The sequence below is a fragment of the Nocardia sp. bgisy118 genome, from assembly GCF_057708605.1.
The window spans coordinates 1-111,514 of sequence record NZ_JBYISM010000021.1 but is presented as its reverse complement, the minus strand read 5'-3'; the positions used below and the strand labels follow the sequence as shown (position 1 = coordinate 111,514).

Here is a 111,514-nt window from a genome sequence, read left to right as displayed (position 1 = left end):
CTGACCTCCTACACCGACGAGCACGCCATGCTGGACGCGATCCTCGCGGGCGCTTCGGGATACGTGGTGAAGAACATCAAGGGCATGGAGCTGGCCGAGGCCATCAAGGCGGTCGGGGCTGGCCGCTCGCTGCTGGACAACCGGGCGGCGACCGCGTTGAAAGCGCGACTACGCAACAGCGTCGAGGCCGACGGTCCGCTGGCCGGTCTGACCGAACAGGAGCGCAAGCTGCTCGCACTGCTCGGCGAAGGCCTGACGAACCGCCAGATCGCGGCGCGGATGTTCCTCGCGGAGAAGACGGTCAAGAACTACGTATCGCGGCTGCTGGCCAAGCTGGGTATGGAGCGGCGCACTCAGGCCGCGGTGCTGGCCTCCCGCCTGCGCGAGCCGTGAAGCGGCTCGACGACCTCGGCTGCGCGGCGCCGAGCCGGGCGGCGTGCCAGGGGAGCCACGCTGCTCCCATCGGAACCGTACTGGGAATCAGGCGGTTTCGATCGGCGCGACGATGGTCAGGTCCCCGTCGTAGCGACGGTAGAGCAGCTGGCCGCGGCCCGACTCGCGATCGGTAAAGAACAGGTAGGGCAGGCCGCCGCGGCACAGCGCGGTCGCCGCCTCGGACTCGCCGAGCAGCGGGCTGGGCTCCGAATGCACGGTCAGAGGTAGGGAATTCACGCTGAGCGGCTGTTGTGTCCGCTCCGCCGGCGTCGTGGTGGTCCACTGGCGGACGAGTCGCACGCCGAGCGTGTCCGCCCAGTGCACGATGGCGTCCTCACCGGTCTCGGCATCGGTGAACAGGTACGCGTCGTAGTCCATCGCGTCCATCACGGCGGTCGCCTCGGCGGGCGTTCCGGTCAGCAGCTCACAGTGCTTGCGGCGGATGATCGGCCGCTGCTCGGTGACCTTCGCCAGCGGTGGCCGTGCCGGATCCGGCCACGCCCGTGACTGATTGGCGACCAACCTGCTGAGCTGGCGATCCAGCCGCTCGACGGCGAAGGTCACCGCGAACCCGCGCGGCCCGGTGACCTGCACCCGGGTCGGTGTGTCGTGCAGCCGTACATTGGCCTGCACCACCGTGGGTTCCTCCCTATCCCGCGGGGCCGTAACCCGCACCCGCGCAGGCACATCCAAGTGGTGGCGGCGCAGCACCCGGCCGATGGCGCGGACGGCCCGCGTCACGTCGGCCGGCGGGACGGCCCCGCGAGTGGTCACAGCGAGCTCCGGATCCGCGGCGCTGGACCAGTGTTCCGAGGAGTACAACGATTGCGACGAATTCATAGGACACCTCTACTCTCAATTCACCCAGTGTCGATATCCCACCGCCGCAACGGCACCGCGAACAGGGCCAAAAGTCCCCGATCCGCGAATTAGACTGGCTGAAGCGCTGTTCACGCGCCCACCTGAACAGGAACCGACATGACCGAAGACAGCGGTAACGGCCTGTACTCGGTGCGCGACACGCTCTCGCAACTGCGCCTGCGCGAACTGCTCAGCGAGGTCAAGGAGCGCGTCGAGCTGATCATCGACTCGCGCGACCGGATGGACGGCCTGGTCGAGGCGATGCTCACCGTCACCTCCGGCCTCGATCTGGACGACACGCTACGCGCCATAGTCCGCACCGCGACCAGCCTGGTCGACGCCCGATACGGCGCGCTCGCGGTGCGCGGGCACGACCGGCAGGTGGTCCAGTTCATCGACGAGGGCATGGACGAGGTGGTCCGGCAGCGCATCGGACAGCTGCCCTCCGGACACGGCGTGCTCGGCGTGGTGTTCAATCGCCCGAAGCCGCTGCGACTGGACGACCTCACCGAACATGCGGAGTCCGTGGGTTTTCCGCCGGGGCATCCGCCCATGCACACCTTCCTCGGCGTGCCGGTGCGCATTCGCGACGAGGTGTTCGGCAGCCTCTATCTCACCGAAAAGGCGGGCGGGCAACCGTTCACCGAGGACGACGACGTGCTGGTGCAGGCGCTGGCCGCGGCGGCGGGCATCGCGGTCGACAACGCGCGCCTCTACGAGTCGGCCCGCACCAGGCAGGCCTGGATCGAGGCCACCCGCGACATCGCCACCGAATTCCTCGCGGGCACCGAATCCGAGCACGTGCTCGCGCACGTGGTCGACCACGCGCGCACCCTGACCGGCTCGCACCGCTGCTTCCTCGCCCGGCTCGACGAGTGCGTATCGCCCGGCGAGATCGGCGAACTCGTGCTCACCCAGTGGTCGGGTCCCGGCGCCGGACACGAGGGCTGGCTGGCCTCGACCGAGGGCACCGCGCTCGGCGAGGCGTTCACCCGGCGCACCCCGCTGCGCTTCGACGACGCGGCGCGCATCGATCTCGGTGTGCCGCTGGCCGATGTCGGCCCCGCCCTGATCCTGCCGTTGTGCACCCCTGACGCCACGCTCGGCGTGCTCGTCGCGGTGCGGCCGATCGGATCGGCGCCCTATCCCGACGAACTCGTCGAACTCACCGCCGCGTTCACCGATCAGGCCGCGCTGGCCATGCAGCTGGCCGACGCCCAGCGGCGGATGCGCGAACTCGACATCCTCGCCGACCGCGACCGCATCGCCCGCGATCTGCACGATCATGTCATCCAGCGGCTGTTCGCCATCGGCCTCACGCTGCAAGGGTCGCTGCCGAAGGCGGTGGTTCCCGAAGTGCGCCAACGGTTGTCGACCTCGATCAACGAGCTGCAGGAAGTGGTCCAGGAGATCCGCACCTCCATCTTCGACCTGCACGGCGGCGACGGGCACAGTGCGGGCTTGCAGCAGCGCATCGAGCGCGCGGTGCGCCAGCAGACCGCCGAGACCCCGCTGAAGGCCACCGTCCAGGTGAGCGGGCCGCTCTCCGTGCTGGAGGCCGAGCTCGCCGATCACGCCGAGGCCGTGGTGCGCGAGGCGGTGAGCAACGCGGTACGACATTCGGGCGCCGACACGATCGCGGTGGACATCAGCGTGGCCGACGACCTGACGATCGTGGTCACCGACAACGGCTGGGGCGTACCGCACCACGTCATCCGCAGCGGGCTGCGGAATCTGGAGCAGCGGGCCGAGAAAGCCGACGGCAGCTTCGTGGTCGGCCCCGCGGGCACGCCGGCCGACAGCGCTGGACTGCCGGGGACGCGGCTGCGCTGGTCGGTGCCGCTACCCGCGGACTGACGCGGACCGGACCGTCATCCGGCCCGTCCCCCGCGGCCTGACCTGCCGGCCGCGGGCCCCAGCACCAGCATCGAGTTGTGCCCGCCCATACCCAGCGAGGACTTCAGGGTCAGGCCGCCCTCGAACGGCGTCGGACCGTCCAGCAGCCGCGGATGCGCCGGGGCCACGATCGGCGGTGCGGGCAGCACGCCGCGCTGGTAGGCCATCGCCGCGACGGCCACCTCCACGCCCGCCGCGGCGCCCTGGCTGTGTCCGGTGAGCGGCTTGAGCCCGTACACGTGCGGACGATCGCCCAACACCTGGGCGACCAGATCGCGCTCGGCCAGCTCGCACTGCCGCGTTCCGGTGCCGTGCGCGTTGAAGTACGCGATCTCGTCCGGGCTCACCCCGGCCTGGGCCAGGGCGCGGCGCGCGCAGTCGATGATCTGCGCGTGCTCCGGTTCCACCGAGACCACGTGGTAGCCGTCGTTGGTCATGCCGCCGCCGAGCACCGCCGCGTACGGCCGATCAACAGCGCGGGTCAGCACGAACGCCACCGAGGCCTCCGCGAAGCCGAAGCCGCGGCTGCCCTCCTGGAAGGGGCGGCACGCGTCGAGCGGTTCGGCGTCGGTGATCGCGGCGCCGAGCTGGACGAAGTGCTCGACCATGTCCGGCGTCGCCGACATGTCGGTGGCCACGCAGATCACGTCGTCGGCGATGCCGCTGTCCAGCCACAGTTCGGCGGTGACGATCGCGACGTTGGCCGAACTGCACGCCGCCGACACGTTCATCGACGGACCGTGGAAGCCGAACTCCTGCATCAGCACCGAGATCGGCGTGGACGGCAGCAGCCGCAGGTAGTCGCGGGAGCGGCGGTGGCCCTCGTCGATCTGGTAGAAATCGCGCCAGTTCACCACGTCGCCGAGCACGATCGCGTGCAGCAGGCCCACCGTGCGGCCGGGCCGCCAGCCACGCGCGCAGGCGTCGGCGATCGCCTCGCGCGCCGATTCGTGCATGGCGCGGCCGTAGCGACTGGGGCTGACGGCTTCGTCGCCGCCGTTCGGCACCAGCGTCACCCACGCGTGCTCGTCGCGGCCCGGCCCGTACCCGGGTTGCAGCTGCGCGGCGGACTTGCCGCTGAGCAGGCCCTGCCACAGCGACTCGCGCCCCCACCCGTAGCCGGTCACCGCACCGACCCCGGCGATGGACATATGATCTCGAGACCGATCTCTGTGCTCCGGAATGGCGCCCGGCATGGCATCGCTCCTTCACCGGATCCCCGGGCCGAACACCCTCGGTCGGGCCTGTTCCGGGAGGAACCGGAGTCTGTCATGATCACCGGATAGAGCCCGATGGAGTGCCCGAACCGTGATCGAAGCAAGTGCGTCGACGCTGAGAGCTCGCGCGCGTCGACACCAGAATAATCCTGGCCATAGGTCGGTCGACGATCGGGGGTTTGCGAGTGGGTGAGGAGACGACGGGCGTCACCGTCGACGCCGAGCAGCTGGCGCAGCGCTACCGGTCACTGGTCGAGCACACGCCGGACGGGATCTGCGTGCACGAGAACGGCGTCATCGTCTACGTCAACCAGGCCACCGTCCGGCTGCTCGACGCGCACAGCGCCGACGAGGTCGTCGGCCAGCCGCTCACCCGCTTCGTGCATCCCGACTCGATCCCGGCGATGCGCGAACGCATCGAACTGCTGACCAGCAAGGGCACCGCCTCCGTGCCGACCGAGATGCTGCTGATGCGCGCCAACGGCGAGACAGTACCGGTCGAGACGGTCTCGGTGCTCACCCCGTGGCACGACCACTTCGCCTACCAGGTGGTCATCCACGATCTGACCGCGCAGCGGGCCGCCGAGGACGCCCAGCGCCGCGCCGAACAGCACTTCACCACGGTGGTCTCCCAGCTGGAGGAGGGCGTGGTCGTCATCGACCGCGGCGGGCGCATCGAGTCGGCGAATCCGGCCGCCCGGCGCATCTTCGGCACCGACGAGCGGCACGACGACATCGTCGGCCGCACCATCGGCGAGCTGCCGATGGTGCTGCTCGACGCCAACGCCCAGCCGCTGCCGCCGAGCAGGCATCCGATGGCGCGCACGCTGGCCACCGGGGAGACGGTCACCGGCTACATCTTCGGCGTCGACCGCAGGGACGGTCAGCGCCGCTGGCTCTCCGGCAGCAGCAGGCTGCTCAACCCCGGCGACCCGGACTCCCCCGCGGTGTCCTCCTTCGCCGACATCACCGAATTCCGCGCCAGCCGACGCCAATTGGAGTACCAGGCGACGCACGACTCGCTGACCGGCCTGGCCAACCGCTCGCTCATCCTGTCCCAGCTGGCGGGCGCGCTGGCCACCAGCGCGGACCTGCCCTACTCGACGGTGCTGTTCATCGATCTCGACGGCTTCAAGTCCATCAACGACACGCTCGGCCACGCCATCGGCGACACCGTGCTGCAGATCGTGGCGCAGCGCCTGCAGCGCGCGCTGCGCGCCGACGACCTGGTCGGGCGGCTCGGCGGCGACGAGTTCCTGGTCCTGCTCTCCGGCCGCGGCCGCCACGTCGACGTGGACGGGCTGGTCCATCGGCTGCGCTCCACCATGTCCGAGCCGATCATCGCGCGCGGGCACCGGATCGCGGTGGACGCCTCCATCGGCGTCACCGAACTCGATCCCGGCGACCGCCGCACACCCGAAGCCGTACTGCACGACGCCGATGTCGCCATGTACCGCGCCAAGCCGCCCCATCGCGACACCGGTGTCGGCAAGGGCCGCACCAACAACACGCACGCGTCCTGAATGAAAGTCACCGCATGATCGTCGAACACGCCCTGCTGCCCGTCCGCCCGGAACTCGCCGCCGCCTTCGAGGCCGCCTTCGCCGAGGCGAGGCCGCTCATCGCGGGGATGCCCGGCTTCCGCTCGCTGTCACTCTCGCGCTGCGTCGAGTCGCCGGGCGTCTACCTGCTGCTGGTGGAATGGGAGCGGCTGAGCGACCACGTCGACGGGTTCCGCGGGTCACCGGAGTACCAGCAGTGGAAGGCGCTGCTGCACCACTTCTACGAACCGTTCCCGGTGGTCGAGCACTTCGAACCGATGCTCACCGACCCCACTTATGGGGCCCCACCTGCGGTTACGGCGGGCGTGCCGAACTCGCAGTAGACTCGACAACTCTGTTTTCCGACGCGCGCACGGGATCGGCGCGCGTTCGCCCCATCGCGGTGACAAGGAGTCCAGTTTGCCCGACCGCCTCGCCCACGACCGTGCCGTCACCGACGGCGCGGTCGCGCGGACCCGCGAAATCGAGAAGGAGCAGGCCTACCTGTCGGTGCTCTACGACCGGCTCGACGGAATGCGCGCATACGCCAAGAACCGGCTGCGCACCGTGTTGCTGGAGACCGGGGGCACCCCGCAGGCGCGCAGCGAGCGCGAGTCGTTCAGCCAGCTGTACTCCGAGGATCTGGCCAAATACGATGCCGCCGAACACGGTCTGTGTTTCGGCCGCATCGATCTCGACGGCGACGAACCGCGCTACATCGGCCGTCTCGGCATTCTGGACGAGAAGGACGACTACGCGACCCTGCTCCTGGACTGGCGCGCGCCCTTGGCCCGCCCGTTCTACCTGGCCACCACCGCCACGCCGGACGGTGTGAGCCGGCGCCGCCACATCCGCACCCGCAACCGCCGGGTCACCGCGGTCAACGACGAATACCTGAACCTGACGGCGGCCGAACAGGCGGGCAGGGTCGAGTCCGACGGCGGCGTCGGCAGCGAGAGCGCCCTGCTCGCGGCGCTCAACGCGGCCCGCACCGGTCACATGAACGACATCGTCGAGACCATCCAGAGCGAGCAGGACGCGATCATCCGCTCCGAGCACAAGAGCGTGCTGGTGGTGCAGGGCGGGCCTGGCACCGGCAAAACCGCCGTGGCACTGCACCGAGCCGCCTACCTGCTCTACACCTACCGCCAGCAGCTGGCCAAGAGCGGCGTGCTGATCATCGGCCCGAACGCGACCTTCCTCGACTACATCGGCCAGGTGCTGCCCTCGCTCGGCGAGACCGGCGTGCTGCTGTCCACCATCGGCAACCTGTACCCAGGAGTGAAGGCGACCCGCGAGGATTCGCTGCGCGCGGGTGAGATCAAGGGCGCGTTGAGCATTCTCGACGTGCTCAAGCAGGCCGTGCGCGACCGGCAGGAGGTGCCCGCCGAACCGGTCCGCCTGAGTTTCGACGGCTATCCGGTGACGCTGGACAAGAAGATCGCGACCAAGGCCCGCGGCCGGGCTCGCTCGTCGCGCCGCCCGCACAACCTGGCCAGGCCGATCTTCGCCAGTTCGGTGATCGACGCGCTCACCGACCAGCTGGCCCAGACCATGGGCGCCGATCTCTCCGGCGGTCCGAGCCTGCTCAGCCGCACCGATCTCGCCGAGATCCGCGACGAGATGAAGTCCGATCCCGGGGTGCAGGCGGCCATCGGGCGGCTCTGGCCGATCCTGACCCCGCAGGAGGTACTGGCCGATCTGCTGGCCGACCCACAGCGGCTGGACCGCGTGGCGGCGAGCCTGTCTCCCGAGGACCGTGCTGAGCTGGTCCGCCCCGACGACGGCGAGTTCAGCGCCGCCGACGCGCCCCTGCTCGACGAGCTGGCCGAGTTGCTCGGCGTCGACGACGCCGAGGAGCGGGAGCGTGCCCGCCGCCGCTGGCGCGCTCAGCTGGCCGAGGCGCAGGACGCGCTGGACATCCTCACCGGCTCGGCGCCGCAGGATCTCGAGGACGAGCTCGACCCCGAGATCCTGATGGCCTACGACCTGATCGACGCGAGCCAGCTGGCCGAGCGCCAGGACGTGCGCGCCAGGCAGACCACCGCCGAACGCGCCGCGGGCGACCGCACCTGGACCTACGGGCACGTCATCGTGGACGAGGCGCAGGAGCTCTCGGAGATGGCGTGGCGCATGGTGATGCGGCGCATTCCGAACCGGTGGATCACCGTGGTCGGCGACGTGGCCCAGACCGGTGACCCGGCGGGCGCGTCGTCCTGGCAGCGGATGCTGGAACCCTATGTGGCGCAACGGTGGAAGCGCACCGAGCTGACGGTGAACTACCGCACCCCGGCCGAGATCATGGCGGTGGCCGCCGAGGTGCTCGCCGTTATCGACCCGGAGGCCAAGGTGCCGCGCTCGGTGCGCGAGTCCGGGAATCCGCCGCGAGCCAAGCGAGTCGGCGCGGCCGAATTGCCCGGCGTGGTGGAGAGTTTGGTGGCCGCGGAGCAGGGACCGGGCACCACCGCGGTGATCGCGCCGCACCCACGGGTTGCCGAGCTGGCCGAACTGGCCGCGGAATCGGTGCGGGTGCTGACGGTGCACGACGTGAAGGGGCTGGAGTTCGACGCGGTGATCCTGGTGGAACCCGCACGGATTCTCGCGGAATCACCGCGCGGGATGAACGACCTGTACGTGGCGCTGACGCGGGCCACCCAGCGGCTCACGGTGGTGCACAGCGAGGACCTGCCCGAGGTGCTGGCGACGCTGGAGCGGTCGGTCCAAGGCTGATCGGCGCGGGCGGGTTTCGCGGGTCGTCGCCGGATCGGGAAGGGCGGCGACCGGCGGACCGCAACGCTTACGGCCTCGGCCGAATGCGCGAAAGCTCCGCATCGCGCCGGAGGGGCGATACGGAGCTCTCGCGAGAATTCCTATCGGACGGTGTGCACGATCAGTACATCCGAGCGGGACTTGCGCGCCACGTCGGAAGGCACCGAGCCGAGCAGGCGACCGGCGAGGGTGTTCAGGCCGCGGTTACCGACGACCAGCAGGTCCGCCTGCGTCTCCTTGATCAGGCCCAGCAGCGACTCCACCGGCTCGCCGACAATGGCGCGCTCGACGATCTCCTTGGCGCCCGCGGCGGCCGCCTTGTCCCTGGCGGTGCGCAGGATCTCGTTGGTGGGGGCGGAGCCGCGCACCTGGTAGGCCTCGTCCTTGAGCACATCGGCCGCGGCCGCGACGTCGCGATCGTCGGTCGGATAGTAGGCGCAGGCCACGATCAGGGTGGCGCCGGCATCGGCGGCCAACGACGCTGCCTTCTCGACGGCTACGTACGACGACTCCGATCCATCGGTACCGACGACAATGGTCCGGTAGGCGGTCATGCCTCCACCTCGCTAGCGCTCGGCGCCGGCCTGGCCGCCTGTGGCGCTGTGTCTTTGGTTCGCTCGCTTCGCTCGCTCACGGTCTTTCCTCCAACTATGCGGGTCGGGTGCCTGCGTCCGGCGTCCCGGCATGTCGGGCACCGGCGCGGCGACTGCGCTCGACCATAGCCGCAATCACGGCGGAAACAGCAGAAATCGCAACACATCACACTCGCCGATGTCGGGCTTTCCGCCCAGCGTTCGCACATCGAATGTCGCAGGGCCTTACCGACCAGCGCGGATTCTATTTCGCGCCGGTAAACCTGTGATACGTCACAACAGCGGTGAACGTTCTTCTGTGCCTGGGATATTCATCACAAGATACCGTTCTCGGCGCGCCGCCGCGCCGCAACGCGGCGCCGCACGGGCGCGGCTACGGCTCTGATGAGCCCTTGACCAGTTGCGTTGCAGCCAGCCACGGTGGGCTCCCCGCCGTGGAGCCGATATCCGTCCGCGGCCCGGCACCTTCCGAATAACGACCGTTTATCGGCCGGATTCACCCGGCGGGCGGGGACGCCGCGACCAAATCGGACGCCGCACGCGAATGCCGCGCGTACTCCAGCGGCGCCATTCCGATCTCCGCGGTGAACTCGTGGGAGAAATGCGCCTGATCGAAATAGCCGAGTTCGACGGCCAGCGCGGCCAAATCCGCGTGCCGCCCGTTGGCGAGCAGTTCCGCGCCGTCCTGCAACCGGTAGCGGCGCAGCACCCACTTCGGCCCCGCGCCGACATAGCGCCGGAACATCCGCTGCAGGGTGCGGACAGGGACGCCGAATCGCTCGGTGACCTGATCCACCCGGGTGAGCGACCGGTCGTGCTCCATGTCGTGCACGATCTGCGTCACCAGCAGGAACGTGGGGTCGTGACCGCCGGCGCACGGCGCGAGGAACTTCTCGACCAGAGCGCGGCGGTCCTCGTCGGACGCGGCGGCGAGCACCCGTTCGGCGAGGTCGGCGGCGTCCGGAAACACCTCGGCGAGCGGCAACGACCGGTCGCGCAGGGACGCGACGTCCAATCCGGTGAAGGCGCCGAACCCGCCCGTCCGAAACCGGGCGCCGAAGGTCATCCCGAGCCCCGCCAGCTCACGGGTGAATTTCGTGGTGCACACGCCGGTGACGAAGCCGCCGGTGCGCTGCTCGGACTGTTCGAAAGTGACGTTCACGCACGGAAAAGGCAGCACCTCCGCGACATACGGAGGGCAGCCGCGCAGATCCCAGCGCACCACCCAGTACCAATCCACGAACTCGCCGACCCCCGGCCCCGCCGCGAGCCGGGCCAGGCTCCGGTGCCGGGACTGCTCCCTCGGGTGCAGAATTCCCTTCTCGCTGTCGGGCGGTGTCCGTCCCTCAGTGGCCATCACGCCTTCTCCTCGACGGGTGTCGCTTTCTTACAAGATCGGGCGCGCCCGCCCTGACAGGGTGGAAGCCATGACGACATCGGTGAATCCCATCCCCTCCGGCTACCACTCGATCACCTGTTTCCTCGCGGTCGCCGACGCGAACAAGGCCATCGAGTTCTACTCCGCGGTCTTCGGCGCGAAGGTGGTCAGCCGCAGCGACCTGCCCGACGGCCAGCCCGCGCACGCCGAACTCGAGATCGGCGATTCGACACTGCAACTCGGTATGCCCATGCCCGCCAACGGGGTCCAGGCCCCGAACGGCGAGTGGGTGCACACCTCGATCGTGCATTACTGCCCCGACGTCGACGCCGTCATCCAGCGCGCGGTCGAGCACGGCGCCCGCAGCGCCGAGGAACCGCAGACCTTCGTCACCGGCGACCGCTTCGGCGTCGTGATCGACCCGTTCGGCCACCGCTGGGCGGTGATGACGCGGGTCGAGGACGTCTCGCGCGAGGAGGCCCAGCGCCGGGTCGACGAGTGGATGGCGACGCAGAGCTGAGGCCACGGCGGACGCCACCGCGACTCAGCTCAGTCCGGCGGCATCCATGCCGCGCAGTTCCTTCTTCAGGTCGGCGATCTCGTCGCGCAGCCTGCCCGCCAGCTCGAATTGGAGTTCGCGGGCCGCGTTCATCATCTGCGCGGTGAGTTCCTTGACCATATCGGCGAGTTCGGCGCGCGGCATCGCCTTGATGTCGCGGCCCTCGTAGACGCCCGCGCTCACCGCGCGGCCCGGCTCGCCCTGGGCGCGGCGGCCGCGGCTGACGTTGCGGCCGGAGCCGCCGACCTCGACCTCGTCGGCCTCGCGGTACACCTGGTCCAGGATGTCGGCGATCTTCTTGCGCAACGGCTTCGGGTCGATGCCCATCTGCTCGTTGTAGGCGACTTGCTTGGCCCGGCGTCGCTCGGTCTCTTCGATCGCGTGGCGCATGGAGTCGGTGACTTTGTCGGCGTACATGTGCACTTCACCGGAGACGTTGCGCGCCGCGCGACCGATGGTCTGGATGAGGCTGGTGCTGCTGCGCAGGAAGCCTTCCTTGTCGGCGTCCAGGATGGCGACGAGGGAGACCTCGGGCAGGTCGAGGCCCTCGCGCAGCAGGTTGATGCCCACCAGCACGTCGTACTCGCCGAGGCGCAGCTGGCGCAGCAGCTCGACGCGGCGCAGCGTGTCGATCTCCGAGTGCAGGTACCGCACCCGCACGCCGAGCCCGAGCAGGTAATCGGTGAGATCCTCGGCCATCTTCTTGGTGAGCGTGGTGACCAGCACCCGCTCGTCGCGGTCGGTGCGCTGCCGGATCTCGTGCACCAAGTCATCGATCTGGCCCTTGGTCGGCTTCACCACCACCTGCGGGTCGACCAGGCCGGTCGGGCGGATGACCTGCTCGACCACCTCGCCGCCCGCCTGCCCCAGTTCGTACGGGCCGGGGGTCGCGGACAGGTAGACCGTCTGCCCGATGCGATCGGCGAATTCCTCCCAGGTCAGCGGGCGGTTGTCGACGGCGGACGGCAGCCGGAAGCCGTATTCCACGAGGTTCCGCTTGCGCGACATGTCGCCCTCGTACATGCCGCCGATCTGCGGCACGGTGACGTGCGACTCGTCGATGACGAGCAGGAAGTCCTCGGGGAAGTAGTCGAGCAGCGTCGCGGGGGCCGATCCGGCCGGGCGGCCGTCGATGTGGCGCGAGTAGTTCTCGATGCCGGAGCAGAATCCGACCTGCCTGATCATCTCCAGGTCGTACTGGGTGCGCATGCGCAGTCGCTGCGCCTCCAGCAGCTTGCCCTGACGCTCCAGCTCGGCGAGGCGCTCCTCGAGCTCCTGTTCGATGTCGCGGGTGGCGCGCTCCATGCGTTCCTGGCCCGCCACATAGTGGGTCGCCGGGAAGATGCGCACCGTGTCCACCTGGCGCACCACGTCACCGGTCAGCGGGTGCAGATAGTAGAGCGCCTCGATCTCGTCGCCGAAGAACTCGATGCGCACCGCGAGCTCCTCGTAGGAGGGGATGATCTCGACGGTGTCGCCGCGTACCCGGAACGAGCCGCGGGTGAAGGCCATGTCGTTGCGGGTGTACTGCACGTCGACCAGAAGCCGAAGCAGCGCGTCGCGGTCGATCTCGGTGCCGACCTCGAGCTGCACCGAGCGGTCCAGGTAGGACTGCGGCGTGCCGAGGCCGTAGATGCACGACACCGAGGCGACCACCACCACGTCGCGCCGGGACAGCAGGCTCGAGGTCGCCGAGTGACGCAGCCGCTCCACGTCGTCGTTGATCGAGCTGTCCTTCTCGATGTAGGTGTCGGTCTGGGCGATGTACGCCTCGGGTTGGTAGTAGTCGTAGTACGAGACGAAGTACTCGACCGCGTTGTGCGGCAACATCTCACGCAGTTCGTTGGCCAGCTGCGCGGCGAGCGTCTTGTTCGGCGCCATCACCAGCGTCGGGCGCTGCAACTTCTCGATGAGCCAGGCCGTGGTGGCCGACTTGCCGGTGCCGGTGGCACCCAGCAGTACGACGTCGCGCTCGCCCACCTTGATCCGGTGCTCCAGTTCCGCGATGGCCGCGGGCTGGTCGCCCGCGGGCCGATGCTCGCTGACCACCTGGAAGCGCCCGTCGGCGCGCTCGATGGCGCCGACGGGACGGAACTCCGAATGCGCGAGGGGCGTCTCTCCCTCGGCGGGAATCTCGGTAGCGAAAGCCATGACAACCAGCGTAGGCGCAGGCACCGACAGATTTCGCGGCTCGGTGACGCGGCAGGCGGGACGGCCCTGCAAGTGGGGCCGAACTCCCCTCCTGCTCGGCCCCACTCCCGGCGGAGCGGAAACCGAACGGAACACTCGTGCCTGGGCCGCCGTCCAGAATATCGACAGCAGCTATCCATTGGCAAATCTTGTAATTTCAATTTTCAATTACCCGCCGACGGCCGACACGGCCGCTGGCGTGCCCCGCTCCACGGAGGCCGCGGACCGCGCCGCCGCCGGACCTGTCACCGATGTCCGAATTGCCCATTCCCGCAGGGTAATTGGGCATCGAACCGCAACTTTTCATGCCGAGCCGAGCCCGCGACCCGGGTGTAACCTGATCTGGCGCTGCACTAGGTAAGGACGTCGCCATGAGCACTTTGCTGCCGCTGTTCGTCGCCGCTCCCGCCGTCACGGGTATCGCCGGATACCTCGCTCGCGATCTGCGAGCGGCCGTGCCGGCCGCCACACCCGCCACGTCCACAGGAACCGCCGCGCCGCCGCCGCACCGGCCGCTGGTGGAGTACTTCAACCTCGCGGAGCTCACCGTCACCGACGCGAAAGGCTTCGTCCGGCCGGTCGAGCGCTTCCAAGTCGAGCCGTGGGGCCTGTACATGGCGCGCATGGTCGACGGGTCTCGTTATCTGCAGTCCTGGCTGCTGCCCGACCTGTCGGTACGGGCGACCGTGATCCACACGCGGGCCGGACAGCACCGCAGCCGCGATTACCTGCTCGATGTCGGCGAGTTCACCAAGATCGCGCCGCGGCGCTGGAAAGCCGTCGATCAGTACCTGGATGTCGTTGTCCGCCATCGTCGTTCGACGCGCCTGCGCGGCGTCGGCGACCTGCTCGCCGCGCACGCGGCGGGCCTGGTGGACACCGCGCAAGCGCACCGCGCTGTCGAGCGGGCCACCGCCGCGCTGGACGGACTCGCGGCGCACGACCACGACGTCGAGCTCTGGCTCGCCGCCCACGACATCACGTTGACCTGGATGTGACCACCGCACTTCTCGCCAGCGCTCGACGGAACGGCCGCGACGGTAGATTCTGACTGCATGACACAGGCACCAGCAGTGAACGTGCACCGACCCAAGGTCGAGTACTTCGACGTCGCGAGCCTGACCAACACGGATCCCAAGGGATACGTGCGGCCGGTCGAGCGCTATCGCGTCGAGCCGTGGGGCCTGTACATGGCGCGTACCGCCGACCACCCGCAGTTCCACTACGTGGAGTCCTGGCTGCTACCCGAACTCGGGCTGCGCACCACCGTTTTCCACTACAACCCGGCCCACCGCCGCGACCAGGACTACTATCTCGACCTCGGCGAATTCACCAGGGTCGAACCGAAGAAGTGGCGGTCGGTCGACCACTATCTCGACATCGTCGTGCGCTCCGAGCGCGAGACCGAGCTCCTCGACGTGGACGAACTGCTCGCCGCGCACGCCGCGGGCCTGATCGGCACGGCCGAGGCGCAGGCCGCCATCCACCACGCAACCGCCGCGATCGACGGGATCGCGGCGCACGGCCACTCCCTCGATCGCTGGCTCGCCACCCACGACATCGAGCTGACCTGGCTCTGACCGCGCAGACCCCGAAACGCCGATCGCCCGGCGGGAGTATTCCCGCCGGGCGATCGCCCTCGACTGTGCGTAATGCCGGTACGCAGCCCGGCAGCGGCGACGCTCAGCCCGCAAGACCGGGGAGCAGCCCGCCGAGTCCGCCGCCGCATCCGCCCGCGCTTCCGGTGCCGCCGCCGCGTTCGGCGACGTTCACCGTCACCGAGCCGCTGATCAGCAGCTGACTGGCCTCCCGTTTGTGCCTGCCCTCCGGCTGTGCCGCGCCGTTTGCGGCGCGCTTGCCCGCCCGTCGCCGGGGACGCGATGCCGAGGTGGCGCGCTCACTTCGAGGAGAAATGCCGGAAATTCTGGGACGGCCGTTCGGTCGGCTGAGACGTGCACCGATCAAGATCGAAAGAATGGCGTCCGCCCATCGGAATCCGATACCGCACCGCGGCATCGATACCAACCAGCCACCCGATATGACGGCCGCCACTCTCCGATCCCGAAGCACGCCTCTCGGTATTCCGAAATATTTCCGGCGAAATCGTCCGAAATGGGTGGTTCGCGCCCAATCGGGCGGGTCAGTCGAGCACCCTCAGGTAGACCCCGTCGAACCACGACTCCTTCACCGCGTAGTACGCCTCCGACGCGGCCTCTCCGGTGAGCCCGCTCGCCTTGGCCTCGGCCTCGCGCTTCACCGCGAGGTACTCCGCACGCGCCGCCGCGTCGCCGCGCAGCCAGTCGCGGAAGGCCAGCGCAAACCGCTGGCCGGGCGACCCGTCCACGCGGATGTGCACGTTGGCGAGACGGCCAGGGTCGGCGTTGCCGTGCAGCCGCTTGGCCCAGCGGGCCAGGTCGGTCCCGTCCGGGTCGCCCTCGGTCGGCTTCGGATTGTCGTGTGCGACAACGGCTTTCACTGGGAACCCGGCCGCGCCCAGCGCGTCGCGCAGCCCGTCGGCCGCCGCGAGATCGGCCACGGTGATCTGCAGATCCAGCACGTCCTTGGCGGGCAGGCCAGGCACCGCCGTGGAACCGATGTGGTCGATGCGGGAGGCCGCGGCGCCACAGGCCACCCACAGTCGCGCGATGAGCCGCTGCGCCTGCGCGGCCCATTCCGGATCGTGCGGCGCCAGCCGCAGCTCCCGCGGACCCGCGGGCGTCCCGGTGCGCAGGTTGCGCTCGAACGGCCTCAGCCGCTCTTCCCACAGCCGGTGCACCGCGGCGTCGATCACGCCGGCGGGGCCGCTGTTGTCCAGCAGGACGTCGGCCACCGCGCGCCGCTGTTCATCCGTCGCCTGCGCCGAAATTCGGGCCCGCGCATCGGATTCCGAAACGCCGCGAAATTCCGCGAGACGGCGAATTCGAGTTTCCGCGTCGACGTCGACGATCACCACCAGATTCATCAACGGCGCCAAGCCGTTTTCCACCAGCAGCGGAATATCCTGCACCACAATGGCGTCCGCCGGGGCCGCCGAAATCAATTCCGCGGTGCGCTTTCCGACGAGCGGGTGGGTAATGGAATTCAGGGTTGCGCGGGCTGCGTCGTCGGCGAACGCGACGGCGGCGAGCGCGGGCCGATCCAGGCTGCCGTCCGCGGCGAGTATGCCGGGGCCGAACGCCTCGACCAAGGCCGCGAACCCCTCGGTGCCCGGTGCGACCACCTCCCTGGCGATCAGGTCGGAATCGATGATCACCCCGCCGCATTCGGCGAGGATCCGCGCCACCGTCGACTTGCCAGCTCCCATGCCTCCGGTGAGGCCGATCCGCAACATCCGTTCAGTTTCGCATCCGCCGCCCCCGGCCGGCCGCCCGCCCGGCCTCGGCTCCCGGGGTGGCGCGCCAATGCCATCGATTACCCACTCGCCCCTCGCATTCCACGCGCGACGGCCCCAATTGCCCGTTCCGTGACGCGGTCGAGACCAATTCGCAACATTTACAGTCGGACCGCACAGCGGCCCGACAAGTTTCCGACACGCCGAGGCAATTACTTCCGCAAAATACTGTGTTCGGCAGTTTCGTTCCGCTAATCTTCGCCGTGGCGATCCAGGCCAATACCAGCAAGCAAAGGAAGACCATTGGGCACCAGAATCAACCAAACGGGTCGCCACCGTTTGGGTATGGCGGGCGGCGTGCACTGCACCCAGATCCCCGCCGTCGCGGCCGCGCTCGCCGAGCACCGCCGTACATGGTTCACCGCACTGATCAGTCCCGCCCGGCACAGTTTCGCGGCCATGCGAAAACGCTCCACCATGGCCACGGCCTACTGGGTACCGGCGACCGCCGGCTGAGCTTGCCAGACGACAGTGGCCCAGCCTCCCGGCTGGGCCATTATCGTGCGCCGGGCACGGCTCAGAGCTGGGCGCTCTCCACGACCGCGGTGAATTCCCGCACCTCGGCACGGAATCGGGCGAGGCCGTCCCGGTCGAGGCCGGTGGCGTCGGCCACTCGCCGCGGGACGTCCCGCGCGCGCTCGAGCAGCGCCGCACCCGCTTCGGTCGGTCGCACCAGCACCGACCGCTCGTCCTCCGCGGAGCGCACCCGGGTGATCAAACCCGTCGTCTCCAACCGTTTCAGCAACGGCGACAACGTCCCCGAGTCGAGGTCGAGCGCCTCGCCCAGCTCTTTCACCGTCACGGTTTCGCGCTCCCACAGCACCAGCATCACCAAGTACTGCGGATAGGTCAGCCCGAGGTCGTCCAACATCGGCCGATAGAGCCGCGTGAGCGCCCGCGAGGCGGCGTACAGCGCGAAGCACACCTGGTTGTCGAGCTGGAGCTCGGTCGTCTGTGTCATGGTCACCACCTCTTTTTCGAAGGTAGTAGCCGATTCAGTGGCCTGCAATTCACCCGGCGCGATCGGGTGCGGGCGCCAAGGCGATCTTGGCGTTGCGCCCGGGGCGTTCGCTGGCGGCCGCCGCCTCGGCCGCACGGTCGAGCGGGTGGACCGCCGCGACCGCCAGTCGCAGTTCGCCGCTCGCGGCCAGCTCCACCAGTTCGCGCAGCACCCGGATGCGCTCGGCGGCGCCGATCTCCTCGGCCCGCTTCGCTCCCCAAAAGCCCTTCACGACGGCTTGTTTGAAGATGAGCGTGCCCGGCGAGAGAGTCCACGGCTGACCGGAGAGCGCACCGAACGAGACCAGCTCGCCGTTCGGCGCGAGCAGCTCGAGCAGGTCCGCGCCCGCGCGTCCGCCGACCTGATCCACGGCGCGCACGATGGGCGCACCCGAGGTGGCCGCGGCTGCCTGTGCGAGCCAGTCGTCGGCCTCGGTGTCGACGACCGGTTCGTAGCCGAGATCACGCAGCGCCCGCACCGACGCCTGGCCGCGCACCAGATTCAGCACCCGCACGCCGCGCCGCCGGGCCAGCAGGTTCATCAGCCGTCCCACCGCGCCGTTCGCGGCGTTGATCACCAGCCAGTCCCCTGCCGCAACGCGCAGATCGTCCAGCAGCACCGCGGCGCTGAACGGCATCGCGAGCAACTGGGCCGCGGTCTCGTCGTCGACCGAGTCGGGCACCGGCAGCGCCTGCGCCGCCTTCGCCACGAAGTACTCGGCCCACACCGCAGTCGCGCCGGAGACCGCCACCCGCTGGCCCACCGCCCGGTCGGTCACGCCCGCGCCGACCGCGTCGATCCGCCCGACGCCTTCGGTGCCCGGGATGGCGGGCAGCGACGGCCGGTAGCCGTAGACGCCGCGGATGATCGCGAGATCGTGGTTGTGAATCGGGGACAGATCCAGGGCGATCCGCACCTCACCGGGTCCCGGTTCGGGCACCGGCCGATCCGCCGTGGTCAGCACGTCCTTCGGCTCTCCGAATTCCTCGATGACGACCGCTCGCATCATGCCTCCTCTGCTCGTTCGACGGCGATACCGCATCCAGAGTAGAACGCAACTGAATTGTGTCCAATCAAATTGGGCGTGCGTTATGTCACGCGCTCGTGACAGGTCCGCAGGCCGTGTCACCCGGGCGCCCGGCGCGGGTGACGCGACCGAAGACCGATCAGTCCGCGGCCGAATCCCCGGCGGCGCGGCGCGCGGTCCACGCGTCGACCACGCCGTTCAGCTGGGCCACCACGGACGCCAGTCCCGACAGATCGCCGCCGATCTGGTAAGACCGCAGTTCGGCGGGCGCGGGCAGTTTCTCGACGATCTGGGGCAGGCTGGCCACCAGGTTCGCCTGGATGCTCGCGTCGTTCTGCGCGTTGGCGGTGGCGACCCGTTCCCGCTCCAACTGCACGATCAGCAGCTCGCCCTCGTGCTCGGCCCGCTGCCGCGCCGTGGTCAGCGCCAGTTCGCCGTCCACCTCCTTGCTCCGCAGCTCTTGGCGCCTGCGCAGGTTCTCGAGCTGTTCGGCGTGCTGTTCGCGTTCCAAGCGCACGGCGTGCAGCGCGGTCTGCTGCGCCAGCTCGGCGACCGCGCGCTCGTCGTCGTGCTCGCGGGTGGTGCGCCGCATCCTCTCCGCCGTCTCGCGATCGAAGCGCTCCGCGTCGTTCCGGTCGCGCAGCTGCGCGAGTTCGCGCTCGTTCTCGATGCGGCGTTCCTCGCTCGACCGCTGCGCGGCGGCCTCCCTGGCCGAAATCGCTTCCTGCGCGGTGAGTTCCGCCAGCCGGGCGACCTGGTTCTGTTCGGTGCGGTAAGGCTTCTGCAGGTTCTCCCACAGCGTCGACGAGCTCACCACCGCCTCCTTGATCTGCACGGTGACGATGCGCAGCCCGAGACCGCGATCGGCGTCGCCGGTCCGCGCGTCGCCGCTACCCTCCGCGACCGCGCGCAACCGGGCGGTGAGTTCCTCGATGATCGGCTGTTTGTCGCTGAGCACATCGCGCACGCCCATCGTGGACACCTTGTCCTTGATGGCCGCCTCGGCCTGTTCGCGCAGCTGAATGTTGACCAGCCGCATGGGATCCTCATCGTCGGAGAAGTCGAGTTTGCGGTACGCGGTGCCGAAATCCTCGATGATCCACTGCACGTAGCCCTGCACCAGCACACCCTGCAATTCCCGGCAGATGCAGTACGCGTTGATCAGGATGGTCTGCATCGCGCCGGGCACCACGAGGTAGGAGTCGGTGGCCGGGTTGTACCGGAACGACACACCGAGCCCGATGTGCAGCGGTTGCGCGCGCCCGCGCCTGGTGTGCACCACGAAAGCGTTGGGCGGCACCAGAACCGTGCGCCACCGCCAGAAGCCGGTGACCCGGACTTCCACCGGTCCCGGCCCCTGCCCCTGCGCGCTCTGGCCGACTCGCTCGGCCCGTTTCGCCAGCGCGCCTCGAGGCAGCGGCGGAGCGCCCGGAGCCTGCGGCGCCGGGGCGGCCGCGGCGAGCGGCTTTCGCGTGCGCAGATCGTCCTCCAGCGCCGCCTGCTGGGCGACGACCTGATCGAGATAAGTGTTCTTGCCCGGATTGCTCCCCATGGCCGGGCACACTACCGGCGAATGCCGCCGCCCCCAACAGCTTTCGCCCGCGCGGAGCCGGGCTCGGCTCGCCGCGGACAGCGCCCTCCGGCGTGCGCTCGCCCACCGCACCGACGCACCGCCGGAAGCTGCGCTGGACCAGCGCCGGGTGCACGTGACCACCCCCACACCTGACAGTCACTTGCAGAAGCCGGTTGTAGGAACTTACAGTTGCAGACAGATCTGATAGTGACTTTCAGGTACTCGACGCCCCCGGAGGGGACATGACGCTACCGACCCTGACCAAGGAGCCGAGCCGCCCCGCCGCCCCGCCGCCGCCGCTGCGCACGCTCGGGCGCTGGGGCGCGACGATGGCGCGGCACCGCAGAATCGTGCTCGGCGTCTGGCTGCTGCTCGCGATACTCGGCGCCGCCGCCTATCCCCTGCTGCACGACCGGCTCGGCGCGCCTGACTACACCGTGCCGGGCTCGGCGTCCAGCGAGGTCGATCGCCTTGCGGCGCAACACTTCGCGCAGTTCGGCGCGGAACAGGAGTTGCTGGTCTTCCACTCCCAGCGCTTCACCGCCGACGCCCCCGAATTCCGCGGCGCCATCGATCGGGCGCTCGTCGCCACGCGCGAGACGTCGGGCGTCACCGGCGCGCTCGGACCGTTCCAAGGCAACGCCGCGGCGCAGATCTCCGCCGACCGGCACACCGCGTTCGGCATCGTCGGCCTCGAGGGCGACATGTCGGAACGGGTCGCCATCGCCACCCGGTTGCAGTCGGCCGTCACGGCGATCTCCGACGCCGACATCCGCGTCGCGGTCACCGGATACGGTGCGGCGCAAGCCGATCTCATGGACATCGAAACCGCCGACATGCAGCGAGCGGAAGCAATCGGCCTGCCGGTCGCCGCCGCCGTACTGGTCTTCGCCCTCGGCGCGGTGGCCGCGGCGACCCTGCCGATCACGATCACCGCCGCGGGCATCGCCCTCGCCGTCGGCGGCCTGTTCGGCCTGACCACCTTCCTGACCTTCGACTCGCTGGTGCTCTCGGTCGCCACCATGATCGCCACCGGCACCGCGATCGACTACGCCATGTTCATCGTCAGCCGGTTCAACGAGGAACTGACCCGGCGCGGGGTGCGAGACCGTTCGGCGCGCGCGGAGATCGATGCCGCGGTCGCCGTCGCGCTGGACACCACCGGGCGGACCGTGCTCGCCTCCGGCCTCATCGTGCTGATCTCGCTGTGTTCGCTGGCCGCCGTGGGTATTCCGATGCTCGACGGCGTCGCGATCGGCGTGGTGACGGCGGTGCTCGCCACACTCGGCGCGGCCGTCACGCTGCTGCCCGCCTTGCTGGCGACTCTCGGGCCCGCCGTGAACCGCGGAGCCTTGCCCGCGCGGTGGCGTCCCGCGGAGACCCGCTCGACCGCGGCGTCGAGCGCGTGGGCGCGCTGGGCGCACCTCGTCATGCGCAGGCCGGTCGTGTTCGGCTTGGTCGGCGTCGCCGTCCTCGCCGTCGCCGCGGCGCCGATCACCGGCATCCGGTACGGCATCGACATGGGTCTCGGTTCGCTCGGCGATCGGCCGAGCGGTGCGGCGACCCGCCTGGTGGAGGACAACTTCGGCCCCGGATTGCTCGCCCCGCTGTCGGTGCTCGCCACCGGGCCCGACGACGGGCCCCTGCTGAGCGCGGCGCAGTCGGAGGTGCGCGCGTTCGCGGACGAGATCTCCCACGACCCGCGCGTCGCGACGGTGCTGCCCCAGCAGTCCGAGGGGCGCATCATGATCGCCGTCGTGCCGCGGGAATCCTTCGACTCCACCGCCGTCTCCGAGCTCACCGACGAGATCCAGTCTCGCGCAGCGGAAGTCGAGGGCGCCGAGGTGCGCGTCGGCGGTACGCCCGCGACCTTCGCCGAGGTCTCCGAACGGATCACCGGCCGCTTTCCCTGGGTGGTCGCCCTGGTGCTCACCATCTCGCTGGCCTTCCTGATCATGGCGTTCCGCAGCATCGTGCTCGCGGTCAAGGCGATCCTGCTGAACCTGCTGGCCACCGGTGCGGCAATGGGCATCACCGTGGCCGTATTCCAGGACGGCATCGGCGAATCCGTGCTCGGTTTCCAGAGCACCGGCTTTCTCCAGGTGTATCTGCCGATGCTGGTGTTCGCGGTGCTCTTCGGCCTCTCGATGGACTACGAGGTGTTCCTCATCCGGCGCATGAAGGAGGCGTGGGACCGTCACCCGGACAACGCCGCCGCGGTCGCCGAGGGATTGCAGCGCACCGCCCGCCCGATCACCGCCGCCGCGGCCATCATGGTCGCCGTGTTCGCGAGCTTCGTGACCGCGGAGGTGTTGGAGCTCAAGCAGATCGGGTTCGCGCTGGCGGTCGCGATCACCATCGACGCCCTTGTGGTGCGGCTGATCCTGGTGCCCGCCTTCATGCGGCTGTTCGGCCGGTGGAACTGGTGGCTGCCGCGGTGGCCTCGCGGCCCGCGTCAGCGGATGATCGCCTCCAGCGCGTCGATGATCGATTCCACCGCCGGGGCGTAGATCTCGCTCAGCCGTCCGGCGAAACCTTCTCCCGCCCAATGGTCGAGGACGGCCACCCCGCCCCAGATCGCGGTGGACGCGGCCATCCGCATCCGCAGATCGTTGGGCTCGCGCCCGCAGCGCTCGGCGAACAGCAGCCGGAACTGTTCCTCCAGCTCGCGCATCTGCCGGGTCTGGCCGTCTCGCACCTCGGGGAACGCGCGCACGTACCGGAGCCGTCGCGCGATGCGGCGTTCGGAGTCCGGGGTGACCAGGGCGGCGATCATCACCGGCACCAAGGGGCGTGCCACCGCGAGAAGCGCTGCGGGACCGAGGGTTTCGCGGTCACCGGCAGTGCGCAGCACCTCCAAGAGCTGCGGGTCGGCCTCGTCGTAGAGGACGAGCATCTCCTTCGTACCGAAATAGCGGTAGACCGAACTCGGCGACACCCCGGCCGCGGCGGCCACCCGCTCGACGGTCACCTCGCGATATCCGTGCTCGTCGAACAGATCCAGCGCCACCCGCTGGATCCGGCTCATGGCCTCGACTCTCCTTCGCTCCCAGACGGTGGCGGGAAGCCGGCCGTGCGTAGCTGTCACAAGCCCACCGCCCGCACCAGATCGAGCATCTCGATGCGGAAAAGCTTTGCCGGGTCCTGCGATTGAGGGCGCAGGTGGCCGTAGACCTCCAGCGCGATCGGGCCGTGCATGCGGCCCCACATGCGCAAGGCCAGGGCAAGCGCGGCGGGCGGCAAGTCGGGGAAGTCGGCGCGCACGTGCTCGACCAGTGCCGGGTCGAAGTCCGACCACGTCGAATCCCCGAGGGTCTGCGCCGCGGCGGCGCGGGGCCACGCGGCCGCGGCGAGTCCGACGAGTCCGTCGCAGGCGCGCAATTCCGCCTCGCGCGCCGGGCCTTCCGGCGGTGGCTGGTAACCAGGCACCGGGTCGCCGTAGATCAACCGGAACCCTTCGGGATTCGCGACGGCCCATTCCCGGACGGCCTCTCCCCAGGCGACGATGCGTCCGCCGGGGTCGTCTTCGGGCACCGTGTCCCGCGCGGCCTCCACCCGGTCGACCAGTCCGGTGTAGACGTCGGAGATGAGGGTGGTGATCAGCTCGTCGCGAGTGGCGAAATAGCCGTACAGCGCGCCCGCGGTCATGCCCATCTCGCGCGCGATGGCGCGCAGCGAGATCGCGTCCGGACCGCCCTCGGCGAGCAGGCGCAACGCGATGGCTTTGATCTCTTCCGTCGCCTCCTGGCGCAATCGTTCCCGACGGCTCTTCACCTCGACCACGGTTGACACTCTACAGCGTTTGACTACTATCGGCCGTGTCGTTACTGAACGGCGTGTAGTAAACGAACAGCGTTTAGAAGGTGGCATCGTGAAGATCGGAATTTTCGGCGCGAGCGGCGTCATCGGCGGCCGGGTGGTTCAGGAAGCACGGCGGCGCGGGCACGACGTGACCGCGTTCGCGCGCGACTCCGCCCGCTTCCCCGCCGACCGGGGCGAGGTGCGCTGGGTGGTGGCGGACTGGCTCGACACCGACAGCATCGCCACGGCCATCGCGGGCCTGGACGTGGTGATCAGCGCGGTGAACGCCGGGCACGGCATCGCCGACACCATCGCCAACGCGAGTGACTTCGTCACTGGCGCGCACGCCATGGTGGGCGCGCTGCAACGGCACCCGGACATCCGGCTGCTCACGGTCGGCGGCGCGGGCAGCCTGGAGGTCGCGCCGGGTCGCCAACTCGTCGACACCGGAACGGAATTCACGCGCATCCTCACCGAGGACCTCGGCGTACCTGCCGAATACCGCGACGTGGTGCTGGCGCTCGGGGACGCGTTGAACGTCTATCGCGTCTCCAACCGCAACTGGACCTACCTCAGCCCGTCGTCGGGCTTGATCCAGCGCGGCGCGCGCACCGGCCGGTACCGCGTGGGCGGAGATCAACTCCTGATCGCCGACACCGACATCTCCGCCGAGGACCTGGCCGTCGCCCTCCTCGACGAAACGGAGAATCCGCGCTTCCCGCAGCGCCGCTTCACCGTCGCCGCCGCCTGAGTCGCGACCGGCGTCGGTCCCCGCGCGGTGGGAAACCACTCCCGCAGCAGATCGGCTGCGGTCTTGCCGCCGCGGCCGAATCCCTCGCACTCGTGCGCCCCCTTTGTTCGTCCGACGAACTTACCCCCAAAAGGGCGAAGGCCCCGGTCCGTGGGGACCGGGGCCTTCGCGCGTGCTCTACCCGAATCAGGCGTTGCCGGAGAGCTTCTCCCGCAGAGCCGCCAGCTGGGCGTCGCTGGCCAGCGAACCGCCAGCGGGCTCGGCCTGGCTGGAGGAGGTCTGCGCACCGCTCTCGGAGGAGTAGTTCGACGCGCCGCCGCCGTTCGCGGCCTCGGCCGCGGCGTCGGCCGCCATCTTCTCCATCTGCGCGGTGTGCATCTTGTGGCGACGCTCCGCCTCGGCGTAGCGGCCTTCCCACTCCTCGCGCTGCTTGTCGAAGCCCTCGAGCCATTCGTTGGTCTCGGGGTCGAAGCCCTCGGGGAAGATGTAGTTGCCCTGCTCGTCGTAGCTGTCGGCCATGCCGTACTTCGACGGGTCGAACTCGGCGTGGTAGTCCTCGTTCGCCTGCTTCAGCGAGAGCGAGATCCGGCGACGCTCCAGGTCGATGTCGATGACCTTGACCATCGCGTCGTCGCCGACCGCGACAACCTGGTCCGGGACCTCGACGTGGCGCTCGGCCAGCTCGGAGATGTGCACCAGGCCCTCGATGCCCTCTTCGACGCGCACGAACGCACCGAACGGAACGAGCTTGGTGACCTTGCCCGGCACGATCTGGCCGATCGCGTGGGTGCGGGCGAACTGACGCCACGGGTCTTCCTGGGTCGCCTTGAGCGACAGCGAGACGCGCTCGCGGTCCAGGTCGACGTCGAGAACCTCGACGGTGACCTCGTTGCCGACCTCGACGACCTCGGACGGGTGGTCGATGTGCTTCCAGGACAGCTCGGAGACGTGCACCAGACCGTCCACGCCGCCCAGGTCGACGAAGGCGCCGAAGTTGACGATCGAGGAGACCACACCCTTGCGGACCTGGCCCTTCTGCAGCTGGTGCAGGAACTCGGAGCGCACCTCGGACTGGGTCTGCTCCAGCCACGCGCGGCGGGACAGAACCACGTTGTTGCGGTTCTTGTCCAGCTCGATGATCTTGGCCTCGATCTCCTTGCCGACGTACGGCTGGAGGTCGCGGACGCGACGCATCTCGACGAGCGAGGCGGGCAGGAAGCCGCGCAGGCCGATGTCGAGGATCAGGCCGCCCTTGACGACCTCGATGACGGTGCCCTTGACGGCCTCGTCCTTCTCCTTGAGCTCCTCGATGGTGCCCCACGCACGCTCGTACTGCGCCCGCTTCTTCGACAGGATCAGGCGGCCTTCCTTGTCCTCCTTGGTGAGAACGAGGGCCTCGACCTCATCGCCCACGGAAACGACCTCGTTCGGGTCGACATCGTGCTTGATGGAGAGTTCACGGGAGGGGATGACGCCTTCGGTCTTGTAACCGATGTCGAGCAGGACCTCGTCGCGGTCGACCTTGACGATGGTTCCTTCGACGATGTCGCCGTCGTTGAAGTACTTGATCGTGGCGTCGATGGCGGCGAGGAAGTCCTCGGCGGAGCCGATGTCGTTGACGGCTACCTGCGGCGAGGTGACGGTGGTGGGCATGTGTCGGTTTGCTCCGGACGGATTGTGGTCGGTTGCGGACATTGGAACTTTCGGTACGCTGCGAAATCACCGCGACGATGCGACGACGGACACAGAGGAACGTACCGCACTCATCCACTTGTGAAACTCAGCACGGGCGCTCTGTTATTTCAGTACGCTGATACGTCGGTAGATCGTTACTTCGGTACACCGGTACGTCAGTACAGCAGACACTCGCGCGTTCAGCGTACGCGACCTTGGTCCGCACGGGCAAACCGGTCTGCACGCCACGCCGGAGCGTTTCCGGTGCGCCGCAATCGTTAAGCTCACGCGCGTGTCGGAAGATCGCCATGCCCAAGCGAACGCCCTGCTCGGAACCGCCGGAACCACTCGAAGCCGGCTGAGTTCGGCCGACAGTCAACGCGCCAGCAGGCGCTGGTGGGACGCCGACGCCGATCAGTATCACCAGACCCACGCCGATTTCCTCGGCGTCGACTCCCCCGGCGGCGAGTTCGTGTGGTGCCCGGAGGGACTGCACGAGGGCGATATGCACTTTCTCGGCGAGGACCTGGCGGGCAAGCGCGTCTTAGAGATCGGCTGCGGTTCGGCCCCGTGCGCGCGCTGGCTGGCCGGGCAGGGCGCGCTGCCGGTCGGGCTCGATCTCTCGATGGGCATGCTGGAGCGCGGGCTGGCCGCGATGGCGCGCGGCGGGCCGCGGGTCCCGCTGGTGCAGGCGGGCGCCGAAGCGCTGCCGTTCGCGGACGCGTCCTTCGACCTGGCCTGCTCGGCGTTCGGCGCGGTGCCCTTCGTCGCCGACTCCGCGCTGCTGATGCGCGAGGTGGCCAGGGTGCTGAGGCCCGGCGGACGCTGGGTCTTCTCGGTGAATCATCCGATGCGCTGGATCTTCCCCGACGACCCCGGCCCGGCGGGCCTCACCGCGTCCATCCCCTATTTCGATCGCACCCCTTATGTAGAGGTGGACGCCGACGGCGCGGCGACCTACGTCGAGCACCACCGCACCATCGGCGACCGGGTCCGCGAGATCGTCGCCGCGGGATTGGTGCTGCGCGACATCGTCGAACCCGACTGGCCGGAGTGGCTGGACCGGGAATGGGGTCAGTGGAGCCCGCTGCGCGGCGAGCTGTTCCCCGGCACGGCCATCTTCGTCACCGAAAAGCCGGGGCCCTGACCTGCGCTTATCGTCGTGTCGGACCATGTCGGCGAGCGATTTCACTTCTATTCTCGCTGCCATGGCCAAGAGTCTTCGCGATCACAGTTATGACGCCGCCATGCGGCTGCTGTCCCCGCTCGAGCGGATCGTCGCTCATACGTCCCTCGTCAGTACGGAGCCGTTCCTCGATCCCGGCCAGTTCGCGTGGTCGCGTCTCCTGGAGGAGAACTGGCGGACCATCAGAGCGGAGATGGACGCCGTGCTGGTGCACTGCGACGACCTGCCCGCCTTTCACGAGATCTCCAGCGACGTCGCCGCGATCTCCGACGAACGCTGGCGCACCTTCTTCTTCTGCGGCTACGGCGTCCGGTCGGAGGCCAACCGGGCCCGCTGCCCCGAGACGGCGGCGCTGCTCGACCAGGTGCCCGGGCTCGTCACGGCGATGTTCTCCATCCTGACGCCGGGCAAGCGCATCCCGCCGCACCGCGGGCTGTGGAACGGGGTGCTCCGCTACCACCTCGGGCTGCGCGTCGGCGATCCGAAGCGGTGCGGTATCCGGGTCGGCGGGTTGACGCGGCATTGGCGCGAGGGCGAGAGCCTGCTGTTCGACGACTCCTACGAGCACAGCGCATGGAACGATTCCGACAGCACCCGCGTCGTGCTCTTCCTCGATGTGCTCCGGCCCTGCCGCTTCCCGGGGTCGTGGGTCAACAACGCTTTCGTCGGGGCGGCGTCGATCTCGCCGTTCGTCCTGGACGCCGGGCGCAAGCACCGCGCCTGGGAACGCGGCTTCACCGCCGAGGTCGGCACCCCGAACTGAGGCTCCTACGCGCCGACACGTCCCGGAGCCAGGGGTTCTCGCCCTAGACTTGGCCGGTGCCCAGTGCGCGAGAGCTCCTCGATCGCGTCGAGCGCCACTGCCTTGCCGAACAGACGGCCAAGCGGCTGCGCGAAATGGTGCTCGCCGATCTCCGCGCGGCCGTCTCCTTCGACGGGCACGTCTTCATGCTCACCGACCCGGTCACCAGGATCGGGACATCGCCGGTGGCCGACCTGCCAGGTCTGCCCTGGTCACGGCTGCCCGAGCTGGTCCGGTTGCGGTATCTGACGGAGTTCACCCGCTGGAGCGATCTGCTCGAGCGGGGCACCGCGGCGACCTCCTTACGCATCGCCACCGGCGGCGATCCCGCGCGCTCGCGGGTGTGGCGCGAGGTGCAGCGCGAGCTCGGCGTCTTCGACACCGCCACCGTGGTATTCGGCGACCGCTACGGCTGCTGGGGCTTCCTGGAGCTCTTGCGCAGGATCCCTCGTGCCTTCGATCCCAGCCAGCTCACCACCCTGGCCGCGCTGGCGGCGCCGATCGCGCGGGGGCTGCGGGCCGCGCTCGGCCGCACCTTCGTCGCGGAGGCGGGCGGGCTCGCCCCGGCCGGGCCCGCGACCGTGGTCCTCGGACCGGACCTGCGGATGCGCGGCCAGACCCCGGCCGCCGCGGCGGCGCTGCTCCGGCTGAATCCACCGCAGGAGGCCATGCCGCCGATCCCGAACTCGGTCTACAACGCGGGCGCCGCGCTGCTGGCCGCCGAGCACGGCACTCCGGTCGGGCCGCCGTGGTCGCGCGTCCATCTCGGCGGCGCGCGCTGGCTCACCGTGCGGGCCGACCGGGTCGGCACCGAGGACATCACGGTCTCGCTGACACCCAGCACCCCGGCCGAGCGTCTGGACCTGTTCGCACGGACGCACGCGCTCTCCGCCCGCGAGACCGAGGTGCTCGACCTGCTCGCCACCGGCCTCGAATCACACCGCATGGCAGGCGATTTGGGGATCTCCGAGCCCGCGGTCAACGATCACGTGAAGGCGATACTTGCCAAATCCGGTGTGCGCACCCGGCAGGGGCTTCTCGCTCGGGCGCTCGGAATCACCTGACCTCGCGCTCGAAGCGAGCCCCATCGACGGACGGTCGGCCGACAGTTCAGCCGCGGCCTGCGGCGCCGAGTTCGTCGACCAACGCGGCGCGCGCGGCGGTGACGTGGTCGGCGAGTTCCCCTCCGGTGCGCAGCCAGATCTCGTAGCCCGCGAAGAAGCAGGCCATGCCGACCTTGGCCCACAGCAGCGGGCGCACGTCCGCCGTCGGGTCGACGCCCATCTGCCGGGCCAGGTGCTCCGCGAGCAGCGCTTCGATGGCGCTGCGCTTGGCGAGATCGCGGGCCTGTAGCGCCGGGTTGGCGGCGATCAGCGCGTCGCGGGTGCGCAACTCGTCGAGCCGGTCGGCGAAGTGCACCACCATCGGCCCGATGAGGGTGGCCAGCGTCTGCTCCGGGTCCTCCCCCGCCGGGCGCTCGGCGAGCAGACGGGCGAGTTCGGCGCGGTGCTCGTCGTCGTCGGCGAAGAGCAGTTCGTCCTTGCCGCTGTAGTACCGGTGCAGCGTCCGGGTGCCCACGTCGGCCGCGGCGGCGATGTCGGCGATGGTCACCGCCTCGAACCCCCGCTCGGCGAACAACCGCAGCGCCGCCTCGGCGATCGCGCGCCGGGTGCGTTCCTTCTTCCGATCCCGCAACGACATGGAAGCATTGTCACGCATGGCACAAAGTGGCACACTGTGCCACATGACAATAAGTGACAGAACTGTGGTGATCACCGGCGGCACAAGCGGACTCGGCCGCGAATGCGCCAGGGCGCTGGCCGCCGATCCGCACTGGACGGTCGTCGTGACCGGCCGGGACGCCGAGCGCGCCGAGCGGGAAGCCGCCGCAGCCGGCGCCCGCGGCATGGCCCTGGACCTGGGCTCGCTCGCCTCGGTTCAGGACTTCGCGGCGGAACTGCGCGCGGCGGGCCTGCCTCCGCTGCGCGGCCTGGTCTGTAACGCGGGGCTGCAATTCACCCGCCGCGCCTACACGGCCGACGGCGTCGAGGCCACCTTCGGCGTCAACCACCTCGGCCACCTCGCGCTGGTGCAGGAGTTGCGCGCCGATCTGGTCGCGCCCGCACGGATCGTGTTCGTCACCTCGGGGACGCACGACCCGCGCCGCTTCACCGGCATGCCGCACCCGCTGACCGCCTCCGCGCGCGAACTCGCCCACCCGCCCGCCGCGACGGAACCGGCGCACCGCGACGGCCGCCGCCGCTACAGCACCTCGAAGCTCGCGAATCTGCACACCGCCTACGAGTTGGCGCGCAGGCTCGCCGACGACGGCGTCACGGTGAACGCGTTCGACCCCGGCCTGATGCCCGGCACGGGATTGGCAAGGGACGCGGGCAGATTCGCGCAGGCGCTGTGGGGCTCGGCGGCCAAGGCCCTGGTACTGCTGCCCGGTGTCCACACGCCTTCGAGGTCCGGCGCGGATCTCGCCCGCTTGATCACCGACTCGTCCCTCGCGGCGACCACCGGCCGCCACTTCGTCGGCCGCACCGAGCGCCCGTCCTCCGCGGCCTCCTACGATCGCGAGGCCCAGCGGGCGCTCTACGACGACAGCGTGCGCCTGATCGCCGAGCTCGTCCACTGACACACCGAAGCAGCGCCTCCCTCACGGAAGGCGCTGCATTCCAGGCGCTTTCGTCTCACTTGGACTTCGGTTTGCGGCCCGCCTGTTCGAGCGCAAGGCGCAATGCGTACTCGATCTGAGCGTTGATGCTGCGCAGATCGTCGGCCGCCCATTTGGCCAGCGCCTCGTGGACGGCCGGATCGAGGCGCAGCAGCAGCTTCTTGCGTTCGACCATGAGCGCGGCTCAGCTGTACAGCGTTCCGGCGTTGACCACGGGCTGGGTCGCGCGATCGCCGCACAGCACCACGAGCAGGTTGGACACCATCGCGGCCCGGCGTTCCTCGTCGAGTTCGACGACACCCTGCTGAGTCAGGCGATCGAGCGCCAGGCCGACCATGCCGACCGCGCCCTCCACGATCTGCGTGCGCGCGGCCACCACCTGCGCGGCCTGCTGGCGAACCAGCATGGCCTGGGCGATCTCCGGCGCGTAGGCGAGGTGGGTGATCCTGGCCTCGAGCACCTCGATGCCCGCCATCTCGGTGCGGTCCCGCAGTTCGACGGTCAGTTCCTCGGCGACCTCGGCGCCGTCGCGCAGGCTGGTGCGTCCGGCGTCGTGCGCGTCGTAGGGATGCGTGGTGGCCAGGTGCCGCACCGCGGCCTCGGACTGGGTCTCCACGTACTCCTCGTAGTCGTCGACGGAGAACGCGGCCTTGAAGCTGTCCACCACCCGGTAGACGACCACCGCCGCGATCTCCACCGGGTTGCCGTCGGCGTCGTTGACCTTCAGCTTCTGCGTCTCGAAATTACGCACCCGCAGCGAGATGCTCTTGCGGTCGGTCAGCGGCACCACCGAGAAGAAGCCCGGCTCGCTCACCGAACCGATGTAGCGACCGAAGAACTGGACCACCTTCGCCTCGTTCGGGTCGACGATCACCAACCCGGTGGTCGACAGCGCGAGCGCCACCACGACCACGGTCGCCGCGATCGCCGCGATCAGCGCGGGCGTGTTGCCGTCCTTGGCCGCCGCGACGTACCCCACGGCGGCCGCGCCGCCGAAGACGAGGGTCAGCACCAACCAGGCCAACAGCACCAGAAAGCCGTTGACGTGGAATGCGGGCCTGAGCTTCATGACATCCTCCCGGTATCAGAGTGATATCACGAAGATAGCACCCGAGCGCCCACCGGCCAACTGCCGATGGGCGCACCGCACGCGCTCAGGCCGCGGGCCTGATGTTGCGGTTGAAGCGGAACATGTTGTGCGGGTCGTACTTCGCCTTCAGCGCCGCGAGCCGCGCGTAGGTGTCCGGCGCGTATCCCGCGCGGGTCTGCGCGTCGTCCGCCCCGTCGCCCGCGCCGTAGAGGAAGGCCAGGCTGTGACCGATCGTCCACGGCGCCAACACCTCTCGTACCGCGACGTGCTCGGCGGGCACCCCCGCACCCGCGCCGGGCGCGGGCATGGTGATCACGCGGACCACGTACGCGGCCTCCCGCCGATCGACGGCGACACCGGCCGGGCCGGGCCTGCCGAGCGCGCCGCCGAGGTGACGGATGTCGACCACGGCCGGAATCGACCCGCCGGGACCGGTGGCGGCGGCCAGCGCGGCCAGCGCGTCGCCGGTGAGTTCGCCGAGGACGGCATTGGTCGCGGCGTAGGCGTGCGGGTGGTCGGGATCGCTGTGGATGGTGTGCGATTCGGTGTAGGACAGCTCGCGCAGATCGTCGCGCAGCCGGGCGCCGACCGCGCGCAACGGGGCGACCAGACGCTCGCCTTCGTCGGCGGGACCGTCGAACGCGACGCGGATCGAGGCGACGTATCGACCGCGCAGCATCTCCGGCACCTGCGGGATGTCGGGGTAGGTCAGCGTGGTGGCGCTCGAGGTCAGCCGCTCGGGCACCGTCGCGGTCCACTGCCGCCAAGCCTCCAGCGCGGCGCCCGCCAGCGGCTCGTCGAACACCAGCTGCCCGCCGTAGACCGTCCGCACCGGAACCAGGTCGAGTTCCAGCGCCGTCACCACGCCGAAGTTGCCGCCGCTGCCGAGCACCGCGCCGAACAGTTCGTCGCCCGGGCGCAGCGTGCGCATCCTGCCGTCCGCGGTGACCAGTTCGATCATCCGCACGTGATCGGCCGCGTAGCCGAATTCCCTTGCCAGCAGGCCGAGTCCGCCGCCGAGCGTGTAGCCGATCACGCCGACGGACGGCGAGGAGCCGTTCAGCGGCGCCAGCCCGAACTGCGCGGCCGCCTCGACCAGCGCGCCCGCGCGCACCCCCGCGGCGACCCGCGCGGTCCGCGCCTCGGGGTCGATCCGAATGCCGGTCATGCGGGCGGTGCTGATCAGCACCCCGCCCTCGGCCGCCACCGAGAGCCCGTGCCCGGTCGCCTGCACGGCCACCGGAAGTCCGTGGCGCGCGGCGTATTCCACCGCGGCGCGCACATCCTCGCCGTGCGCGGCGACGACCACGAGCTCGGGCCGGTGGGTGTAGGCGGTCTGGAACCCGGCGATCTCCACCTCGTACCCGGACTCGCCCGGGCGGAAGACCGGGCCGGTGAAGACGGCGAAATCGGTGGTCTGCGTTGCGTTGTCTGCCATGCCATCGACGATGCCCGGCCCAGAACGATAAGTACAACAGATAGTTTCTATCGATACTAGAATCTCCAGTTATGGAACTGCGCCACCTGCGCTACTTCGTCGCCGTGGCGGAAGAAGCCAACTTCACCCGCGCCGCAGCGCGCCTGCACCTGACCCAGCCGGGACTGAGCGCCCAGATCCGGCAATTCGAACGGGAACTCGGCCAGCCGCTGCTGGACCGTGGCGGGCGCACGGTAACGCTCACCGAGGTAGGCGCGGCCGTATTGCCGCACGCCAAGGCTGCTTTGGCCGCGACCCAGCGCATCGTGGACACGGTGGACGAGTTCACCGGCCTGCTGCGCGGTCACGTGCGAGTCGGACTCATCTCCGGCGCGGCCCCCGAGGAATTCGACGTCGCGGCGGTCCTCGCCGATTTCCACAACGACCACCCGGAAGTCGGCATCAGCCTGACCGAGGACACCTCCGAACGCATGCTCGCCGCCCTCGGCCGCGGCGAACTCGACATCGCCCTGGTCGGGCTGAGCGGCGCGGGCCTCGATCCCGGGCTCGGCAAGCAGGTGGTGCTGGACACCGCGGTGGTCGCCGCGGTCGCCGCCGACGACCACTCCCATGGGGCGACCATCCCGCTCGCCGCGCTGCGCGACCATCCGCTGATCTGCCTGCCCTCGGGCACCGGACTGCGTGGCGTCCTCGAACGCGCCTGCGCCGCAGCCGGTTTCGAGCCGCGAGTGGCCTTCGAGGCGGCCGCACCGCCCCTGCTGCTGCGGCTCGCGGCACGCGGGCTCGGCGTCGCCGTCGTGCCCGCGCTCACCGAGGAGGAGGCCGCCGCCCACGACGTGCGCGCGTTGCCGATCGTCGAGCCGGAACTGCGCGGGCAACTCGCGCTGGTCTGGCGCACCGACCATCCCGCGGCGCCGGCCACCAAGGTGCTCCTCGGCCAGCTTCGAATCGCCCTCGGCGATCGTTCCGGCGATCGCCCGTGATCGCAAGCGGAGTATCCGAAGAATGGTGACCGGCAATTCTGCGAAGTGACCTGCGCGGGTGGCACACTCGCCACTCCTCCGACACTATCGACGGAAGTGCCCACTCCGGTCACGGCTTCCATCTACACTGGTCGACGCCCTTGTCAGGGCAAGCTGAACCTCGCACTTCCCGCATTACCCGTCAGTGAAAAACAAGCCGGGAACCCGAATAATGCGTCGGCACCCATCATATTTCTTATCCGGTGCCGTTCGCCGGGGGAACGTCAAAGGAAATCGGCAAGCACGGATTGGAGTCCAATGTTTATCAAGAAACTGGTGGCTACCACATTCATGGCCATCGCGGCCACCGGCGTAGCCACCGCTACCGGACACGGGGAGGCCGGTCTGGCGGACGTCAGCTTCAGCGGCACGGACGGCGCCGTCGGCTACACGGCGATACTCGCGGCCGATCACTCGAGCGCCGTGGTGAGTCTCGCCTCCGGTACGTTCGCCATCACACCCGACGCGGTCACGGTTCTCGCGGACGACGGCACGGTCGTCGGCGCCATCCCGACGACGTTCGGGCAGTTCGCCGTCGCGCCCGCGCTCAATGCCGCAGGCACCCAGCTGTCGCTGACCCCGATCGGCGGACCGACGACCGATGCGCTCCTCTCCCGGGATCTGCCGGGCGTACAGCAGGCCGTGGGCCCGATTTCGATCATCGTCGGCGCCACCATCGGCTGCCTGGTCGGTGCCGCGATCGGCATCTGGTTCTTCGTGGTCGGAGCCATTCCCGGATGCGCCATCGGCGCAGTGGCCGGTGCCGCCCTCGGCTTCTTCTCGCCGTTCCCGTGATCGTTCACCGAGCGGAAGTAGTCGATAGACACTGACACATCGGGCCGGGCGCCCCTCGGACGCCCGGCCCACTGCTGTCGCGGCTCAGAGCAACCGCGACAGGAATGCCTTGGTGCGTTCGTGTTTCGGGTTCGCGAGCACCTCGCGCGGCACGCCCGCCTCGACCACCACGCCGCCGTCCATGAACACCAGCTGGTCGGCGACCTCGCGGGCGAAGCCCATCTCGTGCGTCACCACCACCATGGTCATGCCGCTCTCGGCGAGCTCCCGCATCACCTGCAAGACCTCGCCGACCAGCTCCGGATCCAGCGCCGAGGTCGGCTCGTCGAACAACATCAGCTTCGGATCCATGGCCAGCGCCCTGGCGATCGCGACGCGCTGCTGCTGACCGCCGGACAGCTGAGCCGGGTAGGCATTGGCCTTGTCGCCCATGCCGACTCGATCGAGCAGTTCGTGCGCGCGGGCCACGGCGTCGGCCTTGCGCACCTTCTTGACCTGCGTCGGCGCCTCGATGATGTTCTCCAGCGCCGTCCGGTGCGGGAACAGGTTGAAGTGCTGGAACACCATGCCGATATCGCGACGCTGCCTGGCCGCATCGCGCGGGTGCAGTTCGTAGAGCTTGTCGCCCTTCTGGCGGTACCCGACGAGTTCGCCGTCCACGTACAGCCTGCCCGCGTTCACCTGTTCGAGGTGGTTGATGCAGCGCAGGAAGGTGGACTTGCCGGAACCGGACGGGCCGATCAGGCACAGCACCTCACCGCGCGCCACCTCCAGCGAGATGCCTTTGAGCACCTGGAGCGCGCCGAAGTTCTTGCACACCCGGTCGGCGACGATCATTCGCGGCGCGGCCTGCTCGTCCTTGTTCGTGGAAACCGTCATTTCGCCTTCACCACGCTCTGTGCGTCGGCCAGTTCCTGTAGCTGCTTGGCGGTCAGCTGCCGGGACGCGCCGCGCGAGTAGTACCGCTCCAGATAGAACTGGCCCACCATCAGCACGCTGGTGATGGCCAGATACCAGGTCGCGGTGACGAGCAGCAGCGGGATCGGCTGGAAGTTCACGCCGTAGATGTCGCGGGCCCGCCCGAACAGGTCGGTGCTCAACGGGATCGCGGTGACCAGCGAGGTGGTCTTCAGCATGCCGATGAGTTCGTTGCCGGTGGGCGGGATGATCACCCGCATGGCCTGCGGCAGCACTGTGCGCCGCATGGTCTGGGTCCAGGACATGCCGAGCGCGACCGACGCCTCGCGCTGCCCTTCGCCCACGGAATTGATACCCGCGCGGACGATCTCGGCCATGTAGGCGGCCTCGTTGAGGCCCAGGCCGATGACGGCGAACGTGAACGCCGCCTGCAACTCCTGCACGTCGAGCTCGAAGAACTGCGGCCCGAACGGCACACCGAGATGGATCTGCTGGTACAGCGAGGGCACCAGGCCCCAGAACACCAGCTGCACGAAAATCGGTGTGCCGCGGAAGATCCAGAGATACACCCAGGCGGTCGAGCGCAGCACCGGGTTCGGCGAGAGGCGCATCACCGCGAGCACAGTGCCGAGGACGATCGCGATGGCCATCGCCAGCACCGTCAACTCGAGGGTGACGACCGCGCCCGCCACGATCCGGCTGTCGAACAGGTACTTCCAGTAGGTGCTCCACTGGTAGGCGTCATTGGTGGCGGCGCCGTAGACGAAAAGGCCGAGCAGCACGAGGATGACGGCCGCGGCGATCCATCGGCCCGGCCTGCGCAGCGGAACCGCTTTGATCGGCTCCGGCTCGGCAGGCGCGGGGACGCCGCCGGGCCCGGGATCGCCGGGCACGACGGTGGTGTCGTTGTCGGACATGGGTCAGCTCACGGCCCCGTTGACGACCGACTGGGTGATCGCGCCGTCCTGCACGCCCCAGTTCTCGGTGATCTGCTTGTACTGGCCGTTCTGGATCAGATGGTTGACCGCCGCCTGCAGCACCTTGGCCAGCGGCGAGCCCTTCGGCACCGCCCAGCCGTAGGGCGCGGAGTCGAACACCGGGCCCGCGGTCTCGATCTTGCCGCTGCTCTGCTTGATGGCGTAGGCGGTCACCGGCGAGTCGGCCGACATCGCGTCGACTTGGCCGAGCACCAGCGCGTTGGTCGCGGCGCTCTGCTCGTCGAACGGCTTGATGTCGATGGCGGGCTTGCCTTCCGCGACGCACTTGGCGCTCTTGGCGGGCACCTCGTCGGTGTGCTCGACGGTGGTGGCCTGCACTGCGACCTTCTTGCCGCAGGCATTGTTCGGGTCGACCGGCTTGCCGGTCTGCTGGGCCCACTGGATGCCCGCGCTGAAGTAGGTGGTGAAGTCGACCTGCTGCTCGCGTTCCTTCGAGTCGGTGATCGAGGACATGCCGACGTCGTAGGTGCCCGCCTGGATCGCCGGAATGATCTTCTCGAACGCCGACTCCACGTACTCGGCCTTGATCCCGAGCACGGAGGCGACCGCATCCATCATGTCGACGTCGAAGCCGACGATCTTGCCGCTGGCGTCCTTGTACTCGTTGGGCTGGTACGGCACGTTCACACCGATGACCAGCTTGCCGGACTGCTTGACCTTGTCGGGCAGTTGATCGGCGATTTCGGTTACCTTGTCCACCTGCACCTTGGAGACCGCCGGTCCGGTTTCCTCGGTGTTGGTGGTACAGCCCGCCAGCACGAGTGCGGCGCCGGTGAGCGCGCACATCGCTCGCAGGGCACGCCTGCCAGGCTTGGATCGATCAGACACAGCAGCCCTCCACATTTCGGTTACGAGAAACCCGGGTGTCACCACCCGTTTGGCAATCTAAGCGACCGAGACGTTTCGTGCTGGACAGTAATGGAATTCCACATCGGCTCGTTGCGGACTCCACGCGGTACAGGCTGCCGGTGCGCCGACGGGACACCATACCCCCGCGCCGATTCGCCCACTCTTGTGGGTTGCCGCATGATTGCCATTCTGTCCAGGCAGTTGTCGTCCACGCTTCACTCCGGCGCACAAGCCGAAGCGAAGCGATGCCCACACCAGCACCGAAGCCGAGACGCGCGCCACGTCCCGTCGGGAGGTCGCGGGACCCGCTCTGACGAAACCGTCGCAGCGCGGCATCGCTGGGCATTAGCTACTCGACGCGGCATCATCGCTCGTCCGCCGCCCGAAGTCCGAGGCGCGCGCACACTGCTCAGCGAGCCTCGCGGGACCCGAGCCGCTCCGACTTCACGTGGAAAAGATTCCGGCACAGGAGATTTCGCACGCATCCTAGGCGACCCCTCGATCAGGTCGAGCCGCCATCGAACGATTCGAGTTCGTCGGCGAACGCCGCGGGACCACCGGTGGTGGCGGCCACGGAGTCATCGACCGGGGCGGACGCGGTCGTCGTCGGCGCGGGGGCCGGGTGGGCGCCATGCGCCACCCGCCGCAGGTTCGCCGCCGCGGTCTTGAAGAGCGGCTGTTTGGACGCCGGATCCCAGTCGGTCGGGGTCAACTCGTTCGCCGCCCGGTCGTGCGCGCCGTCGCCTCGGTCCCAGTAGCCGTAGTGGAACGGCAGGAAGAGCACGCCGGGGCGGATCCGGCCGATGCGGGCGCGGGCCCGCACCGACCCGCGCCGCGTCGAGACCTCCACCAGGTCGCCCTCGCCGATCTCCGCGCGTTCGGCGTCGGCGCGCGAGATCTCGACCCAGACCTCCGGCGCGGCCGCGTCCAGCTGCGGTACCCGTGCGGTCTTGGTCCTGGTGTGGAAGTGGTACAGCGTTCGCCCGGTGACCAGCGCGAACGGACGGTCGGCGGCGAGTTCCTCGTGCGGGTGGACGTAGTCGGCCGCTTTGATGATCGCCTTACCGTCCGGGTTCAGCGCGCGGTACTCGGCGAGCTCGACCGGCTTCCCGGAGACCAGATCCTTGCCGTAGGACTCGCAGTCGTCGGGCGCGGTCCAGAACCGTCCGTCGGTGTAGAGGCGCTCCGTACCGTCCGGATGCGCACTGTCGCAAGGCCATTGGATGCCCGAGCCCGCACTCAACCTCGCGTGGGTCAGGCCGCTGTAGTCGCACGGGCGTCCGGCCGAGCACGCCTTCCACGCCTCGAACGCCGACTCCGGATCGCGCCAGTGGATCAGCGGGCCGCCGTCCCGGTCGCGAAAATCCATGCGGCGGGCGTAGTCCAGGAAGATGTCGAGGTCGGACTTGGCCTCACCGGGCGGGTCGACGGCCCGCTCCGAGAGGTGCACGGTGCGGTCGGCGTTGGTGAAGGCGCCGGTCTTCTCGCCCCACGCCGCGGCGGGCAGTACGACATCGGCCATGGCCGCGGTCTCGGTCGGGAAGATGTCCTGCACCACGAGGAACAGGTCCTCGCGCGCGAGGATCGACCGGACGCGCGCCAGCTCCGGCAGCGACACCGCCGGGTTGGTGGCGCTCACCCACAGCATCCGAATGTCGCCCTGCTCGGCGAGCCGGATCATCCGCATGACGTGGGTCGGCGGCCCGGAGTGCGGGATCCGCTCGGGCTCGACCTGCCACCGCTCGGCCAGCTCGGCGACGTGCGCGTCGTTGGCCCAGTTGCGAAAGCCGGCCATCTCGCCGTCGGCGCCGCATTCGCGCGTGTTCTGCGCCGTCGGCTGACCGTTCATCTGCAATACCCCGCAACCGGGCCGCCCGAGCATTCCCCGGATCAGGTGGACGTTGTTGACCTGCACCGCCGCCGCGGTCGCCTGATGGGATTGGTAGAAGCCTTGCAGCACCGTGGACAACAGACGCGCGGCGGTGCCGAGCAGCCGGGCCGCCTCGCGAATGTCCTCGACCGCGACACCGCAGATCCTGGCCGCCCGCTCCGGGAAGAATTCGCTGACCTGAGAGCGCAATTCGTCGAAGCCGACGGTGTGCTCGTGAATGTAGTCCAGATCCACCCAGTTGTTGGCGACGATCTCGTGCAGCAGCGCGTTCATCAGCGCCACATTGGTGCCGGGCAGGGGCGCGAGGTGGACGGTGGCGTGCGCGGCGACCGGGGTGTAGCGCGGGTCGACGCACACGATCGCGGGCGGGTTCGGCCCGGCCAGCCGGTCCAGGATCCGCGTCCACAGCACCGACTGCGTCTCGGCGACGTTGTGCCCGAACAACGCGATGACGTCGGCGTGGTCGACGTCGGTGTACGAGCCCGGCTGACCGTCGCAGCCGAAGGACTCCTTCAGCGCTTGGGCGGCCGTCGCCGTGCAGAGCCGGGTGTTCCCGTCGACGTGGTTGGTGCCGATGCCCGCGTGGGCGAGCACGCTCAGCGTGTAGTACTCCTCCAGGAACAGCTGGCCCGAGGTGTAGAACCCGATCGACTCGGGACCGTGCCGCTCGAGCAGCGCCCTGCTGTGCCGCACGACGCGGTCCATGGCGGTGTCCCAATCGGTCTCGACGAGCTCGCCGTCCTGGCGGACGAGCGGGCGGGTCAGCCGGTCCGGCGAGGCGTTGGCCTGCCAGCCGAACAGATCCTTCGGGCCGAGCCTGCCGCGATTCACCCGGTCCACGGCGCGGCCGCGGACACCGACCATCCGGCCGTCCACGACCGCGATGTCGAACGCGTCGCCGTTGGAGCTCAATATCGAGGCCGACGGCACCCACCGCTGCACGTCCTCGGGCTCGACGCCCGCCACCAGATACATGTCCACCCGTTCGGGCCACCGCTGTCCGGGCCCGTACGCGAGCCTGCGACCCCAGGGTTCCGCTATTCGATCTTGCCTCTCCATACCGCCCGCGTACCCGTCGCCCGGCGCGGCAACCCGGCCTGCGCTGCGGTTTTATCCGGCGGTCGCGACCGGCCCGTGGCTACCCGCGGCCTCGGCGCGCTCGGGCGCGGGGCGGGTCGATGCGGAGCAGTGCGCCGCATACGATCCCGGCGGCTGCCTCGATGCCCGCGGACGCGCGCAGATGCGGTGTCGCCGCGATGTCGTTGACGGCGCCGAGCGCCGCGTGCACGCGGATGCGCGCTTCCGTCGGATCCATCTCCGGGTGGTGCCCGCGCACGAGTCCCACCCATTCGGCGACGTACCCGTGCTGTGTCCCGCGCAATCGATGGCTCTCCTCGGGCCCGAGCTGGTCGGCTTCGGAGGTGATGAGCAGCCGGATCAGGGCCGGGTTCTCCAGCGAGTACGCGGTGTAGCTGCCGATCAACCGGTGCAGCGCGTCCGCGGCGCTGGTCGCGCGGGCGAGGTCGCGTTGCAGATCGGCTTGCAGGATGAGGTTCGCGCGGGCGAACAGTTCGACGAGGATCTCGGCCTTGCTGGAGAAGCGGTTGTAGACGCTGGGGCCCGCGATGCCGACGGCGGCGCCGATGTCCTCGATGCCGACCCCGGCGAAGCCGTACCGATCGAACAGCCGGGTCGCCTGGTCGAGAATCGCGGCGCGCCGCGACGGATACCACCGGTCGGTCGCATCGACGGCGCCGACCGCGCCGCGTCTCAGCGCCGGGATCTCGGCATCGGACACCGCCGTCATCATCTCGGCGAGCAGCTGGCGGAAGCGGTCGCCGGGCAGCCGCAGCCGGTGGAAGGAGACGCTGGTCGCCACCGCCAGGGTCGACCAGGCGAGCAGGTCGGCCCTGGACGGATCCAGGTCGGGGCGGCGCACCCGCAGCAGCGCGGCCAGCTGGGCGCCGACGGCGCGCAACCGTTCCCGCAGCTCGCCGGAGATGTCCGAATCCCCCTACACTGGGCGCGTGCGTGTTCGACGGCTGATCATCCTGTCTTCTGTGGCCCTGCTCGCCCCGCTCGGCGCGGCCGCCTGCACCGTGGAGGGGGCGGGTACCAAGTCCGAATGCAATGTCGGCGGGTGCACCGTGACCTTCGACCGCGGCGTGGACGCCAAGGCGAACATTCTCGGCGTCGACGCGGAACTCGTCGCCGTGAACGGGAACACGGTCACCCTGAGGGTCGGCGGTCAGCAGGTCGACGTCCCGGTCGGCGAGACCCAGCCCGCCGACGGCCTCAACGTGACAGTGCAAGAGGTCACCAACGAGAAGGTCGTCGTCAAGCTCGCCACCGGACTGTCCTGAACCGCGGACCGAGCCGATTCAGCGCCGGTGCACCCTGGCGCACACCTGCTCGGTGAACTCGCCGGTCGAGGCCTGACCGCCCAGATCGGCGGTCGCGATGCCCGCCGCGAAGGTCGCCGCCACCGCCCGATCGATGCGATCCGCCGCGCCGTGCAGCGCGGTATCCGCGTCGCGAGTTCCCAACCAGCGCAGCAACATCGCCGCCGACAGCTGCAATGCGACCGGATTGGCGCGGTTGTGCCCGGCCAGGGTCGGCGCGGCGCCGTGCACCGCCTGCGCCATCGCGCGGGTCGCCGAGCAGTTCAACGAGGCGGCCATGCCGAGCGAACCGCTCAATTCGCCCGCCAGATCGGACAGGATGTCGCCGAACAGATTCTCGGTGACCAGCACGTCGAAATCGCCTGCGGCGCGGACCAGATGCGCGGCCGTCGCGTCCACGTGCTCGTCGTCCACCTCGACGCCCGGGTACGCGCGCGCCACCTCGTAGCAGACATCGCGAAACAGACCCATGGTCATCGGCAGCACATTCGCCTTGTGCACGATGGTGACCCGCTTGCGACGCGCCGAGGCCAGGCGGAAGGCCTCGTGCGCGATCAGCTCGCAGGCGCGCCGAGTCACCACGCCGACAGACATCGCCATGTCGCGGGTCGGCTGGAACTCCCCCGAGCCGGCGAACATGTTGCGATCGGCGTAGAACCCTTCGCTGTTCTCGCGCACGATCACCAGGTCGATGTCCGGCGCGGCAGAGCGGACGCCCGGGAACGCGCGGGCCGGGCGAATGTTCGCGTACAGGCCGAACTGCTTGCGGATCGCGCCGCCGGGCGCCACCGCGCCGCGGTGCTCGGCCGGATAGGACGCGTTGTCGTGCGGCCCGAGGATCCAGGCGTCGAGTTCCTCGAGCCCGCGCAGCGTGTGTTCCGGCAGCGCGGTGCCGAACTCCTCGATGGCGCGATGCCCCATCGGCAACGACACCCACTTCACCGCGGCCGCGCCCGCCGCGGCCAGCGCCTCGTCGACGACCGTCTTGGTCGCGCGCACCACCTCGGGACCGATCCCGTCACCCTCGATCAGCCCCAGTCGCACCGCTGTCCTCACCTCGTTCACCGGGCAATCCTCTCGCCGACGCCTCGCCGCACCGGAACCGGCCCGCCATCCGCGGCCGTGCGGCTACGTTGAGAAGATCATGGTGCAGTCGGTCGAATTGCTGGTGGACGACGCGGCCGAGGCCGAGATTCGGCGGCAGTGGACGCTGCTCGCCGAGGCCGGGCTGCCCAGTGTCACGGCCAAGGCGATCGAAACCCACCGCCCGCACATCACGATCGCGGTGGCCAGACAGATCTGGCCGCGCATCGACCACGCCCTCGACGAGCTGATCTTCCGCCCGTTCCCGGTGCGGCTCGGCGGCGTCCTGGTGTTCGGCGCACGACACCCGATCCTGGTCCGGCTGGTCGTACCCTCCGAACAGCTGCTCACGCTGCAGAGGCGGGTATACGACATCGTGTCGCCGTGTCCTGGCGCGCCCGCCAACCTGCGTCCGGACGCCTGGACGCCGCATATCACGCTGGCCCGCCGGGTACCGGTCCGTCTGCTCGGTGACGCGGTGCATTCCGTGGCGGCCGATCGTGATTTCCCCGCCACGATCGCGGGTATCCGTCGGTGGGACGGCGACCAGCGGCGCGAGTGGCCGGTGGGCCGTGGAAGATAAGAGCCGAGCCCGGCGTTACAGCTGGCAACATTCGATACGAGAGGACGTCATGGCCACCCAGACGCTGACCGAGCAGAATTTCGACGAGGTAGTCACCGGAAACGACGTGGTACTCGTCGATTTCTGGGCCGATTGGTGCGGCCCGTGCAAGAGCTTCGCGCCGACCTTCGAGGCCTCCTCGGCCAAGCACCCCGACGTCGTGCACGGCAAGGTCGACACCGAAGCCCAGCAGGGCCTCGCCGCCGCCGCGAACATCCGTTCCATCCCGACCATCATGGCGTTCCGCGAAGGCGTTCTGGTGTTCGCGCAGCCGGGCGCGCTGCCGCCGGCCGCGCTCGAGGACCTGGTCACCCAGGTGAAGGCCCTCGACATGGACGAGGTCCGCAAGCAGCTCGCCGAGCAGCAGTCCGCTTCGGAATAAGACACACACGTCGGGCCGGGCACCCCGCTGGGGGCCCGGCCCGATGTGCGTTTCAGGAACGGCGCGATTCAGGAACCGAGTCGGTTGATCCCGGAAAGCATTGCGCGAACGATGGATTCGGCGCCGTCGTCGGCGAACGCCGCGCCCCATCCGCGCTTGCCGTCGAGCTCGCACCGGACGAAGGTCGCGGTGCCGCCCGCGGTGCGGCGCTGGTGGAACTGCAGGATCTCCACCGGATAACCCTCCTCGTAGAGGGCCGAGGTGAGGGCCGCGACCGGGCTGCCGGTGGTGGCCACCGTGCGGAGATGGTCGGCGAACTCGAGCGTCGCGGTGCACTCGGCGTTGCGGTGACCGGCGGCGTATTCGCTGAGCCGGATCGGACCGGCGTGCCCGCAGTAGTGGTCGTAGAATTCCGCCGGGCTCATCCCGGCGGCTTCCGCGCGCAGCCCCTTGGGTGCGGCGGCGATGAATGTCTGAGTATCAAGAGTCAGCATGGTCATTGTGGGGTAGGTCTTCCCGAAAAATGTCGGCGGAGGGGACCAGCGTCAACACATTCAACAGCCCGCAGCGAGGGGGCCGGTCCGAATCAGACCCCGCTACGGCGGGTTACTACGAGAAGTCGCGCCTGCGCCACCACCGCGGTAAGCGGAATTAGCCCGGTGCGCACCTCAGGCCCGGAGGCGGTAGCCTGCGTAACCACGGAGGACCCGGTGTGCACCGAGTTCAACCCAGCGCGGTCGCGGTCTGCGACACGAAGCGCTGCGCTGTGGTGGTCGGCGGGATTCGGCACGGCATCGAGGATAGGCATTCCGTGGCCCGATAGCAACCTTTTCGCACCTACGTTTCGTCTACTCGCGGGTATCATCGCCGCAGCTCACACCGCCCGTGCCGCGGGTAACGTCGTGGCATGGGTCTCCTCGCCATGACCATCCCCGGACTCGCCCTGCTGCTGATCCTCCTCGCGTTCGCCGAAGTCCTCTGGAACCGCCTCACCGGCAGTCGTTTCCTGCCCTGGACCAAACGCCGCTCCGGTCACCCGGTCGCGGCCACCGGCTTCGAAGAGGTGACCGCGGCCTTCCAAGGCTCCAAGCACTACGAGTTCGAACAGCGCCAGACCACCCTCATGCATCGGGAGACGAAGTCCGACGGCGCGCCGCCGCGGGACGAGGTGGATCTGATCACCGGCGCGGCGCGATTGGTCCGCCGGTCACCGTCGCACTGACCCGTTCGATCCTCGGTGCAGCCGATCCTGCCCCGCAGCAGCGGCTTCCAGCGATGTTGCGGCTCGAACCCCCGAGTTGTCAGTGGCACAACATGTTTCGTCGCACCGCACGGCACGGCCGGGGCCTCGGTGATCCGTTCAGGGGAGCTATGGCCACGAGCGACAGAAAGCACTGCGATTCGGACCACTCAGCCGGAGCAAACAGCGCAGACTTGAAACATCCACGCTGCGACAGGTGATGGCGACAGCGCGTCCAGTGTGCGGCGGGGTGCCGAAAGGGGATCTCGATGTCGCTGGTGTACCGGGCCATCTGGCAGGACGATCGAGATGAGTTGTGCGCACACGCATTGACCGACATGCGTACCTGGATTTCGGAGAAGTGCCACGATCAGATCGACGTTCCAGAGACGGGCTACGTCGCAGCCACCATTCGAGAGGGAGCGTCGGACTGCTCGGTCGACATCATGGTCGAACAAGCCGGCGCGCACGATGCTTCGATCACGGCGCTGCGAACCGCCATGGCGGAAGTCAGGTCGGACGGAGTGCGCTGGAAGATAACGCTCCGAGTTTGGCAGGAGCCCGCGACCGGTACTGGTTTCGTATGGACCGACCTCTCCGCCGTCGGCGACAACCCCAATCTGCGAACTCTCGCTCCGGCGGCGCCGCGGCTCGTGCGGAAAATGCTGTCCACCGCGACGAACCCTCGGGTAGGGAGCCAACCGTCGTGGTCCGCAGATCGATCAGAACGAGATGCTGCACCAACTGGAATTGGCAACCGAGAACGCTCAGTATCTGCAACGGAAAGTCGAGTACTACGAACAACTGCAAGGCGGTGTACTCAACGCCGTCCCCGCACCCGGCGCGACTGCCGAAATTCCCTCCATCGCGGCCAACCCAACCGACGCGGTCCGCAAAGCGGTCGCTCACCCGATGGTCGGGGTCCGCGGCCGCCGTGCACGCCTCGGTCTCAGCCCGCCGCGACAGGGATCGCGACCGGAGACGGAGCCGCCACCGGCGACAGATCCGAGGCGGTGGCGCGGTCCAGGCCGCGACGGTCGTAGAGGTGGGTGGCGAGGACGCCGAGGATCAGGCCGATGGCCAGGCCGAGCAAGGTCATCCAGAGGCCTTGGCCGAGGCCCGCGGAGGCGCGGGCGTCGAAGAAGAGGATGGCGCGCACGGCCAGGTAGATCTGGTGCATGGGTTCGAAGGCCGCCAGATTCGAGATGTAGGAGGGCGTGGCCTCCAGCGGGACGGTGGCGGCCGACGAGGGCAGGCCGAGCACCACGAACAGGATCAGGTTGACCAGCAGGCCCGCGGTGCCGAAGGCGGCGAGCACCGCGAGCGCGGTGATGCCGACGGCGATGATGGCCAGGGTCCCGTACAGCCACAGCAGCGGCCCGTTACCGAGCGGGATGCCCAATGCCGTTGCGACGCCGAGGAACATCGCGGACAGGATGGGCGCCGCCGTGGCGATGACGCCCCACTTGATCAGCAGGGTGCGCAGGCGCGAGACGCCCGTGGCGGGCGGCTGCACGAACCAGGGGCCGTACTCGGTCGGCGTGAAGCCGAGCACCGAATCGATGAGCGTGTGGATCATCATGGCGCCGGTGAATCCGGCGAGCAGCAGGATCAGCGTGTAGAAGAAGGCGACGAGACCCTGCCCCGCGCCGTCGTCCATCGGCCGGTAGGGAGCCGTGACGATCTGCACCGGGTCGGTCAGCTGAAGCCTTGCGGCGCCGCTCATCTCGACGGGAGCGCCGTTCGCGAGCGCGGCGTTCACCTGATCGGTGAGATTCTTGCCGACGGTCTCGTTCACGCGCGTCAGCGCGCGGTCGGCGATGCGCTGCATGATGCCGGTGGTGTAGGGCCCGATGCGCGGATTCGTCTGCACCGTGATGACCGGTCGCTCGATCTCGCCGGGCACCACCGCGGCCGCGCCGAGAATGGCGAGGCGCTTGGTGAAGTCCGACGGGATCACGATGGCGCCGTACACCTCGCCGTCCTGCAGCTGGTTGCGCGCCTCGGCGATGCCGACGACGCGCAGATCGACGGTGTCCGAAGGGATTCCGGCCGCCAGCGCGTCGGTGACCTGAGCGCCGATGTTCGCGGGCTTGCCGTCGAGGGTGTCGCCGACGTCCTGGTTGACCAGCGCGACGGGAAAGTCGTGCAGGTTCTTCTCGGTATTGCTGGCGTAGCCGAGGTACATGGTGGCGAGCAGCCCCGCGAACACCATCAACACGGCGATCGGGGCGGTGAAGGTCCGAACCGTCATACCGAAAAATGTAGGCAGTGCCTACAAAGTAGTCAACGCCTACATTTTGTTATCCTGCATACACCATGCCGAGAACCCGAACACGCGCCTACCATCACGGCGACCTGCGCGCCGAGTTGCTGCAGCGCGCCGAGACCACACTGCGGGAATCCGGCGTCGACGGCCTGTCGCTGCGGCAATTGGCGCGCGACATCGGCGTCAGCCACGCGGCGCCGACCAGGCATTTCAAGGACAAGCAGGCGCTGCTCGACGCGCTCGCGGTGTCGGGGTTCCAGCAGCTCGGCACCGCGCTCGAGACGACCGCGGTCTGCGACTCGGTCGGCGGCCCGATCCGCGACATGGCGCGGACCTACCTGCGCTTCGCCACCGAGAACTCGGCCCTGCTCGCGCTGATGTTCGCCCGCAGGCACAGCCCGGCCGCGGGCGACGCGATGTCCGAGGCGGTGGACCGGGCCTTCGCCGCGCCGGTCGCGCTCATCGCGAACGCACAGGCGCGCGGCGAGGTGATCGCGGGCGAACCCCGGCGCATCGCCCTGTCCGCCGTCGCCATCCTGCAAGGCTTGGCCACGTTCGTCGGCTCCGGCGTGATCGCCGCCGACGCCGCCGACGAACTACTGGACGAGATGACCAGCCACATGCTGGACGGGCTGCGCCCGCGACGGTGACCCGGTCGGACCGGCTTTCCACACACCCCTCGCACGCTTCACACAATCAATGCCTCTGTGCGGCGGGCGGGAGATGTGTGGGGCCGAGGATCAGTGCGCGGCGGAATCCCAGCTGCGCCCGGTGCCGACCGACACGTCCAGCGGTACCGAGAGATCGATCGCGCTGGACATCTGCTCGCGGGCCAGCCGCTCCAGCGCCTCCCGCTCCCCCTCGGCGACCTCGAAGACGAGCTCGTCGTGGATCTGCAGCAGCATCCGCGAGCGCAGGCCCGCGTCGCGAATCGCGCTGTGCACGTTGATCATCGCCACCTTGATGATGTCGGCGGCGGTGCCCTGGATGGGCGCGTTGAGCGCCATCCGCTCGGCGGCCTCGCGGCGCTGCCGGTTGCTGGAATCCAGGTCGGGCAGGTAGCGGCGGCGGCCGAAGAGCGTCTCGGTGTAGCCGACCTTGCGCGCCTGCTCGACGACCTCGTACAGGTAGTCGCGGATGCGGCCGAAGCGGGAGAAGTAGATGTCCATCTGCTCCTTCGCCTCGGTGGTGCTGATCTTCAGCTGCGCCGAGAGACCATAGGAGCTCAGCCCGTAGGCGAGGCCGTACGACATGGCCTTGATGCGCCTGCGCAGTTCCGGGCTGACCTCGGAGATGGGGATGTCGAAGGCCTTGGACGCGACGAAGCTGTGCAGGTCCTCCCCGGAGTTGAACGCCTCGATCAGGCCCTCGTCGCCCGACAGGTGCGCCATGATCCGCATCTCGATCTGGCTGTAGTCGGCGGTCATCAGCTCCGCGTACCCGGCGCCGACCACGAAGGTGTCGCGGATCTGGCGTCCGGTGTCGGTGCGGATGGGGATGTTCTGCAGGTTCGGCTCGGTCGAGGAGAGGCGTCCGGTGGCCGCGATGGTCTGATTGAACGTGGTGTGGATGCGCCCATCCTCGGCGACGGACTTCAGTAGCCCGTCCACCGTCACCTTGAGCCGGGTGGCGTCGCGGTGCGCGAGCAGGTGCTCGAGGAACGGGTGCTCGGTCTTCTCGAACAGCGATTCCAGCGCGCCGGCGTCGGTGGTGTAGCCGGTCTTGGTGCGCTTGGTCTTGGGCATGTCGAGCTCGTCGAACAGCACCACCTGCAGCTGCTTGGGCGAGCCGAGGTTGATCTGCTTGCCGATCACGCCGTAGGCCGCCTCGGCCGCCTCGCTCACCTTGTCGGCGAACCGGCGCTGCAACGTCTCCAACAGCTCGACGTCGACCGCGATGCCCGCGTCCTCCAGGGTGGACAGCACGCCGAGCAGCGGCAGCTCCATGTCGGTGAGCAGCGCGGTGGACTCGATCTGCTCGAGTTCCTGGTCGAGCGCGGCGGCCAGGTCGAGCACCGCGCGGGCGCGCAGCATCTCGGCCTGCGCCAATTCGGCGTCGACGGTGTCCTCGTCGTCGAGCAGCGAGAGCTGCGGCGTCACATCGGTCTCCGCGCGCAGCTCGCGGTGCAGGTAACGCAGCGAGAGGTCGTCGAGGTTGAAGCTGCGCTGGCCGGGACGGACCAGGTAGGCCGCCAGCGCGGTGTCGCTGGTCAGTCCGGCCAGGGTCCAGCCGCGTCCGCGCAGCGCGTGCCCGGCCGACTTGGCCTCGTGCAGCGCCTTGAACACCGTGGCATCGGCGAGCCAGGCGCCGAGCGCGGCCTCGTCCTCGGGGGCCAGCACGGTGACATCGATGTAGCCGCCCTCGCCGTCGGCGGCCGCGATCGCGATCGCCTTCACGTCGCCGTTGCCGGGCGATCCCGTGCCGACCACCGAAACACCGTGCCGGACACCGGCTTTCGCGTGCTCAGTGAGCCACTCGCCGACCGCGCCGACGGCCAGCGCGCCGCCGGAGATCTCGAAACCGGATTCGGCCTCCGGCTCCGGCGCGGCCAGGGTCTCGAACAGCCGGTCGCGCAGCACTCGGAATTCGAGGTCGTCGAACAGCTGGTGGATCTTCTCCCGGTCCCACGGCGCCTGCGCCAGCTGGTCGGGGGTGTAGGGCAGCGGCACGTCCTTGACCATCTCGGTGAGCTGCCGGTTGAGCACCACGCTGCTGAGATTGGCGCGCAGCGCGTCGCCCACCTTGCCCTTCACCTGGTCCACCTTCTCGACCAGGCTGGCCAGATCGCCGTATTCGCGGATCCACTTGGCGGCGGTCTTCTCTCCCACGCCGGGGATGCCGGGCAGGTTGTCGCTCGGGTCACCGCGCAGCGCCGCGTAGTCCGGGTACTGGATCGGGGTGAGGCCGTATTTGGCCATCACCTCGTCCGGGGTGAACCGGGTCAGGTCGGAGACGCCCTTGCGCGGATACAGCACGGTGACCTCGTCGTTCACCAGCTGGATCGAGTCGCGGTCACCGGTGACGATGAGGACCCGGAAGCCCTCGGCCTGCGCCTGGGTGGTGATGGTGGCGATCACGTCGTCGGCCTCGAAGCCGTCGATCGCCATCACCGGGATGCCGAGCGCGCCGAGCACGTCCTTGGTGAGCTCCACCTGGCCGCGGAACTCGTCCGGCGTCTGGCTGCGGTTGGCCTTGTACTCCGGGTACGCCTCGGTGCGGAAGGTCTTGCGGGACACATCGAAGGCCGCGGCGACGTGGCTCGGCTTCTCGTCGCGCAGCAGATTGATGAGCATCGCGGTGAACCCGTACACCGCGTTGGTGGTCTGCCCCGTCACCGTCTTGAAGTTCTCCGCGGGTAGCGCGAAGAAGGCGCGATAGGCGAGCGAATGCCCGTCCAGCAACAGCAGTGTCGGCCGGTCGCCGGGGGCGGCGGCGGTGGGACGCGAGGCAGTCGTGGGTGAGCTCACGCCCCAGAGTCTAGGGACCGGCACCGACAAGCCGATACGCCGACACCGGGACACGCGCCGCACCGGCGCGGGGAGGCATGACGAGGCCGCAGCGGCGCGGACCTATTCGACGTTCTTCTGCTCGGCGTACCAGGTGTTGCACTCCCAGGTGTCGCCTTTGTCGGAGCCCCACTTCCACCAGCCCCACACGTTGTGGCCCGCGCCGCGCACCCGGGTTGCGCCGGGGCGATCGCCCGCGGCGCGCGCCCGGTCGGCTGCCTCGTCCCAGGTCTGCTGATCGATGTCGCCGCGGCCGTGGTTGATGCCGAAGAACATGCCCGCGAAGCACCCGGCTTGCAGCTCGAGCCGCCTGCTCAGTTCCAGGCCCGCCGCGGTCTGCCAGCCCGCTTCGGTACGCCGGTCGGTGTAGGCGCGCAGGACGCCGACCACCTGCTGGATGTGGTGGCCGTACTCGTGGGCGAGCAGCGCCAGCTGCGCGCCGCGGCGCGAACGCGCGGTAGCGGCTCCCGCGGCGTCGTACGGGATGACGATCGTCTCGTCGGTATCGCAGTACGACGCGGGCCGCCCGTCCTGCGGGCAGGGGCTGCGCACCGCGTCGACGGTCGCGGGCGCGTCCAGCCGGGCCGGGCGGAACGGCAGTCCGGCGCCGCGCAGCGTCGGCTCCCACGCCGCGTCGAGACAGCGGACCGCGGCGCGATAGAACACCCGCGCCGCCTCGGGCTCGTCGCGCCATTCGGGCAGTTCGCAGTCGACCCGTCCGAGCCCGACGTGTTGGGCGAACAGCGGATGGTCCGTCAGCGCGTATACCGGGCGGCTCACCGAGACGTGCGAGCCCGCCAGCGGCAGCCCGGCCAGCGGCGCGGGCGCGATCGGCGGCGCGGCGTCGCGCGCCGGATTCGTCTCCTCGCCGAGCGATCCGGCGAAACCGGGGCCGGTCGAGACCGATGATTTCCCGGTCCGCAGCTCGCCCGCGTCCGCGGGCGAACCGCTCACCGCGGCGATACTCGCCGCCGCGCCGAGGACGACCGCACCGCAGAGCAGCGCGATCAGGATCCGTCTTCGGATTCGAGTTGCCAAGAGCCGGTTCATCGTCCCCCCTGACCGTGCTTCGTCAACGCACCTTCATGGAACCGGACGCGACGGCCACCCGCAACTCGAGTGTTCCGAGCCGAGCGCTCACAGCGTGCCGGCCAGCTCCCTGAGCACCGGCAGGCTCACCGAGCCCGAGCCGAGCACCACATCGTGAAACGCCTTGATGTCGAAGCGCTCCCCCAGCCGTTCGGCGGCCAGCGCCCGCTGCTTCCGGATCTCCAGCTGGCCCACCTTGTAGGACACCGCCTGGCCGGGAATCGCGATGTAGCGATCGATCTCGACGGTGATCTCGGTCAACCCCACCGGTGCGTTGGCCACCATGAAGTCGATGGCCCGCTGCCTGCTCCAGCCCTTCGCGTGGATGCCGGTGTCCACCACCAGGCGGCAGGAGCGCCACGAATCGCCCGCCAGCATGCCGAGCCGATCGAGATCGTCGGCGTACAAACCCATCTCGTCGGCGAGCCGCTCGGTGTAGAGCGCCCAGCCCTCCACGAACGCGGTGTTGGCGAAGGACTGCCGCTGGAAGCGCGGCAGGTGTTCGAGCTCGTTGGCGATGGTGAGCTGCAAGTGGTGTCCCGGGATCGCCTCGTGGTAGGCCACCGCGGCGGTCTCGAAGCGTCCACGCCCCTGCGGCTCGTGCTGGTTGACGAAATACGTTCCCGGCCGGGAACCGTCCGCGGCGGGCGGGAAGTAGTACGCCGTCGGGGCGTCGGCGGCCAGGAAGTCCGGCACCGGCACGATGTCGCAGGACTGGCGGGGCAGCCTGCCGAACCAGTTCCCCATCTCGGCGGTCGCGGCGTCGAGGCAGCGTTTGGCGTCGATCATGATCTGCTCGCCGTCGCGGTAACACAGCTCGGGATCGTCGCGCAGCTTGCCGAAGATCTCCGCGAGATCCGACGTGCCCCACAGCCGCGCGCCGACCCGCGCGTATTCCTCACGCAGCAAAGCCAATTCGGAAAGACCCAGTTCGTGGATCTCCTCCGCGCCCAGATCGGGCAGCGTGGTGTGGTGGTGCAGCAGGCTGCGGTAGATCTCGGCGCCGTCGTCGCCGAGCCAGCACAGACCGCTGCGCTCGTCGGGCCTGGCGGCGGGCAACAGCTCGTCGGCCAGCGCGTCGCGGTACCGCCGGAACGCGGGCCGGATCACGTCACCGGCGACCTGCGCCAGGTCGGCGCGCCAGTGGGCCTCGCCGTCCCAGTCCTGCGGTCCGGCGAAGGTGACGAACGGATCGCGCGCCGGATCCGAGGCCAGGTAGCCGTCCAGCTGGTTGAGCGAGCGCTCGATGGTGATCCTGGCGGGCGCGCGGCCCGCGGCCAGACCGTCGCGGAAACGGTCCACCGCCTGGCTCAGCATGTCGCCGAGCTGTTCGTGCCGCCGCAGCAGCGCCCGCGCGTGCTCGGGTTGCGGCGCGTTGATCTGCGGCGCCGTGGTGAGCAACGCCGCGTGCACGCCGTCCATCTGATCGGAGGCCATCTCCAACGGCCGCCAGCCCAGATGATCCACCGCCGTGGCCAATTCCGCGCGCAACAGACTGCGGGTCACCCGATCGGTGGGCGAGAGCTGGGCCGGGTCGAGCGCGTCGACCCGGCCGAGCAGATCGCGCAAGGAATCGAGCCGACGCTGTTCGGCGTCGAGCGAGAGATCCTCGATGCGATCGTCGAAACGGTGGTCACCCAGCAGCGTCGCCAGGGTGGGCGCCGCCGCCAACGTCTCGTCCCAATACCGGTCGGCCAGCCCGAGCAGCTCCTCGTCCATGAACGCACTGTATCTTTGGCGCGCTGGCGCGCGCGGGTGTTCGCGGCCCTTATGTCTCGCTTCCGAGCGATCGAGACTCGCGACTTCGTCGCATGCGCTTCGATCGCTCGGAAGCTAGACGGCCGCGAACGGGCTCGTAAGACTCGCCCTCGGAGTGGCTGGAAATGCGGGGTCGGCCCGTTTGTCCCCAGATATGGCAGCCAGTGCGCGCAGCGCTTTGCAGTCGCCTTCGTATCGCTTGCCAACGATCGAGACTCGCGACTTCGTCGCATGCGCTTCGATCGCTCGGAAGCGAGACGGCCGCGAACGGGCTCGTAAGACTCGCCCTCGGGGTGGTTGGGAGTGCGTGGATGTGCGGGCCAGCTGGATGAAGTCCGCCGGAGTCCGTAGTGCGGACGAGCCGCGCCAATTGGCCACGGCCAGCGAGCCGACCAGATCCGACCGGCTGGAGTGCGGGACGGCACCCTCGGGGAAACCGCGGGTGCCGTCGCAGGCGGTGCGCCTTATCCGACTCCGAGGTAAGCCGACTTCACCGCGGGGTCGGTGAGCAGCTGGCTGCCGCTTCCGGTCTTGGTGACGCCGCCGGTCTCCAGGATGTAGGCGCGGTCGCTGCGGGCCAGCGCCTGCTGGGCGTTCTGCTCGACGAGCAGCACCGTGGTGCCCTGCCGGTTGATCTCCCCGATGATGCGGAAGATCTGCTGAATCACCATGGGCGCCAAGCCCATGGACGGTTCGTCCAGCAGCAGCAGGCGCGGTCGCGCCATCAGCGAGCGGCCGATGGCCAGCATCTGCTGCTCGCCGCCGGAGAGCGTGCCGCCGACCTGTTTGCGCCGCTCCAGCAGCCGGGGAAACAGGTCGAACACCCAGTCCAGGGTCTGCTGGTATTCGGCCTTCTGCGCGAAAGTGCGCCCGTAGCAGCCCATGTCGAGGTTTTCCTGCACCGTCATGCCGGGGAAAACGCCTCGGCCTTCCGGCGCCTGGATCAACCCGCCGACCACCCGTTCGTGCGCCTTCATCGTGGTGATGTCGCGGCCCTCGAACCTGATCCGCCCACGCGTCAGGGGCAGCAGTCCCGACAGCGCGCGCATGGTGGTGGTCTTGCCCGCGCCGTTCGCGCCGAGCAGGGTGACCAGCTCGCCCTCCGCGACTCGCAGCGACACGCCGTGCAGCGCTTGGATTCTGCCGTAGTTGACGACCATGTCGTCGACCTCGAGCAACGCGGGCGCGTCGCTGAAATCGCGCTCGGGTGGAGTCTGCTCTCCCTCCGCCCCCGGCTCCTTCCGTACGCTCACCGACGGCCCGCCCGGCGGCGTGATCGGCAGCTTCCTGGTCGGTTCGTCCGCCGACTCCGTTGCGCCGGAGCCCCATTCGCCTTCGCCCTCCGAACCGGGTGCGCCAGGGCCGGAGGCGCCCTCGTCCGCCGAGGACGCAGGCTTCGATTCCGCCTCCGCATCGGGCACGCCGAGGTATGCCGCGATGACCCCGGGATCATCACGGATCTCGCCGGGCAGCCCGTCGGCGATCTTGCGGCCGAACTCCAGCACCACGATCCGGTCGGTCACGCCCATGACCAGTCGCATGTCGTGCTCGATCAACAGCACGGTGAACCCGTCGTCGCGGATCTTGCGGATCAGATCCATCAGCGCCGACTTCTCGCTGGGGTTGAAGCCCGCGGCGGGCTCGTCCAGGCACAGCAGTTTCGGTTCGGTGGCCAACGCGCGGGCGATCTCCAGCCGACGCTGATCGCCGTAGGACAGGTTGCGCGCCTTCTCCACCGCGCGCGGCGCGATACCGACGAACTCGAGCAGCGCCATTCCGCGCTCGATGGCGTCGCGCTCCTCGCGGCGGTGCCGCGGGCTGCGGAACACCGCGCCGGGCACCGAGGTCTTGTGCCTGGCGTCGGTGCCGACCACCACGTTCTCCAACGCGGTCATCTCGCCGAAGAGCCGCACGTTCTGGAAGGTCCGGGCGATGCCGAGCCGGGTGATGGCGTTGCGCTTGGTCTTGGTGAGCGGCTGGCCGTCGAAATACACCAGACCGGAGGCGGGCTTGTACACGCCGGTGATCGCGTTGAAACAGGTGGTCTTGCCCGCGCCGTTGGGACCGATGAGCCCGAGGATCTCGCCGCGGCGGATCTCGAAACTCACCTTGTCCAGCGCGGTGAGTCCGCCGAACTTGACGGTCAGTTCCTCGGTCTTCAACAGCGGCGCGCCGACCTCGGTCTCGATCGTGCGGTGCGGCGCGACCACCTCGGCGACGGTCTCCTTGTCGCCGAGTTCCGGAATCACCGCGGTGACGTCGACCTCGCCCGCGCTCTTCGCTTCCTGCGGTGGCGCGGCGTAGCCCGCCGCCATGTCCTCGTTGTCGAACAGCGCGTCGCCCGCGCCGGGCCCGGTCATTTCGCCGCTCCGATCGGCTCGCCCACCGTGGGTCTGCGCACGGCCTGGTACACCTGTCTACCGTAGGTGAGCAGCTTCTGCCGGACCGGGAACAGACCCTGCGGCCGCAGAATCATCATCACCACCAACGCGATTCCGAAATACAGATACTTGAGGTCGCCGAGCGACTGGGCGCCGCCCTTGCGGAACAGCAGCACACTGCCCAGCAGCAGCGCCGCCATGACGCCGGTGAACACCATGCCGGTGATCAATCCGCGGCGCGGCCAGGCACCGAACTCGCGACCCTTGTACCGCCACAGCACCAGCAGGCCGACGAACAGCGCCACATCGGCGATCAGCAGCACGTAGCCGGTCGACTCGTCGTCCACCAGTTGCACCGAGGTCAACCGCTTGGGCAGGTAGGCGATGATGAACGCGCCGAAGATCACTCCGAGCTTGTTGCCCTGGCCACCGATCACCACGGCGCAGAGGAACAGCATCGAGTTGATGATGTTGAACCCGGTCGGGTTGATGAACTGCACCTGGCCCGCGTACATCGCGCCGGACAGCCCGCCGACCGCGGCGCCGATCAGGAACGCCCACAGCTTGAACTTGAACGTCGGCACGCCCATGATCTCGGCGGCGTCCTCGTCCTCGCGGATGGCCACCCAGGCGCGGCCGACCCGGCTGCGCTCCAGGTTGCCGACGATCAGCAGCACGATGATGACGAGCACCATGCCGAGCCAGAACCAGTAGGTACCGTAGCTGGCCCGGTCGAGCAGGTTGGCGCTGTCCGGATCGCCGGTGTTGCCCGCGGAGAACACGCCGTTGGGCTTCTCCGCCGACTCGCCCACGTGCGGGTACGCCACCCCCGACAGCCCGAGGCTGCCGTTGGTCAGCTCGTGCAGGTTGTCGGCGAGCAGTCGGACGATCTCACCGAAGCCGAGCGTGACGATCGCCAGGTAGTCCCCGCGCAGCCGCAGCGTCGGCGAGCCGAGGATGAGACCCGAGAGCGCGGTCACCGCGACCGCGATCGGCAGACAGGCGAGCCACGCCCACTCCGGATCGAGCCAGCCGCCGTCGGTCTGGTTCCACGGACTGTTCGGACTGGTCAGCAGGCCCACCGTGTAGGCGCCGATGGCGTAGAAGCCGACGTAGCCGAGGTCGAGCAGACCCGCCTGTCCGACAACGACGTTCAGGCCGATGGCGATCAGCGCGAACATCGCGAACTCGGCCATGACGAGGCCGAAGTTGTAGGCGGGGGTGTCCAGAATCGGCGGCGGGAAGAGCGGAAGCAGCGCGAGGGCGAAGATCGCGGGGACGCCGACGGCCCATTGCGCGGGCCGCGACAGCCCCTCCCACCAGGTGCGGAGCGCGTCGCCGACGCCCTGCCTCGGCGCCGTCTTGGTCAGGTCGGTCATGCGCGGGCCCTCCCGAGGCTCTCACCGAGGATGCCGGTCGGCCGGACCATCAGCACCACCACCAGCACGACGAACGCGACCACGTCGCGCCATTCGATGCCGAACAGGATCTGCCCGTACTGCTCCACGACCCCGAGCAGCAGACCGCCGAGCAGCGCGCCGCGCAGATTGCCGATGCCGCCGAGCACCGCGGCGCTGAACGCCTTGATGCCGAGGATGAAGCCGCCCGAGTAGATGATCGCCGGTGGGATCTTGATCGCGTACAGCGTCGCTGCCGCACCCGCGAGGACGCCGCCGATGAGGAAGGTCAGCATGATGACGCGTTCACGGGAGACGCCCATCAGCGTCGCGGTGTCCGGGTCCTGCGCCACGGCGCGGATGCCGCGGCCGAATTTCGTTCTGTTGATGAGCATTTCGGTGGCGATCGCGAGCACCACGGCGGACACCACGATCAGGATCGCGATATTGGTGACGTCGGCGCCGCCGAAGCTCAACTGCACCGTCGGCTCGACGAGCTGCACCGGCTGCTGGGCGTTGGTGCCGCCCAGATCGGGATTGATCTTCGGCAGGATGAAGTGCACGAACTCCTGGATCACGAACGACATGCCGATCGCGGTGATCAGGAACGACAGCGGTTTGGCCCCGCGTTTGCGCAGCGGGCGATAGGCGACCCGCTCCAGTCCGACCGCCGCGCCGCCGGACACCAGCATGCCGACGATCATCGCCAAACCGATGTAGACGACCGTCAGTAGCACGCCCTGGTTGTAGACATCGGGGCTGGCGGCGAAACCGAACAGCATCAGTCCGATCAACTGACCGAACATGCCCAACATGAATATTTCCGAATGGGCGAAATTGATGAGCCGAAGTACGCCGTAGACCAGGGTATAGCCCACCGCGACCAAGGCGTAGATGGATCCGTAGGTAACTCCGTCGACGGTCAGTCGCCAGAATTGATCGATCACTCCCTGATAGTTGAAGTCGATCGAGCCGTCGGCGAGGTATGCCACGCCGGCCAGTGCTGATGCTGTCATTCGAATATTGCCCTCACCCGTGCCCCTCATGACACAGCACGTACGGGGGCGTTACGGGCACCCCCGTACGTGCTGGGTTCGCGGTCTTACTTGACTTCGTAGATCCAGATCTGGGCGTTGGCCAACTCGCCGTTCTGGCTCCACTTGTAGTTACGGGCCAGGCCGGGGCCGTCGTAGGAGCGCACGAACTCGAGCAGATCGGGGCGGGTGACCTTGCCGCCATCGATGCCCTTGGCCAGGATCGCGGTCAGGTCGTAGGCCTCCACCGAGTACACGCCGGGCGCCTGTCCGTTGAGCGCCTCGTAATCCTTGGCGAACTTCTCCGGAGCCGGACCACACGGGCAGGTGAGGCTCGCACCCTTGGCGGCACTGCCCGCCTGCGAGATGAACTGCGGGTCGTTGACGCCGTCCGGGCCGACGAACACGGCCTTCACGCCACCGGACTTCAGCTGCTGCGCCAGCGGCGCGCCCTCGGCGTAGTAGCCCGAGTAGAAGACCGCGTCCGGCGCCGCCGCCGCGATCTTGGTGACGGTGGCCGAGAAGTCCTTGTCACCCTTCTTGATGCTGGCCGAGCACGCCGGATCGGCGGCGGCGCCGAGGCCCTCGGTGACGCTCTTGGCCAGGCCGACACCGTAGTCGGTGTTGTCCTGCACCACGCACACCTTCTTGTAGCTCGCGGTGTTCACCAGGTACTTCGCCACCGAAGGACCCTGCACGTCGTCGTTGGCCAGGCCGCGGAAGAAGGTGGTCCAACCGTTCTGGGTCAGCGTCGCGTTGGTCGCCGACGAGGTCACCGACACCAGGCCCGCGTCGCTCAGAATCTGGCCGGTCGCCTTGGTCTCACCGGAGAACGCCGGGCCGACCAGGCCGATGATCGACCGATCGTTGACGATCTGCGGGATCACCTGGGTCGCCTTCTGCGGATCGCCCTCGGTGTCGAACTGCTTCAGCTCGATCTTGCAGCCCGGATTCGCCTTGTTGTGCTGATCCAGCGCCAGCTTCACACCGTTCACGATGTTGATGCCCAGCGCCGCATCCGGGCCGGTGAGCGCACCCGCCATGGCGATGGAGGTACCGGGAGCACAGGTGGCCTTGCCGTCACCCGCCGGATCGGCCGCCTTCGCGGGATCCGTCTTCGGCACTTCCTTACCGGCGGTGTCCACCTGCATGACCGGCTGAATGGACAGGCCCCCCGAACCGGTACCGGTCGCGCCCGAGCCGCTGTCGGTGGATTTGTCGCTACACCCGGTCAATGCGAGCGCGGCGGCAGCGCCGATCACCAATACGCTGCGCGTCGAACGACTGCGCCATGTCGAACTAAGCACGTCTCACCTCTACGTCCTGTGCTCCCCCGGCAATCCGAGGAGGCCGACCACGTCAGCCCGGTCAGAACATAGCGTTGGCACGTTAGATCCGCATCACATTCGCATCATGCAGATGACTTCGTGTCGAATTCTTTTTGGCGATCGTGTTTCCGGTGCGTAAATCTTTCCAGCCGACACCGGCCCGAGGGTGCGGCGCATCACTTCGGCGCCAGGTTCTCCAGCACCACCTCGGCAACGGCCTTCATCGTAGTCCGGCGATCCATCGCGGTCCGCTGAATCCACTTGAAAGCCTGCGGCTCGGACAAACCCTGGGTCTGCATCAGCACGCCCTTGGCCCGCTCCACCAGCTTGCGCGTCTCCAACCGATCGGCCAGATTCGCGACCTCGCTCTCCAGCGCGGTGATCTCGTGGAAACGGCTCGCCGCCAGCTCGATCGCAGGCACCAGATCCGACTTCGTGAACGGCTTCACCAGATACGCCATCGCGCCCGCGTCGCGCGCCCGCTCCACCAGGTCACGCTGGCTGAACGCGGTCAGAATCACCACCGGCGCAACACGTTTCGACGCGATCTCGGCGGCCGCGTCGATGCCGTCACGGCGCGGCATCTTCACATCCATGATCACCAGATCCGGCCGGTGCTCCACCGCGAGATCCACCGCCTGCTGCCCGTCCCCCGCCTCGCCGACCACCTGGTAGCCCTCTTCGGTCAGCATCTCGACCAGATCCATCCGGATGAGCGCCTCGTCCTCGGCAACGACGACCCGCTTCGCCCCCGCGTCCTTCTTCGTGGCGCCCCCGGCCGCAGTGCCGCTCATGCCTCCACCTCGCTGGTGCTCGGTTCCGGCATGCGCACATCGCGCTGGCACAGGATTCGCTCGCTGCGCTCACTCATAGGTAAGACCCCTCTGGTTCCGATGCCTGTCCCGACACGCACGAACAGGCCGAGGCCCACACGAACCCTGGCCTCGCCCCACCTGCATGCTGTCGAGTGATGTAAAGAGTACCTTTCAGTTCAGCCGACAACGCATATACCCTGCGTAAAGACGAAACTGTGGCGTACATGGCAACCCGTTCGCGGAAAGCCACACCGACCCGCTATAGTTCACACCCGGTGCGCCGGGTTGGCGGAACTGGCAGACGCGACGGTCTCAAAAACCGTTGTCCGAAAGGACGTGTGGGTTCGAGTCCCACACTCGGCACCAATGCTGGGTGAGCCCTGCTTGCGCGCTTCGCGGCTGCGCTGGGGCATTGGTGTTCGTGTTCATCTGGGGGTGCAACCCCCAGACCCCGCCCGGCGGGGCTGAGCCCCCCGGACCCCCCTTTCAGTGGTTACGTTCAGTGCGCCGGAGTCGGTGGTCGGTGGGTTGCGCTCGAAGGGGTGAGATCGGCGTTCGTAGGCGGGTCTCGGCTGGATGGGCGGATTCGCCGCCAGCCGCCCGGTTCACCGGCTGTGGTCCCGCTGTGCTGTCAGGAGTTCGTCACTAGCTCTCCGGCCCCCAGGAAAATCCAAGCCAACAGCAGCCACGGTGAAAGCGCCGCTGCGAGTGCGAGGGGTATCGACATACCTACCCCGAACGCGATCGCACCCTGCCATATCGTTGTCGCAGCTGTGACGATCCCGATGATCCAGGTCACCACTGGCACGGCGGCGAGTGCGAGCAACCAAAGTTGATAGCCGGTGAGGATCGTCTCGCGCCCGACCAGCCGGACCATGCGCTTGCCGGTCAGCACCGCGAGCGGGCCACCGAACTGGAAGCCGAGACCCGCCAGCACGAGCAGCAGTGGGACAGCGCTCACCAGTAATCCCACCCCGAAATCCCTCATCCTCCGAGAATTACACGTGCCGCCGCATACGTCGAGGTGCGTGCTCTCGAATACCCGGCTGCTCATACGGCTAGGCGCTGCGTTCGCCGCACGGCTCGGTGTCACCGGAGTGTCACAAGTACCGCAAACCCTTCCGGACAACCGGATACCGAATCACCACGTCACGAGTTCGGGTGCAGGCCAGGGCGAATATCCCGGAGCGGTCTCGGAAAGTGTGGTGGCGTTGGGGATTTCCGTCCTTCACGTTCGAATCGGACCTCGAGTGAAAATCCAAACCTGTTGTCCTGCGCGGATTCTCGGCGGTGCGGCAGAAGGGTGCGCTATTGGCGTTGGTGCTTGCCTGCCGATCGGAAAGGGGAACCACGACTTCGCCGCGTGACGATCGCGTACCGACGATCTGTCATTGGCCGCCAACGCTTTGGCGAGGACTGCGCGTCGGGATCGGCGGGCCGGGATGCTGTCCGCCGCGACCGCGGCGGGTCCATAGGACATGCAGCCTGCCTTGCTGAACCGAAGGTCGGGCTGGAACGTACTTCGTAGGTGGGCGCAATCGTGCGCGCCGGTGCGGAGGTTTCTGTATGCGGGTGAACAGGACGACCGTCGACCTGTCCGGCTATCCGGATCTCGTGGTCATCTACCTCGGGATGCGGGTGCGCAGGCCGCGGGGCATGGTGCGGCTGCTCGGGCTGGGTCCCAAGCTCTATCGCTCGCATCGGGACCGGCCAGAGGGACTGCTGCTGCACGAGGACGTGGTGTGGGGGTTGTTTCCGCCGCACTGGGGAGCGCGGCAGTACTGGCGCGATCTGGACAGCCTGGAGCGGTGGACGCGGTCGGAGCCGCACCGGGACTGGTGGGCGAAGTTCCTGAAGGACTCCGGCGGGACGGGATTCTGGCACGAGGCGTACTTCGCGCGCGGCGGCATCGACGCGATGTACGACGACATGGCGCCCGCCACCGGAATGGCCAGGTTCGCGCCGGTGATCGCCTCCCGCGGCCCGATGTTCTCCACCCGCGGACGGGTGTACGGCGAAAACGCCGAAGTGGCGCCGGTGATCACCGAAAACACTTATTACCGAAACGAATCCGAGTGAGTAGTCACACAATCGTCAACGGCAAGTGGATGATTGAAGGTCGAAACAGCTGGGTAAGTTCTGCGTTAAGCCCGGCGCTCGATCGTGACGTGCATCGAGAATCCGCCTGAATACCCGGGTGAGCTTTGTGTACGGCGCGCGACAGCCAGATGAATATGTGTCTGCGCACCTGTGATTCCGGCACGGCCGACTTCTGGTTCGCGACCGGCCGAATTACCGTAGCCACATGCACGTCCTGTTCGTCTGCAACGGCAATGTGTGCCGTTCGGTGATCGCCGAGCGGCTCACCCGCGCGCTCGCCGTCGAACACAACTTCGCCGGCCTCACCGCCGAAAGCGCGGGCACCCGTGCGCTTGTCGGCTTCCCCATCGAACCGCTCACCGCGCAAACCATTTCCGGTCTCGGCGCGGACCCCAACGGCTTCCGTGCGCGCAAACTGAAGCCGGAACTGATCGACCGCGCCGACCTCGTGCTAGCGATGACCGAACAGATCAGGGACCAAGCCGCCGACATGGCCTTCGGCGCCGCCTCCCGCACCTTCACGCTGCTGGAGGCGCACCGGATCGCCAAGGTCACCGGTGCACGCACGGTCGCCGACTTGCACCTGGCTCGCAACGATCTCTCCATCGTCGGCCGGGAGAACATCGGCGACCCGGTCGGCCTGTCCGAGGCCGCCTACTGCGAGGTCGGCGATCGCATCGCCGAGGCGTTGGTGCCGCTGATGCTGACGCTGGCGCCGCACGCCCAGACCCGTCCCGACGACGACCAACGCACCGGTCTGGTGGTGCAACCGGGCGCCGCACCCGCGCCGCTCTCGGCATTCCTGGCGGCGCAGCGCATCCGGTGACCGCCGCGCAACCGGGACGTGGCGGACAAACCGCGCCCGGCTATGTCGCCCATGCCCACCGAGGGATTACACTCCCCGCGGACAGCATTCGCCGTTGATGGTTCGACACAGACAGGAATCAGACATGCCGAGAATCTCGGATGTTTCGCTTCATGTTTATGTGACGCCGGAGACCCTCGAACGCGTCGTCGAGACGGTGCGCGCGGTGGTGGACGACCACCTGCACGACCGCGACGTCTTCGCGTGGCGTTTCACGTTGCCGGTCGAGCCGGAGGACCCGGCCCACGTTCTGCTCGAAACCCAATGGCGCGTAGACCATCCCGGCCAGGAGCCGGACGCGCGCCGCACCTACGAGATCGCGCTCAGCCTGGTCGGTGCGCCGCGCGATCTGACCGCCCCCGGCCTGGCCGCCCTGGAACGCCGCCTGATGATCGAAACATCCTGCGGCATAGATGATCCGGACGTGCCGCGCACGATCAGCACGCAGCGCAGGGACAGTTTCGATTTCGAGATCGAGCGGGAGATCCTGTAGCGCCCAGGCTGTTTCGGCGTGGGCGCTCGCTTCGTCGGCGGACGGGGTTCAGCCGCGCGACGGGAAGTGGCGGATGACGCCCTCCTGCACCGTGGTGGCGAGGAGTTCACCGCTACGCGAATAGAACCGACCGGTGGCCAGGCCGCGCGAGCCCGCGGCGACCGGGGACTCGGTGGCGTACAGGGCCCAGTCGTCGAAGCGGAACGGACGGTGGAACCAGATGGAGTGGTTCACCGTGGCCGCGATGATCCGGTCCAGTCCCCAGGAGAGCCCGTGCGTGGTGATGATCGAGTCGAGCACCGTCGTATCGGACGAATAGCCCAGCGTCGCGACGTGGATCAGCGGATCGTCGGGCAGCGTGCCGTCGGCGCGCATCCACACCCGGTTGTGGTTGAGCCGCTCCCCTGTGCCCTTCATGATCCAGGCGGGATCGTTGGTGTAGCGCATGTCGATCGGATGCGGCGCGTTGACGAACATCTCCAGCTTGTCCTCCAAGCCTTCGAAGCTCTCCTCGATGCGCGGCAGCTGCTCGGGGTCCGGCACCTCGGGATGAGGGTGGGCATGCTCGAGGCCCTTGCCCCAGTCCTGGAAGGCGGCCAGCATGACGAACAGCTCCTGATCGTCCTGCACGGCGGTGACCGTGCGGTTGGCGAAGGAGCGGCCGTCGCGGTGCCGGTCCACCCGGTACTCGATCGGCTGTTTCGGATCGCCGCCGCGCACGAAATGCGCGTTCACGGCGTGCACGGGCCGGTCGCCCACGGTGCGACCGGCCGCCATGATCGCCTGCGCGACCAGCTGTCCACCGAAGGTCCGGCTCCAGACCTTCTCCGGATGGTGGCCGACGAAGACGTCGGTGTCCATCTGCTCGAGATCGAGCAGACCGAGCAGCACATCCAGATCGGACCGCTTCGTCGGCTCTTGGGTGCCGACGGGGCCGCCTAGCGAAGCACTCACGCTAATGGTCCTCCTCACCGATACGGTGCACGTGGATCAGGTTGGTGGAACCGACAGTACCGGGCGGGGAGCCCGCCACGATGACGACCAGGTCGCCTTTCTTGTAACGGTCCATCGACAGCAGCGACTGGTCCACCTGGTGGATCATCGCGTCGGTGGTCTTCACCGTCGGGACGATGAAGGTCTCGGTGCCCCAGGTCAGCGCGAGCTGGCTGCGCACCTCGGGCAGCGGGGTGAAGGCGAGCAGCGGCAGCGGCGTGTGCAGCCGGGCCAGCCTGCGCACGGTGTCGCCGGACTGGGTGAACGCCACCAGCGCCTTGGCGTTGAGCCGCTCGCCGATGTCGCGCGCCGCGTAGGAGATGACGCCGCGCTTGGTGCGCGGCACGTGGGTCAGCGGCGGCACCCGGGTGGAGGACTCGGCCTCGACCGCGTGCACGATGCGGGCCATCGTCCGGACCGTCTCGATCGGGTACGCGCCGACGGAGGTCTCACCGGACAGCATCACCGCGTCCGCGCCGTCGAGCACCGCGTTGGCCACGTCGGAGGCCTCGGCGCGGGTCGGGCGCGAGTTCTCGATCATCGACTCCAGCATCTGGGTCGCGACGATGACCGGCTTGGCGTTCTCCCTGGCCATCTGGATGGCCCGTTTCTGCACCAGCGGCACCTGCTCCAGCGGCAGCTCGACGCCGAGATCGCCGCGCGCGACCATGATCGCGTCGAAGGCCAGCACGATCGCCTCGAGGTTGTCGATGGCCTCGGGCTTCTCCAGCTTGCCGATCACCGGAACGCGACGGCCCATCCGGTCCATCACGTCGTGCACCAGCTCGACGTCGGAGGGCGAGCGCACGAACGAGAGCGCGATGAAGTCCACGCCCAGCTTCAGCGCGAACTCCAGGTCCTCGATGTCCTTCTCGGAGAGCGCGGGCACCGACACGTCCATGCCGGGCAGCGAGACGCCCTTGTTGTTGGAGACCGGTCCGCCCTCGGTCACCCGGCAGACCACGTCGTTGCCCTCGACGCTGGTGACCGTCAGGCCGACCTTGCCGTCGTCGACGAGCAGGCGGTCGCCGGGCTTGGCGTCCTTGGACAGCTCCTTGTACGTGGTCGAGACCCGGTCGTGAGTGCCGTCGATGTCATCGACGGTGATGCGCACTTCCTCCCCGGTCGCCCACACCGTGCGGCCCTCGATGAACCGGCCGAGCCGGATCTTGGGACCCTGTAGATCGGCCAGAATGCCAACCGCTCGGCCGACGTGGTCCGAGGCCTGGCGCACCTTCTTGTAGTTCTCGGCATGGTCGGAGTGCTCGCCATGGCTGAAATTCAGGCGAGCTACGTCCATACCGCTCTCGACGAGTTCGCGGATACGGTCCTCGGTGGCAGTGGCCGGGCCGAGCGTGCACACAATCTTCGTCCGTCGCATCACGAGTAGAGCGTAGTCCTGCTCAGTGGTACGGGCCTGTCGTGGTGTCGGTGAAGACTTGGTGAACGGGTCCTCACCGGGCGACGTGGCGGGAAAGGCGCGTCTCCAGGCGTGTCTGACCGAAGCCGAGGATCAGGCAGATCACCCAGTAGTAGAGCGCCGCGACCCCGTAGAGGGCGAAGAAGTCGAAGGTCGGCGCGGCCGCAAGCTGCGCGGTGCGCAACAGTTCGGTTACCAGGATGGTCGAGGCCAGCGAGGTGTCCTTGACGAGCGAGATGAGCGTGTTCGACAGCGGCGGCACCGCGATCCGCGCGGCCTGCGGCAGGATGATCAGCCGCAGCATCATCGGATACGACATGCCGAGCGCCTGCGCCGCCTCCCACTGCCCGTGCGCGACCGACAGGATCGCGGCGCGCACCACCTCGGCCGCGTAGCCGCCGACGTTCAGGCTGAACGCGATCACCGCCGCGGGGAACGGATCGATCACGATGTCGAACTGCGGCAGCGCGTAGAACACGATGAACAGCTGCACCAGCAGCGGCGTGCCGCGGATGATCGAGATGTAGAAGCGCGCGGGCGCGGACAGCAGCCGGCTCGGCGACATCCGCGCCAGCGCGACGAACAGCGCGAGCGCCAGCCCGATCACGAAGCTGATGGCGGTGAGCGGGATGGTCTTGGTGACGGTGGCCTCCAGCATCGGCCACAGGTTGTGCCAGATCAGCTCCCTGGTCGCGGCGTCCACGAGCGGTTATTTGCTGACGTCGACGCCGAAGTACTTGTCCGAGATCTGCCCCAGCCTGCCCTCGGCGCGCAGCTCGTCCAGCGCCCGGTTCACCTCGGCGATCAACGGATCGCCCTTGCGCGCGGCGAAGCCCATCCTGCTGGTCTCGCCGGTCTGGGCGGCGATCCTGACCGACTTGTCGCCCGAGGTCTTGGCGTACTCGTTGAACACCAGGTTGTCGTTGATCGTGCAGTCGACGCGGCCGTTCTTCAGCAACTGGATGGCCTGCACCCAGCCCTCGACGGCCTCCACCTTCGCGCCCGCGCCCGTGGCGACCGCGCCCCAGTTGCTGGTGGCGGACTGCGCTGAGGTCTTGCCCGTGAGATCGGCGAGCGAGCTGATGGCGGTGTTGTCGGCGCGAGTGACGATCACGCCCTCAGAGGTGGTGTACGGCTGGGAGAGCTCGTACTTGTTCTTGCGTTCCTCGGTGATCGAGACCTGGTTGGCGACCAAGGCAAAACGCTTGGATTCCAGGCCTGCGAAGATCGCGTCCCACGGCGTCTGCACGAATTCGACCTTGCGGCCGAGCTTCTCGGCGACGGCGCGGACCACCTCGACGTCGTAGCCGGTGAGCGCGCCGTCGGCGCCCTGATAGCTGAACGGCGAGTAGGTCCCCTCGGTGCCGACTTTCAGTACGTTCGGGTCGTCGCCGCTGCCGCAGGCGGTGAGGCCGGTGGCGGCGACGATGGCGAGCATGACGACGGAGAACAGCTTGCGACGCACGAAATCCCTCTCTCCGGTGCGGAGAATGCCCACACACGACACACAGATCAGGCCAAAATTACGCCCGTTGCGGGCTGCTGCACAGTATTCCGCTCACCGTGCGCGAAAGGATCGCATCGCGAAAACGCGAAGGGCGCCGCCTGTTCGGCGACGCCCTTCGGAGCGTGGGTCAGTCCCGCAGCGGTCGCCCGTTGGCGTCGGGGACCTTGCCGGTCAGGATCATGATCCCGTCGATGAGCGACCAGATGCCGCAGCCACCGCAGGTCACGATCTGCAAGATGCCGATGGTCGTGTAGCCCAGGTAGAAGCGACCGATACCGAGGGTGCCGACCAGCAGCTGCAGAATGCCCGCGATCATCTTCTGCTTGTCGGACAGCGGCACGCCGAAAGCGTCACGGCCGTACGGTGCGTCCGGATCGGCCGGGTTGTAGCCCTGCGGCTGCGGCTGGCCGTACGGCGCCGCGGGCGGGTAGCCACCGGGCTGCTGTCCGAACTGCTGCTGGCCGTACTGGTCGGCGGGCTGGCCGTACTGCTGCTGGCCCGACGCGTCCTTGTTCAGGTCCGGACCCGTACCCGGCGGGCCGTACTGCGGGCCGCCGAAGCCCTGGTTGTTCTGGTAAGGGTCGGTCACTTATGTCCTCCTCATCAAGTGGGCACCCATTGCTGGCCCCCGGTTCGTCGATCGCCTCGACGGGCACGCCCGCGACGATCACCGGACATTCTTGCCGCAATCGACCGGTTTTGTCGCCCCGGCGCTTCTAGGCGCGGAGTCCGAAGAACGGAATTCTTCGGACTCCGCATCGTTATCGCGCGCGGTGGCGGATGTGTTGCCGTCGCGCGCGGTCGATTTCGCGCGGCGGCTACTTGCCCTTGTCCGCCGTGGTCTTCTCGGCCGCTACGCCGGACTTAGGTTCCTCGGCGGAGTCGTCGTCCGCGTCCGGCGAATCTTTCACCGCCGCCGTGGACTTCGGCTCCGCCTCCGCGGTGTCGGATTCCTCCCCCGCGCTCGCGGCGGACTTCTCCGGGGGCACCGTCACTGCCTTGTCGGAATCGTCGTCGACGGATTTCTCCGACGCCGCCTTCTCGGATCGATCCGACTCGTCCGCCGAGTCTGCCTCGTCCGCCGGGTCTTTCGCGGACACCTCGCTCTTGTCCAGCGTCACCGCGGTCGCGGTCGACGCACCCGCGGCGCGCAGTGCGCCGATCTGCCACGGCCACGGGCGCTTCATCGCGCCGGGCTGCAATTGCTCGGCGGTCTCGCGGCCCTTTGTGGCGAACACGAAGTAGGCGATGGCCGCGAGGAAGACCAGCGCCGAGGTGAACGAGTTGATGCGGATGCCCGCGATCTTGGTGGCCTCGTCGTCGCGCATCAGTTCGACGAAGAACCGGCCGAAGCTGTAACCCGCCACGTAGAGCGCGAACAGGCGACCGTGGCCGATCCGCCAGCGCCGGTCGATCTGCACCAGCAGCACGACGACCACCAGGTTCCAGACCAGCTCGTAGAGGAACGTGGGATGCACGATCTTCTCGACGACGCCGTTGGAGATGCCGTTCATCGGGTCGGGATCACCGTTGGAGTCGAACCGCGGGTAGATCTCCAGACCCCAGGGCACGGTGGTCTCCCGGCCGTAGAGCTCCTGGTTGAAGTAGTTGCCGAGGCGGCCGATCGCCTGGGCGAGCAGGATCGGCGGCGCGATGGCGTCGCCGAAGGCGGGCAGCGGGACTTTGTACACGCGGCAGCCGATCCAGGCGCCGATGCCGCCGAGGAACACCGCGCCCCAGATGCCGAGGCCGCCCTGCCAGATGTAGAGCGCCTCGATCGGGTTGGCGCCCGCGCCGAAGTACTTCTTCCAGTCCGTCGCCACGTGGTAGAGGCGACCGCCGATCAGACCGAACGGCACCGCGAACATGGCGACATCCAGCACCGTGCCCGCTTGACCGCCGCGCTCCTGCCAGCGCCGCTCGCCCCACCAGATGGCGACGACGATGCCGAGGATGATGCACAGGGCGTAGGCCCGCAGCGGGATCGGCCCGAGTTGCCACACGCCTTGCGGGGGGCTGGGGATATAGGCCAGCACATCGCTTCGTAACGTCACGGGGCCACCGTAGCCGAGGGCACTCGCGCGCTCTTGACGGACTCCGCCCGACAGCGCCTTCCGACGCCGGGAGGTGCTACGAGACGACGGTCGCCGAGCGCACGCCTTCGGCGAGTTCCCTTGTCAGCGCGCGCACCGCGTCCAACCCGTGCGCCGCGGCGGTGACCAGCGCCGAACCTACGATCACGCCGTCGGAGTAACTCGCGATCTCGGCGGCCTGGACGCCGTTGCGGACGCCGAGACCGACGCCGATCGGTATGTCGGAATGAGCACGGATGCGGGCGCACAGCGCGGGCGCCGCGGCCGACACCACGTCGCGCGCGCCGGTGACGCCCATGGTCGAGGACGCGTAGATGAAACCGCGGGACGCCTCGAGCGTCTTCACCAAGCGCTCTTCGGTGGAGGACGGCGCGACGAGGAAGATGCGGTCCAGATCGTGCGCGGCCGAGGCGACGAACCAGTCGTCGGCCTCCTCCGGAATGAGGTTCGGGGTGATGATGCCCGCGCCGCCGGCAGCGGCCAGGTCGCGCGCGAAGCGGTCGACGCCGTACTGGAGCACCGGGTTCCAGTAGCTCATCACCACGGCCTTGCCGCCCGCCTCGGCGATCGCCTCGACCACCGTGAACACGTCACGCACCCGCACGCCGCCACGCAGCGCCTGCTCGGCGGCGGCCTGGATGGTCGGGCCGTCCATCACCGGATCGGAGTAGGCGACGCCGACCTCGATGATGTCGCAACCGGATTCGACCATCGCGCGGCACACCTCGATGGAACCGGCCAGATCGGGGTAGCCCGCGGGCAGGTAGCCGATCAGCGCGGCCCTGTTCTCCGCGCGCGCCGCGGCGAAGGTGTTGGCGAGGCGGGACTGCTGGCTCACGACTCGGTCTCCTGCGGTACGTCGAACAGCCCGAACCAGCGGGCCGCGGTGTCCATGTCCTTGTCGCCGCGGCCGGACAGGTTGACCAGGATGATCGCGCCGGGGCCGAGTTCCTCGCCCAGCGTCAGCGCGCCCGCCACGGCGTGCGCGGACTCGATCGCCGGGATGATGCCTTCGGCGCGGCTGAGCAGCAGCAGCGCGTCCATGGCCTCGGTGTCGGTGATCGGCAGGTACTCGGCGCGGCCGATGTCCTTGAGGTAGGCGTGCTCGGGACCGACGCCCGGGTAGTCCAGGCCCGCGGAGATCGAGTGCGATTCGATGGTCTGGCCGTCCTCGTCCTGCAACAGGTACGAGTAGGCGCCCTGGAACGCGCCCGGCGTGCCGCCGGTGAACGTCGCGGCGTGCCTGCCGGTGTCGACGCCGTCGCCCGCCGCCTCGTAGCCGATCAGCCGGACGGCCGGATCATCGAGGAAGGCGTGGAAGATGCCGATCGCGTTGGAGCCGCCGCCGACGCAGGCGGTCACCGCGTCGGGCAGCCTGCCAGTCAGCTCCTGCACCTGCTGGCGCGCCTCGAGGCCGACGACGCGCTGGAGGTCGCGCACCATGAGCGGGAACGGGTGCGGGCCCGCCGCGGTGCCGAAGCAGTAGTAGGTCTGCTCGGCGTTGGTGACCCAGTCGCGCAGCGCCTCGTTGATGGCGTCCTTGAGCGTCTGCGAACCGGTGGTCACCGAGATGACCTCGGCGCCGAGCAGCCGCATGCGGGCCACGTTCAGCGCCTGGCGGGCGGTGTCGACCGCGCCCATGTAGATCACGCAGTCGAGACCGAGCAGCGCGCACGCGGTGGCGGTGGCGACGCCGTGCTGGCCGGCGCCGGTCTCCGCGATGACGCGGGTCTTGCCCATCCGCTTGGCGAGCAGCGCTTGGCCGAGCACGTTGTTGATCTTGTGCGAGCCGGTGTGGTTCAGGTCCTCGCGCTTGAGCAGGATGCGGGCGCCGCCCGCGTGCTCGGCGAGCCGCTTGCACTCGAACAGCGGCGACGGGCGTCCGGTGTAGTCGCGCTGCAACCGGTCCAGCTCGTCGAGGAAGGTGTGGTCGGCGCGGCACTTCTCGTACTCGGCGGTGACCTCCTCGATCACCGCCATCAGCGCCTCCGGCACGTGCCTGCCGCCGTAGACGCCGAAGTGACCGCCGAGATCCGGTTCGTGCGCGCTCGGGTGAGCGACGCCCGCACTGGCCTGGGGTAGCGCGTTCACCGCCATCACCGGCCCCGCCGAGCCGGCTTGGGGCAGGACGGGTGGGTGCCGGCGGTCACCAGCTCGGACACCGCGGCGCGCGGGTCGCCGCTGGTCACCAGACCCTCGCCGACCAGGACCGCGTCCGCGCCCGCGCCGGCGTAGGCCAGCAGGTCGGCGGTGCCGCGGATGCCGGACTCGGCGATCCGGATGACCTCGGTGGGCAGGCCGGGGGCGATGCGGGCGAACACGTCGCGGTCCACCTCGAGCGTCTTGAGGTTGCGGGCGTTCACGCCGATCACCGACGCGCCCGCGGACAGCGCGCGGTCGGCCTCCTCCTCGGTGTGCACCTCGACCAGCGCGGTCATGCCGAGCGATTCGGTGCGGTCGATGAGCGCGGACAGCACGTCCTGTTCGAGCGCGGCGACGATCAGCAGGATGACGTCGGCGCCGTGCGCGCGCGCCTCGTGGATCTGGTAGGGACCGACCACGAAGTCCTTGCGCAGGATCGGGATGTTCACGGTGGCGCGCACCGCGTCCAGGTCGTCGAGCGAACCGCCGAAGCGGCGTCCCTCGGTGAGCACGCTGATGATGCGGGCGCCGCCGTCCTCGTAGGCCTTGGCCAGGCTCGCGGGGTCCGGGATGTCGGCCAGCGGTCCCTTGGACGGGCTGGCCCGCTTGACCTCGGCGATGACGCCGATGCCGTCTTCCAGGAGCGCGGCGCGCGCGTCGAGCGGGGCGGGCGCTGCGGCGGCTGCGGCCTTGATGGCCGGGAAGTCCACCAGGGCTTCCCGAGCGGCCACATCCGCGCGGACCCCGTCGAGAATCGAGTCGAGTACCGTCATCTGGCTCGAATCCTTTCTGGGGAGACGGACTTGCTGCCTGAGAATCCCCCCAGGCGCTGTCTCACCGATGCTGACAAAGAATAAATGGCTGTACCTCTTGTCTTGCGGCCGGGGTTCAGCTCAGCGGCCGACCGGCGGTCACGCCGCGCGGGGAACCCACGGGGCGCGGTGCGGGCGGTCACGTCAGCCCGCACCACCGTCCACCGCCCGGTCATGTGAGTTCGACTCGCCGGAATCGGGCTCGGCTCCGTCGCCCGCGGCAGGCCTCGTGCCGTTCCGCGAATCCGGCACCCTGCCATTATGGGAATTCGATACCGCGCCCGGCGTGTCGTCGGTCGGGTCGGTACCCGCGTCCAGCGCGTCCCACAGCACCCGTTCCGAGAGTTGCCCCGAGGTGTCCGCGGCGCGTTGTTTGGTCACTTCCTCGGTGGCGGCCTCGCGGCGCACCACCGGGCTCTCGTACTTGCCGGAGAGCCTGCCCGACTCCCTCGGCATCCGCGCCAGCAACACGCCCGCCGCGAACGCGGCGAGTGCCGCGGCCATCGTGAGGACCGCGGGCAACGGCGCGGTGGTCACCTCGGTGACCGTGGCGCGGCCCGGCAGCTCGGCCAGCGCGGCGGCGCGTTCCTCGGTCGCGCCCTGACCGGTGAGCAGCGCGAAGGCGGGCACCGCGGTCACCGCCGCGACGAGCGTGACTAGCACGCCGACCATCCGCCGCAGCCATCCCTTGGTGGCCAGCAGCGCGGCGATGGCCGCCAGCAGCACCAGCGCCAGCGGGGTGAGCGCGCCGAACCAGACGCCGCCGTTCAGTTCGTCGGTGCGCGGTTCGGTGAGTCCGTCCGAGGACGACACCGTCACCCAGGTCAGTCGCGAGGAGCCCCACATCAGCGCCGCGGCCAGCGCCAGCAGCACGATGGCCCCGATCGGATACCTGCGCCCCTCGGCGCGGCGAACGGGCGCGACCGCCTCGGCGGCCGGGGACTCGCCGGTCTCCGCCGAGGCGCGCTGATCTCGTTCCGATTCCGCGCCGGTCATCGGACGCCGCCCGGATCCGCCGATAGGTCGGCGCCGTAGGCGCGCACGGTCTGGGCGGCGGCGACGGCCTTCAGCACCGCCATCGCCTTGTTGCGCGATTCCACGTCCTCGTAGTCCGGATCGGAATCGGCGACCACGCCCGCGCCCGCTTGGACGTAGGCGATGCCGTCCTTGAGCAGGGCGGTGCGAATGGCGATCGCGGTGTCGGCGTCGCCCGCGAAGTCGAGGTAGCCCACGACGCCGCCGTAGACGCCGCGCCGGGTCTGCTCCAGTTCCTCGATGAGCTCCATCGCCCGGACCTTCGGCGCGCCCGACAGGGTCCCCGCGGGGAAGCACGCGCTCACCGCGTCCAAGGCGACCTTGCCCGGCTTCAGCCGTCCCGACACCGTGGACACCAGGTGCATGACATGGCTGTAGCGCTCGATGTGCCGGTACTCGGTGACGCGCACCGTGCCCGGCTGGCAGACCCGCCCGAGGTCGTTGCGGCCGAGGTCGACGAGCATCAGGTGCTCGGCGTTTTCCTTCTCGTCGGCCAGCAGCCCCTTCTCCAGCAGCAGGTCGTCCTCCTCGGTGGCGCCGCGCCAGCGGGTGCCCGCGATCGGGTGCGTGGTGGCCACGCCTTCCTTCACGGTCACCAGCGATTCCGGGCTGGAGCCGACGATCGAGAAGGCCGTGCCGCCCTCGCCGTCGGGGACGTGGATCAGGTACATGTACGGGCTCGGGTTGGAGGCCCGCAGCATCCGGTACAGGTCGATCGCCTCGCCGCGATAGTCCATCTCGAACCGCTGGGAGAGCACGACCTGGAACGCCTCGCCCGCCTCGATCTCCTTGACCAGCCTGCGTACGCCGGCGCCGAACTCGTCGGAGGTGCGCTGCCTGCGGTACTGCGGCTCGGGCTGGTCGAAGACCGAGACGGTGGACGCGGCAGGAGCGGCCAGCGCTTCGGTCATCCGGTCCAGGCGGGCGACCGCGTCGTCGTAGGCCTCGTCGACGCGGTCGGACGTGCCGTTCCAGTTCACGGCGTTGGCGATCAGCGTGATGGCGCCCTCGTGGTGATCGAAGGCGGCCAGATCGGTCGCGAGCAGCAGCACCATCTCGGGCAGCTGGAGATCGTCGACGGCCGAGGAGGGCAGGCGCTCGATCCGGCGCACCGCGTCGTAGCCGAGATAACCGACCATGCCGCCGGTGAGGGGCGGCAGGCCCGGCAACCGCTCGGTCTGCAGCAGCTGCAACGTCTCGCGCAGCGCGACCAGCGGATCGCCGCCCGACGGGGCGTCTACGGGGATGTGGCCGAGCCACGCCGCCTCGCCGTCGACCACGGTGAGCGCCGACGGGCTGCCCGCGCCGATGAACGACCAGCGCGACCAGGACCGTCCGGTCTCGGCGGACTCGAACAAGAAGGTGCCAGCCCGATCGGCGGCCAGCTTGCGATAGGCCGACAGCGGAGTTTCGGAGTCCGCCAGCACCTTTCGGGTCACGGGGACCACCCGATGCTCCGCGGCGAGCAGATGGAACTGTTCGCGGGTCGTGGTGGTGGGAGTGGACGCGCCAGGCATTACTCCATCATCCCAGGGCGGACACCCGCGCTGCGCCCGGCCCGGTGCAAGGCCGCCTCGGGCCCGGTCGGCAAGCGCGCAGCGTCCGATCGGACGGTACCGAGCGTCCAGTACGCCCGGTACTGTCCCTGCTATGCAGAAAGGCCAGAGCGCCCCGCAGTTCGAGCGCCCCGACCAGTCCGGCACCCTCCGCTCCCTCGACGAGTTGCTCGCCGACGGACCACTGGTGCTGTTCTTCTACCCGGGTGCGAACACCCCGATATGCACCGCCGAGGCCTGCCACTTCCGGGACCTGTCCGCGGAGTTCGCCGCGCTCGGCGCCTCCTGCGTCGGCATCAGCACCGACGCGGTGGACACCCAGGCGGGTTTCGCCGCCAAACAGGGCCTCGGTTATCCGCTGCTCTCCGACACCGACGGCGCGGTCGCCGCGCAGTTCGGGGTCAAGCGCGGCCTGCTCGGCAAGCTCGCGCCGGTGAAGCGGCAGACCTTTGTCATCGACACCGACCGCACCGTGCTCGCGGTGATCGCCAGCGAGTTGCGGGCCAACGCGCACGCCGACGAGGCGCTGAGCTTCCTGCGCGAACGGGTCCGCTAGGCGAAACCCCGCTCCGCCTCGTCGGGAAGCGCTGACGAGGCGAAACGCCGACCGCGCTGCGGTACCGAGACCGTCCGGTCGACCTACGCTGAAACCATGACTTCGAGCGAGGTTCGGCCGGACGGCAAATCCAGCGCGACAGTCTGGCGCAATCGGATCATCGGCGGCGTGGTGCTCGTCGTGGTCCTCTTCGTCACCTATCTGGTCCTGGCCGCGTTCATTCCGCGCTGGTGGGCGCAGCGGATCGCCGAAATGGTGAGCGGCAGCTTCAGCAAGGGCATCGGCTGGGGATTCTTCTTCGGCGCGGTGTGCACCATCGTTCCGCTGTTGCTGTTGCTTTTCGCGGTGCTGATGTGGCGCAAACGGGCGGGCAAGTTCCTGGCGGGCGCCGCGGTGGTACTTGCCGTGCTGCTGGCGATACCGAATCTGATGACGCTGTCCATCGTGCTCGGCAACAGCAGCGCCGCGCACGCGGGCGAGCGCGTCCTCGACGTGGACGCGCCTGCGTTCCGCGGCGCCTGTCTCGCCGGCGCGATCATTGCGGCGCTGGTCTTCTCCGGTGTGGTGTTCTTCGTGGTGCGCCGACAGATGCGCCGCAAGAAGGCCGCCCAGCAGATCGCCTCCGCGCCACCCGCCGCCGCCCCGACGCCCGCCGCGCGGGACACGACATCGACACGCCACCACCATTTGTGAATGAACTCACGACATCGAGGATCCGTATGACCGCCGAGCGAAGTCGTGGCAAACTCGTTGCACGCGAGTGACTGTGAATTTGCTTTTTCACTGATCAATAGGCTCCCTAACTACCCACGTCACTTGGCTCGAAAGAAGGCGCATAGTGACGAAGTGGCTGGATCCCGTGGAACAACGGGCATGGCGTGCGGTCGTGGCGCTGATGACGCGGCTGCCGAGCGCCTTGGACACCCAATTGCAGCGTGAATCCGGGGTCACGCATTTCGAGTACTGGGTTTTGACCTTGCTTTCCGAGGAACCGGGGCATCGACTCCAAATGAGTGAGCTTGCCCACAAAGCAAATGCATCGCTATCACGCTTGTCGCACGTGGTGTCGAAGCTGGAGCGGCTGGGCTGGGCCCAGCGCTCGGCAACGGTGGGCCGGCGCGGCGTGCAGGCGGTGCTCACCGACGACGGTTACCTCAAGGTCGTCGAGGCGGCGCCGGGATATCTGGACGCGGTGCGGCGCTTGGTGTTCGACGAACTGGACGCCACCCAGAAGGACCAACTGGCCGACCTCAGCGAGATCCTCGCCCAGCGCCTCCCCGAGGCGGTGAGCCGGCTCGCGCCGAGCGTCGACGGCGCCGCGCGAGGCGACCGGTCGAGCGACTGAGCGCGCGTCCGGCCGTGCCGATCAGGGCGTACCTCCGCCTTCGCTCCGGCCATGCGCGGTCTTCGGACGGACTACGTCCGGCAGCGTCGTTCAGGGTTCGCCGAGCAGCAGGTCGGAATCGAAGCAGGTGTGGGTCCCGGTGTGGCACGCCGCGCCCTCCTGGTCCACGACGAGCAGCACGGTGTCGCCGTCGCAATCCAGCCGCACCTCGTGCACGTACTGGGTGTGGCCGGAGGTCTCGCCCTTGACCCAGTACTGCTGCCGCGAGCGCGAATAGTAGGTCGCCTTGCGGGATTCCAGCGTGCGGGCCAGGGCTTCGTCGTCCATCCAGGCGACCATCAGCACATCGCCGGTGCCGCGTTCCTGCGCGACGGCGGCCACCAGACCCGCGTCGTTGCGCTTGAGACGGGCGGCGATGGCGGGGTCGAGTGTCATGCCACCGTTATAACAGGGCCGTCGCCGCGTCGGTCCGGCGCGTGCGGCGCAGCGCTCCGAGGACCTCCCAGGTGCGCCGCTGGTCCTCCGGCGTGGTCAGATCCGTCTGCGTGAAGATCACGTCGGTCGCGCCTGCGTCGAAGTATTCCGCGACGCGCGAAGCGATCACGGCCTCGTCGCCGATGACGACCAGATCCGCCGCACGCCGCGCCCCGGACAGTTCGACGATCCGCCGATAGGACGGAATGTCGTCGTGCCACACCGATGCTCATGGCTCGGCCAACCCACGCGGCCGCGAGGCGATTCCGGCCCGGCCGATTCCCGCCAGCACCCGATCGGCGTGGCCGCGGAATCAGCGAACGACGATGTTCTCCGCGCGCATGGCATCCTTGACCTGTCCGATGGTGAGGTCGCCGAAGTGGAAGACGCTCGCCGCGAGCACGGCGTCGGCGCCCGCCTGCACCGCGGGGGCGAAGTGCTCGACGGCCCCGGCGCCGCCGCTGGCGATCACGGGAACCGAGACGGCGGCCCGGACCGCGCGGATCATCGGCAGGTCGAAACCGGTCTTGGTGCCGTCGGCGTCCATCGAGTTCAACAGGATCTCGCCGACGCCCAATTCGGCGCCGCGCATCGCCCATTCGATGGCGTCGATGCCGGTGCCCCGCTTGCCGCCGTGCGTGGTGACCTCCCAGCCGGAGGTGGTGTCGGGCTCGCCGTCGGGCACGGTCCTCGCGTCCACCGAGAGCACGATGCACTGCGAACCGAATCGCTCGGACATCTCCCGCAGCACCTCGGGACGGGCGATCGCCGCGGTGTTCACCGAGACCTTGTCCGCGCCCGCGCGCAGCAGCCGGTCCACGTCCTCGACGGTGCGCACGCCGCCGCCGACGGTGAGCGGGATGAAGATCTGCTCGGCGGTGCGGGTCACCACGTCGATCATGGTGCCGCGGTCGCCGGTGGAGGCGGTGACGTCGAGGAACGTCAGTTCGTCGGCGCCCTGGGCGTCGTAGGTCGCGGCCAGCTCGACGGGATCGCCCGCGTCGCGCAGGTTCTCGAAGTTGACGCCCTTGACCACCCGGCCCGCGTCCACGTCGAGACACGGAATCACGCGTACGGCCAACGTCATCGGCTCATCCTTCCTCGGCGGTCGACGGATCGGCGACCGTGCAGATCATCTCGAGCAGTTCTTCGTGCACCCCCGGCGCCGCCGCGAGCACCGACCCGGAGGTGATGGTCCACGGCTCGCCCGCCAGGTCGGTCACCACGCCGCCCGCGGCGCGGACCAGCGCGACACCCGCCGCGTTGTCCCACGCATGGTGGCCGAACACGATCGCGCCGCCCAGCACCCCGGCGGCGGTGAAGGCCAGGTCGATGCCGGTGGACCCGTGCATCCGCACCCGGGAGGAGAGCCTGCTCAGCGGACCGAGCAGATCGAATCGGAAGCGGCCGGGGATGCGGCCCGCGGAATCGACGTTGAACGCGCCGAATCCGATCATCGAGTCGGCCAGTTTCGCGGGCGGCAGCGGCGCCAGCGGTTTGCCGTTGAGCAGCACCGGCCCGCCGCGCACCGCGGCGTAGCGCTGGCCGAGGATCGGCAACCAGGTCAGTCCGAGCACCGGTTCGCCGTCGCGCACCAGCGCGAGCAGCATGCCCGAGAGCGGATGACCCGAGGAGTAGTTGAAGGTGCCGTCGATCGGGTCGAGCACCCACGCCGTGCCCGAGGTGAGCTGCGGACCGCCGAATTCCTCGCCGTGCACCTCGATTCCGGTGCGCGAGGCCAGGCCCTCGGAGATGGTGCGTTCCAGCTCCAAGTCGAGTTCGGTGGCGAAATCGTTGCGGCCCTTGGTGACCGCGCTCGGCGCGCCGAGACCCTCGACGAAACGCGCACTGGCGTCGTCGAGGATCTCGCTCGCGACGGCGAGCAGCTCGGGAAGCTCTGCGATCGGGTTGGCAGCCATCGGTTTCGGTATCAGCGCACCGCGGCCAGCGCCTCGGGCAGGGTGAACCGGCCCGCGTACAGCGCCTTGCCGACGATCGCGCCCTCGACGCCCTCGGGAACCAGTCCGGAGATGGCGACCAGGTCCTCGACGGTGGACACGCCACCGGAGGCGATCACCGGCGCGTCGGTGGCCGCGCACACGTCACGAAGCAGGTCCAGGTTCGGGCCGGTCAGCGTGCCGTCCTTGGTGACGTCGGTGACCACGTAGCGCGAGCAGCCGTCGCGCTCCAGACGCTCGAGCACCTCCCACAGGTCGCCGCCGTCGCTGACCCAACCGCGGCCGCGCAGCCGGTGTTCGCCGTCGATGATGCGCACGTCGAGGCCGACCGCGATGCGCTCGCCGTGCTTGGCGATGGCGCGGGCGCACCACACCGGGTCCTCCATCGCGGCGGTGCCCAGGTTGACGCGGGCGCAGCCGGTGGCAAGCGCCGCCTCGAGGGAGTCGTCGTCACGGATGCCGCCGGACAGCTCGACCTGCACGTCGAGTTCGCCGATCACCTCGGCGAGCAGTTCACGGTTGGAGCCGCGGCCGAACGCCGCGTCCAGATCGACCAGGTGCACCCACTCGGCGCCCGCCTCCTGCCAAGCCAGTGCGGCGTCGCGAGGCGAGCCGTAGCTGGTCTCACTGCCCGCCTCCCCCTGCACCAGGCGCACGGCCTCTCCATTGGCGACATCGACGGCAGGTAGTAGCACAAGACTCACTCCGAGCAGCATAGTCGCCCGCTCCCCGCGCCCCACCTCCGGCCTGCGGAAACGCGGTGCGGGTCAGGATCGCGAGTGATCATCCAGTATGCGAGCGAGCAGACCGACCAGCTGGCGGCGCTCGGCGGCGGAGAGCGCGGCGAGCAGCTCGTCCTGGGCGGTGTCCAGGCGCACGTCCAGATCGTCGAGATGGCGCGCGCCGGGGCGGGTGAGGGTGACGATGTTGCGGCGGCGATCGCCCGGGTCGGGGCTGCGTTCCACGAAACCGCGGTCGGCCAGGTCGTTGAGGGCCGCGACGATGTCGCTGCGGTCGATGCGGGTGCGGCGGCCGAGATCGGCTTGGCTCGCGGGACCGAACTCGCGCAGCGTCGCGAGCAGGGCGTAGTGGTGCCTGCGCGATCCGGTGTCCTCCAGTGCCCGTTCCGTCGCCCGGTCGGCCACCAGGGCCACCTGGTTGATCAGCCGGGTGGGCAGTGCGCGCAGCCTGCCCGCGGCGCCGTCGTGCGCGATCTCCATGGCACCAATCTAGCAACCCACTTGTTGGCGCGACCCACGTTTGTTATCGTTGGCTTCACCAACGTTGGAGAGACCAACATATAGTTCGAAAGGCCATCGCCATGAAGAAGATCCGCCTCGTCCTCCCGCTCGCCCTGCTGCCGATCGCGGCGCTGGCCGCTTGCTCGTCCACCGCCGCCGCCGACGACGTCGAGCGGCGGGAAATCCGAGAACTGGTGGACCGCAACCAGATCAGCGCGCTGGTCGACCGCCTCGGCCGCACCCTGGACGACGGGACCTTCGAGGACTTCCGGGAGATCTACACCGCCGACGCCAGCGCCACCACGCCCGGCGGCACCGCACAGGGCGTCGCCGCGATGATCGCGCAGGCCGGGCGAAGTCACTCCGCCGACAAGAAGATTCAGCACTTCATCAGCAACGTGATCGTCGACCTGCGCGGCGACGCCGCCGCCGTACGCGCCAACCTGCTGGCCACCTTCGCGCCGGTGGTCGAGGGCACGCTCACCGAGCCGAAATACACGCTCGGCGAGATCTACCAGTTCGACGCTGTGCGGACTGCGGAGGGGTGGAGGCTCTCCCGGGTCCAGAGCACACCGCAGTGGGCGATCGGCACTCGCTTCTAGGCCATTCGACTACCGTCGATCTGGCTCGACCACCGTTCGACTATCGACGGAGAGAAATGGTGGCCGGGAAGTCGACAGGCCGGGGTTTCGCTGAGAATTGCACGCCCAGCGCCGATCGGACCGCATGCCGGAGGGCACGCGGTCCGATCGGCCGGGCGTGGTTCAGAGGGAGTCGATCCAGTTGCGCAGGAGGTGGGCGCCCGCGTCGCCGGACTTCTCCGGGTGGAACTGGGTGGCGGACAGGGCGCCGTTCTCGACCGCGGCGAGGAACGGGACGCCGTGCTCGGCCCAGGTGAGCTTCGGGGAGGCGAAGTGCTCGCTCGGGGGGAGATCCCAGGTCTGTGCGGCGTAGGAGTGGACGAAGTAGAACCGGGTGTCTGCGTCCATGCCCTTGAACAGCACGCTGTCGGACGGGGCCGACACGGTGTTCCAGCCCATGTGCGGCAGCACCGGCGCGGACAACCGCTCCACCACGCCGGGCCATTCGGCGCACCCGTCGGTCTCCACGCCGAACTCGACGCCGCGCTCGAACAGGATCTGCATGCCGACGCAGATGCCGAGCACCGGACGACCACCCGCCAGGCGCTGGCCGATGATGCGCTCGCCACGCACTTCGCGCAGTCCCGCCATGCAGGCCGCGAACGCCCCGACACCGGGCACCACGAGACCGTCTGCGGCCAGCGCGATCTGCGGGTCGGCGGTCACCTCGACGCGCGCCCCAGCCCGGACCAGCGCCCGCTCGGCGGAGTGCAGGTTGCCGGAGCCGTAGTCGAGCAGGGCGACGGATTTCGTTGTCACAGCGTTCCCTTCGTCGACGGCACGCCGCTCACCCGGGGGTCGAGTTCGACGGCGGCCCGCAGCGCCCGCGCCACGGCCTTGAACTCGGCCTCGGTGATGTGGTGCTGATCGCGGCCGTAGAGCACCCGCACATGCAGCGCAATGCGGGCGTTGAGCGCGATCGACTCGAAGACGTGCCGGTTGAGCACGGTCGAATACGGCGCGCCCGGTTCCGAGCGGCCGCGCACGGGACTGCCCGGAATCACCGCGTGCAGCAGGTGTTCCGGTTCGCCGGTGTGCACGCAGTACGGCCGCCCCGACACGTCGACCGCCGCGTGCGCGAGGGTCTCGTCCATCGGGATGAAGGCGTCGCCGAAGCGCCGGATGCCGGACTTGTCGCCCAGCGCCTTGCCGAGCGCCTGCCCGAACACGATGGCGGTGTCCTCCACCGTGTGGTGCGCCTCGATCTCGATATCGCCCTCGGCGCGCACGGTCAGGTCGAAGCTGGCGTGCGCGCCCAGCGCGGTGAGCATGTGGTCGTAGAACGGGACGCCGGTGGAGATCTCGGTCTTGCCGGTGCCGTCCAGATCCAGTTCGACGACGATGCTGGATTCCTTGGTGATGCGCTCGACCCGCGCGGTCCTGTTCATCGGTGCTTCCTCCACGGGGTTCATCGGGGCGTGAGCTCGGTGCCGACCAATTCCCTGCTGACGCGCAGGAACTCGTCGTTCTCGGCGGCCAAGCCGATGGTCGCGCGCAGATAGCCGGGAATGCCGACGTCGCGGATGAGCACGCCGCGGTCCAGGTACCGCTGCCAGGCGTGCGCGGCGTCGGCGAACCGGCCGAACAGCACGAAGTTGGCGTCGCTCGGCACCACGTCGAAGCCCATCTCGCGCAACGCGGACGCGACCCGGTCGCGCTGGGCCGCCAATTCCGCGACGCTGCCGAGGGTTTCGTCCGCGTGCCGCAGGGCCGCGCGCGCGGCGGCCTGGGTGACCACCGACAGGTGGTAGGGCAGCCGCACCAGCAACATGGCGTCGATCACCGCGGGCGCGGCGACCAGGTAGCCGAGGCGGCCACCGGCGAAGGCGAACGCCTTGCTCATGGTGCGGCTCACCACCAGCTTGGCCGGGAACCGGTCGATCAGCGCGATCGCGCTCGGCGCCGCGGAGAATTCGCCGTACGCCTCGTCGACCACCACGATGCCGGGCGCCGCGTCGAGGATCCGGACCAGGTCGTCCTGCGGGATGCTGTGTCCGGTGGGGTTGTTCGGGCTGGTCACGAAGACCACGTCCGGCTTGCGTTCGGCGATCGCCGCCAGCGCGTAGTCGATGTCGAGCGAGAAATCGGCATTGCGCTCGGCCTCGACCCACTCGGTGTCGATGCCCTCGGAGATGATCGGGTGCATCGAGTAGGAGGGCACGAAACCCAGTGCGCTGCGGCCGGGTCCGCCGAAGGCCTGTAACAGCTGCTGCAGGATCTCGTTGGAACCGTTGGCGGCCCAGACGTTCGCGGTGTCGACCGCGACCCCGGTCTGGCGGCTGAGGTAGGCCGCCAGGTCGGTGCGCAACGCCACCGCGTCACGGTCCGGGTAGCGGTGCAGGTCGGCGGCGGCGGCGCGAATGGACTCGGCGACGTCGTCGACGAGCGCGCGGCTCGGCGGATGCGGGTTCTCGTTGGTGTTCAGCTGCACCGGAACGTTCAATTGCGGTGCGCCGTAAGGCTTCTTGCCGCGCAGATTCTCGCGCAGCGGCAGGTCGTCCAGCCCGATGGACGACCCGGGCGCGGTGAGCTGACCGGTCATGACAGCGTCTCGAATCGCACCGTGACGGCCTGGCCGTGCGCGGGCAGATCCTCGGCGTTGGCGAGCGCGACCACGTGCCCGGCCACATCCTTCAGCGCCGCCTCGGTGTACTCGACGACGTGGATGCCGCGCAGGAAGGTCTGCACGCTCAGACCGGAGGAGTGGCGCGCGCAGCCCGCGGTGGGCAGCACGTGATTCGAGCCCGCGCAGTAGTCGCCGAGGCTGACCGGCGCGTACGGCCCGACGAACACCGCGCCCGCGCTGCGCACCCGGCCCGCGACCGCGGCCGCGTCGGCGGTCTGGATCTCCAGGTGCTCGGCCGCGTAGGCGTTCACCACGCGCAGGCCCTGCTCGATGTCGTCGACGAGGACGGTGCCGGACTGCTTGCCGGTCAACGCCTCTCGCACCCGGTGCGCGTGCTTGACCACGGTCATCTGGGCGCTCAGCGCGGCGTCCACCGCGTCGGCCAGCTCGGCGCTGTCGGTGACGAGCACGCTGGCCGCGAGCACGTCGTGCTCGGCCTGGCTGATCAGGTCGGCCGCCACGTGCGCCGGATCGGCGGTGGCGTCGGCCAGGATGGCGATCTCGGTGGGACCGGCCTCGGCGTCGATGCCGACCAGGCCGCGGCACAGCCGCTTGGCGGCGGTCACGTAGATGTTGCCGGGACCGGTGATCAGGTCCACCGGCTCGAGCTCCGCGCCGTCGGTGTCGACGCCGCCATAGGTGAGCAGCGCGACAGCCTGCGCGCCGCCGACCGCCCACACCTCCTCGACGCCGAGCAGCTGCGCGGCCGCCAGGATGGTCGGGTGCGGCAGCCCGCCGAACTGGGCCTGCGGCGGCGAGGCCACCACCAGCGAACCGACGCCCGCGGTCTGGGCGGGCACCACGTTCATCACCACGCTGGACGGGTAGACGGCGTTGCCGCCGGGCACGTACAGCCCGACCCGCTCCACGGGCACCCAGCGTTCGGTGACGGTGCCGCCGGGCACCACCTGGGTGGTGGTGTCGGTGCGGCGCTGATCGGCGTGCACCGCGCGGGCCCGCGCGATCGACTCCTCCAGCGCGGCGCGCACCGCGGGGTCCAGCTCGTCGAGCGCCTTCACCAGTTCGGCGGCGGGGACGCGCACGGTCGCGGGAATCACACCGTCGAACCGCTCGCCGAACTCGAGCGCCGCCGAGACACCATGTTCCCGGACCGCCTCCACCACCGGCCGCACCTGATGCAGCACCGAGTCCACGTCGACTCCCCCGCGCGGCAGCGCGGAGCGCAGCTCGGCAGCGGAAGGAGTACGACCGCGCAAATCGACGCGGGCGAGCTCGATGCGGGATGTCATGTCGGTGTCGATCCTTGTCTCCAGCTGGTCACAACAGGAAAGTTGCCGCTACCAGCCTAGTGGACGCCGCCGGACGTCTTCTTCCCGCACACGCGGACGGTCCAGTGATCACCCGCAGCGGCGGCGCAGCTCGGCGACTCCCTCCCCTTCGAGTTCGTCGAGCACCTGCGTGCGTCCGACGACGGCGAGCGCCAGCGCCTCGGCGCGACCGCGCACCTCCGGCCCGCTGCCACCGGCCCAGTCCAGGTCCGTGGCCACGAGCCGCAGTCCGTTGCTGCGGTGTCCCGGACGAACGAACGGGTCGGGGTGTTCGAGCGCGCGGCGCAACCGGTCGGCCGGGATCGTGCGGGGGCGGCCGAGCGGGCGGCGAATGTCCTGCTGGTGCACGAACAGGTCGGCCAGCACCAGGGCGGGGCCGAATCGCGACAACGTCCCGGCGGCGTTCTCGAACATGTCGATCAGCTGGGCGGTGGACAGCGCCCGCGCCTTGTCGACCAGTCGGCCGTTCACCCGATCGATGGAGAACCCGCACCGGACGACGACGCCACCGTAGGCCAGCGGGGCGATCGTGTCGTACAGCAGATGCCCGACCACATCACGGACCGACCACCCCGCGCACAGCGACGGCGTCTCCCAGTCCTCCGCGCGCAGGTCGCGCAGCAACTCGACGAGATCGGCGCGTTCCGCGGCCAGCATCCCCCTGATCTCCATGACGAAAGACTAACGGCGGCACCGTAGCCGTGGCCATTGCGACTCCTCGCGGCGACTCCGACGCCGCCCGCGGCTCAGCGGGTTTCGCTGTCGATCAGCAGGCGACCGCCGCCGTCGACGACCCGCAGCACCAGCCCCTTGGACTCGCCCTCCACCGTGAGATTGGCCAGCCGCATGTCCACCGAGCCGTCGGGGTTGTTGGAGCCGGAGGCGGCGTTGATGCCGGAGAACGTGTCGACGATGCGCGAACCCCAGTACTCGCGGAACGCCTGTTCCCCGCCGTAGGCCTTCTGCGCCGCCGGGGTGAGCAGCGACCAGGACCCGCCCGGGTTGTTGTAGAAGTTCACGATCAGCTGACCGGCCGGTCCCCATTCGACGGTGCCCGCGCTCGGCGTGCGGCCCAGCGCCGGGGCCGTCGTGGTGGCGCCGCCGGTGGCCGTGGCGCTCGCCGACGGCGGAGTCGCCTGCGCCGAGGGCGAGTTCGACTCCGACTGGTTCAGGCTGCCGATCAGCAGCGCGGCCACGGCGACCACCGCGCCGACGACACCGCCGATGAGCACCGCGCGCCGCTTGCCGCCCGAGGAGGACGCCGGACGCGGCTGGGCCGCGGTCCTGGGGTGCGCGGCCGTGTTCGGGTGCGCGGCGGCGTGCTGCGGCGGCGGCAGCGGGCGGACGTGCCGTTCGGTCGGCTGGTACGTGGGCTGGGGCACCGGGGTGCGCAGCGCCCGCGTCGCCGCATCCGAAGCGGACTGGCGCGCGAAAGCCTCACTGGCCGGGACGAATCCGGCGGGCACCGCGGCGGAGTCGGCGAAGGCGGCCAGCGTGTCGCGCGCGACGCGCATGCTCGGCCGTTCCTGGGGGTCCGGATTCAGCAGCGCGAGCAGGAAGTCGGTGGCCTGCCCCGCGTTTCGCGGCTCGCTGACCTGACCGTTGGCCGCGGCGTAGAGCACCGCGAGCGGATTCGCGCTCGCGCCGTAGGGCGGTTCGCCCTCCAGCGCGTGAAACAGCGTGGCGCCGAGGGAGAACACGTCGGCGGCCGGGGTCGGGTCGGCGCCGCGGGCCACCTCGGGAGCGAGGTAGGCGGCGGTACCGCAGATCAGGCCGGTCTCGGTGAGCGTGACGTCGCCTGCGGCGCGGGAGATGCCGAAATCGGTGATTTTGACCGTGCCGTGGTCGTCGAGCAATATGTTGCCCGGCTTCACGTCGCGGTGCACGATGCTCGCCTGATGCGCGGCGATCAGCGCCGAGGCGACCTGCTCGCCGATGCGTGCGACCTGAGTCAGCGGCAGCGTGCCCTGCGCGGAGAGCACCGCGGCCAGACTGCGCGACTTCAAGTACTCCATCACCAGGCACGGGTCGCCCTCGTGTTCGGTGATGTCGAACACCACGATCGCGTTCGGGTGCTGGAACCGCGCGGCGTTGCGGGCCTCGCGGATCGCGCGCTGGCGCGTGACTTCGCGTTCGGCCTCCGGCAGGCTCGCTTTAATGTGGATCTGCTTGATCGCCACGGAACGCCGGAGTCGCTCGTCGGTGGCACGCCAGACGACACCTGTGCCGCCGCTACCAATCCGCTCGACCAGGCGGTAATGCTCCGCGATCAACTGACCGGTATCGATGGCGCCTACTCCGAACCTTCTCGAAATCGTGACATCCCGCATATTGACCGCTGACGCGGCCCGCCGACGAGTGTAGCGGGCGTGCGGAGCGCGGTCCGCGCCAGCCGGGATATATCCGCCGCCCAAATCGCCGGAACCGGTCGATAGTACGGGCGCAGGCAGTTTCGCGCACGCCGGAGCGACGGCGGAGCGGCGCGTATGGTGCGAGAACGCCGAAAGATCACCGCGCGCGCAACATCCGTCCCGCGGCGTTCACCGCGGGGGCCGAGCTGCCCGCGTCGCTGACGAACACCGCGAACGCCAGGTCACCGTCGATGCTGACGAACCAGCCGTGCGCGTGGGTGTCGTCGATGTACTCCGCGGTGCCGGTCTTGCCGAGCAGCCCGGGGATGTCACGCAGCTGGGTGGCGGTGCCGCCGGTGACGGTCTCGCGCATCATGGCTTTCAGCTGGTCGTCGACGGTGCCGGGCAGCGGCTCCGGCTGCCGGTCGGCCGTCCCCGGCCTGCCCTGCACCAGGGTCGGCGCGGGCGCCGACCCGTGCGCGATGGAGGCGGCCACCAGCGCCATCCCGAACGGCGAGGCCGTCACCTGCCCTTGACCGATGCTGGACTCGACGCGCTCGGCCGCGGTGTCGGCAGCGGGCACCTGGCCGGTGACCGTGGTCAGGCCGGGTGTGACGTAGTCGATGCCGAGGCCGAGTTGCGCGGCCGCGTTCGTCAGCCCGTCCGGCGGTAGCTTCACGCCCAGCATGCCCATGGTGGTGTTGCAAGAGCGGGCGAAGGCGGTGTGCAGCGGGACCCGGCCGAGGTCGAACTTGTCGTCGTTGGGAATCCGGCGGCCCTCGATGTCCGCGGTGCCTGGGCACGGGAGCACGCTGTCCGGCGTCGCGTCGCCCGCCTGCAGCGCGGCCGAGACGGTCACCGTCTTGAAGGTCGAACCCGGCGGGTAGAGGCCGGTCAGCGCGATCGGTCCCTGCGCGTCGGCGGCGGCGTTCTGTGCCATGGCCAGCACATTGCCGGTGGACGGTTGCAGCGCGACGATCGCGGCGGGCTGCCCGATCGGAGCCAGGGCGTCCTCTGCGGCGCGCTGTAATCCGACGTCGAGCGTGGTGGCGATGTCGGTGGTCTGGCGCGGGTCCTGTCCCGCGATGCGTTCGGTGCCGTTGGGCGTCTTTGCCCGCACGGCCCAGCCCGCCGCCGCGTCCGCGTTCTGCTGCCACAGTTCGGTGAGGCCGGACAGGGTGGGCGAGGACAGGGCCTTGTCGGTGGTCAGCAGCCGGGTCTGCGGGGCGAGGGTGACGCCGGGCACCGCGGCCAGCGCGTCGTTGATCGGGGCGATGTCGGCGGCGCGCAGCGTGATCGCGGTGATCGGTTTGCCCTGCGCGGCGGCCAGTTCCGCCCGCAGGGACTGCGCGGTGATGCCCGGCGCGAGCGGGCCGACCAGGGCTGCGACGGCCGCCGTGTCCGCGCCGGGCGCGAGGTTCACCAGGGTGACGATCTGCTCGGTCATCAGGTTGCCGCCCGCCCCGTCGAGGACCCGGGCGGGTTCGGCGTAGGCGGGTCCGTAGGTCAGCGGGCCCGCGGCGAGGCCGGGTGCCACGGTGGCCGGATCCCAGCGGATCTTCCAGTCGCCGTTCTCGGTCGCCTCGCCGACGGTGGTGTAACTCCACTCGTCCTTGCCGCCTTTGCCCAGCCGCCAGGTGGCGGCCAGGGTGAAACGGTTCTCGTCGGTCGAGCGCACCTCGAAAACGACGTCCTTGCCGAGGCCGTCGTAGAGCTGGTTCAGCGTGTCGGCCGCCTTGCCGGGATCGTCGGTCAGCGCGGCGGCCGCGGCGACGTCGTCGCTGTTCAGCGCGTCGGCGAACTGCCCGGCCACGGTGTCCGGCTGCTCAGGCCCGGAACTGCACCCGGCCAGGACGAGCACGGGTGCCGCGGACAGGAACAGGAGCCTCCGGTGGATGCGCACCCCGCCGACGGTACCGAAATCGTCCGTCGGCGCGGCGTATCCGCGGAGCCGGTGTCGCGGTCAGCGGTCGAGCCAGGGCGCGGCGCTCACCGCGATGACGTCGGCCGGGTCGAGCTCGATGTCGAAGACCTTCGACAGGATCTTGGGCAGTTCGCTCGGCTCCAGTTCACGGGTCTCGCTCGATCCGTCGGGACGTTCGGTGATCAGGGTCAGGCCGTCGAGCACGTGGTGCACGTCGGGCAGGAAGCGCTGGACGAACGGGCGCGTGGTGAACGGCGAGCGCGGCGAGGTGGAGACGAAGTGGTTGCCCACCTCGAAATCGATGTGGTACTGCGGTTCGGTCGTGAAGGTGTAGCGGTCGATCCAGCCGTCGCGCCCGAACTGGTGCAGCACCCACACGTCGGCGTCCAGCTCGCCCGTCGTGCGTTCCAGCCGGAATCGCCACTGCCCCAAGGAGAACTCCGCCTCCCGCTCGACCAGTTCGTAGGGCTCGAGCGGACCGGAGCCGAATCCGACGTCGCAGATCCAGACGCGCTCGTCGTCCGCGGTCGTCACCCGCAGCAGGGCGTGCGTCGAGGGACGCAACCCGCCGGACCCCATGGTCACCCGGCCGCTGAGTCCGGTCACGCCGAAACCGAGTCGTTCCAGCGCGGCGGCGAAGAGCCCGACGTTCTCATAGCAGTAGCCGCCGCGGCGCCCGCGCACCAGCTTGTCCTGCAGGGTGGCCAGGTCCAGCGGGATCGGGCGGCCGAGCACCGGCTCCAGGTTCTCGAACGGAATGGAGGTGGTGTGCAGGCGGACGAGCTCGCGCAGTGTCGCGAGGGTGGGGGCGCGTTCACCGTCGAAGCCGATCCGCGCCAGGTAGGCGTCCAGATCCAGGTCCGCTCCGTTCCAGTGGTACGCCGGCTCCGCTGGCTTGCTCATCTCACGCCTCTCTTGTCGATGTCGTTCCGAACAACTGGATCGAGGCGGGAACTGTTCCGGCAGGCCGCGATCTCAGGCGGCGCAGGTGGCGTTCGCGGGCGCGGGCGGCGCGGTCACGATGCCGCGCGCCACGTCGACGACATAGTCGCGGTCCGGCCCCTCCACCGGTTCCGCGCGATACCACTGGGTCGCGGCCACTAGGTCGCGCCAGCCCGCCCACAGGTTCCATTCCCCGGTGCGCCACACACTGGTGGCGCTGCGCAAGTTCATGGACAGGAAGGGCGCGCCGGTGCGGCGGGCGATGGCGGTGAGGTAGTCGGCGTGGTCGGCCGAGGAGCCGTCGTGGCCGTGCATCGCGACGACCAGGTCGCGTGGCGGCAGATCGCCGGGCACGCAGCGATACGGCTCTTGGACCCGGCCGGTGGCCTCCTCACCGTCCACTGGCAGCGCCACTGCGCGCACATCGATTCCGCCCCGGCAGCCGGGTTCGGCCGAAACCGACGGCGGCGCAAGGACCGTCGCGCCCCACAGCAGGCAGCACACCGCAAGCACTCCGTATCCGCGCCTCGTCTTCGGAATGATGCCACGCCGCTATGGGCGCGACACCGCTGTGCGTCAGGTCGTGACCGGCGGCCTGCGCGATGCCCACACCCGGCGCAGGACCCGCGAACGACCGGCGACCGAACAACTTTCGGAAGGGCGTCCTCCCGCCGCGGGGTCTGCTACGGTGCCGATCGTTCCAGTCGGAGTTCGGCGCCGCGCGGGTCCGCGGCGGCCGGGCCCTCTTTCCGGGAGTTCGTCCATGTCCTTCATCAACAAGCTGATCTCCAACGCGCACACCGTCAGTCGGCTGATGGACGTGGTGGACAAGGCCCCGCAGTGGCGAAAGCAGCTGCTGGCCAAGAAGAACGAACTGCGCGGCGGCTCCTTCCGCGACGCGGCGATGGGCATGTGTGCCCTGGTCGCCGCCGCCGACGGGACCATCGATCCGGACGAGCGGATGCGGGTCGCGGGGCTCATCTGCGCCGATCCGGTGTTGAACAACTTCCCCGCCGACGAGCTGCGCGCGCTCTTCGACGACAACTGCCATCGACTCACCGCCGATCCGGCCTTCGGCCGCGCCCACGTCATGCAACAGATCGGCAAGGCGGCGGGCAAGCAGACCGAGGCCGAGGCCGTGGTGCAGATCGGCATCATGATCGGCAATGCCGACGGGTCCTTCGACCAGGCCGAGATCGCGGCGGTGCGGGAGGCCTGCCAGGCGCTGCGAGTGGATCCGAGCCGGTTCGGGCTCTGAGGCTCTGTCCTCGCGATTCGGCCGCGCGACGGTCGCAGCGGCCTGTGCGCTGTCGGAATCGGCGCTGCACCGCGCGACGCCGACACCGGCCGAGCCCGCTCTATCGGTTGGCGCCGCGGCGCCGGGTGAGGCCGTGACGGCATCGGCCACCATGTCGTCGCGACGGTCGGATGTCGGAGCCGGTGGCTAGTATTCGCCTATGCGTTCGATAGATGCCGCCGAGCGGCGCGCGCGACTGGGGGTGCGGCACCGGCTGGCGGACACGCACCGCACCGACGACGTCACGAGTATCGCCAGGTCGCTGGTGGTCTTGCACGCCACCGACCCGGCGACGGTGTTCCTCTCCCTCGGCGCGCGCAGCCACCGGGCGACGCCCGCGGACGTGGAGCGGGAACTGTACGAGCACCGGACGCTGCTGCGCATGCTGGCGATGCGCCGGACGATGTTCGTCGCGCCCGTCGAACTGGTTCCGGTGCTCCAGGCCTCCTGCGCGAACGCGTTGGCGGACAAGCAGCGCCGCACCTACGGACGCTTCCTCGAACAGGCCGGATTCGGGGACGGGAAGGTCGCGGACTGGTGGGCCGAGGTCGAAGAGGAGACCCATCGCGCGCTGCTGGCCCGTGGCGCCGCCACCGGCGCGCAGCTCGGCAAGGACGTGCCGCGGCTGCGCACCCAGGTGAATCCCGCACCGGACAAGGCGTATTCGAAGCCGACCAACATCACCACCTGGGTGCTGGTCACCCTGGGCTGCGAAGGCCGCATCGTGCGCGGCCGACCCAACGGCAGCTGGGCCAGTAGCCAGTACCTGTGGTCGCCGGTGGAGTCCTGGCTGCCCGACGGCGTGGCGGAGCTGCCCGCCGACGAGGCGCGCGCCGAACTGGTGCGCCAGTGGCTGGCCGCCTTCGGTCCGGCCCCGCTCACCGACCTCAAATGGTGGACCGGCTGGACCCTCGCCGAGGTCCGCAAGGCGCTGGCTCGTCTGGACATCGCCGAGGTCGACTTGGACGGCTCCCCCGGCCTCGTCCTCGCCGACGACCTCGAACCCGTTGCGGCGCCCGAGGATTGGGCCGCCTTCCTGCCCGCCCTTGACCCGACGTCGATGGGCTGGCAGTCCCGCGACTGGTACCTCGGCCCGCACGCCCCTGCCCTGTTCGACCGCAACGGCAATATCGGCCCCACCATCTGGTGGAACGGCCGCATCGTCGGCGGCTGGGCTCAGCGCAAAGACGGCGAGATCGTCTGGCGACTCCTGGAAGACATCGGCGCCGAAGCCGAAGCCCGCATCGAAGCCGAAGCCGCCCGCACGACCACCTGGTTCGGCGACATCCGCACCATCCCCCGCTTCCGCACCCCCCTGGAACGCGAACTCACCGCCTGACCACCACATCCCGAAACAACCCCACCCGGGGCAACACACACCTTCCACACGCCTCGAACAGGCCGCTGCCACACACCCCGCCTACGCCTCACAAAGGCGTCGCGCCTGCGCAGCGCAGGCAAAGTGGGTGGCAGCTCAGCCAGGGCGGTGGGCAGCCGAACTCGCTAGCGTCGGTCAGCGGGTACTTCGGCCTGTCCACTGCTGCCCCGGACTCGTTCGTCTACCGCGACGCGCGGGGCGAGACCCGCGGAGCGTCGCTGGATGGACGCGGTGGTGGCCAGGGCCACTATCAAGCCCACCAGGGCGTGTCCGCCGCCGCGACGAGCGCGAGCAGCGCCAGCCCCGCCGCCTCCAGCAGCAGGCCGATCCGCACCTGCGCCATCGCCGACGCGGTCATCGAGAAACTCGCCCCGCTGGCGCAGAAACTGCCGACCGCCAGCGCGGCCAGGGCCAGCCCGGTCTGGAAAGCGGTGTAGCCGAGGGTGAATTGCAGCCACAGCGGCAGCACCGCGATGATCCCGAACTCGCCGACGCCGACGACGATCGTGACGACATTGCCGTTGCGGAACGAGGGAACGGCGAACAAGCAGTTCACCAACGCCAGCGAGGTCGGCAGGATCATGGCGCCGCCGACGCCCTGCAGGAAGCGGGCCGCGATGAGCGCGACCCCGGTCGGCGAGGCGGCGGCCAGCAGGCTGGTCACCCCGAAGATCGCCAGCCCGATGACGAAAAGCCTTCGCGCACCGTACAGATCGGCGAGACGCCCGGTGAGCAGCAGCAGCGCCGCGAACACGATGGCGTAGGACTCCTGGATCCACTGCGCCTCGATCGAGGTGATGCCGAGGTCGTCGATGATCGGCGCGATGATCACGTTGACGATGGTCAGGTCGACGACGATCAGGGCGACACCCAAGGCGACGGCGATCAGCCCCAGCCAGCGCCGGGCGGAAGGTGTCTCGGTTTCGGTCGGCAATTTACCTCCATCATCAAGTTACTTTATGATGAAGCTATTCCGCCGCGAGGTAAGTTGTCAATCCGTGCGGGCACGGGCAAGTGCCCATCGAGAAAGGAGTGCCGGTGCCGAACGACCCTGCGGCGCAACGCGAACGGCTCGCCGACGGCCTGCTGTCCTACGGCGCGAGCTTCGCCGAGCTCGGCCGCCGCTTCGCCGCGGACCTCGGCGTGCACTCCACCGATGCGTTCGCCCTGCTGGAGATCACCTCCGCCGAGGTGCTCGGCACGCCGATCTCGCCCGCCCAGCTGAGCAAGCGCATCGCGTTGACCTCGGGCGCGATGAGTTCGCTGCTCAACCGGCTGGAAGACGCGGGCTACCTCACCCGCACACGCGAGCACACCGACCGGCGCGTGGTGACGCTGCGCACCAGCGCACAGGTCAAGGAACGGGCCGACGAGTTCTTCCGCCCGTGCAACGAACGCCAGGACGCGATCCTGGCCGAGTACCCGCCCGAGATCCTGGAGCAGTTCGAGACGCTGCTGCGCCGATTGACGGCGAGCTTGGAAGGCTGACGCGCACCGGCCGGGTCGGCGCGAAGCTGCGCCGCCTGCCGACCGCGGGCGAGTTCACCGACCCGCGCCGGCCCTCGCACCTGCACATCGACGTGGCCGAGGAGGGCAGGAGCACCGCGGCGGACGCGCTGATGGCTCGATTCCTCGAGCACGCCGCGGCCGCTGGCTCCCCCGGCTGCCACCGGCAGCCCCCGGTCGAGAACACCCGCGCCGTACGGTTTTTCGAGCGGAGGGGCTTCGCCACACACGGCAAGGAACCGCTGGTGCCCGGTCTGCGCTATCGGGGCGCGCGCGTGCATCAGCGAACCATGGTGCGCACCCTCTGATCAGGGCGCGTGTCTTCCGCTCCGGGGCGAAGGCGCCGCGCTCACGACATCGATCCGTGGTGCGGCCGCTCGACCCGGTGTCACACCGCGGGTTCCTCGGTGCTGCTCTTCCCGCTCTTCGAGAAGTGCGCCTTCTCCGCTCGCTCCATCAACCGCATGAACTGATCCGTGCGCAGGTGGACCAGCGCCTCGTGATCGCCCGCCTCGAAATAGACGTCGGGCACCGTGGTGAGGCTTTCGTCCATCAGCGTCCGCACCCCGTACGCGGTGCAGACGGCCGGGATCGCACCGACCTCGCAGTCCTTGAAGACCTCGCGGAGCTCGGACTCCTTGGCCAGCACCAGATGGCGTCCGGTTTGCGACCAGAGCTTCGACAGCCGCAGGTGATGGGTGGATGGCAGCACCGCGCCGACGTAGCCCTGCTCGTCTTCGAGCACGATCGTCTTGGCGAGACGATCACCGGGGATGTTGGCCACCGACGCGGTGTGTGCGCTGGTGTAACTGTGCGGATGACGCACGACTTCGTATTCGACGCCTGCTTCGCGCAAGCATGCTTCCACCGTCGATGACATGGACATTGCGGACCTCCACTCGTTAGCCGGCGCGCCACCGTGTCCCGGTGACAATGGGCAGTCGGATGCACAGCGTCAAGCCGTCCTACGAAACAGTCTGCGCCTTTTGCCGACGAATGCCGACCCCCTTCCCGATCGGATCACCGACGAGAACGAGGCCGGACGCGCCGTGGTGGGCTCGGCCGCGGTGCTTACATGTCCAGGCCCAGATCCAGCACCCGCACCGAGTGGGTCAGCGCGCCGACCGCGAGATAGTCCACGCCCGTGCGCGCGTAATCCGCCGCCATCTCCAGGCTCAGGCCGCCCGAGGACTCCAGCTCGGTCTCCGGCGCCACGGCATTGCGCCGCTGCACGGCCGCCTGGGTCTGCCAGAGCGGAAAGTTGTCCAGCAGTACCAGTTCCACGTTCTCGGCGAGCACGGCGTCGAGCTGTTCCAGACTGTCGACCTCCACCTCGCACGGCACCTCGGGAGCGAGCTCGCGCACCGCGCGCAGCGCGTCGACTACCGAGCCCGCCGCCACGACGTGGTTGTCCTTGATCAGCGCCGCGTCGCCGAGCCCCATCCGGTGGTTCACGCCCCCGCCGACCCGGACCGCGTACTTCTGCAGACCGCGCAGGCCGGGCAGCGTCTTGCGGCTGTCGCGGATCCGGCAGCCGGTGCCCTCGACCTCGTCCACCCAGGCCGCGGTGGCGGTCGCGATGCCGGACAGGTGGCACAGCAGGTTCAGCATGGTGCGCTCAGCGGTGAGCAGACCGCGGGTCGGCGCGACCACGCCGAGCACGACGTCGCCCGCGTGCACCCGCGTCCCGTCGGCCACCCGCTCGGTGATCTCGTAGGCGTCCGGCCCGATCACCTCGTCGAGCACGAGCAGCCCCACGTCGATGCCTGCCACGGTGCCCGGCTGCCGGGACACCACCGAGGCCTTCACCGCCGCGTCGGCGGGCACGGTCGCCATCGTGGTGACGTCCGGTCCGTAGCGCAGGTCTTCGTCCAGCGCGGTGCGAATGAGCGCGAGCACCTCGTCGCGCTCGAGTGCGGCGTCCAGCGCCATCAGTGCACTCCTCCTCTGTCGGCCCGCGGCGAGCGCGAGCGGAAGTCGATATCGGGCCTCACGGCACCGCCACGGTGAGCGCCGGGGCCTCGGGGTCGTCGGCCAGGCGGGAGGCCAGCGGCTCCCCCTCGGGCGAGCCGCCGACCAGCAGCACATCGGGGCGGCCGTCGGCGTCCAAGCGGATCGGAATGCTGTGCCGCAGCGCCTCGTCCGGCTCGGGACGATCGGATCGCGTATGGCAGCCACGGCTTTCGGTGCGGGCGGCCGCGGCGAGCAGCAGCACGCGGGCGGTCAGCGTCAGTGCGCCGTCCTCCAGTTCCGCGATCCGGCGGGCGGCCAGATCGTCCGGCGCGGGCGGCACCACGGTTCCGGAATCGGCGAACCGGCTCGACATGCCGCGCAGCACCGCGCGTTCCAGCGTCGCCGCCGCACCCGCGAGCCCGTCCCTGTCGCGTACCACCGCGGCGTGCGCGGTCATGACCTGTTGCAGCGCGGCGCGCGGAGCCCGTGGCATGGTCCGCGGGCGCACGTCGGTGACCTCCGCGGGCGCCCCGAGGCGCTCCACGGCCGCGGCACCCGCCCGCTCGCCGACGACCAGGCCTTCCAGCAAGCTGTTGGACGCCAACCGATTCGCGCCGTGCAACCCGGTCCGCGCCACCTCGCCCGCGGCGTACAGCCCGGGCACGCCGGTGCGGCCGTGCGGATCGGTGACCACGCCGCCGCACTGATAGTGCGCCGCGGGCGCGACGGGAATCAGGCTCTCCTGCGGATCGATGCCCGCCGCGAGGCAGGACGCGGTGATCGTCGGAAAACGCTGGGCGAAACCGTCGATCGCGCGGCCGTCGAGGAAGACGTGATCGGTGCCGAGCTCGCGCATCCGCGCGGCGATGGCGCGGGAGACGACGTCGCGCGGCGCGAGATCGCCGCGCGGATGCACCTCCGCTGTCACCGATTTGCCCTCGGCGTCGACCAGAGTCGCGCCCTCGCCACGCACCGCCTCGCTGATCAGCGGCCGTCGGCCCAAACCGCCCGGCGTGTACAGCACCGTCGGATGGAACTGCACGAATTCCAGGTCCGCCACGGCCGCACCCGCCCACAGCGCCAGCGCGATGCCGTCGGCGGTCGCGCCCGGCGGGTTGGTGCTCAGCGCGTAGAGCTGGCCGAGCCCGCCGGTGGCGAGCAGCACGGCAGGGGTGTGCACCACGCCGAAACCCTTGTCCGACACCGCGATCACGCCCTGCACCCCGCTGGGCCCGGTGACCACCTCGCAGGCCGCCGCGCCGAACAGCACAGGAAGTCCTGCCGTGTTCAGCGCGCGCTGCACCTCGGCGCCGGTCGCGTCGCCGCCCGCGTGGATGATGCGGCGCGTGCTGTGCCCGCCCTCCCTGGTGCGCGAGATCTGACCGTCACGGCCGAGATCGAACACCGCGCCGAGGTCGGTGAGGGCCGCCACGGCCGCCTGCCCGCCCTCGACGATCGCGCGCACCGCGGTCGTCTCGCACAGTCCGGCCCCCGCCTCCACGGTGTCCCGCACGTGCGACTCGATCGAATCACCGTGCGGCGCGACGACGGCGATGCCGCCTTGCGCGTACTGGGTGGAGGTGTCGATCGGCCCGCCCTTGCTGAGCGTGAGCACCCGCAGCCCGCGCAGTGACGCGGTGCGCGCCGCCGTCAATCCGGCGACGCCGCCGCCGACCACCACCAGGTCGGCCGAGGCCTCCCACTCGATTACCGGAGCATTCATCTCCGCCAGCCTCTCGTTCCGAGCTCGGGCGCGGATGCCACCGCGCCCGCCGAAGTCGTGCGACGGCGCTACGCGACCGCCGCACGTCGACGGCGTCGGCTCACTCGCCGCCGCCCGGATTGCCGATCGCGATCATCCGCTGCACCGAATTGCGGCCCAGGGCCGCGGTTTCCGGGTCGACGTGCACCTCGTCGGCGCCCTCCACCAGGCAGCGCAGCAGCGCGGCGGGGGTGATCATCTTCATGTACTTGCAGGAGGCGCGGTCGTTGACGGCCTGGAAGTCGATGCCGGGGGCGGCCTTGCGCAGCTGGTGCAGCATGCCGACCTCGGTCGCGACCAGAACCTGAGTCGCTGTGCCCTTTCCTCCGCTCCGCGAGCTCCGCTCCGCGGCCGCCTTGGCGGCGTCGATCATGCCGCCGGTGGACAGGATGTGCACCCGGTCGGCCGGGAACGCGCCCTCGCCGGCGAGGTACAGCGCCGAAGTGGCGCAACCGCACTCGGGGTGCACGAACAGCTCGGCGTCCGGGTGGCTGCGCGCCTGCTCGGTGAGCTCGTCGCCGTTGATGCCCGCGTGCACGTGGCATTCGCCCGCCCAGATGTGCATGTTCTCGCGGCCGGTGACCCGCTTGACGTGCGCGCCGAGGAACTGGTCCGGCAGGAACAGCACCTCGCGGTCGGGGTCGATGGAGGCGACCACGTCGACGGCGTTGGACGAGGTGCAGCAGATGTCGGTGAGCGCCTTCACCTCGGCGGTGGTGTTCACGTAGGACACCACGACCGCGTTCGGGTGCTCGGCCTTCCATGCCCGCAGCTCGGCGGCGCTGATCGAGTCCGCCAGCGAGCAGCCCGCGCGCTGGTCCGGGATCAGCACGGTCTTCTCCGGGCTGAGGATCTTCGCGGTCTCGGCCATGAAGTGCACGCCGCAGAACACGATGGTGTCCTCGGGAGCCTCGGCCGCGATCCGCGAGAGCGCCAGCGAGTCGCCGACGTGGTCGGCCACGTCCTGGATCTCGGGCAACTGGTAGTTGTGCGCGAGAATGGTCGCGTTGCGCTCCCTCGCCAGCCGCTTGACCTCCTGCGCCCACTCGGGCGTCGCCGCGACACCCGCGTAGCCGGAGGGTCCGTCGAATACCTGCCCCATCAGCGGAGGCGCCAGTTTCGCACCCGTCGTCGCCATGATGGCTCCCTTCCTCGTGCGCCCGGCAACCCCGCCGATTCACACCAAACCAGGTTTTCGTCTTACAATCGAAAACGTGCCCCATAGTAGCACCATCCACGAATCGCTCACCGCGGTGTTCCAGGTTCGCCGCTTCCCTACCGGCAAAACCGCTGGCCAGGGCGTCGCGAACGGCGTATCGGGGCCGTGCCCGCCCGGCCAGCGCACCGAACTGGCCGTGTTGCTGTGGGAGCGCGCGCTCGACCCACAGAAGGGCACCTGGTCGCTCCCCGGCGGACGGCTGGGCGACGGCGAGAACCTGGACGCGTCGGCACGCAGGCAGCTCGCCGAGAAGGTCGACGTGCGCGAGCTGACCCACCTCGAGCAGCTCTCGGTCTTCAGCGACCCCGACCGCGTGCCGGGTCCGCGCCGGATCGCTTCGGCCTACCTCGGGCTGGTCCCGCTGACCGCCGAACCGGAACTGCCCGGCGACACCGCGTGGCACCCGGTCTCCGCGCTGCCCGCCATGTCCTTCGACCACGGCACGGTCGTCGATCACGCCCGCACCCGGCTGGCCGCCAAACTCTCCTACACCAACATCGCCTTCGCGCTCGCCCCGTCCACCTTCACCATGTCGACTCTGCGCGAAATCTACTGCGCGGCACTGGGTTACGAAGTCGACACCACCAACCTCCAGCGCGTCCTCGCGCGCCGCAAGGTGATCACCCCCACAGGCGCCACCGCCGCCCCCGGCCGCGCGGGCGGCCGCCCCGCCGCCGTCTACCGCTTCAGCGACTCCGGCCTCCGCGTCACCGACGAATTCGCCGCCCTCCGCCCCCGCGCCGAGTGAATCGGCCCAGCTGCCTCACTACTAAGTTAGAATCCATCTAAGTAATATTCGATCTATGTTTAGCGCGGAGGGTGGATGGATTTCACAGGCAGGGCCGCTGACCTGGACATTCTCGGCCGACAGCGCACCCTGGTCGCTGAGAAAGCGGGACCGACACGAGGTCGAGCGGTCATCCTGACCGGTCGCCGACGGGTCGGAAAGTCACGACTCGTCCAGGAGTTCTGTGATCGGTCGGGTCTTGCCTACCTCGTCTTCCAGGCCACCCGTGGGCGCAACCCGGTCGCGGAACGAGCGGACTTCCTCACCACCGTCGCCCATTCCCCCCTGGGCGGGGCGGATCTGGTGGCGGGCCTACATGCCGCCGATTGGAACCAGGCGCTGCGGGCTCTGGCCATCGCGATCCCGGACGACTCGCCCACCATCGCGGTGATCGACGAGGTGCCGTGGCTGGTCGAGCAAGACGGCGAATTCGAGGGCGCACTACAGACCGTGTGGGATCGCCATTTGTCGGCCAAACCCGTCCTCCTGATTCTGGTAGGCAGCGACATTTCGGTGATGGAGGCGCTGCAGTCCCGCGAACGTCCGTTTTTCGGACGCGCCGCCAAAATGACGGTCGAACCCCTCCATCTGGCCGATGTTCAGGCGATGACGGGTCTCGACGCGGCCGCCGCTGTCGATGCACTACTGATCACCGGTGGTTTCCCGGAGATCGTGCAGTCGTGGCGGCCCGGTATGAGCCGAACCGACTTTCTCCGTGCTTCGACCGAGAATCCGTTGTCGCCGCTGTTGGTAGCGGGGGAACTGACGCTGCTCGGCGAGTTCCCGGAAGTGTCGCGATCGCGCGCGGTGCTCGAAGCAGTGGGCAGCGGCGAGCGGACATTCAGCACCATCGCAGCCCAGGCTGGTGGCGTGGGCGCTTTACCCGCAGGAACCTTGACGCCCCTGCTGAACACATTGCAGTCGAAACGAATTGTCGCCGCGGACCTTCCGCTGTCCACCAAACCCGACAGCAAGAACAAGCGTTATCGCATCGCCGATTCCTACCTTCGATTCTGGCTCGCCTTCCTACAGCGCGGAATTCCACTGATCGAACGAGGGCGCGGCGATCTCGCCCGCACACGTATCGAACGATCCTGGACAGCCTGGCGTGGGCGGGCTGTCGAACCGCTCATCCGCGAATCACTACTCCGCCTGCTGCCCGATGAGCGGTGGCCCGATACCGAGGCGATCGGCGGGTGGTGGAACCGGCAGAACAATCCGGAGATCGATCTCGTCGGCGCCGATCGCGCGCCAATCGCCGGCGCGGTCCACTTCCTCGGCTCGATCAAGTGGCTGGAGGACCGCCCCTTCGATCGCCACGACTATGACGCCCTCGCCCGAGCGATGCTCTCGGCGCCGGGTACCGACACTCACACGCCACTCGTCGCCGTATCCCGCGCAGGCGTCGGGACCGATCTCCCGCTGGCAATGCATTGGGGCCCTGCGGAACTCGTCGATGCCTGGCGCTGATTCGGGGGTAGTGGTGCAATCCGGCGCTGAGCCGCACTGGAGCCGCCTGCGGGTCGAGACCGGTCGATTCCACTGCGCCACCGCGTTGGCCACTGCCCATGCTCGCGCCAACGCCGTGTGGGCGCCCATGCTGGCGGTGGCGATCACCGAGACCTGCAGGTCGCTGTGGGGCGCGCATCGAAGTCGTCACGAAGACCCCGCCCGCAGGCGAATCACGCGTCGTGGGAACGGTTTCGGTGTTTCGCGGCGCGACGGTAGCGCTGCTTGCCGGGGATGGGCTGGGCCGCGTTGGAGCGGCGGAGTTCGTGGCGGCGGCGCCAGGCGGTGAGATCGGGGCGTTCCGAAGGGGGTCGGGACAGGTCGGGTTGTGCCGTGGTGTGCGGAGGGGCGTGCATGGTCGTTCACCTCCTCCCCTGGGCTCGCCCGATTGCTTGCCGAGTCACGGTACCGACCGGGAGCGGACCGCTCCACCGATTTTCCGGCGCGACGGTCGGCGACCAGAAATTCGTTCAGGCCGTTTTCATCTGGGGCTTCGGAGGCGGTGCGGCCGTGTGGGCGACAAGGCGGCCCGCGACCCAGAACACCAGCTCCACCAACCAGAACAACCACAGGCACAGCGTCACCACGACGACCGGTATCGCGAGGAAGAGCACCGAGGGCACCGCGACGAGCAGAAACAAGGCCAGCTCTCGCGCGTTCGCGCCGGCCAACCGGTTCGCCAAGCGCACCGCCGCCCACATCATCCAGCGGCGCGGCACCGAGACACCGAATTCCCGCAGACAGCGCCGGAACAGGCCATCGGCGTCCGCGGTGCTCACCAGGTGTGAGTGCAGCAGGTAGTCGTGCAGGATGGCGGCGCGGGTGTACGCGCCGTAGCGGGGAATAAGCCAGACCAGCGCGCGCGGCACCGACGCGAAGTCGGTACTGAAGCCCGCGGGCACGATGAACTCCTGCACATCACCCTGATAGACGAGCGGCTCCGACAACCGCCAGAATTTTGCGTCGATCTCCTCGACGACCGGACCGCCACCGATGAACGCCACGCCCCCGTTCCTCTCCGAACGCAACGATTTTCCACCATTTTACGTGGTAGAGGCACGAAAACAGCGCCGCGAAGGCAACGGTTGGGCGACGGGTCAGCGAGCCGGACGCGACACCGATCCCGATCCGTCCTCGGTCGCCGGATCGTAACCGCCATAGACGCTTCCGTACGGTGCGCGCGGCACCGCGGCGTCGAATCCGATCGGCTCGAACTCCGCGGTCCGGTGCGAACGACCGAATGCGCTGCCGTAGCCGGTGCCGAGATCCTCGGACGGACTGAGCGCCGCGAGGAACAGCAGCACCAGCGATGCAACCAGCGGCTGCACGATGAAAGCGAGCGCGGTGCCGACTTGCGTTGGCAGCTCGACGATCTGGCCGACCGGCGGGTCGTCGGGACGCGGATGCAGCGACTCGGCGACCGACTCCCCCACCCACGCCATCAGATACGCGCCGATCAGCGATCCGGACAGCAACCCGACCTGCAACAGCGGACCACGTATCGTGCGCAGCCGCCAAGCCGCCACGGCGGTGAGCAATCCGGTCACCGCGCCCGCGCAGACGAACAGCGCGACCGCGTCGAACTGATGCGTACTCTCGCCGGTCAGCGGCGCACCGCGTCCGGGCTCGGTGACCAGCAACTGCTCGGTCGGCGCCAGCCAACCCCACAGCACGCCGACGAGCGCACTGCCCACCGCCACCGCCGCCAGGACGAGCAGCGCCGCTCCCGCCTCGCTCCGGACGCCGTCCGCCCGCACCGTCGCCACTAGCGGTGTTCCAGACTCTTCGAGTCGATCACGCCGTGCCGCGAGCACTTGGCCCACCAGCCATCGGGACTCACCTGCACGATCATGCGCCGCCCGCACTGCTCGCAGAAGCGCGGCGGCTCCAGGCCCAACGCGGCCGCGGTCGGCACCGCGTCGTCGAGACCTGGCACGATCCGTTTGCCGGTGAACGGGTTGTAGCGCTCGTCCATATCCATGACAGTACTCATGGCCGCGCCCTACAGCGTTTCGTTGAGCGCCTTGATCGGCATCTTGAGCTCGCCGAGCAGATCGAGGTCCGCCTCGGCGGGGCGACCGAGGGTGGTCAGATAGTTGCCGACGATGACGGCGTTGATGCCGCCCAGGATGCCCTGCTTGGCGCCGAGATCGCCGAGGGTGATCTCACGGCCGCCCGCGAAGCGGAGGATGGTGCGCGGCAACGCCAGGCGGAACGCGGCGACGGCGCGCAGCGCGTCGGCGGCGGGCAGCACCTCGAGGTCGCCGAACGGGGTGCCGGGGCGCGGGTTGAGGAAGTTCAGCGGCACCTCGTCGGGCTCCAATTCGGACAGCTGCGCGGCGAATTCGGCGCGCTGCTCCAGGGTCTCGCCCATGCCGAGGATGCCGCCGCAGCACACCTCCATACCCGCCTCGCGCACCATGCGCAGCGTGTCCCAGCGCTCCTCCCAGGTGTGCGTCGTGACGACCTGCGGGAAGTGCGACTTGGCGGTCTCCAGGTTGTGGTTGTAGCGGTGCACGCCCATCGCGGCCAGCTGATCGACCTGCTCCTGGGTCAGCATGCCCAGCGAGCACGCGACCTGGATGTCGACCTCGTTGCGGATGGCCTCGACGCCCGCGGCGACCTGAGCCATCAGCCGCTCGTCCGGTCCGCGCACCGCGGCGACGATGCAGAACTCGGTGGCGCCGGTCTTGGCGGTCTGCTTGGCGGCCTCGACCAGGCTCGGGATGTCGAGCCACGCGGCGCGCACGGGCGACTGGAACAGGCCGGACTGCGAGCAGAAATGGCAGTCCTCGGGGCAGCCGCCGGTCTTGAGGCTGATGATGCCCTCGACCTCGACCTCGGGGCCGCACCACTTCATGCGCACCTCGTGGGCCAGGGCCAGGAGTTCCTCCAGCCGGTCGTCGCCGAGCCGCAGCACCTCGAGGGTCTGCTCCTGAGTCAGACCCTCGCCGCGCTCGAGCACCTGCTCGCGGGCGATCGCCAAAACATCGGTGTCAACGGGTGCCTGGGTCACTGCACGAATCCCTTCGGCTGGTCTGCCTGTCGGCGACGGCACCTCGCGTTCGAGGTGGCCGTGCAACTTGAACGGTGTTCAGGCTAGGGTAGCGGTAGGAGTGAGTCAAAACACGACGGGGAAGGAATTCGGGTGCAGCTGCACAGGGCGGACGTGGTCGACGGCGCCATCGCCATTCTCGACCAGTACGGCCTCGCCGACCTGACCATGCGCAGGCTGGCGAGCTCGCTTCAGGTGCAGCCCGGCGCGCTGTACTGGCACTTCCCCAACAAGCAGGCGCTGCTCGGCGCCGTCGCCGACCGCATCCTCGCGCCGATGGAGGACCCGGTGACCGCCGAAGAGTGGTCCGGCCAGATCACCGAACTCGCGCACCGGCTGCGCGACTGTCTGCTCGCCTACCGCGACGGCGCCGAGCTGGTCTCGTCGACCTACGCCTCCCGCCTGACCACGAGCAAGGGCCGCGAACGCCTGGCGAGCGCGGCCATCCGCGCGGGAATGCCGCGGCACGAGGCGGAGCTGGCCGCGTTCACCCTGCTGTACTACGTGCTCGGCCAGACCGTCGACGAACAGTCCCGGATGCAGATGGATTCGGCGGGCGCGCTGCCCGAGGACACTCCGATCGACGAAACACCGGACGCGACAGCCCGTTTCGACTTCGGCCTGCAACTGTTCGTCGCGGGCGTGCGCCACCTCCTCGGCAGCCGCATCCGCTGAACGCGCCACGGCCTGAGCGAGGAGTTCCGCGGGTAGTGGCGGCGGCTTGGTTCAGGCGGCAGCCGAACCTGTCTCTGGTGGAACCGCGCTCGCGCGATCGAGATGACTGCCCACTCCGACGACGCCCGGGAACCAGCGATACATCGCCACCGCACCCGCTGCGGCGGACACCGCGAGCGCGAAGGCGGCCGCGCCGAGCACCGCGACCGAGCTGATCACGCCCACCGCGATGGGCCCGGCGAACATGCCGACATCGTGGGTGAGCCGCCACGCGCCGAGGAATTCCGCGCGCCGGTCCTCCGGCGCGACGTCCGCGCCGACCGTCATGATCAGCCCGTTGCTGATCCCGTTGGCCAGTCCGAGCAGCACCGCCGCGAGACCCATGGTGACCGCCGTGCCCGTCCACGGCAGCACCGCGTATCCGGCCGCGAAGCAGATCATCGAGGGCACGCCCGTCGCGCGGCGGCCGCGCCGGTCCAGCCAGACACCTGCCGGATACGACATGAGCACGTCCACCGCGCCGGAGACGCCGAAGATGAGACTGGTCGCCGTGGGACTCAGGCCGATGTGCGCGGCCCACAGCGGCAGCAGCGCCTGCCGCGACGCCCGTGCCGCGCCCGTGAGCAACGCCGCCGATCCCAAAGTGCCCAGCAGCCTGCGGTTTTCGACAACCACCGAGCGCAGCGTGTGCCCGCCGGACGCGGCGTCGTCGAAATCACGAATGGCGACCATCGCGAACCCGGCGAGCACCGTCGTCACGCACTGCAACCACAGCGCACCGTTCGGCCCCATGCCGTGCACCAGACCCGCACCGAGGAACGGTCCGCAGAAGAACCCGAGCCGGTGCGCACCCGCCAGCGTCGACAGCGCCCGGCCCCGATCGGCGGGCAGCACCACCGCGACGATGTAGGTCTGCCGCGCCAGACCCCACACCGCGCCCGCCGCGCCGTTGAGCAGCATTCCCGCCGCGAGCACACCGAGATTCGGCGCGAGGATCGCGGCCAGGATGCCGACGAGTCCGAGCAGCGAACCCAGTCCTATCGCACCGCGCTCCCCGATCCGAGCCACGATGCGGCCCGCGGGCAGATCGGTGAGCACCATGCCGAGCCCGCCGAGCGCGACGATCACACCGGCCAGGCCGACCGACGCCCCGAGGTCGAGCGCGCGCAGCGCGTACATGGGCGCGGCCGCACCGGCCCCGGTGCCGTACAACCCCATCGGCACGAACACCGACCAGGTGAGGCTGCGCAGGCGCACCGGAGCGTCGGCTAGCGCGGGCTTCTCGACGGTATTCCCGCTCACCGCCCCGACCGCCGACCGAACGACCTCGCGGCGCAGCGATTCTGGGTCACCCGACGGACCTGAGCCGTCCGCCGCGCGACGAGTCGCGAACAGTTGCCGTCCGCCCCGCTCACCGGGCCAGCGCCGGGCGTCGGGCGAACTGGCTCTCCGGCCGCGCGAGACCGAAGTGGTCGCGCAGCGTGGTCCCGGTGTATTCGGTGCGGAACAGGCCGCGCTCCTGCAGAATCGGCACGACGGTCGAGGTGAAGACCTCGAGCCCGCCCGGGTAGTACGGCGGCATCACGTTGAAACCGTCCGCGGCGCCGTTGCGGAACCATTCCTCGATGGTGTCGGCGACCTGCTCGGGGGTGCCCGCGAAGACCCGATGCCCGCGCGCGCCCGCCAATCGGTGCAGCAGCCCGCGCAGCGTCGGACGGTCGCGCTGCACGATGCCCGCCACCACCTGCAGCCGGGAACGCTGGTTGTCGGTGACATCGCCCGCGCCGTCGAACTCCTCGGCGGGGACGAACTCGTCCAGCGACAGGTGCCGCAGGCTCTTGCCCGCGATGCTCTCCAGCTGGGCCAGACCGTACTCCGGCACGGTGAGCTCGTTGAACTCGCGCTCCAGCCGCTTGGCGTCGGCCTCGGTGTCGCCGAGGAACGGGCTGATGCCGGGCAAGATCTTCACCTGGTCGGCGTCGCGGCCGAATTCCTTCGCCTTCGCCTTGATGTCGGCATAGAAGGCCTGGGCGTCGGACAGCCGCTGATGCGCGGTGAAGATCGCCTCGGCGTAGCGCCCGGCGAAGGAACGACCCTCATTGGAGGCGCCCGCCTGCACCAGCACCGGATAACCCTGCGGCGTACGCGCCGAGTTGAACGGCCCACGCACCTTGAGGTATTCGCCCTCGAAATCGATGCGGTGGATCTTGTCCGGATCGGCGTAGACGCCCGCGGCCTGGTCGAGCAGGATCGCGTCGTCCTCCCAGCTGTCCCACAGCGCGACCACGGCGTCCACGAATTCGCGTGCGCGGGCATAACGTTCGGCGTGATCGGGGTGCCGGTCGAGGCCGAAGTTGGCCGCCGCCACGTCGGTTCCGGTAGTGACGATGTTCCAGCCCGCGCGCCCGCCCGAGATGTGGTCCAGGCTGGAGAAGAGCCTGGCCAGGTTGTAGGGCTCGTAGTACGTGGTGGACGCGGTCGCGATCAGGCCGAGATGCGTGGTGGCCGCGGCGATCGCGGTGAGTAGCGTGATCGGTTCCAGGCCGGGCGCCGCGTTGTGCTCGACGTTGGTGCGCAGCGCGGGCCCGTCGGCGAAGAACACCGCGTCGAGTTTCGCGGCCTCGGCGGTGCGGCCGATCTCCTGGTAGTAGGTGACGTCGTAGATACGATCGGGACGGCTCTGCGGGTGCCGCCAGGCCGCCTCGTGGTGGCCGGACGGATAGATGAACGCGTTGAGGCTCAGCTGCCTCGGTCGCTCGGTCATGACGCTCGCTTCTCTTCTTCGCGATGATGGGGGGCGGCCGCGTCACCGGCCGCGCTGACAAGGGGGTCGACGCCGAGCCCGGCCAGCAGCCGCTCGCGCGCCGCGATGAACTCCGGATCGCTGTGGCGGCGCGGACGTTCCAGGTCGAGGCGCAGGTCGATGGCGATGCGGCCCTCGTCGAGGACCAGCACACGGTCGGCGAGCAGTACGGCCTCGTCGACATCGTGGGTGACCAGCAGCACCGCGGGCCTGTGCTTGGCGCACAGTTCCTGCAACAGCGCGTGCATCCGGATCCTGGTCAGCGCGTCCAGCGCGCCGAACGGTTCGTCCGCGAGCAGCAGCTCGGGTTCACGCACCAGCGAGCGGGCCAGCGCCACGCGCTGCTGCTCGCCGCCGGAAAGTTCCTTGGGCCATGCCTTCTCACGACCGGCGAGACCGACTTCGGCGAGCGCCGCGCGGCCGCGTTCGGCCGAGCCCGCACCGCTCAGGCCGAGCGTCACGTTGTCGAGCACCCGCACCCACGGCAGCAGGCGCGAATCCTGGAACACCACGGCGCGTTCCGAGGGCACCGCGAGATCGCCGGAACCCGGTACGTCGTCGTCCAATTCGGCCAGCGCGCGCAGCAGGGTGCTCTTGCCCGAGCCGCTCCGGCCGAGCAGCGCGACGAATTCGCCGCGGGCGATGTCGAGGTCGATGCCGCGCAACACCACCCGATCGCCGAACCCGCGGCTCAGATTGCGAGCGCGGACCACGTTCAGTCCGCGAGTGTCTGGCGCCATGCCAGCGCCCTCCTTTCCAGCGCGCGCACGGCGATGTCGCCGAACAGTCCGAGCAGGCCGTAGATCACCAGACCGACCACGATGACGTCGATCTGGCCGTAGGTGCGCGCCTGCGTCATCAGGTAGCCGATGCCGCTGGTGGCGTTGACCTGTTCCACCACGACCAGCGCCAGCCACGAGATCGTCACGGCCAGGCGCAGACCGATGAAGAAGCCGGGGAGCGAACCGGGCAACGCGATGCGGCGGATGAAGCCCCAGCGCGAAAGCTGCACCGTCTCGGCGAGTTCCACATAGCGGGCGTCCACGCTGCGCAGGTGGGCGTGCGTGTTGATGTACACGGGGACGAGCACGCTGGTGGTGATGACGATGAGCTTCATCTCCTCGCCGATGCCGAACCAGACGATGAACAGCGGGATCAGCGCCAGCGTCGGAATAGCCCGCTTGATCTGAACCGGTCCGTCCAGCAACGCTTCTCCGACCCGGCTCAACCCGGCGGCCAGCGCGAGCAGCACGCCGATGGCCACGCCGAGACCGAGACCGATGCCCGCGCGCTGCACCGAGGTCAGCAGGTTGGACTGCAAACGTCCGTCGGCGATCAGATCACCCGCGGTCTGCGCGACAGTCCACGGGGCGGGCAGTGTCTCCGGATCGATGGCGCCCGCGGCGGATCCGATCACCCAGGCCGCCACCAGCAGCGTCGGACCGAGCGCGATGCCGAACGGAATCGGCTTGCCCGGTCCGAGCCTGCGTCGCGTCACCTTGCCCCTGGCTTGCAGCTCGGCGGGTGCGGCGCCCGTCCTGCCGAATCGGCCGAGTACTCCGGCGTCCAGGGTGTC

At 69.3% G+C, this 111,514-nt stretch carries 110 protein-coding genes, 1 tRNA gene and 1 pseudogene (1 of these 112 cut by a window edge); 37 read left to right on the top strand and 75 right to left on the bottom strand.

All coding sequences use genetic code 11. The features are described from left to right. Positions 1-393, top strand: the 3' portion of a protein-coding gene (locus tag AC3EO7_RS24440) for a response regulator (RefSeq protein ID WP_431970734.1). It extends 240 nt beyond the left edge of the window; the window shows 393 of its 633 coding nt (coding positions 241-633); its start codon lies beyond the left edge, outside the window; the stop codon is at positions 391-393. An 87-nt stretch (positions 394-480) separates the two neighbouring features. Here the strand turns inward: AC3EO7_RS24440 and AC3EO7_RS24435 are convergent, their stop codons facing one another. Beyond that, on the bottom strand, positions 481-1,209 hold the full coding sequence (locus AC3EO7_RS24435; RefSeq protein ID WP_435592479.1) for a sigma 54 modulation/S30EA ribosomal C-terminal domain-containing protein: 729 nt from the start codon (positions 1,207-1,209) through the stop codon (positions 481-483). A gap of 204 nt (positions 1,210-1,413) precedes the next feature. Between AC3EO7_RS24435 and AC3EO7_RS24430 the strand changes: the two genes are divergently transcribed. Next, positions 1,414-3,153: a sensor histidine kinase gene (locus AC3EO7_RS24430; RefSeq protein WP_431970732.1), complete on the top strand. Its 1,740-nt coding sequence runs from the start codon at positions 1,414-1,416 to the stop codon at positions 3,151-3,153. Between the two features lie 14 nt (positions 3,154-3,167). Here AC3EO7_RS24430 and AC3EO7_RS24425 read toward each other — a convergent pair whose 3' ends face one another. Then, a complete protein-coding gene (locus AC3EO7_RS24425; RefSeq protein WP_431970731.1) occupies positions 3,168-4,343 on the bottom strand; it encodes a beta-ketoacyl synthase N-terminal-like domain-containing protein in 1,176 nt (391 codons plus the stop codon). 251 nt (positions 4,344-4,594) lie between these two features. On the opposite strand from AC3EO7_RS24425, the gene AC3EO7_RS24420 reads away from it, so the two are divergent. The 3 genes from AC3EO7_RS24420 to AC3EO7_RS24410 all read left to right on the top strand — a co-directional run bounded on the left by AC3EO7_RS24420 (position 4,595) and on the right by AC3EO7_RS24410 (position 8,680). Next, a complete protein-coding gene (locus tag AC3EO7_RS24420) occupies positions 4,595-5,932 on the top strand; it encodes a diguanylate cyclase domain-containing protein (protein WP_431970730.1) in 1,338 nt (445 codons plus the stop codon). A 14-nt stretch (positions 5,933-5,946) separates the two neighbouring features. After that, positions 5,947-6,294, top strand: a complete 348-nt coding sequence (locus AC3EO7_RS24415) for an antibiotic biosynthesis monooxygenase family protein (RefSeq protein WP_431970729.1) — start codon at positions 5,947-5,949, stop codon at positions 6,292-6,294. A gap of 76 nt (positions 6,295-6,370) precedes the next feature. Beyond that, entirely contained in the window at positions 6,371-8,680 is a 2,310-nt protein-coding gene (locus tag AC3EO7_RS24410; protein WP_435592478.1) for a HelD family protein, read from the top strand. A 140-nt stretch (positions 8,681-8,820) separates the two neighbouring features. On the opposite strand, the gene AC3EO7_RS24405 is transcribed toward AC3EO7_RS24410, so the two are convergent. Beyond that, positions 8,821-9,273, bottom strand: a complete 453-nt coding sequence (locus AC3EO7_RS24405; protein ID WP_435592477.1) for a universal stress protein — start codon at positions 9,271-9,273, stop codon at positions 8,821-8,823. 535 nt (positions 9,274-9,808) lie between these two features. Beyond that, the gene (locus tag AC3EO7_RS24400; protein WP_435592476.1) at positions 9,809-10,669 is read right to left on the bottom strand and encodes a DUF6597 domain-containing transcriptional factor; all 861 of its coding nucleotides are present in this window, start codon (positions 10,667-10,669) and stop codon (positions 9,809-9,811) included. 70 nt (positions 10,670-10,739) lie between these two features. Between AC3EO7_RS24400 and AC3EO7_RS24395 the strand changes: the two genes are divergently transcribed. Beyond that, positions 10,740-11,210 carry a VOC family protein gene (locus AC3EO7_RS24395; RefSeq protein ID WP_435592475.1) on the top strand — a complete coding sequence of 157 codons (471 nt, stop codon included), beginning with the start codon at positions 10,740-10,742 and terminating at the stop codon, positions 11,208-11,210. Positions 11,211-11,234: 24 nt separating this feature from the next. Here the strand turns inward: AC3EO7_RS24395 and uvrB are convergent, their stop codons facing one another. Beyond that, positions 11,235-13,400, bottom strand: a complete 2,166-nt coding sequence (gene uvrB / locus AC3EO7_RS24390; protein ID WP_435592474.1) for an excinuclease ABC subunit UvrB — start codon at positions 13,398-13,400, stop codon at positions 11,235-11,237. 410 nt (positions 13,401-13,810) lie between these two features. On the opposite strand from uvrB, the gene AC3EO7_RS24385 reads away from it, so the two are divergent. Beyond that, positions 13,811-14,437 carry a ribonuclease FAU-1 family protein gene (locus tag AC3EO7_RS24385; protein ID WP_431970723.1) on the top strand — a complete coding sequence of 209 codons (627 nt, stop codon included), beginning with the start codon at positions 13,811-13,813 and terminating at the stop codon, positions 14,435-14,437. A 57-nt stretch (positions 14,438-14,494) separates the two neighbouring features. Then, positions 14,495-15,019, top strand: coding sequence for a ribonuclease FAU-1 family protein (locus AC3EO7_RS24380; protein WP_431970722.1), 525 nt, complete (start codon positions 14,495-14,497; stop codon positions 15,017-15,019). Positions 15,020-15,122: 103 nt separating this feature from the next. On the opposite strand, the gene AC3EO7_RS24375 is transcribed toward AC3EO7_RS24380, so the two are convergent. Both AC3EO7_RS24375 and coaE read right to left on the bottom strand, forming a co-directional pair. Next, positions 15,123-15,404, bottom strand: a complete 282-nt coding sequence (locus AC3EO7_RS24375) for a hypothetical protein (RefSeq protein ID WP_431970721.1) — start codon at positions 15,402-15,404, stop codon at positions 15,123-15,125. A gap of 175 nt (positions 15,405-15,579) precedes the next feature. Next, complete coding sequence (gene coaE / locus AC3EO7_RS24370; RefSeq protein ID WP_435592473.1) at positions 15,580-16,770, bottom strand: dephospho-CoA kinase; 1,191 nt, start codon at positions 16,768-16,770, stop codon at positions 15,580-15,582. A 303-nt stretch (positions 16,771-17,073) separates the two neighbouring features. Between coaE and AC3EO7_RS24365 the strand changes: the two genes are divergently transcribed. Beyond that, positions 17,074-17,286, top strand: a complete 213-nt coding sequence (locus tag AC3EO7_RS24365; RefSeq protein WP_431970829.1) for a hypothetical protein — start codon at positions 17,074-17,076, stop codon at positions 17,284-17,286. A gap of 61 nt (positions 17,287-17,347) precedes the next feature. Here AC3EO7_RS24365 and AC3EO7_RS24360 read toward each other — a convergent pair whose 3' ends face one another. From AC3EO7_RS24360 to AC3EO7_RS24350, 3 genes are all read right to left on the bottom strand, one after another. After that, positions 17,348-17,791, bottom strand: a complete 444-nt coding sequence (locus tag AC3EO7_RS24360) for a MarR family winged helix-turn-helix transcriptional regulator (RefSeq protein WP_431970719.1) — start codon at positions 17,789-17,791, stop codon at positions 17,348-17,350. A 49-nt stretch (positions 17,792-17,840) separates the two neighbouring features. Then, positions 17,841-18,836: a zinc-binding dehydrogenase gene (locus AC3EO7_RS24355; RefSeq protein WP_431970718.1), complete on the bottom strand. Its 996-nt coding sequence runs from the start codon at positions 18,834-18,836 to the stop codon at positions 17,841-17,843. 160 nt (positions 18,837-18,996) lie between these two features. After that, entirely contained in the window at positions 18,997-20,409 is a 1,413-nt protein-coding gene (locus AC3EO7_RS24350) for an SPFH domain-containing protein (protein WP_435592472.1), read from the bottom strand. Between the two features lie 263 nt (positions 20,410-20,672). Here AC3EO7_RS24350 and AC3EO7_RS24345 point away from each other — a divergent pair, with 263 nt between their 5' ends. Then, complete coding sequence (locus tag AC3EO7_RS24345; protein ID WP_435592471.1) at positions 20,673-22,940, top strand: MMPL family transporter; 2,268 nt, start codon at positions 20,673-20,675, stop codon at positions 22,938-22,940. Here the strand turns inward: AC3EO7_RS24345 and AC3EO7_RS24340 are convergent. Together AC3EO7_RS24340 and AC3EO7_RS24335 are read right to left on the bottom strand one after the other, a co-directional pair. Next, positions 22,886-23,458, bottom strand: a complete 573-nt coding sequence (locus AC3EO7_RS24340) for a TetR/AcrR family transcriptional regulator (RefSeq protein ID WP_431970715.1) — start codon at positions 23,456-23,458, stop codon at positions 22,886-22,888. The genes AC3EO7_RS24345 and AC3EO7_RS24340 overlap by 55 nt on opposite strands. A 56-nt stretch (positions 23,459-23,514) precedes the next feature. Further along, a complete protein-coding gene (locus tag AC3EO7_RS24335) occupies positions 23,515-24,213 on the bottom strand; it encodes a TetR/AcrR family transcriptional regulator (RefSeq protein WP_435592470.1) in 699 nt (232 codons plus the stop codon). Positions 24,214-24,301: 88 nt separating this feature from the next. Here AC3EO7_RS24335 and AC3EO7_RS24330 point away from each other — a divergent pair, with 88 nt between their 5' ends. Next, on the top strand, positions 24,302-24,982 hold the full coding sequence (locus tag AC3EO7_RS24330) for an NAD(P)-dependent oxidoreductase (protein ID WP_431970713.1): 681 nt from the start codon (positions 24,302-24,304) through the stop codon (positions 24,980-24,982). Between the two features lie 186 nt (positions 24,983-25,168). Here AC3EO7_RS24330 and rpsA read toward each other — a convergent pair whose 3' ends face one another. Then, entirely contained in the window at positions 25,169-26,635 is a 1,467-nt protein-coding gene (rpsA, locus tag AC3EO7_RS24325; protein WP_435592469.1) for a 30S ribosomal protein S1, read from the bottom strand. A 313-nt stretch (positions 26,636-26,948) separates the two neighbouring features. On the opposite strand from rpsA, the gene AC3EO7_RS24320 reads away from it, so the two are divergent. The 3 genes from AC3EO7_RS24320 to AC3EO7_RS24310 all read left to right on the top strand — a co-directional run bounded on the left by AC3EO7_RS24320 (position 26,949) and on the right by AC3EO7_RS24310 (position 29,708). Continuing rightward, positions 26,949-27,803, top strand: coding sequence for a class I SAM-dependent methyltransferase (locus AC3EO7_RS24320; protein ID WP_431970712.1), 855 nt, complete (start codon positions 26,949-26,951; stop codon positions 27,801-27,803). A 61-nt stretch (positions 27,804-27,864) separates the two neighbouring features. Further along, positions 27,865-28,605 (top strand): aspartyl/asparaginyl beta-hydroxylase domain-containing protein, encoded by a 741-nt coding sequence (locus AC3EO7_RS24315; protein ID WP_435592468.1) that lies wholly within the window; start codon positions 27,865-27,867, stop codon positions 28,603-28,605. Positions 28,606-28,661: 56 nt separating this feature from the next. Beyond that, on the top strand, positions 28,662-29,708 hold the full coding sequence (locus AC3EO7_RS24310; protein WP_435592467.1) for a LuxR C-terminal-related transcriptional regulator: 1,047 nt from the start codon (positions 28,662-28,664) through the stop codon (positions 29,706-29,708). A gap of 46 nt (positions 29,709-29,754) precedes the next feature. Here AC3EO7_RS24310 and AC3EO7_RS24305 read toward each other — a convergent pair whose 3' ends face one another. Then, on the bottom strand, positions 29,755-30,345 hold the full coding sequence (locus AC3EO7_RS24305; protein WP_435592466.1) for a TetR family transcriptional regulator: 591 nt from the start codon (positions 30,343-30,345) through the stop codon (positions 29,755-29,757). Between the two features lie 43 nt (positions 30,346-30,388). Between AC3EO7_RS24305 and AC3EO7_RS24300 the strand changes: the two genes are divergently transcribed. Beyond that, positions 30,389-31,285 (top strand): SDR family NAD(P)-dependent oxidoreductase, encoded by an 897-nt coding sequence (locus AC3EO7_RS24300; protein WP_431970709.1) that lies wholly within the window; start codon positions 30,389-30,391, stop codon positions 31,283-31,285. A 55-nt stretch (positions 31,286-31,340) separates the two neighbouring features. Here AC3EO7_RS24300 and AC3EO7_RS24295 read toward each other — a convergent pair whose 3' ends face one another. The 3 genes from AC3EO7_RS24295 to AC3EO7_RS24285 form a co-directional block, all read right to left on the bottom strand. Beyond that, positions 31,341-31,499, bottom strand: coding sequence for a type II toxin-antitoxin system antitoxin (locus AC3EO7_RS24295; protein WP_141812733.1), 159 nt, complete (start codon positions 31,497-31,499; stop codon positions 31,341-31,343). A 9-nt stretch (positions 31,500-31,508) separates the two neighbouring features. Next, complete coding sequence (locus AC3EO7_RS24290; RefSeq protein WP_431970708.1) at positions 31,509-32,393, bottom strand: SPFH domain-containing protein; 885 nt, start codon at positions 32,391-32,393, stop codon at positions 31,509-31,511. Positions 32,394-32,478: 85 nt separating this feature from the next. Next, positions 32,479-33,852, bottom strand: a complete 1,374-nt coding sequence (locus AC3EO7_RS24285; protein WP_435592465.1) for an FAD-binding oxidoreductase — start codon at positions 33,850-33,852, stop codon at positions 32,479-32,481. A 71-nt stretch (positions 33,853-33,923) separates the two neighbouring features. Between AC3EO7_RS24285 and AC3EO7_RS24280 the strand changes: the two genes are divergently transcribed. Then, entirely contained in the window at positions 33,924-34,835 is a 912-nt protein-coding gene (locus AC3EO7_RS24280; protein ID WP_435592464.1) for a LysR family transcriptional regulator, read from the top strand. A gap of 315 nt (positions 34,836-35,150) precedes the next feature. Further along, the gene (locus AC3EO7_RS24275) at positions 35,151-35,669 is read left to right on the top strand and encodes a DUF8020 domain-containing protein (RefSeq protein WP_435592463.1); all 519 of its coding nucleotides are present in this window, start codon (positions 35,151-35,153) and stop codon (positions 35,667-35,669) included. An 84-nt stretch (positions 35,670-35,753) separates the two neighbouring features. Here AC3EO7_RS24275 and AC3EO7_RS24270 read toward each other — a convergent pair whose 3' ends face one another. The 5 genes from AC3EO7_RS24270 to AC3EO7_RS24250 form a co-directional block, all read right to left on the bottom strand. Continuing rightward, positions 35,754-36,506 carry an amino acid ABC transporter ATP-binding protein gene (locus tag AC3EO7_RS24270; protein ID WP_431970826.1) on the bottom strand — a complete coding sequence of 251 codons (753 nt, stop codon included), beginning with the start codon at positions 36,504-36,506 and terminating at the stop codon, positions 35,754-35,756. Positions 36,507-36,544: 38 nt separating this feature from the next. Next, the gene (locus tag AC3EO7_RS24265) at positions 36,545-37,504 is read right to left on the bottom strand and encodes an amino acid ABC transporter permease (RefSeq protein WP_431970704.1); all 960 of its coding nucleotides are present in this window, start codon (positions 37,502-37,504) and stop codon (positions 36,545-36,547) included. A 3-nt stretch (positions 37,505-37,507) separates the two neighbouring features. After that, positions 37,508-38,428: an ABC transporter substrate-binding protein gene (locus tag AC3EO7_RS24260; RefSeq protein WP_488186286.1), complete on the bottom strand. Its 921-nt coding sequence runs from the start codon at positions 38,426-38,428 to the stop codon at positions 37,508-37,510. A gap of 508 nt (positions 38,429-38,936) precedes the next feature. Then, the gene (locus AC3EO7_RS24255) at positions 38,937-41,384 is read right to left on the bottom strand and encodes a molybdopterin oxidoreductase family protein (RefSeq protein WP_435592462.1); all 2,448 of its coding nucleotides are present in this window, start codon (positions 41,382-41,384) and stop codon (positions 38,937-38,939) included. 79 nt (positions 41,385-41,463) lie between these two features. After that, entirely contained in the window at positions 41,464-42,303 is an 840-nt protein-coding gene (locus tag AC3EO7_RS24250) for a TetR/AcrR family transcriptional regulator (protein WP_435592461.1), read from the bottom strand. Positions 42,304-42,352: 49 nt separating this feature from the next. Between AC3EO7_RS24250 and AC3EO7_RS24245 the strand changes: the two genes are divergently transcribed. Further along, on the top strand, positions 42,353-42,688 hold the full coding sequence (locus AC3EO7_RS24245; RefSeq protein ID WP_431970701.1) for a hypothetical protein: 336 nt from the start codon (positions 42,353-42,355) through the stop codon (positions 42,686-42,688). An 18-nt stretch (positions 42,689-42,706) separates the two neighbouring features. Here the strand turns inward: AC3EO7_RS24245 and AC3EO7_RS24240 are convergent, their stop codons facing one another. Next, a complete protein-coding gene (locus AC3EO7_RS24240) occupies positions 42,707-43,792 on the bottom strand; it encodes an isocitrate/isopropylmalate dehydrogenase family protein (protein WP_435592460.1) in 1,086 nt (361 codons plus the stop codon). A 79-nt stretch (positions 43,793-43,871) separates the two neighbouring features. On the opposite strand from AC3EO7_RS24240, the gene AC3EO7_RS24235 reads away from it, so the two are divergent. Together AC3EO7_RS24235 and trxA are read left to right on the top strand one after the other, a co-directional pair. Then, the gene (locus AC3EO7_RS24235; protein WP_431970699.1) at positions 43,872-44,393 is read left to right on the top strand and encodes a 2'-5' RNA ligase family protein; all 522 of its coding nucleotides are present in this window, start codon (positions 43,872-43,874) and stop codon (positions 44,391-44,393) included. Positions 44,394-44,442: 49 nt separating this feature from the next. Further along, entirely contained in the window at positions 44,443-44,814 is a 372-nt protein-coding gene (gene trxA / locus AC3EO7_RS24230) for a thioredoxin (RefSeq protein WP_431970698.1), read from the top strand. 68 nt (positions 44,815-44,882) lie between these two features. On the opposite strand, the gene AC3EO7_RS24225 is transcribed toward trxA, so the two are convergent. Next, positions 44,883-45,308 (bottom strand): 2-isopropylmalate synthase, encoded by a 426-nt coding sequence (locus AC3EO7_RS24225; RefSeq protein WP_435592459.1) that lies wholly within the window; start codon positions 45,306-45,308, stop codon positions 44,883-44,885. A gap of 413 nt (positions 45,309-45,721) precedes the next feature. Here AC3EO7_RS24225 and AC3EO7_RS24220 point away from each other — a divergent pair, with 413 nt between their 5' ends. Beyond that, positions 45,722-46,036 carry a DUF6191 domain-containing protein gene (locus AC3EO7_RS24220; protein ID WP_431970696.1) on the top strand — a complete coding sequence of 105 codons (315 nt, stop codon included), beginning with the start codon at positions 45,722-45,724 and terminating at the stop codon, positions 46,034-46,036. 967 nt (positions 46,037-47,003) lie between these two features. Here AC3EO7_RS24220 and AC3EO7_RS24215 read toward each other — a convergent pair. Further along, positions 47,004-48,308 carry a YhgE/Pip domain-containing protein gene (locus AC3EO7_RS24215; protein ID WP_435592458.1) on the bottom strand — a complete coding sequence of 435 codons (1,305 nt, stop codon included), beginning with the start codon at positions 48,306-48,308 and terminating at the stop codon, positions 47,004-47,006. Between the two features lie 65 nt (positions 48,309-48,373). Here AC3EO7_RS24215 and AC3EO7_RS24210 point away from each other — a divergent pair, with 65 nt between their 5' ends. Beyond that, positions 48,374-48,973, top strand: a complete 600-nt coding sequence (locus AC3EO7_RS24210; RefSeq protein ID WP_431970694.1) for a TetR/AcrR family transcriptional regulator — start codon at positions 48,374-48,376, stop codon at positions 48,971-48,973. Positions 48,974-49,063: 90 nt separating this feature from the next. Here the strand turns inward: AC3EO7_RS24210 and polA are convergent, their stop codons facing one another. The 9 genes and pseudogenes from polA to AC3EO7_RS24165 all read right to left on the bottom strand — a co-directional run bounded on the left by polA (position 49,064) and on the right by AC3EO7_RS24165 (position 61,610). After that, complete coding sequence (gene polA / locus AC3EO7_RS24205) at positions 49,064-51,790, bottom strand: DNA polymerase I (RefSeq protein ID WP_435592457.1); 2,727 nt, start codon at positions 51,788-51,790, stop codon at positions 49,064-49,066. Between the two features lie 102 nt (positions 51,791-51,892). Continuing rightward, the gene (locus tag AC3EO7_RS24200) at positions 51,893-52,867 is read right to left on the bottom strand and encodes a neutral zinc metallopeptidase (protein WP_435592456.1); all 975 of its coding nucleotides are present in this window, start codon (positions 52,865-52,867) and stop codon (positions 51,893-51,895) included. Positions 52,868-52,966: 99 nt separating this feature from the next. Beyond that, complete coding sequence (locus AC3EO7_RS24195; RefSeq protein ID WP_435592455.1) at positions 52,967-54,637, bottom strand: DUF885 domain-containing protein; 1,671 nt, start codon at positions 54,635-54,637, stop codon at positions 52,967-52,969. A gap of 503 nt (positions 54,638-55,140) precedes the next feature. Further along, the gene (locus AC3EO7_RS24190; RefSeq protein WP_431970824.1) at positions 55,141-55,836 is read right to left on the bottom strand and encodes an ABC transporter ATP-binding protein; all 696 of its coding nucleotides are present in this window, start codon (positions 55,834-55,836) and stop codon (positions 55,141-55,143) included. A gap of 174 nt (positions 55,837-56,010) precedes the next feature. Next, positions 56,011-57,036, bottom strand: a pseudogene (locus tag AC3EO7_RS24185) (ABC transporter ATP-binding protein); the annotation flags it as partial. Continuing rightward, complete coding sequence (locus AC3EO7_RS24180; RefSeq protein ID WP_431970690.1) at positions 57,033-58,436, bottom strand: branched-chain amino acid ABC transporter permease; 1,404 nt, start codon at positions 58,434-58,436, stop codon at positions 57,033-57,035. The pseudogene AC3EO7_RS24185 and the gene AC3EO7_RS24180, both read right to left, overlap by 4 nt. Continuing rightward, complete coding sequence (locus AC3EO7_RS24175; RefSeq protein WP_431970689.1) at positions 58,433-59,470, bottom strand: branched-chain amino acid ABC transporter permease; 1,038 nt, start codon at positions 59,468-59,470, stop codon at positions 58,433-58,435. Before AC3EO7_RS24175 ends, AC3EO7_RS24180 begins: the two co-directional genes overlap by 4 nt. Positions 59,471-59,556: 86 nt before the next feature. Continuing rightward, positions 59,557-60,633, bottom strand: a complete 1,077-nt coding sequence (locus tag AC3EO7_RS24170) for a branched-chain amino acid ABC transporter substrate-binding protein (RefSeq protein ID WP_431970823.1) — start codon at positions 60,631-60,633, stop codon at positions 59,557-59,559. 359 nt (positions 60,634-60,992) lie between these two features. After that, a complete protein-coding gene (locus tag AC3EO7_RS24165) occupies positions 60,993-61,610 on the bottom strand; it encodes an ANTAR domain-containing response regulator (protein WP_431970688.1) in 618 nt (205 codons plus the stop codon). A gap of 300 nt (positions 61,611-61,910) precedes the next feature. On the opposite strand from AC3EO7_RS24165, the gene AC3EO7_RS24160 reads away from it, so the two are divergent. Further along, positions 61,911-61,997 (top strand) — tRNA-Leu (locus AC3EO7_RS24160). Between the two features lie 265 nt (positions 61,998-62,262). Here AC3EO7_RS24160 and AC3EO7_RS24155 read toward each other — a convergent pair. Then, complete coding sequence (locus AC3EO7_RS24155) at positions 62,263-62,619, bottom strand: hypothetical protein (RefSeq protein WP_431970687.1); 357 nt, start codon at positions 62,617-62,619, stop codon at positions 62,263-62,265. Positions 62,620-63,197: 578 nt separating this feature from the next. Between AC3EO7_RS24155 and AC3EO7_RS24150 the strand changes: the two genes are divergently transcribed. The 3 genes from AC3EO7_RS24150 to AC3EO7_RS24140 all read left to right on the top strand — a co-directional run bounded on the left by AC3EO7_RS24150 (position 63,198) and on the right by AC3EO7_RS24140 (position 65,089). Then, positions 63,198-63,710: a monooxygenase family protein gene (locus AC3EO7_RS24150; protein ID WP_435592454.1), complete on the top strand. Its 513-nt coding sequence runs from the start codon at positions 63,198-63,200 to the stop codon at positions 63,708-63,710. Between the two features lie 226 nt (positions 63,711-63,936). Then, a complete protein-coding gene (locus AC3EO7_RS24145) occupies positions 63,937-64,557 on the top strand; it encodes an arsenate reductase/protein-tyrosine-phosphatase family protein (protein ID WP_435592453.1) in 621 nt (206 codons plus the stop codon). Positions 64,558-64,681: 124 nt separating this feature from the next. Continuing rightward, positions 64,682-65,089 carry a hypothetical protein gene (locus AC3EO7_RS24140; protein WP_431970684.1) on the top strand — a complete coding sequence of 136 codons (408 nt, stop codon included), beginning with the start codon at positions 64,682-64,684 and terminating at the stop codon, positions 65,087-65,089. A 48-nt stretch (positions 65,090-65,137) separates the two neighbouring features. On the opposite strand, the gene AC3EO7_RS24135 is transcribed toward AC3EO7_RS24140, so the two are convergent. From AC3EO7_RS24135 to AC3EO7_RS24085, 11 genes are all read right to left on the bottom strand, one after another. Then, the gene (locus AC3EO7_RS24135) at positions 65,138-65,950 is read right to left on the bottom strand and encodes an acyl-CoA thioesterase (RefSeq protein WP_431970822.1); all 813 of its coding nucleotides are present in this window, start codon (positions 65,948-65,950) and stop codon (positions 65,138-65,140) included. A 94-nt stretch (positions 65,951-66,044) separates the two neighbouring features. Continuing rightward, a complete protein-coding gene (gene pyk, locus AC3EO7_RS24130; protein ID WP_431970683.1) occupies positions 66,045-67,466 on the bottom strand; it encodes a pyruvate kinase in 1,422 nt (473 codons plus the stop codon). A gap of 70 nt (positions 67,467-67,536) precedes the next feature. Beyond that, on the bottom strand, positions 67,537-68,205 hold the full coding sequence (locus AC3EO7_RS24125; RefSeq protein ID WP_431970682.1) for an amino acid ABC transporter permease: 669 nt from the start codon (positions 68,203-68,205) through the stop codon (positions 67,537-67,539). Positions 68,206-68,211: 6 nt separating this feature from the next. Further along, a complete protein-coding gene (locus AC3EO7_RS24120) occupies positions 68,212-68,967 on the bottom strand; it encodes an amino acid ABC transporter substrate-binding protein (RefSeq protein WP_435592452.1) in 756 nt (251 codons plus the stop codon). Between the two features lie 169 nt (positions 68,968-69,136). Continuing rightward, positions 69,137-69,598, bottom strand: a complete 462-nt coding sequence (locus AC3EO7_RS24115) for a TM2 domain-containing protein (RefSeq protein WP_357459972.1) — start codon at positions 69,596-69,598, stop codon at positions 69,137-69,139. 229 nt (positions 69,599-69,827) lie between these two features. Beyond that, positions 69,828-71,063, bottom strand: coding sequence for a prolipoprotein diacylglyceryl transferase (gene lgt, locus AC3EO7_RS24110; protein WP_435592451.1), 1,236 nt, complete (start codon positions 71,061-71,063; stop codon positions 69,828-69,830). Positions 71,064-71,139: 76 nt separating this feature from the next. After that, positions 71,140-71,940, bottom strand: coding sequence for a tryptophan synthase subunit alpha (gene trpA, locus AC3EO7_RS24105; RefSeq protein WP_435592450.1), 801 nt, complete (start codon positions 71,938-71,940; stop codon positions 71,140-71,142). Further along, on the bottom strand, positions 71,937-73,199 hold the full coding sequence (trpB, locus tag AC3EO7_RS24100; RefSeq protein WP_435592449.1) for a tryptophan synthase subunit beta: 1,263 nt from the start codon (positions 73,197-73,199) through the stop codon (positions 71,937-71,939). The genes trpA and trpB overlap by 4 nt, the downstream gene beginning before the upstream one ends. Continuing rightward, complete coding sequence (trpC, locus tag AC3EO7_RS24095) at positions 73,199-74,017, bottom strand: indole-3-glycerol phosphate synthase TrpC (protein ID WP_431970678.1); 819 nt, start codon at positions 74,015-74,017, stop codon at positions 73,199-73,201. The genes trpB and trpC overlap by 1 nt, the downstream gene beginning before the upstream one ends. Before the next feature lie 183 nt (positions 74,018-74,200). Continuing rightward, positions 74,201-75,052, bottom strand: coding sequence for a TIGR02234 family membrane protein (locus tag AC3EO7_RS24090; RefSeq protein WP_431970677.1), 852 nt, complete (start codon positions 75,050-75,052; stop codon positions 74,201-74,203). After that, entirely contained in the window at positions 75,049-76,608 is a 1,560-nt protein-coding gene (locus tag AC3EO7_RS24085; protein WP_431970676.1) for an anthranilate synthase component I, read from the bottom strand. Before AC3EO7_RS24085 ends, AC3EO7_RS24090 begins: the two co-directional genes overlap by 4 nt. A 133-nt stretch (positions 76,609-76,741) precedes the next feature. Between AC3EO7_RS24085 and AC3EO7_RS24080 the strand changes: the two genes are divergently transcribed. The 3 genes from AC3EO7_RS24080 to AC3EO7_RS24070 all read left to right on the top strand — a co-directional run bounded on the left by AC3EO7_RS24080 (position 76,742) and on the right by AC3EO7_RS24070 (position 78,548). Beyond that, a complete protein-coding gene (locus AC3EO7_RS24080; RefSeq protein ID WP_435592448.1) occupies positions 76,742-77,203 on the top strand; it encodes a peroxiredoxin in 462 nt (153 codons plus the stop codon). Between the two features lie 96 nt (positions 77,204-77,299). Further along, complete coding sequence (locus tag AC3EO7_RS24075) at positions 77,300-77,896, top strand: permease (protein ID WP_431970674.1); 597 nt, start codon at positions 77,300-77,302, stop codon at positions 77,894-77,896. A 202-nt stretch (positions 77,897-78,098) separates the two neighbouring features. Further along, positions 78,099-78,548, top strand: coding sequence for a MarR family winged helix-turn-helix transcriptional regulator (locus AC3EO7_RS24070; RefSeq protein WP_431970820.1), 450 nt, complete (start codon positions 78,099-78,101; stop codon positions 78,546-78,548). Positions 78,549-78,638: 90 nt separating this feature from the next. Here the strand turns inward: AC3EO7_RS24070 and hisI are convergent, their stop codons facing one another. From hisI to AC3EO7_RS24040, 6 genes are all read right to left on the bottom strand, one after another. After that, the gene (gene hisI, locus AC3EO7_RS24065; RefSeq protein WP_431970673.1) at positions 78,639-78,983 is read right to left on the bottom strand and encodes a phosphoribosyl-AMP cyclohydrolase; all 345 of its coding nucleotides are present in this window, start codon (positions 78,981-78,983) and stop codon (positions 78,639-78,641) included. Between the two features lie 7 nt (positions 78,984-78,990). Further along, positions 78,991-79,245 (bottom strand): hypothetical protein, encoded by a 255-nt coding sequence (locus AC3EO7_RS24060; RefSeq protein WP_431970672.1) that lies wholly within the window; start codon positions 79,243-79,245, stop codon positions 78,991-78,993. Between the two features lie 90 nt (positions 79,246-79,335). After that, positions 79,336-80,109 (bottom strand): imidazole glycerol phosphate synthase subunit HisF, encoded by a 774-nt coding sequence (hisF, locus tag AC3EO7_RS24055; protein ID WP_431970671.1) that lies wholly within the window; start codon positions 80,107-80,109, stop codon positions 79,336-79,338. A gap of 4 nt (positions 80,110-80,113) precedes the next feature. Beyond that, the gene (locus AC3EO7_RS24050) at positions 80,114-80,941 is read right to left on the bottom strand and encodes an inositol monophosphatase family protein (RefSeq protein WP_435592447.1); all 828 of its coding nucleotides are present in this window, start codon (positions 80,939-80,941) and stop codon (positions 80,114-80,116) included. Between the two features lie 11 nt (positions 80,942-80,952). Further along, on the bottom strand, positions 80,953-81,684 hold the full coding sequence (gene priA / locus AC3EO7_RS24045; RefSeq protein ID WP_431970669.1) for a bifunctional 1-(5-phosphoribosyl)-5-((5-phosphoribosylamino)methylideneamino)imidazole-4-carboxamide isomerase/phosphoribosylanthranilate isomerase PriA: 732 nt from the start codon (positions 81,682-81,684) through the stop codon (positions 80,953-80,955). A gap of 63 nt (positions 81,685-81,747) precedes the next feature. Further along, on the bottom strand, positions 81,748-82,200 hold the full coding sequence (locus AC3EO7_RS24040; protein WP_431970668.1) for a MarR family winged helix-turn-helix transcriptional regulator: 453 nt from the start codon (positions 82,198-82,200) through the stop codon (positions 81,748-81,750). Positions 82,201-82,301: 101 nt separating this feature from the next. On the opposite strand from AC3EO7_RS24040, the gene AC3EO7_RS24035 reads away from it, so the two are divergent. Beyond that, on the top strand, positions 82,302-82,823 hold the full coding sequence (locus AC3EO7_RS24035; protein ID WP_431970667.1) for a nuclear transport factor 2 family protein: 522 nt from the start codon (positions 82,302-82,304) through the stop codon (positions 82,821-82,823). A gap of 162 nt (positions 82,824-82,985) precedes the next feature. Here the strand turns inward: AC3EO7_RS24035 and hisH are convergent, their stop codons facing one another. The 9 genes from hisH to AC3EO7_RS23990 all read right to left on the bottom strand — a co-directional run bounded on the left by hisH (position 82,986) and on the right by AC3EO7_RS23990 (position 92,408). After that, positions 82,986-83,621 carry an imidazole glycerol phosphate synthase subunit HisH gene (hisH, locus tag AC3EO7_RS24030; protein ID WP_355004130.1) on the bottom strand — a complete coding sequence of 212 codons (636 nt, stop codon included), beginning with the start codon at positions 83,619-83,621 and terminating at the stop codon, positions 82,986-82,988. Further along, complete coding sequence (gene hisB, locus AC3EO7_RS24025) at positions 83,618-84,250, bottom strand: imidazoleglycerol-phosphate dehydratase HisB (RefSeq protein WP_431970666.1); 633 nt, start codon at positions 84,248-84,250, stop codon at positions 83,618-83,620. Before hisB ends, hisH begins: the two co-directional genes overlap by 4 nt. Before the next feature lie 20 nt (positions 84,251-84,270). Next, on the bottom strand, positions 84,271-85,404 hold the full coding sequence (locus tag AC3EO7_RS24020; RefSeq protein ID WP_435592446.1) for a histidinol-phosphate transaminase: 1,134 nt from the start codon (positions 85,402-85,404) through the stop codon (positions 84,271-84,273). Beyond that, on the bottom strand, positions 85,401-86,738 hold the full coding sequence (gene hisD, locus AC3EO7_RS24015; RefSeq protein WP_357410261.1) for a histidinol dehydrogenase: 1,338 nt from the start codon (positions 86,736-86,738) through the stop codon (positions 85,401-85,403). Before hisD ends, AC3EO7_RS24020 begins: the two co-directional genes overlap by 4 nt. A 108-nt stretch (positions 86,739-86,846) precedes the next feature. Continuing rightward, positions 86,847-87,449, bottom strand: coding sequence for a maleylpyruvate isomerase family mycothiol-dependent enzyme (locus AC3EO7_RS24010; protein ID WP_435592445.1), 603 nt, complete (start codon positions 87,447-87,449; stop codon positions 86,847-86,849). 74 nt (positions 87,450-87,523) lie between these two features. Further along, positions 87,524-89,050: a serine/threonine-protein kinase gene (locus tag AC3EO7_RS24005; protein WP_435592444.1), complete on the bottom strand. Its 1,527-nt coding sequence runs from the start codon at positions 89,048-89,050 to the stop codon at positions 87,524-87,526. Between the two features lie 235 nt (positions 89,051-89,285). Continuing rightward, a complete protein-coding gene (locus tag AC3EO7_RS24000) occupies positions 89,286-91,031 on the bottom strand; it encodes a penicillin-binding transpeptidase domain-containing protein (protein ID WP_431970662.1) in 1,746 nt (581 codons plus the stop codon). Between the two features lie 60 nt (positions 91,032-91,091). After that, the gene (locus AC3EO7_RS23995) at positions 91,092-91,955 is read right to left on the bottom strand and encodes an arylamine N-acetyltransferase family protein (RefSeq protein ID WP_435592443.1); all 864 of its coding nucleotides are present in this window, start codon (positions 91,953-91,955) and stop codon (positions 91,092-91,094) included. 72 nt (positions 91,956-92,027) lie between these two features. After that, positions 92,028-92,408, bottom strand: a complete 381-nt coding sequence (locus AC3EO7_RS23990; protein WP_435592442.1) for a hypothetical protein — start codon at positions 92,406-92,408, stop codon at positions 92,028-92,030. Positions 92,409-92,757: 349 nt separating this feature from the next. Here AC3EO7_RS23990 and AC3EO7_RS23985 point away from each other — a divergent pair, with 349 nt between their 5' ends. Next, the gene (locus tag AC3EO7_RS23985; protein WP_431970659.1) at positions 92,758-93,252 is read left to right on the top strand and encodes a tellurite resistance TerB family protein; all 495 of its coding nucleotides are present in this window, start codon (positions 92,758-92,760) and stop codon (positions 93,250-93,252) included. A 199-nt stretch (positions 93,253-93,451) separates the two neighbouring features. Next, positions 93,452-94,630 (top strand): winged helix DNA-binding domain-containing protein, encoded by a 1,179-nt coding sequence (locus tag AC3EO7_RS23980; RefSeq protein ID WP_435592441.1) that lies wholly within the window; start codon positions 93,452-93,454, stop codon positions 94,628-94,630. A gap of 289 nt (positions 94,631-94,919) precedes the next feature. Here the strand turns inward: AC3EO7_RS23980 and AC3EO7_RS23975 are convergent, their stop codons facing one another. Further along, a complete protein-coding gene (locus tag AC3EO7_RS23975; RefSeq protein ID WP_435592440.1) occupies positions 94,920-95,603 on the bottom strand; it encodes an MFS transporter in 684 nt (227 codons plus the stop codon). A 104-nt stretch (positions 95,604-95,707) separates the two neighbouring features. Here AC3EO7_RS23975 and AC3EO7_RS23970 point away from each other — a divergent pair, with 104 nt between their 5' ends. Continuing rightward, positions 95,708-96,157 carry a MarR family winged helix-turn-helix transcriptional regulator gene (locus tag AC3EO7_RS23970; protein WP_431970656.1) on the top strand — a complete coding sequence of 150 codons (450 nt, stop codon included), beginning with the start codon at positions 95,708-95,710 and terminating at the stop codon, positions 96,155-96,157. Positions 96,158-96,288: 131 nt separating this feature from the next. Then, on the top strand, positions 96,289-96,483 hold the full coding sequence (locus AC3EO7_RS23965) for a hypothetical protein (RefSeq protein WP_435592439.1): 195 nt from the start codon (positions 96,289-96,291) through the stop codon (positions 96,481-96,483). An 80-nt stretch (positions 96,484-96,563) separates the two neighbouring features. Here the strand turns inward: AC3EO7_RS23965 and AC3EO7_RS23960 are convergent, their stop codons facing one another. From AC3EO7_RS23960 to nadA, 4 genes are all read right to left on the bottom strand, one after another. After that, positions 96,564-97,061, bottom strand: a complete 498-nt coding sequence (locus AC3EO7_RS23960; protein ID WP_431970655.1) for an aminoacyl-tRNA deacylase — start codon at positions 97,059-97,061, stop codon at positions 96,564-96,566. A 185-nt stretch (positions 97,062-97,246) separates the two neighbouring features. After that, positions 97,247-98,107 carry a carboxylating nicotinate-nucleotide diphosphorylase gene (nadC, locus tag AC3EO7_RS23955; protein ID WP_431970654.1) on the bottom strand — a complete coding sequence of 287 codons (861 nt, stop codon included), beginning with the start codon at positions 98,105-98,107 and terminating at the stop codon, positions 97,247-97,249. Positions 98,108-98,165: 58 nt separating this feature from the next. Beyond that, positions 98,166-99,851: an L-aspartate oxidase gene (locus AC3EO7_RS23950; RefSeq protein WP_435592438.1), complete on the bottom strand. Its 1,686-nt coding sequence runs from the start codon at positions 99,849-99,851 to the stop codon at positions 98,166-98,168. Between the two features lie 100 nt (positions 99,852-99,951). Further along, positions 99,952-101,028, bottom strand: a complete 1,077-nt coding sequence (gene nadA, locus AC3EO7_RS23945) for a quinolinate synthase NadA (protein ID WP_431970652.1) — start codon at positions 101,026-101,028, stop codon at positions 99,952-99,954. A gap of 76 nt (positions 101,029-101,104) precedes the next feature. Here nadA and AC3EO7_RS23940 point away from each other — a divergent pair, with 76 nt between their 5' ends. Continuing rightward, on the top strand, positions 101,105-101,857 hold the full coding sequence (locus AC3EO7_RS23940) for an NUDIX hydrolase (protein ID WP_431970651.1): 753 nt from the start codon (positions 101,105-101,107) through the stop codon (positions 101,855-101,857). 426 nt (positions 101,858-102,283) lie between these two features. Further along, the gene (locus AC3EO7_RS23935) at positions 102,284-103,366 is read left to right on the top strand and encodes an ATP-binding protein (protein WP_435592437.1); all 1,083 of its coding nucleotides are present in this window, start codon (positions 102,284-102,286) and stop codon (positions 103,364-103,366) included. 212 nt (positions 103,367-103,578) lie between these two features. Here the strand turns inward: AC3EO7_RS23935 and AC3EO7_RS23930 are convergent, their stop codons facing one another. From AC3EO7_RS23930 to bioB, 5 genes are all read right to left on the bottom strand, one after another. Further along, positions 103,579-103,761, bottom strand: a complete 183-nt coding sequence (locus AC3EO7_RS23930) for a hypothetical protein (RefSeq protein WP_431970649.1) — start codon at positions 103,759-103,761, stop codon at positions 103,579-103,581. A 114-nt stretch (positions 103,762-103,875) separates the two neighbouring features. Next, positions 103,876-104,409, bottom strand: a complete 534-nt coding sequence (locus AC3EO7_RS23925; protein WP_435592436.1) for a DUF1353 domain-containing protein — start codon at positions 104,407-104,409, stop codon at positions 103,876-103,878. A 93-nt stretch (positions 104,410-104,502) separates the two neighbouring features. Continuing rightward, positions 104,503-105,171: a DUF2567 domain-containing protein gene (locus tag AC3EO7_RS23920; protein WP_435592435.1), complete on the bottom strand. Its 669-nt coding sequence runs from the start codon at positions 105,169-105,171 to the stop codon at positions 104,503-104,505. After that, positions 105,171-105,398 carry a biotin synthase auxiliary protein BsaP gene (bsaP, locus tag AC3EO7_RS23915; RefSeq protein ID WP_068068416.1) on the bottom strand — a complete coding sequence of 76 codons (228 nt, stop codon included), beginning with the start codon at positions 105,396-105,398 and terminating at the stop codon, positions 105,171-105,173. The genes AC3EO7_RS23920 and bsaP overlap by 1 nt, the downstream gene beginning before the upstream one ends. 9 nt (positions 105,399-105,407) lie before the next feature. After that, the gene (bioB, locus tag AC3EO7_RS23910) at positions 105,408-106,421 is read right to left on the bottom strand and encodes a biotin synthase BioB (protein ID WP_431970646.1); all 1,014 of its coding nucleotides are present in this window, start codon (positions 106,419-106,421) and stop codon (positions 105,408-105,410) included. A 132-nt stretch (positions 106,422-106,553) separates the two neighbouring features. Between bioB and AC3EO7_RS23905 the strand changes: the two genes are divergently transcribed. Then, entirely contained in the window at positions 106,554-107,135 is a 582-nt protein-coding gene (locus AC3EO7_RS23905) for a TetR/AcrR family transcriptional regulator C-terminal domain-containing protein (protein WP_431970645.1), read from the top strand. Between the two features lie 51 nt (positions 107,136-107,186). Here AC3EO7_RS23905 and AC3EO7_RS23900 read toward each other — a convergent pair whose 3' ends face one another. The 4 genes from AC3EO7_RS23900 to AC3EO7_RS23885 form a co-directional block, all read right to left on the bottom strand. Next, positions 107,187-108,437, bottom strand: coding sequence for an MFS transporter (locus AC3EO7_RS23900; RefSeq protein ID WP_435592434.1), 1,251 nt, complete (start codon positions 108,435-108,437; stop codon positions 107,187-107,189). A 109-nt stretch (positions 108,438-108,546) separates the two neighbouring features. Then, on the bottom strand, positions 108,547-109,899 hold the full coding sequence (locus AC3EO7_RS23895) for an LLM class flavin-dependent oxidoreductase (RefSeq protein WP_435592433.1): 1,353 nt from the start codon (positions 109,897-109,899) through the stop codon (positions 108,547-108,549). Next, a complete protein-coding gene (locus tag AC3EO7_RS23890; RefSeq protein WP_435592432.1) occupies positions 109,896-110,678 on the bottom strand; it encodes an ABC transporter ATP-binding protein in 783 nt (260 codons plus the stop codon). Before AC3EO7_RS23890 ends, AC3EO7_RS23895 begins: the two co-directional genes overlap by 4 nt. Further along, positions 110,654-111,514 (bottom strand): ABC transporter permease (locus AC3EO7_RS23885; RefSeq protein ID WP_435592431.1); only part of this gene is annotated, 861 nt, incomplete at its 5' end. The genes AC3EO7_RS23890 and AC3EO7_RS23885, both read right to left, overlap by 25 nt.

What these genes read in the sequence shown, in the direction of transcription:
- AC3EO7_RS24430 (WP_431970732.1), top strand. Translation starts at nt 1,414, where the DNA reads ATGACCGAAGACAGCGGTAACGGCCTGTACTCGGTGCGCGACACGCTC.
- AC3EO7_RS24425 (WP_431970731.1), bottom strand. Translation starts at nt 4,343, where the DNA reads ATGTCCATCGCCGGGGTCGGTGCGGTGACCGGCTACGGGTGGGGGCGC.
- AC3EO7_RS24415 (WP_431970729.1), top strand. Translation starts at nt 5,947, where the DNA reads ATGATCGTCGAACACGCCCTGCTGCCCGTCCGCCCGGAACTCGCCGCC.
- AC3EO7_RS24405 (WP_435592477.1), bottom strand. Translation starts at nt 9,273, where the DNA reads ATGACCGCCTACCGGACCATTGTCGTCGGTACCGATGGATCGGAGTCG.
- AC3EO7_RS24400 (WP_435592476.1), bottom strand. Translation starts at nt 10,669, where the DNA reads ATGGCCACTGAGGGACGGACACCGCCCGACAGCGAGAAGGGAATTCTG.
- AC3EO7_RS24395 (WP_435592475.1), top strand. Translation starts at nt 10,740, where the DNA reads ATGACGACATCGGTGAATCCCATCCCCTCCGGCTACCACTCGATCACC.
- uvrB (WP_435592474.1), bottom strand. Translation starts at nt 13,400, where the DNA reads ATGGCTTTCGCTACCGAGATTCCCGCCGAGGGAGAGACGCCCCTCGCG.
- AC3EO7_RS24385 (WP_431970723.1), top strand. Translation starts at nt 13,811, where the DNA reads ATGAGCACTTTGCTGCCGCTGTTCGTCGCCGCTCCCGCCGTCACGGGT.
- AC3EO7_RS24380 (WP_431970722.1), top strand. Translation starts at nt 14,495, where the DNA reads ATGACACAGGCACCAGCAGTGAACGTGCACCGACCCAAGGTCGAGTAC.
- coaE (WP_435592473.1), bottom strand. Translation starts at nt 16,770, where the DNA reads ATGTTGCGGATCGGCCTCACCGGAGGCATGGGAGCTGGCAAGTCGACG.
- AC3EO7_RS24360 (WP_431970719.1), bottom strand. Translation starts at nt 17,791, where the DNA reads ATGACACAGACGACCGAGCTCCAGCTCGACAACCAGGTGTGCTTCGCG.
- AC3EO7_RS24355 (WP_431970718.1), bottom strand. Translation starts at nt 18,836, where the DNA reads ATGCGAGCGGTCGTCATCGAGGAATTCGGAGAGCCGAAGGACGTGCTG.
- AC3EO7_RS24350 (WP_435592472.1), bottom strand. Translation starts at nt 20,409, where the DNA reads ATGGGGAGCAATCCGGGCAAGAACACTTATCTCGATCAGGTCGTCGCC.
- AC3EO7_RS24345 (WP_435592471.1), top strand. Translation starts at nt 20,673, where the DNA reads ATGACGCTACCGACCCTGACCAAGGAGCCGAGCCGCCCCGCCGCCCCG.
- AC3EO7_RS24340 (WP_431970715.1), bottom strand. Translation starts at nt 23,458, where the DNA reads ATGAGCCGGATCCAGCGGGTGGCGCTGGATCTGTTCGACGAGCACGGA.
- rpsA (WP_435592469.1), bottom strand. Translation starts at nt 26,635, where the DNA reads ATGCCCACCACCGTCACCTCGCCGCAGGTAGCCGTCAACGACATCGGC.
- AC3EO7_RS24315 (WP_435592468.1), top strand. Translation starts at nt 27,865, where the DNA reads ATGGCCAAGAGTCTTCGCGATCACAGTTATGACGCCGCCATGCGGCTG.
- AC3EO7_RS24305 (WP_435592466.1), bottom strand. Translation starts at nt 30,345, where the DNA reads ATGTCGTTGCGGGATCGGAAGAAGGAACGCACCCGGCGCGCGATCGCC.
- AC3EO7_RS24300 (WP_431970709.1), top strand. Translation starts at nt 30,389, where the DNA reads ATGACAATAAGTGACAGAACTGTGGTGATCACCGGCGGCACAAGCGGA.
- AC3EO7_RS24295 (WP_141812733.1), bottom strand. Translation starts at nt 31,499, where the DNA reads ATGGTCGAACGCAAGAAGCTGCTGCTGCGCCTCGATCCGGCCGTCCAC.
- AC3EO7_RS24290 (WP_431970708.1), bottom strand. Translation starts at nt 32,393, where the DNA reads ATGAAGCTCAGGCCCGCATTCCACGTCAACGGCTTTCTGGTGCTGTTG.
- AC3EO7_RS24285 (WP_435592465.1), bottom strand. Translation starts at nt 33,852, where the DNA reads ATGGCAGACAACGCAACGCAGACCACCGATTTCGCCGTCTTCACCGGC.
- AC3EO7_RS24280 (WP_435592464.1), top strand. Translation starts at nt 33,924, where the DNA reads ATGGAACTGCGCCACCTGCGCTACTTCGTCGCCGTGGCGGAAGAAGCC.
- AC3EO7_RS24270 (WP_431970826.1), bottom strand. Translation starts at nt 36,506, where the DNA reads ATGATCGTCGCCGACCGGGTGTGCAAGAACTTCGGCGCGCTCCAGGTG.
- AC3EO7_RS24265 (WP_431970704.1), bottom strand. Translation starts at nt 37,504, where the DNA reads ATGTCCGACAACGACACCACCGTCGTGCCCGGCGATCCCGGGCCCGGC.
- AC3EO7_RS24260 (WP_488186286.1), bottom strand. Translation starts at nt 38,428, where the DNA reads ATGTGGAGGGCTGCTGTGTCTGATCGATCCAAGCCTGGCAGGCGTGCC.
- AC3EO7_RS24255 (WP_435592462.1), bottom strand. Translation starts at nt 41,384, where the DNA reads ATGGAGAGGCAAGATCGAATAGCGGAACCCTGGGGTCGCAGGCTCGCG.
- AC3EO7_RS24235 (WP_431970699.1), top strand. Translation starts at nt 43,872, where the DNA reads ATGGTGCAGTCGGTCGAATTGCTGGTGGACGACGCGGCCGAGGCCGAG.
- trxA (WP_431970698.1), top strand. Translation starts at nt 44,443, where the DNA reads ATGGCCACCCAGACGCTGACCGAGCAGAATTTCGACGAGGTAGTCACC.
- AC3EO7_RS24225 (WP_435592459.1), bottom strand. Translation starts at nt 45,308, where the DNA reads ATGCTGACTCTTGATACTCAGACATTCATCGCCGCCGCACCCAAGGGG.
- AC3EO7_RS24220 (WP_431970696.1), top strand. Translation starts at nt 45,722, where the DNA reads ATGGGTCTCCTCGCCATGACCATCCCCGGACTCGCCCTGCTGCTGATC.
- AC3EO7_RS24215 (WP_435592458.1), bottom strand. Translation starts at nt 48,308, where the DNA reads ATGACGGTTCGGACCTTCACCGCCCCGATCGCCGTGTTGATGGTGTTC.
- AC3EO7_RS24210 (WP_431970694.1), top strand. Translation starts at nt 48,374, where the DNA reads ATGCCGAGAACCCGAACACGCGCCTACCATCACGGCGACCTGCGCGCC.
- AC3EO7_RS24195 (WP_435592455.1), bottom strand. Translation starts at nt 54,637, where the DNA reads ATGGACGAGGAGCTGCTCGGGCTGGCCGACCGGTATTGGGACGAGACG.
- AC3EO7_RS24190 (WP_431970824.1), bottom strand. Translation starts at nt 55,836, where the DNA reads ATGGTCGTCAACTACGGCAGAATCCAAGCGCTGCACGGCGTGTCGCTG.
- AC3EO7_RS24180 (WP_431970690.1), bottom strand. Translation starts at nt 58,436, where the DNA reads ATGACCGACCTGACCAAGACGGCGCCGAGGCAGGGCGTCGGCGACGCG.
- AC3EO7_RS24175 (WP_431970689.1), bottom strand. Translation starts at nt 59,470, where the DNA reads ATGACAGCATCAGCACTGGCCGGCGTGGCATACCTCGCCGACGGCTCG.
- AC3EO7_RS24165 (WP_431970688.1), bottom strand. Translation starts at nt 61,610, where the DNA reads ATGAGCGGCACTGCGGCCGGGGGCGCCACGAAGAAGGACGCGGGGGCG.
- AC3EO7_RS24155 (WP_431970687.1), bottom strand. Translation starts at nt 62,619, where the DNA reads ATGAGGGATTTCGGGGTGGGATTACTGGTGAGCGCTGTCCCACTGCTG.
- AC3EO7_RS24150 (WP_435592454.1), top strand. Translation starts at nt 63,198, where the DNA reads ATGCGGGTGAACAGGACGACCGTCGACCTGTCCGGCTATCCGGATCTC.
- AC3EO7_RS24145 (WP_435592453.1), top strand. Translation starts at nt 63,937, where the DNA reads ATGCACGTCCTGTTCGTCTGCAACGGCAATGTGTGCCGTTCGGTGATC.
- AC3EO7_RS24140 (WP_431970684.1), top strand. Translation starts at nt 64,682, where the DNA reads ATGCCGAGAATCTCGGATGTTTCGCTTCATGTTTATGTGACGCCGGAG.
- AC3EO7_RS24135 (WP_431970822.1), bottom strand. Translation starts at nt 65,950, where the DNA reads ATGGACACCGACGTCTTCGTCGGCCACCATCCGGAGAAGGTCTGGAGC.
- trpB (WP_435592449.1), bottom strand. Translation starts at nt 73,199, where the DNA reads ATGGCGGTGAACGCGCTACCCCAGGCCAGTGCGGGCGTCGCTCACCCG.
- trpC (WP_431970678.1), bottom strand. Translation starts at nt 74,017, where the DNA reads ATGACGGTACTCGACTCGATTCTCGACGGGGTCCGCGCGGATGTGGCC.
- AC3EO7_RS24090 (WP_431970677.1), bottom strand. Translation starts at nt 75,052, where the DNA reads ATGACCGGCGCGGAATCGGAACGAGATCAGCGCGCCTCGGCGGAGACC.
- AC3EO7_RS24085 (WP_431970676.1), bottom strand. Translation starts at nt 76,608, where the DNA reads ATGCCTGGCGCGTCCACTCCCACCACCACGACCCGCGAACAGTTCCAT.
- AC3EO7_RS24080 (WP_435592448.1), top strand. Translation starts at nt 76,742, where the DNA reads ATGCAGAAAGGCCAGAGCGCCCCGCAGTTCGAGCGCCCCGACCAGTCC.
- AC3EO7_RS24075 (WP_431970674.1), top strand. Translation starts at nt 77,300, where the DNA reads ATGACTTCGAGCGAGGTTCGGCCGGACGGCAAATCCAGCGCGACAGTC.
- AC3EO7_RS24070 (WP_431970820.1), top strand. Translation starts at nt 78,099, where the DNA reads ATGACGCGGCTGCCGAGCGCCTTGGACACCCAATTGCAGCGTGAATCC.
- hisI (WP_431970673.1), bottom strand. Translation starts at nt 78,983, where the DNA reads ATGACACTCGACCCCGCCATCGCCGCCCGTCTCAAGCGCAACGACGCG.
- hisF (WP_431970671.1), bottom strand. Translation starts at nt 80,109, where the DNA reads ATGACGTTGGCCGTACGCGTGATTCCGTGTCTCGACGTGGACGCGGGC.
- AC3EO7_RS24050 (WP_435592447.1), bottom strand. Translation starts at nt 80,941, where the DNA reads ATGGCTGCCAACCCGATCGCAGAGCTTCCCGAGCTGCTCGCCGTCGCG.
- AC3EO7_RS24040 (WP_431970668.1), bottom strand. Translation starts at nt 82,200, where the DNA reads ATGGAGATCGCGCACGACGGCGCCGCGGGCAGGCTGCGCGCACTGCCC.
- AC3EO7_RS24035 (WP_431970667.1), top strand. Translation starts at nt 82,302, where the DNA reads ATGAAGAAGATCCGCCTCGTCCTCCCGCTCGCCCTGCTGCCGATCGCG.
- hisB (WP_431970666.1), bottom strand. Translation starts at nt 84,250, where the DNA reads ATGAACAGGACCGCGCGGGTCGAGCGCATCACCAAGGAATCCAGCATC.
- AC3EO7_RS24020 (WP_435592446.1), bottom strand. Translation starts at nt 85,404, where the DNA reads ATGACCGGTCAGCTCACCGCGCCCGGGTCGTCCATCGGGCTGGACGAC.
- hisD (WP_357410261.1), bottom strand. Translation starts at nt 86,738, where the DNA reads ATGACATCCCGCATCGAGCTCGCCCGCGTCGATTTGCGCGGTCGTACT.
- AC3EO7_RS24010 (WP_435592445.1), bottom strand. Translation starts at nt 87,449, where the DNA reads ATGGAGATCAGGGGGATGCTGGCCGCGGAACGCGCCGATCTCGTCGAG.
- AC3EO7_RS23995 (WP_435592443.1), bottom strand. Translation starts at nt 91,955, where the DNA reads ATGAGCAAGCCAGCGGAGCCGGCGTACCACTGGAACGGAGCGGACCTG.
- AC3EO7_RS23985 (WP_431970659.1), top strand. Translation starts at nt 92,758, where the DNA reads ATGTCCTTCATCAACAAGCTGATCTCCAACGCGCACACCGTCAGTCGG.
- AC3EO7_RS23980 (WP_435592441.1), top strand. Translation starts at nt 93,452, where the DNA reads ATGCGTTCGATAGATGCCGCCGAGCGGCGCGCGCGACTGGGGGTGCGG.
- AC3EO7_RS23965 (WP_435592439.1), top strand. Translation starts at nt 96,289, where the DNA reads ATGGCTCGATTCCTCGAGCACGCCGCGGCCGCTGGCTCCCCCGGCTGC.
- AC3EO7_RS23960 (WP_431970655.1), bottom strand. Translation starts at nt 97,061, where the DNA reads ATGTCCATGTCATCGACGGTGGAAGCATGCTTGCGCGAAGCAGGCGTC.
- nadC (WP_431970654.1), bottom strand. Translation starts at nt 98,107, where the DNA reads ATGGCGCTGGACGCCGCACTCGAGCGCGACGAGGTGCTCGCGCTCATT.
- AC3EO7_RS23950 (WP_435592438.1), bottom strand. Translation starts at nt 99,851, where the DNA reads ATGAATGCTCCGGTAATCGAGTGGGAGGCCTCGGCCGACCTGGTGGTG.
- nadA (WP_431970652.1), bottom strand. Translation starts at nt 101,028, where the DNA reads ATGGCGACGACGGGTGCGAAACTGGCGCCTCCGCTGATGGGGCAGGTA.
- AC3EO7_RS23930 (WP_431970649.1), bottom strand. Translation starts at nt 103,761, where the DNA reads ATGCACGCCCCTCCGCACACCACGGCACAACCCGACCTGTCCCGACCC.
- bsaP (WP_068068416.1), bottom strand. Translation starts at nt 105,398, where the DNA reads ATGAGTACTGTCATGGATATGGACGAGCGCTACAACCCGTTCACCGGC.
- AC3EO7_RS23895 (WP_435592433.1), bottom strand. Translation starts at nt 109,899, where the DNA reads ATGACCGAGCGACCGAGGCAGCTGAGCCTCAACGCGTTCATCTATCCG.
- AC3EO7_RS23890 (WP_435592432.1), bottom strand. Translation starts at nt 110,678, where the DNA reads ATGGCGCCAGACACTCGCGGACTGAACGTGGTCCGCGCTCGCAATCTG.